The 111,731-nt window shown below is 73.1% G+C and carries 105 protein-coding genes, 8 pseudogenes and 1 riboswitch (2 of these 114 cut by a window edge); of the genes and pseudogenes, 59 read left to right on the top strand and 54 right to left on the bottom strand.

The genetic code is table 11. The features are described from left to right. A protein-coding gene (gene bdeA, locus IPT68_RS33470; protein WP_189699372.1) for a bis(hydroxyethyl) terephthalate hydrolase crosses the window boundary here: on the bottom strand, nt 1–845 show its 5' portion. Its footprint begins 106 nt before the window's first position; only the first 845 of its 951 coding nucleotides appear in the window; its start codon is at nt 843–845; its stop codon lies off the left edge, out of view. Nucleotides 846–1,662: 817 nt separating this feature from the next. Between bdeA and IPT68_RS33465 the strand changes: the two genes are divergently transcribed. Continuing rightward, nucleotides 1,663–2,553, top strand: a complete 891-nt coding sequence (locus tag IPT68_RS33465; protein WP_189699373.1) for a Gfo/Idh/MocA family protein — start codon at nt 1,663–1,665, stop codon at nt 2,551–2,553. A 128-nt stretch (nt 2,554–2,681) separates the two neighbouring features. On the opposite strand, the gene IPT68_RS33460 is transcribed toward IPT68_RS33465, so the two are convergent. Then, nucleotides 2,682–2,960 carry a GlsB/YeaQ/YmgE family stress response membrane protein gene (locus tag IPT68_RS33460; protein WP_189699374.1) on the bottom strand — a complete coding sequence of 93 codons (279 nt, stop codon included), beginning with the start codon at nt 2,958–2,960 and terminating at the stop codon, nt 2,682–2,684. Nucleotides 2,961–3,055: 95 nt separating this feature from the next. Further along, the gene (locus IPT68_RS33455) at nt 3,056–3,382 is read right to left on the bottom strand and encodes a hypothetical protein (protein WP_189699405.1); all 327 of its coding nucleotides are present in this window, start codon (nt 3,380–3,382) and stop codon (nt 3,056–3,058) included. 121 nt (nt 3,383–3,503) lie between these two features. Between IPT68_RS33455 and IPT68_RS33450 the strand changes: the two genes are divergently transcribed. From IPT68_RS33450 to sthA, 3 genes are all read left to right on the top strand, one after another. Next, entirely contained in the window at nt 3,504–4,682 is a 1,179-nt protein-coding gene (locus tag IPT68_RS33450; protein ID WP_189699375.1) for a PP2C family protein-serine/threonine phosphatase, read from the top strand. Nucleotides 4,683–4,779: 97 nt separating this feature from the next. Next, the gene (locus IPT68_RS33445) at nt 4,780–4,986 is read left to right on the top strand and encodes a hypothetical protein (protein ID WP_189699376.1); all 207 of its coding nucleotides are present in this window, start codon (nt 4,780–4,782) and stop codon (nt 4,984–4,986) included. 319 nt (nt 4,987–5,305) lie between these two features. Beyond that, nucleotides 5,306–6,709, top strand: a complete 1,404-nt coding sequence (sthA, locus tag IPT68_RS33440) for a Si-specific NAD(P)(+) transhydrogenase (RefSeq protein ID WP_189699377.1) — start codon at nt 5,306–5,308, stop codon at nt 6,707–6,709. A gap of 37 nt (nt 6,710–6,746) precedes the next feature. On the opposite strand, the gene IPT68_RS33435 is transcribed toward sthA, so the two are convergent. After that, the gene (locus tag IPT68_RS33435) at nt 6,747–7,241 is read right to left on the bottom strand and encodes a DUF5709 domain-containing protein (protein WP_189699378.1); all 495 of its coding nucleotides are present in this window, start codon (nt 7,239–7,241) and stop codon (nt 6,747–6,749) included. 409 nt (nt 7,242–7,650) lie between these two features. On the opposite strand from IPT68_RS33435, the gene IPT68_RS33430 reads away from it, so the two are divergent. From IPT68_RS33430 to IPT68_RS33420, 3 genes are read left to right on the top strand one after another with little or no spacing between them, the layout of a single operon-like run. Further along, nucleotides 7,651–9,123: an APC family permease gene (locus tag IPT68_RS33430; RefSeq protein WP_189699379.1), complete on the top strand. Its 1,473-nt coding sequence runs from the start codon at nt 7,651–7,653 to the stop codon at nt 9,121–9,123. Nucleotides 9,124–9,136: 13 nt separating this feature from the next. Then, the gene (locus IPT68_RS33425) at nt 9,137–10,090 is read left to right on the top strand and encodes a hypothetical protein (protein ID WP_189699380.1); all 954 of its coding nucleotides are present in this window, start codon (nt 9,137–9,139) and stop codon (nt 10,088–10,090) included. A gap of 49 nt (nt 10,091–10,139) precedes the next feature. Next, the gene (locus IPT68_RS33420; RefSeq protein ID WP_189699381.1) at nt 10,140–10,856 is read left to right on the top strand and encodes a Type 1 glutamine amidotransferase-like domain-containing protein; all 717 of its coding nucleotides are present in this window, start codon (nt 10,140–10,142) and stop codon (nt 10,854–10,856) included. Between the two features lie 38 nt (nt 10,857–10,894). On the opposite strand, the gene IPT68_RS33415 is transcribed toward IPT68_RS33420, so the two are convergent. Together IPT68_RS33415 and IPT68_RS33410 are read right to left on the bottom strand one after the other, a co-directional pair. Further along, entirely contained in the window at nt 10,895–13,237 is a 2,343-nt protein-coding gene (locus IPT68_RS33415; RefSeq protein ID WP_189699382.1) for a glycoside hydrolase family 65 protein, read from the bottom strand. Further along, on the bottom strand, nt 13,234–13,974 hold the full coding sequence (locus IPT68_RS33410) for an HAD family hydrolase (RefSeq protein WP_189699383.1): 741 nt from the start codon (nt 13,972–13,974) through the stop codon (nt 13,234–13,236). Before IPT68_RS33410 ends, IPT68_RS33415 begins: the two co-directional genes overlap by 4 nt. Nucleotides 13,975–14,113: 139 nt before the next feature. Between IPT68_RS33410 and IPT68_RS33405 the strand changes: the two genes are divergently transcribed. The 6 genes and pseudogenes from IPT68_RS33405 to IPT68_RS33385 all read left to right on the top strand — a co-directional run bounded on the left by IPT68_RS33405 (nt 14,114) and on the right by IPT68_RS33385 (nt 20,746). Then, complete coding sequence (locus IPT68_RS33405; RefSeq protein ID WP_189699384.1) at nt 14,114–14,746, top strand: nucleoside/nucleotide kinase family protein; 633 nt, start codon at nt 14,114–14,116, stop codon at nt 14,744–14,746. A 64-nt stretch (nt 14,747–14,810) separates the two neighbouring features. After that, nucleotides 14,811–15,607, top strand: a pseudogene (locus IPT68_RS35155) (IS701 family transposase); the annotation flags it as partial. Between the two features lie 113 nt (nt 15,608–15,720). Next, nucleotides 15,721–16,074, top strand: coding sequence for a transposase (locus IPT68_RS34515; RefSeq protein ID WP_228040086.1), 354 nt, complete (start codon nt 15,721–15,723; stop codon nt 16,072–16,074). 476 nt (nt 16,075–16,550) lie between these two features. Further along, a complete protein-coding gene (locus IPT68_RS33395; RefSeq protein WP_189699993.1) occupies nt 16,551–17,474 on the top strand; it encodes a MurR/RpiR family transcriptional regulator in 924 nt (307 codons plus the stop codon). 310 nt (nt 17,475–17,784) lie between these two features. Continuing rightward, nucleotides 17,785–18,165 carry a hypothetical protein gene (locus IPT68_RS33390; protein WP_189699994.1) on the top strand — a complete coding sequence of 127 codons (381 nt, stop codon included), beginning with the start codon at nt 17,785–17,787 and terminating at the stop codon, nt 18,163–18,165. 181 nt (nt 18,166–18,346) lie between these two features. After that, complete coding sequence (locus tag IPT68_RS33385; RefSeq protein ID WP_373300668.1) at nt 18,347–20,746, top strand: SpoIIE family protein phosphatase; 2,400 nt, start codon at nt 18,347–18,349, stop codon at nt 20,744–20,746. Nucleotides 20,747–20,837: 91 nt separating this feature from the next. Here the strand turns inward: IPT68_RS33385 and IPT68_RS33380 are convergent, their stop codons facing one another. Beyond that, nucleotides 20,838–21,161, bottom strand: coding sequence for a helix-turn-helix domain-containing protein (locus tag IPT68_RS33380; protein ID WP_189699995.1), 324 nt, complete (start codon nt 21,159–21,161; stop codon nt 20,838–20,840). A gap of 131 nt (nt 21,162–21,292) precedes the next feature. On the opposite strand from IPT68_RS33380, the gene IPT68_RS33375 reads away from it, so the two are divergent. From IPT68_RS33375 to IPT68_RS33365, 3 genes are all read left to right on the top strand, one after another. Continuing rightward, nucleotides 21,293–21,994 carry an STAS domain-containing protein gene (locus IPT68_RS33375; RefSeq protein ID WP_189699996.1) on the top strand — a complete coding sequence of 234 codons (702 nt, stop codon included), beginning with the start codon at nt 21,293–21,295 and terminating at the stop codon, nt 21,992–21,994. 78 nt (nt 21,995–22,072) lie between these two features. Beyond that, on the top strand, nt 22,073–22,741 hold the full coding sequence (locus tag IPT68_RS33370; RefSeq protein WP_189700169.1) for a TetR family transcriptional regulator: 669 nt from the start codon (nt 22,073–22,075) through the stop codon (nt 22,739–22,741). 196 nt (nt 22,742–22,937) lie between these two features. After that, nucleotides 22,938–23,351, top strand: a complete 414-nt coding sequence (locus IPT68_RS33365) for a Zn-ribbon domain-containing OB-fold protein (protein ID WP_189699997.1) — start codon at nt 22,938–22,940, stop codon at nt 23,349–23,351. Between the two features lie 37 nt (nt 23,352–23,388). Here the strand turns inward: IPT68_RS33365 and IPT68_RS33360 are convergent, their stop codons facing one another. Further along, a complete protein-coding gene (locus tag IPT68_RS33360; protein WP_189699998.1) occupies nt 23,389–23,775 on the bottom strand; it encodes a PPOX class F420-dependent oxidoreductase in 387 nt (128 codons plus the stop codon). A gap of 25 nt (nt 23,776–23,800) precedes the next feature. After that, the gene (locus tag IPT68_RS33355) at nt 23,801–24,979 is read right to left on the bottom strand and encodes a MalY/PatB family protein (RefSeq protein WP_189699999.1); all 1,179 of its coding nucleotides are present in this window, start codon (nt 24,977–24,979) and stop codon (nt 23,801–23,803) included. A gap of 170 nt (nt 24,980–25,149) precedes the next feature. On the opposite strand from IPT68_RS33355, the gene IPT68_RS33350 reads away from it, so the two are divergent. Further along, nucleotides 25,150–25,980, top strand: coding sequence for an SAM-dependent methyltransferase (locus IPT68_RS33350; protein ID WP_189700000.1), 831 nt, complete (start codon nt 25,150–25,152; stop codon nt 25,978–25,980). 120 nt (nt 25,981–26,100) lie between these two features. Next, nucleotides 26,101–27,456, top strand: coding sequence for a S1 family peptidase (locus IPT68_RS33345; RefSeq protein ID WP_189700001.1), 1,356 nt, complete (start codon nt 26,101–26,103; stop codon nt 27,454–27,456). Nucleotides 27,457–27,504: 48 nt separating this feature from the next. Here IPT68_RS33345 and IPT68_RS33340 read toward each other — a convergent pair whose 3' ends face one another. The 6 genes from IPT68_RS33340 to IPT68_RS33315 form a co-directional block, all read right to left on the bottom strand. After that, entirely contained in the window at nt 27,505–27,690 is a 186-nt protein-coding gene (locus IPT68_RS33340) for a hypothetical protein (protein ID WP_189700170.1), read from the bottom strand. 403 nt (nt 27,691–28,093) lie between these two features. Next, entirely contained in the window at nt 28,094–28,789 is a 696-nt protein-coding gene (locus tag IPT68_RS33335; protein WP_189700002.1) for a L,D-transpeptidase family protein, read from the bottom strand. A 265-nt stretch (nt 28,790–29,054) separates the two neighbouring features. Beyond that, a complete protein-coding gene (locus IPT68_RS33330) occupies nt 29,055–29,969 on the bottom strand; it encodes an SDR family oxidoreductase (protein WP_189700003.1) in 915 nt (304 codons plus the stop codon). 63 nt (nt 29,970–30,032) lie between these two features. Beyond that, the gene (locus IPT68_RS33325) at nt 30,033–30,407 is read right to left on the bottom strand and encodes a DUF4180 domain-containing protein (RefSeq protein ID WP_189700004.1); all 375 of its coding nucleotides are present in this window, start codon (nt 30,405–30,407) and stop codon (nt 30,033–30,035) included. Nucleotides 30,408–30,451: 44 nt separating this feature from the next. Then, nucleotides 30,452–31,081 carry an MBL fold metallo-hydrolase gene (locus IPT68_RS33320; RefSeq protein WP_189700005.1) on the bottom strand — a complete coding sequence of 210 codons (630 nt, stop codon included), beginning with the start codon at nt 31,079–31,081 and terminating at the stop codon, nt 30,452–30,454. After that, on the bottom strand, nt 31,081–32,169 hold the full coding sequence (locus IPT68_RS33315) for an S-(hydroxymethyl)mycothiol dehydrogenase (protein WP_189700006.1): 1,089 nt from the start codon (nt 32,167–32,169) through the stop codon (nt 31,081–31,083). The genes IPT68_RS33320 and IPT68_RS33315 overlap by 1 nt, the downstream gene beginning before the upstream one ends. Before the next feature lie 485 nt (nt 32,170–32,654). On the opposite strand from IPT68_RS33315, the gene IPT68_RS33310 reads away from it, so the two are divergent. Beyond that, the gene (locus IPT68_RS33310; RefSeq protein ID WP_189700007.1) at nt 32,655–34,409 is read left to right on the top strand and encodes an ABC transporter ATP-binding protein; all 1,755 of its coding nucleotides are present in this window, start codon (nt 32,655–32,657) and stop codon (nt 34,407–34,409) included. Nucleotides 34,410–34,427: 18 nt separating this feature from the next. Here IPT68_RS33310 and IPT68_RS33305 read toward each other — a convergent pair whose 3' ends face one another. Continuing rightward, on the bottom strand, nt 34,428–34,721 hold the full coding sequence (locus IPT68_RS33305; RefSeq protein WP_189700008.1) for a hypothetical protein: 294 nt from the start codon (nt 34,719–34,721) through the stop codon (nt 34,428–34,430). A gap of 169 nt (nt 34,722–34,890) precedes the next feature. Between IPT68_RS33305 and IPT68_RS33300 the strand changes: the two genes are divergently transcribed. The 3 genes and pseudogenes from IPT68_RS33300 to IPT68_RS34505 all read left to right on the top strand — a co-directional run. After that, nucleotides 34,891–35,256 carry a nuclear transport factor 2 family protein gene (locus tag IPT68_RS33300; protein WP_189700009.1) on the top strand — a complete coding sequence of 122 codons (366 nt, stop codon included), beginning with the start codon at nt 34,891–34,893 and terminating at the stop codon, nt 35,254–35,256. A gap of 36 nt (nt 35,257–35,292) precedes the next feature. After that, a riboswitch (ZMP/ZTP riboswitch) is annotated at nt 35,293–35,377 on the top strand. A gap of 22 nt (nt 35,378–35,399) precedes the next feature. Continuing rightward, complete coding sequence (locus tag IPT68_RS33295) at nt 35,400–36,251, top strand: bifunctional 5,10-methylenetetrahydrofolate dehydrogenase/5,10-methenyltetrahydrofolate cyclohydrolase (protein ID WP_189700010.1); 852 nt, start codon at nt 35,400–35,402, stop codon at nt 36,249–36,251. 67 nt (nt 36,252–36,318) lie between these two features. Beyond that, nucleotides 36,319–36,609: pseudogene (locus tag IPT68_RS34505) on the top strand (glycosyltransferase); the annotation flags it as partial. 298 nt (nt 36,610–36,907) lie between these two features. Here IPT68_RS34505 and IPT68_RS34500 read toward each other — a convergent pair. Then, nucleotides 36,908–37,570 carry a TetR/AcrR family transcriptional regulator gene (locus tag IPT68_RS34500; protein WP_228040672.1) on the bottom strand — a complete coding sequence of 221 codons (663 nt, stop codon included), beginning with the start codon at nt 37,568–37,570 and terminating at the stop codon, nt 36,908–36,910. A 133-nt stretch (nt 37,571–37,703) separates the two neighbouring features. Here IPT68_RS34500 and IPT68_RS33285 point away from each other — a divergent pair, with 133 nt between their 5' ends. Further along, nucleotides 37,704–38,954 carry a YncE family protein gene (locus IPT68_RS33285; RefSeq protein ID WP_189700011.1) on the top strand — a complete coding sequence of 417 codons (1,251 nt, stop codon included), beginning with the start codon at nt 37,704–37,706 and terminating at the stop codon, nt 38,952–38,954. A 76-nt stretch (nt 38,955–39,030) separates the two neighbouring features. On the opposite strand, the gene IPT68_RS33280 is transcribed toward IPT68_RS33285, so the two are convergent. Further along, complete coding sequence (locus IPT68_RS33280) at nt 39,031–41,004, bottom strand: elongation factor G (protein ID WP_189700012.1); 1,974 nt, start codon at nt 41,002–41,004, stop codon at nt 39,031–39,033. A 162-nt stretch (nt 41,005–41,166) separates the two neighbouring features. Between IPT68_RS33280 and IPT68_RS33275 the strand changes: the two genes are divergently transcribed. Next, nucleotides 41,167–42,267, top strand: a complete 1,101-nt coding sequence (locus IPT68_RS33275) for an XdhC family protein (RefSeq protein WP_189700013.1) — start codon at nt 41,167–41,169, stop codon at nt 42,265–42,267. Nucleotides 42,268–42,475: 208 nt separating this feature from the next. Here the strand turns inward: IPT68_RS33275 and IPT68_RS33270 are convergent, their stop codons facing one another. The 6 genes and pseudogenes from IPT68_RS33270 to IPT68_RS33245 all read right to left on the bottom strand — a co-directional run bounded on the left by IPT68_RS33270 (nt 42,476) and on the right by IPT68_RS33245 (nt 47,688). Continuing rightward, nucleotides 42,476–42,976, bottom strand: a complete 501-nt coding sequence (locus IPT68_RS33270) for a metallophosphoesterase family protein (protein ID WP_189700014.1) — start codon at nt 42,974–42,976, stop codon at nt 42,476–42,478. Between the two features lie 495 nt (nt 42,977–43,471). Beyond that, nucleotides 43,472–43,855 (bottom strand): annotated as a pseudogene (locus IPT68_RS35150) (SDR family NAD(P)-dependent oxidoreductase); the annotation flags it as partial. Nucleotides 43,856–44,001: 146 nt separating this feature from the next. Next, complete coding sequence (locus IPT68_RS33260) at nt 44,002–44,181, bottom strand: hypothetical protein (RefSeq protein WP_189700015.1); 180 nt, start codon at nt 44,179–44,181, stop codon at nt 44,002–44,004. Between the two features lie 96 nt (nt 44,182–44,277). Next, nucleotides 44,278–44,634, bottom strand: coding sequence for a DUF6479 family protein (locus IPT68_RS33255; RefSeq protein ID WP_189700016.1), 357 nt, complete (start codon nt 44,632–44,634; stop codon nt 44,278–44,280). A gap of 122 nt (nt 44,635–44,756) precedes the next feature. After that, complete coding sequence (locus IPT68_RS33250; RefSeq protein WP_189700172.1) at nt 44,757–45,176, bottom strand: CBS domain-containing protein; 420 nt, start codon at nt 45,174–45,176, stop codon at nt 44,757–44,759. 67 nt (nt 45,177–45,243) lie between these two features. Then, entirely contained in the window at nt 45,244–47,688 is a 2,445-nt protein-coding gene (locus IPT68_RS33245) for a SpoIIE family protein phosphatase (RefSeq protein WP_189700017.1), read from the bottom strand. Between the two features lie 151 nt (nt 47,689–47,839). Between IPT68_RS33245 and IPT68_RS33240 the strand changes: the two are divergent. Next, a pseudogene (locus tag IPT68_RS33240) lies at nt 47,840–48,269 on the top strand (class III lanthionine synthetase LanKC); the annotation flags it as partial. Between the two features lie 234 nt (nt 48,270–48,503). After that, on the top strand, nt 48,504–50,642 hold the full coding sequence (locus IPT68_RS33235; RefSeq protein WP_189700018.1) for a SpoIIE family protein phosphatase: 2,139 nt from the start codon (nt 48,504–48,506) through the stop codon (nt 50,640–50,642). A gap of 65 nt (nt 50,643–50,707) precedes the next feature. Here the strand turns inward: IPT68_RS33235 and IPT68_RS33230 are convergent, their stop codons facing one another. Next, nucleotides 50,708–51,475, bottom strand: a complete 768-nt coding sequence (locus IPT68_RS33230; protein WP_228040085.1) for a TetR/AcrR family transcriptional regulator C-terminal ligand-binding domain-containing protein — start codon at nt 51,473–51,475, stop codon at nt 50,708–50,710. A 231-nt stretch (nt 51,476–51,706) separates the two neighbouring features. Continuing rightward, entirely contained in the window at nt 51,707–53,038 is a 1,332-nt protein-coding gene (locus IPT68_RS33225) for a S1 family peptidase (protein WP_189700019.1), read from the bottom strand. Nucleotides 53,039–53,227: 189 nt separating this feature from the next. Between IPT68_RS33225 and IPT68_RS33220 the strand changes: the two genes are divergently transcribed. The 8 genes and pseudogenes from IPT68_RS33220 (at nt 53,228) to IPT68_RS33185 (ending at nt 62,098) form a co-directional block, all read left to right on the top strand. Further along, the gene (locus tag IPT68_RS33220) at nt 53,228–53,641 is read left to right on the top strand and encodes a PaaI family thioesterase (protein WP_189700020.1); all 414 of its coding nucleotides are present in this window, start codon (nt 53,228–53,230) and stop codon (nt 53,639–53,641) included. Nucleotides 53,642–54,097: 456 nt separating this feature from the next. Further along, the gene (locus tag IPT68_RS33215; protein WP_141306631.1) at nt 54,098–54,313 is read left to right on the top strand and encodes a type A2 lantipeptide; all 216 of its coding nucleotides are present in this window, start codon (nt 54,098–54,100) and stop codon (nt 54,311–54,313) included. A 92-nt stretch (nt 54,314–54,405) separates the two neighbouring features. Beyond that, nucleotides 54,406–55,212: an HlyD family efflux transporter periplasmic adaptor subunit gene (locus IPT68_RS33210; protein ID WP_189700021.1), complete on the top strand. Its 807-nt coding sequence runs from the start codon at nt 54,406–54,408 to the stop codon at nt 55,210–55,212. 56 nt (nt 55,213–55,268) lie between these two features. Then, a complete protein-coding gene (locus tag IPT68_RS33205; RefSeq protein ID WP_228040668.1) occupies nt 55,269–57,431 on the top strand; it encodes an NHLP family bacteriocin export ABC transporter peptidase/permease/ATPase subunit in 2,163 nt (720 codons plus the stop codon). 1 nt (nt 57,432) lies between these two features. Beyond that, on the top strand, nt 57,433–60,249 hold the full coding sequence (locus tag IPT68_RS33200; protein WP_189700023.1) for an NHLP bacteriocin export ABC transporter permease/ATPase subunit: 2,817 nt from the start codon (nt 57,433–57,435) through the stop codon (nt 60,247–60,249). 33 nt (nt 60,250–60,282) lie between these two features. Next, nucleotides 60,283–60,666, top strand: a pseudogene (locus IPT68_RS33195) (MFS transporter); the annotation flags it as partial. Between the two features lie 207 nt (nt 60,667–60,873). Then, complete coding sequence (locus IPT68_RS33190; protein WP_189700024.1) at nt 60,874–61,881, top strand: Ppx/GppA phosphatase family protein; 1,008 nt, start codon at nt 60,874–60,876, stop codon at nt 61,879–61,881. Between the two features lie 25 nt (nt 61,882–61,906). Continuing rightward, a complete protein-coding gene (locus IPT68_RS33185) occupies nt 61,907–62,098 on the top strand; it encodes a hypothetical protein (protein ID WP_189700184.1) in 192 nt (63 codons plus the stop codon). A gap of 235 nt (nt 62,099–62,333) precedes the next feature. Here IPT68_RS33185 and IPT68_RS33180 read toward each other — a convergent pair whose 3' ends face one another. Continuing rightward, on the bottom strand, nt 62,334–62,942 hold the full coding sequence (locus IPT68_RS33180) for a flavodoxin family protein (protein WP_189700025.1): 609 nt from the start codon (nt 62,940–62,942) through the stop codon (nt 62,334–62,336). Between the two features lie 75 nt (nt 62,943–63,017). On the opposite strand from IPT68_RS33180, the gene IPT68_RS33175 reads away from it, so the two are divergent. The 3 genes from IPT68_RS33175 to IPT68_RS33165 are packed head-to-tail and all read left to right on the top strand — an operon-like array spanning nt 63,018 to nt 64,909. Further along, the gene (locus tag IPT68_RS33175; RefSeq protein WP_189700026.1) at nt 63,018–64,040 is read left to right on the top strand and encodes an iron-containing redox enzyme family protein; all 1,023 of its coding nucleotides are present in this window, start codon (nt 63,018–63,020) and stop codon (nt 64,038–64,040) included. Nucleotides 64,041–64,062: 22 nt separating this feature from the next. Continuing rightward, the gene (locus IPT68_RS33170) at nt 64,063–64,716 is read left to right on the top strand and encodes a HemK2/MTQ2 family protein methyltransferase (RefSeq protein WP_373300669.1); all 654 of its coding nucleotides are present in this window, start codon (nt 64,063–64,065) and stop codon (nt 64,714–64,716) included. Further along, a complete protein-coding gene (locus tag IPT68_RS33165; protein ID WP_189700027.1) occupies nt 64,697–64,909 on the top strand; it encodes a CDGSH iron-sulfur domain-containing protein in 213 nt (70 codons plus the stop codon). Before IPT68_RS33170 ends, IPT68_RS33165 begins: the two co-directional genes overlap by 20 nt. A 136-nt stretch (nt 64,910–65,045) precedes the next feature. On the opposite strand, the gene IPT68_RS33160 is transcribed toward IPT68_RS33165, so the two are convergent. Continuing rightward, on the bottom strand, nt 65,046–65,480 hold the full coding sequence (locus IPT68_RS33160) for a subtilase-type protease inhibitor (RefSeq protein WP_189700028.1): 435 nt from the start codon (nt 65,478–65,480) through the stop codon (nt 65,046–65,048). Nucleotides 65,481–66,122: 642 nt separating this feature from the next. Here IPT68_RS33160 and IPT68_RS33155 point away from each other — a divergent pair. Continuing rightward, nucleotides 66,123–67,298 (top strand): lactate 2-monooxygenase, encoded by a 1,176-nt coding sequence (locus tag IPT68_RS33155; RefSeq protein WP_189700029.1) that lies wholly within the window; start codon nt 66,123–66,125, stop codon nt 67,296–67,298. 79 nt (nt 67,299–67,377) lie between these two features. Here the strand turns inward: IPT68_RS33155 and IPT68_RS33150 are convergent, their stop codons facing one another. Further along, nucleotides 67,378–69,561, bottom strand: a complete 2,184-nt coding sequence (locus tag IPT68_RS33150) for a SpoIIE family protein phosphatase (protein ID WP_189700030.1) — start codon at nt 69,559–69,561, stop codon at nt 67,378–67,380. Between the two features lie 351 nt (nt 69,562–69,912). Between IPT68_RS33150 and IPT68_RS33145 the strand changes: the two genes are divergently transcribed. Then, nucleotides 69,913–70,548 (top strand): NAD(P)-dependent oxidoreductase, encoded by a 636-nt coding sequence (locus IPT68_RS33145; RefSeq protein ID WP_189700031.1) that lies wholly within the window; start codon nt 69,913–69,915, stop codon nt 70,546–70,548. 108 nt (nt 70,549–70,656) lie between these two features. Then, nucleotides 70,657–71,358 carry a S1 family peptidase gene (locus IPT68_RS33140; RefSeq protein ID WP_228040082.1) on the top strand — a complete coding sequence of 234 codons (702 nt, stop codon included), beginning with the start codon at nt 70,657–70,659 and terminating at the stop codon, nt 71,356–71,358. Between the two features lie 86 nt (nt 71,359–71,444). Here IPT68_RS33140 and IPT68_RS33135 read toward each other — a convergent pair whose 3' ends face one another. From IPT68_RS33135 to IPT68_RS34490, 4 genes and pseudogenes are all read right to left on the bottom strand, one after another. Further along, complete coding sequence (locus IPT68_RS33135) at nt 71,445–73,070, bottom strand: RICIN domain-containing protein (protein WP_189700033.1); 1,626 nt, start codon at nt 73,068–73,070, stop codon at nt 71,445–71,447. Between the two features lie 339 nt (nt 73,071–73,409). After that, a complete protein-coding gene (locus IPT68_RS33130) occupies nt 73,410–73,787 on the bottom strand; it encodes a toxin Doc (RefSeq protein WP_189700034.1) in 378 nt (125 codons plus the stop codon). A gap of 3 nt (nt 73,788–73,790) precedes the next feature. Continuing rightward, the gene (locus IPT68_RS33125; protein WP_189700035.1) at nt 73,791–74,036 is read right to left on the bottom strand and encodes a hypothetical protein; all 246 of its coding nucleotides are present in this window, start codon (nt 74,034–74,036) and stop codon (nt 73,791–73,793) included. A 252-nt stretch (nt 74,037–74,288) separates the two neighbouring features. Beyond that, nucleotides 74,289–74,672 (bottom strand): annotated as a pseudogene (locus IPT68_RS34490) (glycoside hydrolase family 9 protein); the annotation flags it as partial. Between the two features lie 278 nt (nt 74,673–74,950). Between IPT68_RS34490 and IPT68_RS33115 the strand changes: the two are divergent. Together IPT68_RS33115 and IPT68_RS33110 are read left to right on the top strand one after the other, a co-directional pair. After that, nucleotides 74,951–77,326 carry a SpoIIE family protein phosphatase gene (locus IPT68_RS33115; protein WP_189700175.1) on the top strand — a complete coding sequence of 792 codons (2,376 nt, stop codon included), beginning with the start codon at nt 74,951–74,953 and terminating at the stop codon, nt 77,324–77,326. A 273-nt stretch (nt 77,327–77,599) separates the two neighbouring features. Beyond that, nucleotides 77,600–78,418: a phytanoyl-CoA dioxygenase family protein gene (locus IPT68_RS33110; RefSeq protein WP_189700037.1), complete on the top strand. Its 819-nt coding sequence runs from the start codon at nt 77,600–77,602 to the stop codon at nt 78,416–78,418. 3 nt (nt 78,419–78,421) lie between these two features. On the opposite strand, the gene IPT68_RS33105 is transcribed toward IPT68_RS33110, so the two are convergent. From IPT68_RS33105 to IPT68_RS33095, 3 genes are all read right to left on the bottom strand, one after another. After that, nucleotides 78,422–79,390: an aldo/keto reductase gene (locus IPT68_RS33105; RefSeq protein ID WP_189700038.1), complete on the bottom strand. Its 969-nt coding sequence runs from the start codon at nt 79,388–79,390 to the stop codon at nt 78,422–78,424. 93 nt (nt 79,391–79,483) lie between these two features. Further along, the gene (locus IPT68_RS33100; RefSeq protein ID WP_189700039.1) at nt 79,484–80,002 is read right to left on the bottom strand and encodes a flavoprotein; all 519 of its coding nucleotides are present in this window, start codon (nt 80,000–80,002) and stop codon (nt 79,484–79,486) included. A gap of 9 nt (nt 80,003–80,011) precedes the next feature. Then, entirely contained in the window at nt 80,012–80,470 is a 459-nt protein-coding gene (locus tag IPT68_RS33095) for a nuclear transport factor 2 family protein (protein ID WP_189700040.1), read from the bottom strand. 104 nt (nt 80,471–80,574) lie between these two features. Here IPT68_RS33095 and IPT68_RS33090 point away from each other — a divergent pair, with 104 nt between their 5' ends. Together IPT68_RS33090 and IPT68_RS33085 are read left to right on the top strand one after the other, a co-directional pair. Then, nucleotides 80,575–81,159, top strand: coding sequence for a TetR/AcrR family transcriptional regulator (locus IPT68_RS33090; RefSeq protein WP_189700041.1), 585 nt, complete (start codon nt 80,575–80,577; stop codon nt 81,157–81,159). Nucleotides 81,160–81,189: 30 nt separating this feature from the next. After that, the gene (locus IPT68_RS33085; protein ID WP_189700042.1) at nt 81,190–82,068 is read left to right on the top strand and encodes a sigma-70 family RNA polymerase sigma factor; all 879 of its coding nucleotides are present in this window, start codon (nt 81,190–81,192) and stop codon (nt 82,066–82,068) included. On the opposite strand, the pseudogene IPT68_RS33080 reads toward IPT68_RS33085, so the two are convergent. After that, a pseudogene (locus tag IPT68_RS33080) lies at nt 82,055–82,348 on the bottom strand (nuclear transport factor 2 family protein); the annotation flags it as partial. The gene IPT68_RS33085 and the pseudogene IPT68_RS33080 sit on opposite strands and share 14 nt — an antisense overlap. Nucleotides 82,349–82,487: 139 nt before the next feature. On the opposite strand from IPT68_RS33080, the gene IPT68_RS33075 reads away from it, so the two are divergent. After that, complete coding sequence (locus tag IPT68_RS33075; RefSeq protein ID WP_189700043.1) at nt 82,488–82,937, top strand: nitroreductase family deazaflavin-dependent oxidoreductase; 450 nt, start codon at nt 82,488–82,490, stop codon at nt 82,935–82,937. A gap of 107 nt (nt 82,938–83,044) precedes the next feature. Here the strand turns inward: IPT68_RS33075 and IPT68_RS33070 are convergent, their stop codons facing one another. After that, nucleotides 83,045–83,962 (bottom strand): cation diffusion facilitator family transporter, encoded by a 918-nt coding sequence (locus tag IPT68_RS33070; protein ID WP_189700177.1) that lies wholly within the window; start codon nt 83,960–83,962, stop codon nt 83,045–83,047. Nucleotides 83,963–84,284: 322 nt separating this feature from the next. Between IPT68_RS33070 and IPT68_RS33065 the strand changes: the two genes are divergently transcribed. Together IPT68_RS33065 and IPT68_RS33060 are read left to right on the top strand one after the other, a co-directional pair. Further along, nucleotides 84,285–85,316, top strand: coding sequence for a glutathione S-transferase family protein (locus IPT68_RS33065; protein WP_189700044.1), 1,032 nt, complete (start codon nt 84,285–84,287; stop codon nt 85,314–85,316). A 64-nt stretch (nt 85,317–85,380) separates the two neighbouring features. Then, on the top strand, nt 85,381–85,686 hold the full coding sequence (locus IPT68_RS33060) for a DUF4235 domain-containing protein (protein ID WP_189700045.1): 306 nt from the start codon (nt 85,381–85,383) through the stop codon (nt 85,684–85,686). A gap of 12 nt (nt 85,687–85,698) precedes the next feature. Here the strand turns inward: IPT68_RS33060 and IPT68_RS33055 are convergent, their stop codons facing one another. The 3 genes from IPT68_RS33055 to IPT68_RS33045 all read right to left on the bottom strand — a co-directional run bounded on the left by IPT68_RS33055 (nt 85,699) and on the right by IPT68_RS33045 (nt 88,188). Continuing rightward, nucleotides 85,699–86,091 (bottom strand): VOC family protein, encoded by a 393-nt coding sequence (locus tag IPT68_RS33055; RefSeq protein ID WP_189700046.1) that lies wholly within the window; start codon nt 86,089–86,091, stop codon nt 85,699–85,701. A gap of 225 nt (nt 86,092–86,316) precedes the next feature. Beyond that, entirely contained in the window at nt 86,317–87,171 is an 855-nt protein-coding gene (locus IPT68_RS33050; RefSeq protein WP_189700047.1) for a hypothetical protein, read from the bottom strand. A gap of 63 nt (nt 87,172–87,234) precedes the next feature. Then, nucleotides 87,235–88,188, bottom strand: coding sequence for a GlxA family transcriptional regulator (locus IPT68_RS33045; protein WP_189700048.1), 954 nt, complete (start codon nt 88,186–88,188; stop codon nt 87,235–87,237). A 71-nt stretch (nt 88,189–88,259) separates the two neighbouring features. On the opposite strand from IPT68_RS33045, the gene IPT68_RS33040 reads away from it, so the two are divergent. The 5 genes from IPT68_RS33040 (at nt 88,260) to IPT68_RS33020 (ending at nt 93,047) form a co-directional block, all read left to right on the top strand. Continuing rightward, nucleotides 88,260–89,210, top strand: coding sequence for an NADP-dependent oxidoreductase (locus IPT68_RS33040; RefSeq protein WP_189700049.1), 951 nt, complete (start codon nt 88,260–88,262; stop codon nt 89,208–89,210). Between the two features lie 107 nt (nt 89,211–89,317). Continuing rightward, nucleotides 89,318–89,770: an anti-sigma factor antagonist gene (locus IPT68_RS33035; RefSeq protein WP_189700050.1), complete on the top strand. Its 453-nt coding sequence runs from the start codon at nt 89,318–89,320 to the stop codon at nt 89,768–89,770. Between the two features lie 126 nt (nt 89,771–89,896). Next, a complete protein-coding gene (locus tag IPT68_RS33030) occupies nt 89,897–90,559 on the top strand; it encodes a DUF4230 domain-containing protein (RefSeq protein ID WP_189700051.1) in 663 nt (220 codons plus the stop codon). Nucleotides 90,560–91,214: 655 nt separating this feature from the next. Further along, complete coding sequence (locus IPT68_RS33025) at nt 91,215–91,661, top strand: VanZ family protein (protein WP_228040664.1); 447 nt, start codon at nt 91,215–91,217, stop codon at nt 91,659–91,661. A gap of 129 nt (nt 91,662–91,790) precedes the next feature. Further along, on the top strand, nt 91,791–93,047 hold the full coding sequence (locus tag IPT68_RS33020; protein ID WP_189700052.1) for a glycoside hydrolase family 16 protein: 1,257 nt from the start codon (nt 91,791–91,793) through the stop codon (nt 93,045–93,047). On the opposite strand, the gene IPT68_RS33015 is transcribed toward IPT68_RS33020, so the two are convergent. Together IPT68_RS33015 and IPT68_RS33010 are read right to left on the bottom strand one after the other, a co-directional pair. Further along, entirely contained in the window at nt 93,048–93,290 is a 243-nt protein-coding gene (locus tag IPT68_RS33015) for a hypothetical protein (RefSeq protein WP_189700053.1), read from the bottom strand. 78 nt (nt 93,291–93,368) lie between these two features. Further along, nucleotides 93,369–94,178, bottom strand: coding sequence for an SDR family oxidoreductase (locus tag IPT68_RS33010; RefSeq protein WP_189700054.1), 810 nt, complete (start codon nt 94,176–94,178; stop codon nt 93,369–93,371). Between the two features lie 222 nt (nt 94,179–94,400). Here IPT68_RS33010 and IPT68_RS33005 point away from each other — a divergent pair, with 222 nt between their 5' ends. From IPT68_RS33005 to IPT68_RS32995, 3 genes are all read left to right on the top strand, one after another. Then, nucleotides 94,401–95,435 (top strand): PHP domain-containing protein, encoded by a 1,035-nt coding sequence (locus tag IPT68_RS33005; RefSeq protein ID WP_189700055.1) that lies wholly within the window; start codon nt 94,401–94,403, stop codon nt 95,433–95,435. Between the two features lie 159 nt (nt 95,436–95,594). Next, nucleotides 95,595–96,257 carry an HAD family hydrolase gene (locus IPT68_RS33000; RefSeq protein ID WP_189700056.1) on the top strand — a complete coding sequence of 221 codons (663 nt, stop codon included), beginning with the start codon at nt 95,595–95,597 and terminating at the stop codon, nt 96,255–96,257. Nucleotides 96,258–96,602: 345 nt separating this feature from the next. After that, nucleotides 96,603–97,631 (top strand): SDR family oxidoreductase, encoded by a 1,029-nt coding sequence (locus IPT68_RS32995; RefSeq protein WP_189700057.1) that lies wholly within the window; start codon nt 96,603–96,605, stop codon nt 97,629–97,631. A gap of 19 nt (nt 97,632–97,650) precedes the next feature. Here IPT68_RS32995 and IPT68_RS32990 read toward each other — a convergent pair whose 3' ends face one another. Together IPT68_RS32990 and IPT68_RS32985 are read right to left on the bottom strand one after the other, a co-directional pair. Beyond that, nucleotides 97,651–97,923, bottom strand: coding sequence for a hypothetical protein (locus IPT68_RS32990; protein ID WP_189700058.1), 273 nt, complete (start codon nt 97,921–97,923; stop codon nt 97,651–97,653). Between the two features lie 82 nt (nt 97,924–98,005). Further along, nucleotides 98,006–99,295 (bottom strand): ROK family protein, encoded by a 1,290-nt coding sequence (locus IPT68_RS32985; protein WP_189700059.1) that lies wholly within the window; start codon nt 99,293–99,295, stop codon nt 98,006–98,008. 355 nt (nt 99,296–99,650) lie between these two features. Here IPT68_RS32985 and IPT68_RS32980 point away from each other — a divergent pair, with 355 nt between their 5' ends. The 4 genes from IPT68_RS32980 to IPT68_RS32965 all read left to right on the top strand — a co-directional run bounded on the left by IPT68_RS32980 (nt 99,651) and on the right by IPT68_RS32965 (nt 103,978). Continuing rightward, the gene (locus IPT68_RS32980) at nt 99,651–100,145 is read left to right on the top strand and encodes an FBP domain-containing protein (protein WP_189700060.1); all 495 of its coding nucleotides are present in this window, start codon (nt 99,651–99,653) and stop codon (nt 100,143–100,145) included. Nucleotides 100,146–100,286: 141 nt separating this feature from the next. After that, nucleotides 100,287–101,540 carry an FUSC family protein gene (locus IPT68_RS32975; protein WP_189700061.1) on the top strand — a complete coding sequence of 418 codons (1,254 nt, stop codon included), beginning with the start codon at nt 100,287–100,289 and terminating at the stop codon, nt 101,538–101,540. A gap of 46 nt (nt 101,541–101,586) precedes the next feature. Continuing rightward, nucleotides 101,587–102,624, top strand: coding sequence for a hypothetical protein (locus IPT68_RS32970; protein ID WP_189700062.1), 1,038 nt, complete (start codon nt 101,587–101,589; stop codon nt 102,622–102,624). Nucleotides 102,625–102,781: 157 nt separating this feature from the next. Continuing rightward, complete coding sequence (locus IPT68_RS32965) at nt 102,782–103,978, top strand: lactonase family protein (protein WP_189700063.1); 1,197 nt, start codon at nt 102,782–102,784, stop codon at nt 103,976–103,978. Here IPT68_RS32965 and IPT68_RS32960 read toward each other — a convergent pair. From IPT68_RS32960 to IPT68_RS32920, 9 genes and pseudogenes are all read right to left on the bottom strand, one after another. Further along, on the bottom strand, nt 103,946–104,671 hold the full coding sequence (locus IPT68_RS32960; RefSeq protein WP_189700064.1) for a DUF2470 domain-containing protein: 726 nt from the start codon (nt 104,669–104,671) through the stop codon (nt 103,946–103,948). The two genes, IPT68_RS32965 and IPT68_RS32960, sit on opposite strands and share 33 nt — an antisense overlap. A gap of 90 nt (nt 104,672–104,761) precedes the next feature. Continuing rightward, a pseudogene (locus IPT68_RS32955) lies at nt 104,762–105,591 on the bottom strand (pentapeptide repeat-containing protein). Between the two features lie 85 nt (nt 105,592–105,676). Further along, nucleotides 105,677–106,420, bottom strand: coding sequence for a PIG-L deacetylase family protein (locus IPT68_RS32950; RefSeq protein WP_189700065.1), 744 nt, complete (start codon nt 106,418–106,420; stop codon nt 105,677–105,679). 90 nt (nt 106,421–106,510) lie between these two features. After that, a complete protein-coding gene (locus IPT68_RS32945) occupies nt 106,511–107,812 on the bottom strand; it encodes an alpha/beta fold hydrolase (RefSeq protein ID WP_194074036.1) in 1,302 nt (433 codons plus the stop codon). A 163-nt stretch (nt 107,813–107,975) separates the two neighbouring features. After that, nucleotides 107,976–109,001, bottom strand: a complete 1,026-nt coding sequence (locus tag IPT68_RS32940) for a LacI family DNA-binding transcriptional regulator (protein WP_189700067.1) — start codon at nt 108,999–109,001, stop codon at nt 107,976–107,978. Between the two features lie 79 nt (nt 109,002–109,080). Further along, nucleotides 109,081–109,287, bottom strand: a complete 207-nt coding sequence (locus tag IPT68_RS32935; protein ID WP_189700185.1) for a hypothetical protein — start codon at nt 109,285–109,287, stop codon at nt 109,081–109,083. A 16-nt stretch (nt 109,288–109,303) separates the two neighbouring features. Beyond that, the gene (locus tag IPT68_RS32930) at nt 109,304–109,624 is read right to left on the bottom strand and encodes an L-rhamnose mutarotase (protein WP_189700068.1); all 321 of its coding nucleotides are present in this window, start codon (nt 109,622–109,624) and stop codon (nt 109,304–109,306) included. Between the two features lie 15 nt (nt 109,625–109,639). Next, nucleotides 109,640–110,725 carry a rhamnose ABC transporter substrate-binding protein gene (gene rhaS, locus IPT68_RS32925; protein WP_189700069.1) on the bottom strand — a complete coding sequence of 362 codons (1,086 nt, stop codon included), beginning with the start codon at nt 110,723–110,725 and terminating at the stop codon, nt 109,640–109,642. Between the two features lie 122 nt (nt 110,726–110,847). Then, nucleotides 110,848–111,731, bottom strand: partial view of an ABC transporter permease gene (locus IPT68_RS32920; RefSeq protein WP_189700070.1) — the 3' portion only. It continues 91 nt past the right edge of the window; only the last 884 of its 975 coding nucleotides appear in the window; its start codon lies beyond the right edge, outside the window; the stop codon is at nt 110,848–110,850.

The following is a 111,731-nucleotide window of genomic DNA, read 5'->3' as shown; positions in this document are numbered from 1 at the left end:
TTGAGCCAGGAGACGCTGTACTTCGCGATCGTCGTGTCGGACGTGTTCGGCGCGAAGTGGCTGGCGTTGTTGAGCTCCAGGTAGGCGCGGTCCAGGGACGCGGGCAGGCTGGTGTAGAAGGGCTCGGCGTGCGAGGAGACCGGGGCGATCGAGTCACCGTCGGCGCCCACGATCAGCGTGGGTGTGCTGATCTCGGGCCAGGTCTTGTCGAGGTTCCAGGGCGTCAGCGGGATCGCCGCCTGCAGCGAGGGCCGCGTCTTGGCGGCCTCCAGGCTGCCGCCGCCGCCCATGGAGTGGCCCATCACGCCGAGCCGGCTGCTGTCGATGCGGCCGCGGACCGAGCTGCGCTGAGTGAGGTAGTCCAGGGCGGCCAGCAGCTGGCGGCCCCGGGAGTCCGGCTGGTCCAGCGTGGTGAGGGTGTCGATGGTGAACACCACGAAGCCCTGGGAGGCCAGGCGCGGGCCGAGCCAGGCGATGGAGGACTGGGTGCCGGTGTACCCGGGTGAGATGGCGACGGCGCCGAACGTGCCGTCCGCGGTGGTGGTCGGGTAGTAGATCGTGCCGCCGCCGAAGCCGGTGACGAGGAGTGAGGAGACGCTGATGTCGGAGACGGCGTAGTAGCCCCGCGACGCCTCGATGCTGGCGGTGGTGGGGGCCGGGCCGCGCTCGTACGGGTTGTCGGCCGCGTGGGCGCCGGGACTCGTGAGGGTGCTGAGTCCGACGACGGCGGCGATCGCCGCGGCGGCCGAGGCGAACCGGCGCGCGCGGCGGCCGGCGCGGCGCGGCGGCGGGGTGGTGGAGACGGGGGCGGTGGAGACGGGGGCGGTGAGCGGGTGCTGCTGCACGACGAGTCGTCCTCTCGATCGTGGCAAGCGGCCCGCCCGGGCACAGGGAACGCCGTGAGCTTCCACGGATCGGCCCGGCGGGCGCCGCCGACTGACTGGCCGTGCCACTGTCGAGGGGGACCGGGCTCGGGGGCACCGGCAAAGTCACCAGTCTCGGCGGGGTGGGCGCGAGGCGGGTGAGGACGGGCGCGAGGCGGGTGAGGACGGGCGCGAGGCGGGTGAGGACGGGCGCGAGGCGGGTGAGGACGGGCGCGAGGCGGGTGAGGACGGGGTGCGGGGATGGGCCGGGAACCGGGATGGGCCGGGTGCGGAGGGCCACGCACGGGTGCAGGGTTGAGGTCGGGTCGGCCGAGGCTCGGGGGCGGCGGGGGTCGGTGCCGGGTGCGGGGCGTGGAAGGCGTGGCAGGCCGGGGTGCGGGGCGTGGAAGGCGTGGCAGGCCGGGGTGCGGGGGCTGAGGGCGGTTCGCCGAGGCACGACGGTGCGGTCGACGCCGGGGGTGCGGGGTTGAGGCCGGTTCGCCGAGGCACAGGGGGTGGGGTCTGTGCCCTGGGTGCGGGGTCGAGACCGGTATGCCGGGGCACGAGACCGCGGTCGGTGCCGGGGTCGTTCGTCGAGGCGCCACGGTGCGGTGGGTTCCGGCATGCGGGGCGTGGTCTGCGGGCTTCGGGTGGGACGCGTGTCGGGGTGCGGCCGTGGGTCAGAACGTCGTCGACCCGGACCCCCGTATCCCCGTCCCCCGTCCGTGTGACACGCTCAGCCCGACCGGCCCTCTCGGCGCCGGTCGTCGCAGGTTGTGGACCGTGGGAGAGGCAACACATGCGTATCGGACTGCTCGGCACCGGCCCCTGGGCGCAGATGGTGCACGCCCCCGTCCTGAGCGGACACGACGGGCTCGACTTCGTGGGTGTGTGGGGACGCCGTCCGGCCGCCGCCAAGGAGCTGGCGGACCGTCATGGCACCCGCGCGTACGACGACGTGGACGCCCTGCTCGGCGAGGTGGACGCGGTGGCGGTCGCGCTGCCCCCGGCGGTGCAGGCGGACCTCGCGGCGCGCGCCGCGCGGGCGGAGTGCCATCTGCTGCTCGACAAGCCCCTGGCCCCGACGGTCGCCGAGGGCCGGGCCGTGGCCGAGGCCGCGCGCCGGTCCGGTGTCGCCTCGGTGGTCTTCTTCACCACCCGGTTCCAGACCGAGCCCGAGGCCTGGATCGACGAACAGGCCGCGAGCGACGGCTGGTTCGTCGGGCGTGCCCAGTGGCTGGGCGCGGTGTTCACCAGCGCCGACAGCCCGTTCGCCGCGTCACCGTGGCGGCGGGAGAAGGGCGCCCTGTGGGACGTGGGCCCGCACGCCCTGTCCGTACTGCTGCCGGTCCTCGGCGACGTGACCGGCGTGCCGGCCGCGGCGTACGGTCCGAAGGACACCGTGCACGCCGTCCTCGACCATGCGAGCGGCGCGTCCAGCACCCTGGCCCTCAGCCTCACCGCGCCGCCCGCTGCGGCGGGCGCCACCGTCGAACTGCGGGGCGCGTCCGGCGTGACGTCCCTGCCGGAGAGCTCCGAGGGCGCGCAACCCGCGTTCGCTCGGGCGGCCGACGCGCTGCTCACCGCCGCCCGCACCGGACGCCCGCACGCGTGCGACGCGGCGTTCGGGCTGCGGGTCACCGAAATCCTCGCGTCGGTGCAGGACGTGCTCGACCGGTCCGCCGACTGAGGCCCCGGCCGCCCGGCCGCCGAGCCGCGTACGGACACGGCAGTGCGGGGGCACGGAACGATGTCCGTTCCGTGCCCCCGCACTGTGGGACTTCCGGGCCGCGGCCCGCTACCGCCCGTCGTCACGCATCAGGCGTGACGGTGCGAACGCCTGCCCCCGGTGAAGGCCCGGTACAGCAGGAGCAGGATGAGCGAGCCGACGATCGCGGCGACCCACGTCGACAGGTCGAAGAACCCGTCGATCGAGTCGACGCCGAAGATGACCTTCCCCAGCCAGCCGCCGAGCAGACCGCCGGCGACACCGATCAGCATGGTGATGATGATCCCGCCCGGGTCCTTGCCCGGCAGCAGCAGCTTGGCGATGGCGCCGGCCAGAAGCCCGATCAGGATCCAGGCGATGATGCCCACGTTTCCTCCACACCTTCCGTCGGAACTGTGTTCCCCTACCGGATGCGCCGAGATGCGATTGTCAAACCAGAATTCGGACGACTGCTGATTCGTTCTCAGCCGTCGATCCAGCGGAACCAGGCGCGGTCGCCCTCGATGTGCAGCAGGAAGTCGGCCACCGGCCCCTCCGGCGAGGACAGCGAGACCCGGCGCCGGATCTCGTCGTACACCGCCTCCCACTCGTCCCGGCGGCCCTCGTCCTCCCGCTGCGACAGGGCGAGTTCACGGGCGAACAGGTCCCGGACGGCGGCGAAGGCCGGCCCCGCGGTGAACCTGCCCGACAGCCAGGGGAAGTCGCCGTCGTCGACGACGATGTGCCCGACCGGCGCCCCGACCGGCTCCCCGATGCTGCTCACGTGCCAGGTCCCGCCCTCGAAGCCCACGTCGGCTCCGTCGTCCGTCCGCCCCACGCGACTCGCCTCGACAGCATGACACCCGGTCCCCGGCATGCCACCCGCCCGACGTGCGGGGCCCGGCCCGGCGTAGCAGCGTGGTGGTGTGGATATGGCGCACGTCCTGTCACCGCTCCGGCACGGGGACCGGCGGGGCTGGCTGCGGGGCGCCCCACCGCCCCGCTGGGTGCGGATCCTGCCGGTCGCGCTGATGGCGGGCGTGGCGGCGGCCACGACGATCAGCCACGAGCCGCTCGACATCGGCTTCCTGCTCGGCGCCATCCCCCCGCTGGCCGTCCTGTCGTACGGGCCGCTGGCGACGGCGCTGCTCGGCGGGGCGGCGATCGTGCTGCTGCACATCCCGGCGCTCCAGCTGAACCGGCCCGGCAACACGGATCTGTGGACGATCGCTTTCGTCGCCCTGCTGAGCGTGTTCGTGTCCTTCGTCCGCAGTCGCCGTGACGCCGAGCTCGACCTCGAACGCACCATCGCCGAGGCCGCGCAGCGGGCCCTGCTGCCGCCGCTGCCCGAGGCGGTCGGCCCGGTGCGCTGTACGGGCCTGTACCGGGCGGCGCAGCGCGGGGCCCTGGTCGGCGGGGACTTCTACGACGTGCGCGAAGGCCCGTACGGGGTGCGCGCGGCGCTGGGGGACGTCCAGGGGCACGGGCTGGCGGCCATCGGCACGGTGGCGTCGCTGCTGGGCGCCTTCCGGGAGGCGGTGCTCGACCAGCCCGACCTCGAGTCGGTGGCCGACCGGCTGGAACGCCGGCTGACGGTGGACACGGCCGACGCCCGGCACGTCGATCTCTTCGCGACCGCCGTGCTGCTGGAGTTCGCCCGCGACGTGCGTTCCGTGCGGGTGGTGGCCTGCGGGCATCCGCCGCCGGTGCTGCTGCGCGCGGGGACGGCCACGGAGATCGGGGTGGAGGCGTGCACGCCGCTCGGGCTCGGGCTCGCCGGCACCGCCGAGCACCGCGGTAGGACCGTGCGGCTGGAGCCGGGCGACCGGCTCTTCCTGGCCTCGGACGGCGTCCTCGAGGCGCGCGACCCGGCGGGCGCCTTCTACCCGCTGACCGAGCGGCTGGCACTCCTGACCAGGGTCGACGGCCGCGCTCCCCTGCCCGAGCGGGTGTGGGCGGACCTGCTCCGGCACACCCGCAGCATCCACGACGACATCACGATGCCGGCGCTCGCTCCCGGGCCACCCGAGCAGCCCGGAGCCCCTCGGGACCGGGTGCATGAGGTCCCCGGCACCCCGCTTCCCGGGCCCGCCCGGAGGGCCGGAACCTGAGCTTCCGGATGCAGGGTGTGCTCCGGCGTTGAATGGTGTAAGTGGACCTGGTGACCGCATCGGGTCCGCAGCAGACCCCGGACCGGAGGAGCAGATCATGTCGACGCCACAGCCCGACGCGTCCCGGCAGCCCGCGGACCGCGTCACCCCGGACGCCCTGCTCCACCCCCGCACCGGCACGGACGTGTCGCCGGAGGACGTGGTGCTTGCCTCGGGCAAGGACCTCACGCCGAAGAACCTGGAGTGGGCGCGGCGCAAGCTGGCACAGGAGGGCGACGCCGCGCTCGACAAGCTGCTGCCCTGACCAGGCGTGGGTGAGCGCCCGCGGGCCCCGACAGCCCCCAGGACCCGCGGGAGTTGACCCACGCGCCGTCGGCGCCGCCGCGCAGGCACCGCCGGCAGGCCCTTCTCCCCGCCGCGCAGGCACCACCAACAGGCCCTGCTCGCTGACCGCGCGGGCGCTGCCAACAGGCCGCCCTGCCCGCCTCCGTGCCGGCACTTCCCGTGGGCCCGCCCGCCGTCGTGTCCGCCTCGTCACCGCGACACCGCAGGCCGCCGTGTCCGTCTCCTCACCGCGCCCTCGCCCTTACGGAGAGGCCGGGTGGGCTGTCACACTTCCGAGGGTGCCCGACTTCGACATGCTCGTCCTCGGATCCGGCCCCGGTGGCCAGAAGGCCGCCATCGCCGCGGCCAAGCTGGGCCGCCGGGTCGCCGTCGTGGACCGCCCCGACATGGTCGGCGGGGTCTCCATCCACACCGGCACCATTCCCTCCAAGACATTGCGCGAGGCCGTGCTCTACCTCACCGGCCTCACCCAGCGCGACCTGTACGGGCAGAGCTACCGACTGAAGGAGGACATCACCGTCGCCGACCTGATCGCGCGCACCCAGCACGTGGTCGGCCGCGAGGTGGACGTCATCCGCAGCCAGTTGTCCCGCAACCACGTCGCCCTGTTCGCCGGCACCGGCCGCTTCACCGACCCGCACACCGTCGCCCTTCGGGACGTCGGCGGGCAGGAGCGGCTGATCGGCGCCGAGCACATCGTGATCGCCACCGGCACGCGGCCCGCCCGGCCGGACAGCGTGGAGTTCGACGGCCGCACGATCATGGACTCGGACAACGTACTGGCGCTCGAACGCGTCCCGCGGTCCATGGTCATCGTCGGTGCGGGCGTGATCGGCATGGAGTACGCGAGCATGTTCGCCGCCCTCGGCAGCAAGGTGACGGTGGTCGAGAAGCGGGCCGGGATGCTCGACATGTGCGACGTCGAGGTCGTCGAGTCGCTAAAGTACCACCTGCGGGACCTCGCGGTCACATTCCGGTTCGGGGAGACCGTCGCCGCGGTCGAGCGCCATCCCAGGGGCGCCCTCACCGTGCTGGAGAGCGGCAAGAAGATTCCGGCGGACGCGGTGATGTACTCGGCGGGCCGGCAGGGCCTCACGGACGGCCTGGCCCTCGACAAGGCCGGACTGACGGCCGACGCCCGCGGCCGGATCGCGGTCGACGAGCACTACCGCACGCAGGTGCCGCACATCTACGCCGTCGGCGACGTGATCGGCTATCCGGCGCTGGCCGCGACCTCGATGGAGCAGGGGCGGGCGGCGGCGTACCACGCCTTCGGGGAGCCGGTGGCGCGGATGCACAACCTCCAGCCGATCGGCATTTACACCATCCCGGAGATCAGCTTCGTGGGGCGGACCGAGGACCAGCTCACCGAGGACCGGGTGCCGTTCGAGGTCGGCGTCTCGCGCTACCGGGAGCTGGCCCGGGGACAGATCATCGGGGACTCGCACGGCGTGCTGAAGCTGCTGGTCTCCCCCGAGGACCGCACGCTGCTCGGCGTGCACTGCTTCGGCACGGGGGCGACGGAGCTGATCCACATCGGGCAGTCCGTGATGGGGTGCGGCGGCACGGTCGACTACCTGGTCGACGCGGTGTTCAACTATCCGACGCTGGCGGAGTCCTACAAGGTGGCTGCCCTGGACGCCACGAACAAGCTCCGCCAGATCGACCGGATCACCGACTGAACCGCGACGGGTACGGGCGTGCGGCGCCGCCGGGTGGTCAGAGGTCGTCCTCGTCCACCACGTGCATGGCGGCCTCCTCGGCGCCCGCCGCGCCGGCGTCGACGCCCTTGTCGTCGGCGACGGCCTCCTTCGTCGTGTCCGGGTGCGCCCCCTCGTCCGGGGCCACCAGGCGCCCGGCTCGCTCGCCGCCCGCCTCGGGGTCGACCGGCTCCCCCTCGCCGCCGGGAAGGTCGCCGATGTCGTCCCCGGCGGGTGCGTCGACGTCGGGCTGCTCCTGGGCGAGGCGCTGGTCGAGGGTCTCTCCGGTGCTCTGCTCGGCGGCCGTGGTGCCGTACTTGGTGACGCCGAGCGGCTTCTCCGGCGGGGAGTAGCCCTCGTCCAGAGTGTCGTCGTACGTGCGCTCGTCGACGGCGTCCTGCAGGTCGAGGGGCGCGGCGTCCTCCTGCTCCTCATTGGTCCCGGTGGGCTGGTAGGCGTCGTCCGCCATCGCGTCGTCCGTCACCGGTTCGGGGCGCGTCCCTTCGCTGCCCATGGCTGCCTCCTGTCGGCCTGCGTCGACTGGTCGATCTCGCGTTGGTCCCTGTCCGCGTTTCCCGTCGGGCGCGCTCCAATCACGCTTCCTCCACGGCGGCCCGCGCGGCGCCAGGCCGGTTCCGCTTCTCGCGCGGCAAGCTCCCTGACCGGCAGGGGAGTTGGCGCCGGGCCAGTCCGGGGGATTTCCGCGGGGACCCATCGTGCGAGGCCGACGCGCGGGGCTATCATCACTCGCACACACGGTGTGACCGTCCGACAACGGGCGGCCCACACCGCCCACCTCCCCGCGTTTCCGCCGCTCCGGCCCGAGGCCATCCCTCTTCGGCCGGATGCGGGTTCACCCCCCACACCACTTACGCCGTCGAGGCGTTCGCCCTCGCGTCGTGCAAGTCGAAAGCAGCACAGGCATGAGCAAGAGCACGGGCAGAGGGCTCCAGGCAGGTGCCCTCGGTACGTTCGACACCGTGGTGATGGCGGTCGCGGGCAGCGCCCCGGCGTACTCGCTGGCCGCGACCACGGCCGTTCTGTTCGGGGCGGTGGGGCTGGCCGGCCCGGCGGCTCTGCTGTACTGCGCGATCCCCATGCTGGGGATCGCGCTGGCGTTCAGTTATCTCAGCCGCATCGACGTGAACGCGGGCGCCAGTTACTCCTGGGTGGGCCGTACCCTCCACCCGTTCCTGGGGTTCATCAGCGGCTGGGCACTGGTGGTGTCGGCGACCATCTTCATGGTGGCCGGTTCGCTGCCCGCGGGGTCGATGACGCTGGCCCTGTTCGACGGGGACCTGGCGGACGACACGGCGCTCGCCTCGGTGGTCGGCGCGGGCTGGTTCCTGGTGATGCTGCTGGTGGTGCTCGGGGGCGCGCGGCTGACCGTGCGCGCGCAGCTGCTGATGTCGGGTGTCGAGCTGGTCGTCCTGGCCGTGTTCGCGCTGCTGGCGCTGCTGCACTCGGACAACGCGCGCGCGTTCGACTGGTCCTGGCTCGGCTTCGGCCACTTCGACGGCCTGTCGGGCTTCGCGTCGGGCGCGCTGGTCGCCGCCTTCTACTACTGGGGCTGGGACGTCACCTGCAACCTCAGCGAGGAGACCCGCAACAGCCGCCGTACGACGGGCCTCGCCGGACTCATCGGCGTCGGCATCGTGTTCCTGCTGTTCCTGGTGTTCACCATCGCGGTGAACATCGTGCTGTCCGCCCGGCAGATCGAGGAGAACGGCGCCGACGTGCTGGCCGTGCTCGGCGACGAGATCTGGCCGGGCTGGGGCGGGAGGCTGATCGTCGTGGCGGTGATGCTGTCGACGGTCGCCACGCTGGAGACGACCCTGATCCAGGTGACGCGGTCGCTGTTCGCGATGGGCCGGGACCGGACGATGCCGGCCGCGCTGGGCCGGGTGCACCGCCGGTGGAACACGCCGTGGGTGGCGATCACCGTGGTCGGCGCGGTGGCGCTGGCGATGTTCGCCGCCGCCAACGCGCTGGGCTCGGTGGGCGACATCCTGTCCGAGGCCATCTCCGCGATCGGACTGCAGATCGCCGTGTACTACGGCCTGGCCGGTCTCGCCGCGGTCGTCGCCTACCGCGGGATGCTGCTCCGCTCGCCGGTGCACTTCGTGCTCGGCGGGGTGTGGCCGCTGCTCGGCTCGCTGTTCATGTTCTGGGTCTTCGTGGAGTCGCTGGGCGAGTTGAGCGCGACCGCGGTGGCGATCGGCGTCGGCGGGCTCGCCGTGGGCCTGGTCCCGATGCTCTGGTACCGGCACCGGGGCAGCGACTACTACCGCCCGGACCGCCTGGACGCGACCCGCGCCATCGCTCCGGACTACCCGCCCGGCGGCCACGCGGTCGCGACCTCCCGCAGCCACGAGGGTCTCTCCACCGACTTCTGAGAGAGAGACCTCGATGGCGCGCGACCGCTTCGTCCCCGACTTCGACCCCGACTGCGGGGACGCGGACCTCACCGCGGCCCGCCACGACATCGTCATCGGCCGCTGGCAGGGGCTGCGTGAGCTGCTGCGGTCCACCGGCGCCGACTGGGCCCTGCGGGGCCACCGGGTGCGGCTGCTCGCGCAGGCCTGCGCGGGCAGTTCGGCGGTGGAGTCCTGGCTGGCCGCCGAACCCCGAAGCGCCGACGCGCTGGTGCTGCGGGCCGCGACCGAGACGGCCCGGGCGTTCGACCTGGCCATCGCGGCCGGGCGGGGCGTGCCGATCGACCGGGAGCGCATCGACGGCGCCGTCCTGGCGTGCGTGCGGGCCACGGAGGCGTACCCCGCGGACCCGACGCCGCTGGTGTCGCTGATCTCCGTGGCCCGCCTCTACCCGCAGGGGGTGCGGCGCGGGGAACTGGCCCGCTGGTGGGACGAGTTGCACCGGCGTGACCCGTACAGCATCGAGGGCCACCTCCAGGTCCTGCACTACTACTCCTCCCGCTGGCACGGCACCCACGGCCTGATGTACGACTTCGCCCGCGAGGCCGCCGGAGTGGCCCCGCCGGGCTGCGCGCTGCCCGTGCTGGTGCAGTACGCCCGCGTCGAGGAGTTCCGCTACGCACTGGACGCCGCCCGCGGCCGTCACTCCGCCGTCGGGCTCGGGCAGCACTGGGACCACGACGGCGCCGTCAGCGACGTACGCCGCACCTGGCAGCGCTGGATCCTGGAACGCCCGGACACCCCGGTCACCCCGGTCGAGCTGCGCGACCTCAACTACCTCGCCCACGGGGCCTGTCACGCCGGCGCCCAGGACGTCGCGGCCGAACTGCTGCGGCTGCTCGGACGCCGGTTCACGCGCACGCCGTGGTCGTACACCGGGGAACCGACGAAGGAGATCACCAAATGGCGGGGCCAGCTGCGGGTGTGACCCCTGGCAGACTGAACGCGCTCCAGTCCCCGCCTCCGGAAGGCACGCCGTGACCGCCGCTCCCCCACTCCGTCTGGCCCTGCTCGGCGGAGGCTTCTCCACGGACGAGGACGGACTGCTGGACGACTGGGTGCTCGGCCACGCACGTGCGGCCCGGCCGAGGGTGTGCTTCGTGCCCACCGCGAGCGGCGACGCGCCCGCCTACGTCGAGCGGTTCCTCGACGCGTTCGGACGACGGCGGTGCGAGGCGACGGTACTGCCGCTGTTCCGACGGGAGTTGGCCGACCCGGAGCTGCGGGCGTTCCTGCTCGCGCAGGACGTGGTGTACGTCGGCGGCGGCAACACCGCGAACCTGCTGGCCGTCTGGCGCACGCACGGCGTCGACCGGCTGCTCGCCGAGGCCTGCGGCGGCGGGACCCTGCTCTGCGGGATCAGCGCCGGCGCCAACTGCTGGGCCGAGGGCTCGCACACCGACTCCTTCGGCCCGCTGACCTTCCTGGCGGACGGCCTGGGCCTGCTCCCCGGGTCGGTCTGCCCGCACTACGACAGCGAACCGGGCCGCCGCCCCTCGTACCGGGAGGCGGTGGCGAGCGGCGCGCTGCCCGCCGGGTGGGCGCTGGACGACGGGGTGGGGGCGCTGTTCACGGACGGGGAGCTGACGGAGGCGGTGACGCGCGCGCCGGACGCCCATCTGTACCGGGTGGAGCCGGACGGCCGGGGCGGGACGGTGGAGCGGGCCCTGGCGCCGCGCCCGCTCCCCGGCTGAACCCCGACGCACGCGCCCGTGCCGGGCGGCACCGGGGTTCAGCGGGCGTTCGGTGTGCGGTGCGGGGGCTGTTCGGGGGTCGGGCGGACTGGCGCCGGGGGGACCGTGCGGACGGCGGGGCTGTCCGTGCCGACGCTCAGGGACTCGCCGTGGTGGCCGATCCTCAGGGGTGGGCCGGACAGCAGGGTGTACGTGGCCTTGTCGGGGGTGATCTCCACGCGCAGGCGGCGGTCGAGGAGCTGGATGGTGAAGGCGAGCCGGCTGAACCGTTCGGGCAGCCGGGGTGCGAAGCCGAGCGTGTCGCCGTCGCGCCGCATACCGCCGAAACCGGCGACCAGCGCCGTCCACGTACCGGCCAGCGACGCGATGTGCAGCCCGTCGCGGGTGTTCTGCTCCAGGTCGGCCAGGTCCATCAGGGCCGCCTCGACGGTGTAGTCGTAGGCGAGGCCGAGGTGGCCGGCCTGGGCGGCGATCACGGCCTGCACGCAGGCGGAGAGCGAGGAGTCCCGGACCGTGAGCGGCTCGTAGTAGGCGAAGTTGCGGGCGATCTGCTCGTCGTCGAAGTGGCTGCCGCAGGTGTACAGCGCCAGGACCAGGTCCGCCTGCTTGACGACCTGCTTGCGGTACAGGTCGAAGTACGGGAAGTGCAGCATCAGCGGGAAGCGGTCGGGGCCGGTCGCCGCGAAGTCCCAGCGCTGGTAACGGGTGAAGCCCGCGTGCTGCTCGTGCACGCCGAGGTCGTCGTTGTACGGGATGTTCATCGCGCCGGCGGCGTCGCGCCAGGCGGCGCTCTCCTCGTCGTCCACGTCCATCCGCGCGGCCTGTTCCGGGTGGCGTTCGACCACGTCGGCGGCGGCCAGCAGGTTCGCCCGGGCCATCAGGTTGGTGTACGTGTTGTCGTCGGCGATCGCGCTGTACTCGTCCGGGCCGGTGACCCCGTCGATGTGGAAGGCGCCGCGGTGGTCGTGGTGACCGAGGGAGCGCCACAACCGGGCGGTCTCCACCAGCAGTTCCACGCCCGTGTCCCGTTCGAAGTCGCGGTCGCCGGTCGCCGCGACGTAGCGGACCACGGCATCGGCTATGTCGGCGTTGACGTGGAAGGCGGCGGTCCCGGCGGGCCAGTACGCCGAGCCCTCGGAGCCGTCGATCGTGCGCCAGGGGAACGCGGCGCCGCGCAGCCCGAGTTGGGCGGCGCGTTCCCGGGCGGCGGGCAGCGTGTTCTGCCGCCAGCGCAGCGCCTCGGCGACCGCGTCGGGCGAGGTGTAGGTCAGCAGGGGCAGTACGAAGGTCTCGCTGTCCCAGAAGGCGTGGCCGTCGTAGCCGGAGCCGGTCAGGCCCTTCGCCGGGATCGCCCGCCCCTCCGCGCGGGCGCCGGCCTGCAGGACGTGGAAGAGGGCGAAGCGGACCGCCTGCTGGATCTCCTCGTCGCCGTCGACCTCGACGTCGGCCCGCCCCCAGAATTCGTCCAGACAGGCGCGCTGTTCGTCGAGCAGCCCCTGCCAGCCGCTGTGCGCGGCCGCCGCCAGCGCCGCCTCGACCTGGTCGCTCATCGCGGGCCGGGAGCGGGCGCCGGACCAGCCGTGCGCGACCAGCTTCTCCAACCGCAGCCGCTGTCCGGGGTCGAGCACGGAGGTGACGGTCAGGCGGGACACGTCCACGTTGCTCTCGCTGTGGGTGGTCGTGCGCTCGGGGCCGGAGACGACGTGGTCGGCGGCCACGGCGACGCGCAGGCCGCTGCGCCGGGTGCGGTGCACCAGACGCAGGCGCAGGCCGTCGGCGAAGTCCTCCTCCGGCTCCAGCGGCGACTTCAGCGCCCGGGCGGCTCGCGGGTCGCCGTTCGGCTCGGGCAGGCTCTCGTTGGCGACCAGCTCCGACTGGATCACCACCCGCGTGCGGCTGTCCACGGGCTCCACCTCGTACGCCACGGCGGCGATCGCCCGCTGCGTGAGCGACACCAGCCGCGTCGAGCGCACCCGCACCGTCCTCCCGGCCGGCGAGGTCCACTCGCAGACCCGCTCCAGGACGCCCCGGCGCAGGTCCAGCGTGCGCTCGTGCGCGACGAGCCGCCCGTAGCGCAGGTCGAACGGCTCGTCGTCGACCAGGAGCCGGACCACCTTGCCGTTGGTGACGTTGATGACCGTCTGACCGGACTCCGGATAGCCGTACCCGGCCTCGGCGTACGGCAGCGGATGCAGCTCGTGCACCCCGTTGAGGTACGAGCCGGGCAGGCCGTGCGGCTCGCCCTCGTCGAGGTTGCCGCGCCAGCCGACGTGGCCGTTGGACAGCGCGAACACGGACTCGCTCTGTGCCAGCACGTCGAGCCTGAGGTCCGTCTCCCGCACCGTCCACGGCTCGACGGCGTACGCCCCCTGTGTGATCACTCCTTGCCCCCCAGTTCGGCGAGATCCTGTACGACCCGGTCCGCGCCGTGCGCGTACAGGGCGTCGGCCTGTCCGGCGCGGTCGACGCCCACGACATGACCGAAGCTGCCCGCACGCCCCGCGTCCATGCCGGCCAGCGCGTCCTCGAACACGGCCGCGTGACGGGCCTCGACGCCGAGGTCGCGGGCGGCGGCCAGGAAGGTGTCCGGATGGGGCTTCCCCGGCAGCTCGCGCTCCGCCGCGACGACGCCGTCGATGCGCACGTCGAACAGGTCCTCGGCGCCGATCGACCGCAGCACGTCGCGGCAGTTGGCGCTGGAGGAGACGATCGCGGTGCGCAGGCCCCGGGCGCGGACCGCCTCGATGTAGCGCAGGGTGCTGTCGTAGGCCTGGACGCCGCCGGTGCGGATCTTCTCCAGGAGGAGGTCGTTCTTGCGGTTGCCGACGCCGTGCACGGTCGGGGCGTCGGGCGGGTCGTCGGGAGTGCCTTCGGGCAGGTGGATACCGCGGGAGGCGAGGAAGGTGCGCACGCCGTCCGCGCGGGGGCGGCCGTCGACGTACTCGTCGTAGTCGGCGCCGGCGTCGAACGGCCGGAAGTTCTCGCCCTCGCGCTCGCGCAGGAAGGCGTCGAAGGTCTCCTTCCAGGCGGCGGCGTGGACCACGGCCGTCTTGGTGACGACCCCGTCGAGGTCGAAGAGGCAGGCCAGGATTTCTTCGGGAAGACCGAGCTCCGTCATGAAGGACCGGTTCCCCGCACGACGCGGTCCAGTGGGTGGCCTGTGGGTGGCGCGGGCCACACGGATCGATTCGGGCCGTGGGGTGGTCTCTTCCGCAGCCGCACCTGCTCGCCCGCCACCCGGATGACACACTCGCTGTGTGCCGGTGACCTTCGACGACCTCCTCGCCCGCGCCCGCGCCCTGGCGGCGGACGGCCGCCGCGCCCTCCTCGGTGTCGCCGGCGGTCCCGGCTCGGGCAAGACCACCCTCGCCGAACGCCTGGTCCGGGAGCTGAACGGCACCGGCCGGCCGTGGGTCGCGCACGTCCCGATGGACGGTTTCCACCTCGCCGACGTCGAACTCGACCGGCTCGGCCGCCGTGACCGCAAGGGAGCGCCCGACACCTTCGACGCGGCCGGATACGCGGCTTTGCTGCGGCGGCTGCGCGAGGACGGCGAGGACGTGGTGTACGCGCCCGGCTTCGAGCGTGTCCTGGAGCAGCCGATCGCGGGCGCGATCCCCGTCCCGCCGACCGCCCGGCTCGTCGTGACCGAGGGCAACTACCTGCTCCTCGACACGGGTGCGTGGGCACGGGTCCGGCCCGCGCTGGACGAGGTGTGGTTCTGCGAGCTGCCCGAGCCGGAGCGGATCCGCCGTCTCGTCGCCCGGCACGAGGAGTTCGGCAAGGGCCACGAGGAGGCGGTGGCGTGGGTGCTGGGCACGGACCAGCGCAACGCCGAGACGGTCGGGGCCACCCGGGACCGGGCGGACCTGGTCGTGACCATCGACTAGTAGTGCTTGGTCAGATTTAGATGTGCTGAGCGTGTCTTTTGGTTCGGTAGGTCGTTGAGGGCGTGTGACTCCAGACGAGATAGCTGCGGTGCGTGGTGAGTTGGAGGCGTTCGCAGCGGAGGTGTTCGAGCCGTTCGCGCGCAACGACCAGCGCCGGTGGGGCCAGGTCTACCTGCGCGGACTGCTGACCGACGGCAAACGCAAGTCGGTCGAGCCGATGGCTGCCCGCCTCGGGGAGGACGGGAACCGGCAGGCCCTGGCCCACTTCATCACCACCAGCCCGTGGGATCCGGCCCATATCCGGGCCCGTCTGGCCTGGAGGATGGAGACGGAGATCCGGCCGACCGTGCTGGTCTTCGACGACACCGGCTTCCTGAAGGACGGCAGTGCCTCGGCGTGCGTGTCGCGGCAGTACACCGGCACCGCGGGCAAGGTCACCAACTGCCAGGTGGGGGTCTCGCTGCACCTGGCCTCCGACCATGCCTCGGCTGCGGTCAACTGGCGGCTGTTTTGCCGCAGACCTGGGATCCCGCAGCGCCGAAGGCGGATGCGGACAAGGTCGCCCGCCGCCGGTCCTGCGGCATCCCCGACGACGTCGGCCATGTGGAGAAGTGGCAGCTGGCTCTGGACATGGCTGACGAGACCCGTTCCTGGGGGATCGAGGTGCCGCTGGCCATCGCGGACGCCGGATACGGCGACGCCGCGGCCTTCCGGCTCGGCCTGAACGCCCGCGGCATGCATTACATGGTCGGGATCTCCACCACGCTGTCGGCTCATCCCGGCGACGCGGTGCCGGTGTGCGAGCCGTACTCCGGGACGGGACGGCCGCCGGTGCCGAAGTACCCGGACAAGCCGCGGTCGGTGAAAGAGCTGGTCATCGCGGCCGGCCGGAAGACCGCACGGCCCGTCCAGTGGCGTGAGGCTCCCGGCCCGGCACCGGCCGCTCCGGCTTCAAGCGCATGTACTCCCGGTTCGTGGCCTTGCGCATCCGGCCTGCCGGGCGCGAGATCCGGCAGGCCGCCGACGGCCCGGAACTGCCCGAGTGCTGGCTGCTGGCCGAATGGCCCGCCGGGGAGAGCGAGCCGGTCCAGTTCTGGCTGTCCGACCTGCCCGCCGACACCCCGCTGACCACCCTGGTCCGGCTTGCCAAGCTTCGCCGGCGCATCGAGCACGACTACCGCGAGATGAAGCAGGCCCTGGGCCTGGCCCACTTCGAGGGCCGCACCTGGAACGGCTGGCACCACCACGTCACCCTCGTCTCCGTCGCCCACGCCTTCTGCACCCTGCAACGACTGGCACGAGCCCCAAAAGACGCGGCGTCGGCCTGAGCCTCTACCAGGTCGTCCGCGAGCTGCAGACCCTCCTCGCTCTCTGGACCGGCGCCTGCCCCACCTGCCACCGCGACATACCAACCCCGATACGAACCTGACCAAGCACTACTAGTGCCGCGGCGGGCAACGCTTGCCCGGCAAGGAGCGGCGTCCGGTGCGGCAAGGGGGCGTGCCGGGCGTCGCGACGGGGTGAGCGTTGCCTGTCGCGGCACCAGCGCGGCTGAAGCGTCAGCTCCGGTTCGCCGTGGGCGTCGCCCGCCGCGTCGCCGATCACGGCCGCCAACCATTACCGCCGGAGCACCCACCCCCGACCGAGTCCCGTCCGGACAGCACCCGGCCCCACCCCGGCCGACCCCCGCGGGCAGGGCCCTCCCACGTCCCGGCCGCCCCGCCCCCGCGCCGGGCGTGCGCCCCTGATCGACACGGTGCGTGAGCTATGTTGAAGCTCCCTGGGAAGCAAAGGAGGCGCACCGGTGCCATCGCCGCAGCAGGCACGCGCACAGGCATCCGCGATCACCTCGGGAAAGACCGCACCGGAAGTGGAGGCCGCCCCGACTTCCCAGCTCAGGGCGCTGTTCGACCGGCCCCGACTGTCGCCGGGACAACGGCGCATCGCCCAGTACCTGATCGAGCACATCACCGAGGCGGCGTTCCTGTCGATCACCGAGCTCGCCGACCGCGTCGGGGTCAGCCAGCCGTCGGTGACGCGTTTCGCCGGGGCGGTCGGCTTCAGCGGTTACCCGGCGCTGCGCGAGAAGCTCCAGGCCATCGCCCTCGGCACCCTGGCCGGCGGTCCCGCGACCGCCGAGGAGGACCGCGGCAACGAACTCCAGGCGGCGGTCGACGCCGAGATCGACAACCTGGAGAACCTGCGCCGCGACTTCGCCGACCCCGACCAGGTCATCGACGTCGGCCGCCGGCTGTCGGAGTCGACCCCGCTGACCGTGCTGGGCCTGCGCATCTCCGCCTCGCTCGCGGAGTACTTCGCGTACGCCGCGCGCCGTATCCACCCGGACGTACGGCTGGTGACGCGGGGTGGCAGCGTCGCCTACGACGCGCTGTTGCAGTCCCGCGAGGCCGGCGGCACGTGGGTGCTGGCGTTCTCGCTGCCCCGGCACGCCCAGGAGACCCTCTCCGCGGTGCGCCTCGCGCGCGGCGCCGGCCTGCGCGTCGCCCTCGTCACCGACCTGGCGCTCGGACCGGTCGCCGACGAGGCCGACGTCACCTTCGCCACCGGCACGGGCTCCCGGCTGGTCTTCGACTCCTATGCCGCGCCCGGCGTGATGGCGGCCGCGTTGCTCCAGGCCATGACGGACGCCGACCCCGAACGCACCCAGGCCCGGCTGGAGGCGTACGAGCAGATCTCGGACCAGCACCAGTTCTTCCTGCGGGACTGATCCCACCCCTTACCTCAACCGCTGCACGAAGGGTCCTTTCCTTTCACAGCAGGCATGAATGTTTTCATACGCCTTGCAAAGCGATCGGCATATATAAATACTGCTCGCGGATCCTCACCCGCCCGAGGAGAACCGACCGTCCGCTCACACACAGGCCGGCTCTCCAGGGCGCCCGCACGAACACCCGAAGCCGATGTCCCCTACCCGCATCGGTGCCCGGGGTGTTCGGTGGGGGCGGCCCCGGCCATCCCCTAGGCCGGGGCCGCCCCACCCCCGCGGACCACCTCCGCACCGCAGCACACCGGAAGCGATGATCATGCCCCTGACGTCCACGCGCACCAGCCCGGACTGGCCGTGCCAGGTCAAGACCCCCGGCAGCTACGACTGGGAGCGCTCGGCGGCCAAGTGGCTGCGCGAGCTGGTACCGGCGCGGTACGCCGACTATCCCACGCTGATCCGCCACCCCGTGCTGCTCGCCCGGCACGCGCAGATCCAGGTGCAGCAGGAGATCCGGGTCGCCCGCACCGCCCTGCAGACCGCCCGCGCCGACCTGCCGCGGCTCGGCATGCCGGAGTCGGTCATCGAGCACACCATCAAGCTGTACGCCGCCGAGGTGCTGCAACTCCAGCACATCGCGCGCAGCGTCCGTGCGGTGACCGACGCGCTGGTGGAGCACAACCTCGGCCGCTGAGGCAGTGGTTCGCACGCGTCGCCGCCGCACGCCGGAACCCGGGCCGGCGACGGGCGCCGCACCGCCCGTGTTCCCCGGCCGGCAGCGCCGTCACCGGCCGTGGCAACGGCAGGCACTTTCGAGTGCATTCCCCGCGGAAGACCTTGCGCTGCGGTGGGGGCTCCTGTGCGATGCTCGACGCGTGACGAGCGACCCCGCGATCCCGGCGGAGAACGGAACCGGTTCCGACACGGTCACCTCTACCGGTGCCGTGACCGGGCGACGCGCCGAGCTGGCCCGGCTGCGCGACCTGGCGGCGACCTCGGCCGTCGTGGAGCGGGCAAAGGGCGCGGTCATGGCGCTCACCGGGTGCTCCGCGGAGGCGGCGCACGAGGAGCTTCTGCGCCGCGCGAAGGCCGCCGACCGCACGCTGATCGAGGAGTGCTGGATCACGCTCGGCGGCAGCGCCCCGGACCGCACCGCGTCCGCCCCGGACCTGCCCGCGTCCTCCTCCGCCGCCCCCGGCATCCCCCTCTCCGGTCCCTCCCGCGAGCCGGCCGACGACGGGTCCACCGCCCTGGGGCGGCTGGGCAGGGCGCTCGTCGGCGTGCGCACTCCGCAGGAACTCGCCGGCTGTCTGCTGGAGCATCTCGCGGACACCGTCGCCGCCGACGCCGTCCTGATCTTCGGCCGGCATCCCGCCGGCGGCCTGGAACTCCTCGGACACGGCGGCATCGACGCCCAACTGGCCGCCCAGTGGCGCCAGGTGCCCCCGGTGACCGCCATCGCCGCGTTCGACGCGCTGCGCACCGGCCGCGCACGCTGGCTGGAGGACCCCGCGGAGGACCGGAAGCGCTACCTCCTCATCGGTGACCCGCCCGAGCGCTGGCTCTCCCGTGCCTGGCTGCCAGTGGTGACCGACGACGACGCCGAGGTCGCCATCGGCGTCCTGCGCACCCGCCCGGGTCCGTTCACCGCGCCCACCCGTGAGCACCTGCGGGCGGTCGTCCGGCTGTGCGCGGGCCGGCTGCGGGCCTTCGACGCCCGGCCGGAACCCGTCACCGACGGTTCCGCCGACGCCGTACAGGCGGTGCTCGACGCCCTGCCCGGCGCGGCGATGTTCCTCACCCCGGTGCGCGCGCCCTCCGGCGAGATCGAGGACTACCGCATCGGCGCCGCCACCCCGGAGGCGATCGACGTCGTCGGGCGCACCGGCCGCGAGCTGGTCGGGCTGCGGATCCTGGAGTGCTGGCCGCCGATCGCGGACGAGACGCTGTGGCAGCGGTGCCTGGACGTCCTGGGCGCCGGAAAACCGTACGAGGCCGAGCCGTTCGCGCAAGCGGACGTGGTGGCCGGCAGCGCCGAACTGTCGACGTACACGGTGCGGGTGGCCCGGCTGAACGACGGGCTCGTCATCAGCTGGATCCGGCACGACCCGTCGGACCGGCAGGAGCAGCGGCTGGCGGACGTGCAGCGGCTGGGCAACCTCGGCTGGACCAACTGGAACCTGATCACGGACGAGGTCTCCTGCTCCGCCCAGATCTTCACCGTCCTCGACCGCGAGCCCGCGCACGGCCCGGTGCGCCTGACCGAACTGCCCGCCCTGGCCGTGCCGGAGGACGCGCCGGGCCTGACCCGCGCCATCGGATCGCTCGCGCACGAAGGGCGGCCGGTCGACGTACCGTTCCGGGTCAGGACGGCGCGCGGGGTACGCCATCTGCGGGTCGTCGCCGAGGCGGTGGCCGACCTGCACGGCACGCCCGTCGAGGTGCACGGCTTCGTCCAGGACCTCACGGCCCAGCGCAACGCCGAACTCGCGCTGGTGGCGAGCGAACGGGCGGTCCTCACCCAGCACGGGGCGCTCCAGGCCGAGCGGGCGCTGGCCGCCCGGCTCCAGCACGCGCTGCTGCCGCTGCCGGACAAGCCCCTGCGCCTGGCCGGGCTGCGGGTGGAGGTGGCGTACCTGCCCGCGCAGTCGGGGATCCACGTGGGCGGCGACTGGTACAGCGCCATCGAACTGCCGGACGGCAGCGCGCTGTTCGTGGTCGGCGACGTGGCCGGTCACGGTATCGACGCGGTCGCCACGATGGCCCAGCTCCGGTTCACCGCCAAGGGCATGGTCATCACGGGCTCCTCACTGACCGGCGCCCTCGCCCGGCTCAACACGCTGCTGCTGCACTCCCGCGACCCGCACGGCACGGCGACCATGGTGCTGGCCCACTACTGGCCGGACGAGCGACGACTGGTCTGGGCGCAGGCCGGTCACCCCCCGCCGCTGCTGCTGCGTGACGGTGGGGTACGGCAGCTCGGCAGGCCCCGCGGCATGCTGCTCGGCGCGAGCAACACGCCGGTCTTCGAGGAGCTGGAGTTCCGTCTGGAGCCCGGCGACCGGCTGTTGCTGTACACGGACGGGCTGGTGGAGCGCCCCTCGGAGGGCATCGACCACGGCATCGAGCGGGTCGCGCGGGGACTCCTCGCCCGTCACACCGACGAGCCGGGCTCACTCGGCCCGCTGCTCGCGGCCGTGCTCGAGGAGGAACGACGGGACGACGTCTGCGTGGTGGACGTCCGCGTCCCGGAAGATCTGACGGGCACGGTGTAGCAGCGCGCGGCGCGTGCGGTCGCGTGCCGCGTCGGCGTCTCGCGTCCCGAGGCCTCGCCGACCTCAGGCCTCGCCGACCGGTGCCCCGCTGTCACGCGGGCTCCCGGCCGCGGTCCGCCTCGTCCCTGACGAGCAGCGCGAGCAGCGCGGCCACGGTCAGCCCCGCCTCCGCCGGGTGCCGTAGCACCTTGGCGGGCTGGATGCGGTACGTGTTGCCCCGCCCCTCACGCCGGTGGGAGAGGTAACCGGCCTCCTCCAGGTCGACGATGATCTTCTGCACGGCCCGCTCCGTGAGTCGGCAGTGTGCCGCGATGTCTCGTACGCGGGCATGGTGGTCATCGGCGATGGCGGCCAGCACCCGGGCGTGGTTGGTGAGAAAGGTCCATCCGGTATGCGGCTCAGGCACTTCACCCATGGGCCCATCATAGGACCCAGGTTTCCTGCATTCAAAAACGCGAACTATATTTCGTGCATCTCTTGACGTATCCGAGCGCGAAGGTGACTCTGATGGAGACGGCAGGCAGGAGTTGCGAAGGAGTGTCGGCCATGCCGGAGTCTGCGTACTCCACGCAGCCCGATCCCCCCGTGGCAGTGCGCCCGCGCGCGCTGTCGGTCACCGCACGGCCCGACGGCACACGCTCCGCCGTCGCCGTGGGCGGCGACGTGGACCTGCAGGCGGCCGACGAGTTCCGTGCCGCGCTGCGCCACGCGCTGGACTCCGCGGGCGGGGGCATCGACCTCGACATGCGCGACGTCACCTTCTGCGACTGCTCTGCCCTGAACGTGCTGCTCGCCCTGCGCGAGCAGGCCCTGTCGGAGGACAAGACGGTGACGATCCAGGCCCTCGGTCCGGCAACCGAACGGCTCCTCGACCTCACCCGCACCCGGGCGCTGTTCACCGCCGCAGCGGAGACCGCCGACGGCACGGACCAGGAAGTCGACATGGAGGTCGTACAGCTGCGCCGGGCCATGCGGACGCGCCCGACCATCGACCTGGCCCGCGGGGTGCTGATGGCCACGTTCGCGCTGAGTCCCCAGGACGCGTGGCACGTGCTGGTGATGGTGTCGCAGCACACCAACACCAAGCTCCACCGTCTCGCCCAGGACCTGGTGACCGCCGTCCGGGGAGAGCCGCTGCCGGACCCGGTGCAGCGCGAAGTGGCGGCCGCGGTGGCCCGGCTGTCCGAGTCGGACGGGCAGGAAGCACCGGACGACGGGGACGCCTGGCGTGGTCATGAGGGGCACTGAGTTCCCTCCAGGCGCAGCACTGAGTGCCATCGGGGCTGTTCAGGTGTTACGTTCCGTCCCATGAGCGAGAGACCGCCCATGCGGGAGGCCCTGGTCGCGGCGGCGTTCCAGCTGTTCCTGGAGCGGGGCTACGAACAGACCACCGTGGACGACATCGTGACCCTCGCGGGAGTCGGGCGGCGGTCGTTCTTCCGCTACTTCCCGTCCAAGGAGGACGTCGTCTTCCCCGACCACGAGCGGTGCCTGGCCGACATGACGGCCTTCCTGTCGGCCGGCGAGCAGGACGAGGAGCCGGTCGGGCGGGTCTGTGACGCGGCCCGGCTGGTGCTGCGGATGTACGCGGAGAACCCGGCCTTCTCCGTCCAGCGCTACCGGCTCACCAAGCAGGTGCCCGGCCTTCGCGCGTACGAGCTCTCGGTGGTGTGGCGCTACGAGCGTGCCCTCGCCGCGTATCTGCGCGGGCGCTTCGCGGGCGGGCGCGACGGCATCCTGCGGGCGGACGTCATCGCGGCCGCCGTGGTCGCGGCGCACAACAACGCGCTGCGGTGGTGGCTGCGTTCGGACGGCAGGGGCGACGCGACCGCGGCGGTGGACCACGCCCTGGGTGTGGTGCAGGCCGCCTTCGGGGACGGGCCGGCTCCCCCTGCGGACGAGCGGCCCGAGGACGTGGTGGTCGTCGTCTCACGGCGCGGGGCCCCGCTGTGGCGGGTGGTGCAGGAGATCGAGACCACCCTCGGGCGGGACTGAACCCCGGCCGGGACCGAACCTCGAGGGCCGTGTCTCGGGTGGGCCGGATCTCCGGAATCCAGGGTACGGAGTGCCTTTACGAGTGGCACTGAGTGCCATACGCTGTGGTCGTGCACGGTGGCACGGTGAGCCGCGCACAGGCGTGCGCGCCCCGCGCGCGCGTGGATATCCGGCCGAGCGCAGGGAGTTGACCAGCGTGTACCACCACTCAGGAAGCGTCGCTCAGCAGGCATCCGGCTCCACCGCTGGCGTCCTGGACCACCGGGCCTCGGGTCAGGAGGCCATGCTCTTCCAGCGCTGCACCTGGTGCGGCACCGCCATGTACCACCGGCTGCTGTGCCCGGTCTGCCAGGGCAGCGACCTGCGCACGGAGCGCAGCGAGGGCACCGGCACGGTCCGCCACTCGACGGTGGTGCACCGCAACACCCCCGCGGCGCGCAACGTGTCGCTGATCGAGATGGCCGAGGGGTTCGTGGTGCGGGGCCGCGTGATGGGCCCGCCGGTCGGCATCCACAGCGGCGACCGGGTGCGGCTGTCCACCGCCAAGGACCCGGTGCGGGGCGAGCCGGTGTTCCAGCTCCTCGACGAGCCGTACCGGGCCTGGACCTGACGGGCCTCGCGCTCGACCGAGCAGCCCGGCGTCCCGGTCAGTCGCCGAGGGTCACCCGGATCCCCACCGTGCCCCGCGGGCCCCGCCGCAGCCGGCTGCCGAGCAGCGTCAGGCGGCCCACGATGCCGTACTTGCGGGCGATGAGCCGCCGGTAGCGGGCCGTCGTCGCCGCGTCGGTGATCTCGGCGGTGGCCGGAACCTGCTCACCGGTCGGGTTGCCGCGCAGGTCGCACGGGCCGACGAGGACGTCGGAGCGGTTGCGGATCCGTTTGACCTTCCAGGAGTTGGCGGCCGTCCAGGCGCCGAGCGCGTCGCCGTCGGCGACCACCCACACGGGCGTCGGGACGGGGGTGCCGTCCTTGCGGTAGCTGGTGATCAGCAGGTATTTGCCGGCTCCGAGCCGGTCCCGCGACGTGGCGTCCATGGCCGGAAGTGTAGGCAGCCCGCCCTCACTCCAGCGCGGTGGCCATTCGCCGCACCGCCTCCGTGATGATCTCCGGCGAGGTGGCCAGGTTCAGCCGCACGTGCCCGGCGCCGCCGCTGCCGAAGGGGATCCCGCAGGTGAGGGCCACCCGGCCGCGGTGCAGGAAGACGTCGGCCGGGCCGTCCCCGAGGCCGAGCGGGCGGCAGTCGAGCCAGGCGAGGTAGGTGGCGTCACCAGGGCGGTAGGCGACGGCGGGCAGATGCCGGGCCAGCAGTCCGGCGAGCAGGCGCCGGTTCTCGTCGAGTCCGGCCAGCAGGGCGTCCAGCCAGGCGGTGCCGTCCCGCAGGGCGGCGGTGTGGGCGATGGCGCCGAGGTGGCTCGGGCCGTGACCGACCTCCTCGGGCAGCAGGGCGAGGTCGGCGGCGGACTCGGGGCCGGCGACGGCGAGGGCCGCCTTGACGCCGGCGAGGTTCCAGGCCTTGGAGGCCGACATCAGCGACAGCCCCCGCCCGCCGCCCGGGACGCTGAGATACGGCACGAAGTCCGTGTCGCCGACGACCAGCGGGGCGTGGATCTCGTCGGCGACGACGCGCACGCCGTACTGGTCCGCGAGGCGCGCCACCGCGGTGAGTTCCTCCGCGGTGTGCACGGTCCCGGTCGGGTTGTGCGGGCTGCACAGCAGGAACGCCGCCCGGCGCCCGCCCGCCACGGCCGCGCGGAAGCACTCCTCGAGGACGCCGAGGTCGATCCGCGAGTCCGGGCCCAGCGGGGCCTGGACCACCCGCCGGTCCATGTGCGCGACGAAGTGGAAGAAGGGCGGATACACGGGCGGGTTGACGACCACGGCGTCCCCCGGGCCGGTCACCAGCCTGAGCATCTCCACCACGCCGAGCATCACGTCGGGCACGATCGCGGTGCGCCCCACGTCGAGCCCGGTCCAGCCCCAGCGCTTCTCGGCGAAGTCGGCCAGCGCCTCGGCGTAGGCGGTCCCCGCCGGATAGCCGGTGTCGCCGAGCGCCAGCGCGTCGGTGAGGGCGCGGACGACGGGTTCGGCGAGCGGCGTGTCCATCTCGGCCACCCACAGCGGCAGCACGTCGTCGGGGTAGGTGCGCCACTTCATGCTCGTACGGCGCCGGAGCCTGTCGAGGTCCAGCGCGCGCAGCGGGTTCGGTTCACCGGACGTTCCGTGCGGGATCCTGGTCATGGCCTCACGATAGGTCGGCCGTGGGCCGGGAGCACCGCGGGCGGCGGCGCGGACGCGCACGGAAAACGCACAAGGCGCGGCAAAGATCAATTCGTCGGTCTAGATTGCGTCTTGACACCGCACGAGGCGTCTTCACGCCCCTGCACCAGGCACCCCCAGGAGCTGATTCCGTGACCGAGAACCCGCCAGCCGCGGACGGCATGGCCCAGTCGTTGCGCGAACGCATCAACACGTCCCAGCCGCACACGGCGCGGATATGGAACTACTGGCTCGGTGGCAAGGACAACTACGAGGTCGACCGGGCGGCCGGCGACCAGATCCGCCAACTGCACCCCGGCATCGGCGAGTACGCGCGAGCGGACCGCCTGTTCCTGGGCCGCGCCGTGCGGCACCTGGTCTCCGACGTCGGCATCCGTCAGTTCCTGGACATCGGCACCGGCCTGCCCACCGCCGACAACACCCACGAGGTCGCCCAGCGGACCGCTCCCGAGGCCCGCATCGTGTACGTCGACAACGACCCGCTGGTCCTCGCGCACGCCCGCGCGCTGCTCACCAGCACGTCCGAGGGCCGCACCGACTACCTCGACGAGGACCTGCGCAACGTCGACGCGATCCTCGAACACGCCGCGAAGACCCTGGACTTCACGCAGCCCGTGGCACTGATACTCCTCGGCGTCGTCATCTTCCTGCGCGACGACGAGGACCCGTACGGCGTGGTGCGCCGCCTGATGGACGCGCTGCCGCCGGGCAGCCACCTGGTGCTGTCGCACACCATCACCTCGCCGTCGATGCCGGACGTGGACGAGGCGGTGACGTTCTGGAACGAGCACGGCACCCCGAAGCTGACCCAGCGCACCCCCGAGGCCGTGACCCGTTTCTTCGACGGTCTGGAGCTGCTGGAGCCGGGTGTCGTGTCGTGCTCGCGCTGGCGGCCGGAGAACACCGACGGCGTCGACCCGGAGGAGGTCGCGATGTTCGGCGGGGTGGCCCGCAAGAACTGAGCCGATCGCCCCGGGGCTGAACACCGCCGGGCCGCGGCACGTATGGAGTGGGGGCGCTCGACGACCCGGGCGCCCCACGGCGTGCTCGCGCCGTGGGTGTTCGGGGTTCGGGAGCCGCACATGAGGCACGCACGACGACGGATCGTCCGGCGAGTGACACGGCTGGCGTCAGTCGGCGGGATCGTCCTCGGGGCGGCCATGGTCACGCAGGCCGTGGCGAGCCAACCCCCCGCCGCCTCCCCGCGGGTGCTCGCCGAGGACACCGGCGGAGATCTCGTCGAGCGGCTCGGCGCCTCCCGTACGGCGGGCAGCTGGGTCGACGACGCGGGACGCCCGGTCGTCGCCGTCACCGACGACCGGGCCGCCGCCGAGGTCCGGGGGGCCGGCGCGACGGCGAAGCTCGTGCGGCACAGCATGCGCGAACTGAAGTCCGCCGCCGAGACGCTGCGTTCGGCACCACGAGTGCCGGGCACGGCGTGGGTGGTGGACTACCGGTCGAACGAGGTGGTGGTGCGCGGGGACAGCACCGTGTCCGCCGAGGACTGGTCGGAGCTGACCGACCTCGCCGAGGGCATCGGCGGCTTCGTCCGCATGGAGCGTACCGAGGGCACCTTCACGACCCGTATCAACGGGGCCCTGCCGATCCTGTCCACCGCCGGGCGCTGCTCGGCCGGCTTCAACGTCACCGACGGGCGCAGCGACTTCATCCTCACCGCCGGGCACTGCGGGCCCAACGGCTCGGTCTGGTTCGCCGACAACCGCGCCGAGCAGCGGGTGGGCACCACGGTGGCGGGCAGCTTCCCGGGCAACGACTACTCCCTCGTGCGCTACGCCGAAGGGCGGGCGGGCGACGGGGCGGGGGTCGTGGCCATCGGCGACGGGCGGGGGGTGCGGATCACGGGCATGGGTGAGGCGTCCGTCGGGCAGCGGGTGTTCCGCAGCGGCAGCAGCAGCGGACTGCGCGACGGCGAGGTGACCGCGCTCGACGCCACGGTGAACTACCCCGAGGGCACGGTCTCCGGCCTCATCGAGACGAACGTGTGCGCCGAACCCGGCGACAGCGGCGGGCCGTTGTTCTCCGAGGGCATCGCGCTCGGGGTGACCTCGGGCGGCAGCGGGGACTGCCGGGCGGGCGGGACGACCTTCTTCCAGCCGGTGACGCAGGCGCTGTCCGCGCTCGGCGTCCAGCTGATCACGTCGGCCCCGCAGACGGGGCAGGGCGGTTCCCCGGCGCCGTCGGCGTCGGGCACCCAGAGCGCGGTCGCGCCCCCGGACGCTGCCGCGCCGGGAGCGTCGGGCCCGGTCTCGGGTGAGGTGGGCCGGGAAGTGCTGGCCAGGCTGGCGGACCCGAGGAACGTCGGGCCCGGCCTGCTGGTCGTCGGGGGCAGTCTGATCGCGCTGGTGGCCACGCGGTGGATCCGTACGGAACAGGACCGCAAGGCCTACCAGCGCCATTACTCGGCCACGTGGGGCTGACGAAGAGGTCCGGGGGCCGCAGGAGGCACCGGGCCCGTCGCGAGCGGGTCAGGCGGCCCGCGCCGGATGCGGCGCCGCGGCGGCCCATTCCATGACGAGGCGCTGGTACTCCTCGCGCTGCTCGGTGCTCAGTGTCCCGCCCGACCGGCGCCACAGCGCCCGGATCTCCTCGTTGACCTCCGCGGCCGATCGCTCGGTAGCGGCTTCAACACTGGTGGACATGCTGTGAAGCATACGGCGCCCGAGGTGAAGGCGATGTGAGCCATCAGGAACCAAACGGACATATCCGGCCGTGTCGCTGATCACGTCCATCTCACCGAACCGGTCGCGCGGTTCAGGCGTCCGCCGCTCCCGGCACCAACGTCCGGACGGCCGGCACGGCAGCACCACGGGCCCAGTCGTGGACGTCGGACATCCGGATCTCCGGCAGCGGCCGGAGGATGCCGGCGGGCCCGGATCGTCTCCTCCACCGTGTTCCTCGCCACATCCACCAGGCCGCCCCCTCTCCGGCGGCCCGCCACACCCTGCCGGGCGTCGTCGCGCACGAGTCCGCGCGACAGGGTGGTGTACGGCTGGAGATCCCGTAATGCGACGACGCGCCGGGGGCCTGACGCGTCCGGGCCGGCCGGGTGTCCCGTCAGGTGCCCGGCTTGCGCCCGTACACGTAGACGTCGTCGCCGGTCTTCAGCAGCGACCAGTACTTCTGGGCGGCGGTCCTGGTCATGTTGACGCAGCCGTGCGAGCCGGGCGGGTTCCACATGCTCAGCTTCACGGAGTGGAAGGCCTGGCCGCCGTCGAAGAACTGGGAGTAGGGCATCGGCACGTTGTAGATCGTCGACACGTGGTCGATGTTGCGCCAGTAGATCTTCTTCAGGCCGGTGCGGGTCTCGTAGCCGTTCTTGCCGGTGCGGACGGGGACGGGGCCGTAGACGAGCTTCTTGCCGTCCTGGATCCAGCTGAGCTGGAGCGTGAGGTTCACGCAGGCGATCCGGCCCTTGTTGACGGGGCACTTCCCGGCCTTGTTGGGGTTGTTGCCGACGGCCTTCTGCTTGATCATGAGATCCATCACGCCCCAGGTGACGGGCCCCGCGTAGCCGATGTTCGGGCTGATGCCGTGCTTGGTCTGGAACGCCTGGATCGCCTTGCAGTCGGCGGCGGACTGCCTGCCGTCGACGGGGCGGCCCAGGAACTTCTCCACCTGCTTCTGGTACGGCCCGGTCTGCGTGGTGCAGCTCGCCGCCTGCGCCGGGCCGGCCCCCAGCGCGAGCGTGAGCGGCGCCACCAGTGCGGTGGTCCCCAGGACGACGGTGGCCCGTCTGCGTGTCTCCCCCATGGCTGGCCTTGTCTCTCGCAGGGAATGCGCGTCTGCCGCGCGGTCTCTGCCATCTAGACCGGCCCTGCGCGGGATCGGTTGTAGCGGCGGGCCGACCGCGACCGAACGGTGACATTCGGGGATACACGGGAGGAACGAAGCAACAGAAGAGGGAGAAGGGGACGGCGGGGCCGTTGCCGCGCGCGGCCGCCGCCCGGGGCAACGGCCCGGCGGGATCTCACGGCAGAGGCCCGTACGCCGTCCGGTCCGCGTCCCCGGCCGGTCGTCACCGGTACCCGGTGGTGTCGGCGGGCTTGCCCGGGTCCTGGACCTCGGTGAGGTAGCGCCAGGCGTCCGGCCGGCTGCCGTCGAGGTCGGTGAAGCCGTACTCCTGTGCGAGTCCGCCGCTGGACAGCGACTGCCCGTTGAAGCGGGACACCCCGGCGTCGGCGGCAAGGGCCGCGACGGCGCGGCCGACGTAGCGCGGGGTCTCCGAGATGGCGAAGTGCGGAACCTGTTCCAGCGCGTCCCGCCAGTTGTCCTCGCGGACGCCGAAGTGTTCGAGCATCATCTCCGAGCGCAGCCAGCCCGGGGTGAGGGCCACGGCGGTGGCGCCGCGTGGTCCCAGTTCGTGACCGAGGGAGAAGGCCATGCGCAGGACGGCCGCCTTGGCGAGGTCGTAGAAGAAGTTCACCCGGTAGGTGTCGTGGTTGTAGTCGGCCGTGCCGTCGGTCATCTCCACCACCAGTCCGCCGGGCCGGCGCAGGAGGAGCGGCAGGGCGTGGTGACTGGTGACGGCGTGGGTCTCGACTGCGAGGCGGAGCAGCCTCAGCCCGTTGTCCAGGTCGTGCTCCCACAGGGGCGTGTCCCACTCGAAGAGCTTCTCGCCGCCCCAGATGTCGTTGACCAGGACGTCGAGACGGCCCTGCTCGCCGTCGATGCGGTCGACCAGGGCGCGGACCTGAGCGGGTTCGAGGTGGTCGGTGGGTACGGCGATGCCGTGGCCGCCGGCCTCGGTGACCAGGTCGGCGGTGTCCTCGATGGTCTCGGGCCGGTCGTACTCGGAGCGGCGGGCGCGGGTGGTGCGGCCGGTGACGTAGACGGTGGCGCCGGCCGCCCCGAGTTCCACGGCGATCCCGCGGCCCGCACCGCGTGACGCGCCGGCGACCAGCGCGACCCTGTCCTGCAACGGCTGTGACATGTCCGACCTTTCGTGTAGCTGCTTTCGGGGAAGGAGCCTGCCGCGAAAGCCGGACATCTTCTGTCACCTTTCCGAGCGCAGCCTTGCCGCCAGTTCGTCCTCGTCCGGCAGGAACCAGATGTGACCGCCCTGGTTGGTCTCGCGCAGGAAGTCCCGCAGGGCGGTGCTGCGCGCCACGTGCCGCGACACGTCCCCGACGATCGCGAGCCGCAGCCGGTAGTTGACGAACTTCTGCATCACGGCCCCCGCGACCCCCGAGCGCAGCAGGAAGAACTCGTCCGCGACCCGCTCGACGGGCACGGCCACCACGGCGGCATCCTGCCCCAGGGCGTCACCGATCAGATCGAGCGCCGCCTGTTCGCCGTCCAGCGGCGGGCCGTCGGAGGCGCAGCGCAGCACGCGTACGTCGTGCAGGGTCTCGAGCGAGTTCGCAGTCATGGCGCGTGATCGTACTGGCGTTCCCGCCGGGTTTCGCCCGGTTTTCAGTGGCCGCGCGCGATCCACTCCTGCAGGTGCGGGGCCTCCGCGCCGATGGTCGTCGCGTCACCGTGGCCGGTGAGCACCTTGGTCTCCGGCGGGAGGGTGAGCAGCCGGTCGCGGATCGATTCGATGATCGTCGGGAAGTGGGAGTAGGACCGGCCGGTCGCGCCGGGACCGCCCTGGAAGAGGGTGTCACCGGTGAAGACCACGCCGAGGCCCGGGTCGTACAGGCAGACCGCGCCGGGGGCGTGGCCCGGCGTGTGCAGGACCCGCAGGTCGGCGCCCGCCGCCTCGATGACCTGGCCGTCGAGCAGCCGGGCGCCCGGGTCGTGGTCGGGGTGGGTCTGCTTCCACAGCGGCAGGTCGTCGTGGTGCAGCCAGACGACGGCTCCGGTGCGCCGGGCGAGCTCGGGCGCGGCGTTGATGTGGTCGTTGTGCGCGTGCGTGCACACGATGGCCGTCAGACGGCGGTCGCCGACGGCCTCCATGATGGCGTCGACGTCGTGGGCGGCGTCGATGACGACGACCTCGTGGTCGTCGCCGACGAGCCACACGTTGTTCTCGACGTCCCAGGTGCCGCCGTCGAGCGTGAACTGGCCGGAGGTGACGAGCCGTTCGATGCGCGGGGTCATCACAGCACCACCACCGAGCGCAGCACGTCGCCGTGGTGCATCCGCTCGAACGCCTTCTCGACCTCGTCGAGCTGGATCGTCTCGGTCACGAAGGCGTCCAGGTCCAGGCGCCCCTGCAGGTGCAGGTCGATCAGCATGGGGAAGTCGCGGGACGGCAGGCAGTCGCCGTACCAGGACGACTTCAGCGCGCCGCCGCGTCCGAAGACGTCGAGGAGCGGGAGTTCGAGCTTCATCTCGGGGGTGGGTACGCCGACGAGGACGACGGTGCCGGCCAGGTCCCGGGCGTAGAAGGCCTGCTTGTACGTCTCCGGGCGTCCGACCGCCTCGATGACGACGTCGGCGCCGAAGCCGCCGGTCAGTTCGCGGATGGCCTCGACCGGGTCGGTCTGCGTCGAGTTGACGGTGTGGGTGGCGCCCATGGTGCGGGCGGTCTCCAGTTTGCGGTCGTCGATGTCGACCGCGATGATCCGCGCGGCTCCGGCCAGGTGCGACCCGGCGACGGCCGCGTCGCCGACGCCGCCGCAGCCGATGACGGCGACGGTGTCGCCGCGGCCGACGGCGCCCGTGTTGATCGCGGCGCCGAGGCCGGCCATCACACCGCAGCCCAGCAGTCCGGCGACCGCCGGGGAGACCGCCGGGTCGACCTTGGTGCACTGGCCGGCCGCGACCAGTGTCTTCTCGGCGAACGCGCCGATGCCGAGGGCCGGGGAGAGTTCCTGGCCGGTGGCGGCCAGAGTCATCTTCTGCTCGGCGTTGTGGGTGTCGAAGCAGTACCAGGGCCGGCCGCGCAGACAGGCCCGGCAACGGCCGCAGACCGCTCGCCAGTTGAGGATCACGAAGTCGCCGGGCGCCACGTCGGTGACGCCGTCGCCGACCGTCTCGACGATGCCGGCGGCCTCGTGGCCGAGCAGGAAGGGGAACTCGTCGGTGATGCCGCCCTGCTTGTAGTGCAGGTCGGTGTGGCAGACCCCGCAGGCCTGCACCCGCACCACGGCCTCCCCGGGCCCCGGGTCCGGCACGACGATCGTCTCGACCCGCACCGGCTCGTCGCGCCCCGGTGCGATCACGCCGCGTACTTCCTGCGCCATGGTGGTGGCCCCTTCCGTCTCCGCGCGTCCGTCCCGCTGTCCGACCCTACGTGTGACCGATCGGTAAGGGGGCGGTTCGCGCGGCCGGCGGGAGGCGGGGCGGATCACATCCGGCCACCGCCCACACGAGCCGGGGCACCCGCACCACGGTGCTCACGGCTGCCCGGGGTGGCGCGCGCGGCCCGTCGCGGTCGATCCGTCCCATGACATCGATCGGGTGACCGCGGGCGCCGCGAGACCGCTGATCGCCGCCGCCGGCCCCGTCGTCGCCCTGCCGGGGCACACCCGCGCCGCCGCGGTCCGCGCCCGACCGGCGGGACCCGGGCCGGCGGCAGGAACAGCCTCACCGCCCCCGTGGCCCACGCTCCCGCGCCGGCCGGGCTCGGCCGCGGCGTGATCCGGACGTCGGGCCCCGCATGCGGAGGTCGGCTGTCAGTGCTCCCCCGTAGTCTCTGAACGTCCCGCCGGATTCGTGAAGGAGCAGCGTGAGCATCGCACAGACGGAGACCGCACCGCCCCCGTGGCGCATGCTCCTCGGCTATGTACGACCCCACAAGTGGGCCCTCGTCCTGGGCGCGGTGCTCTCGCTGGTCACCGGGGCCACCGGGCTGCTGCTGCCGCTGGTGGCACGGGAGTTGATCGACGACCTCTCCCACGACCGGGCCATCACCGGGGCGTTGGCCGCCATGTCGGCGCTGGTCGTGGCGAACGCCGCGGTGGGCGCGCTCGGCGCCTACGTGCTGCGGCGCACCGCGGAGTCGGTGGTGCTCGGCGCGCGGCGCACCCTCTCGTCGTACCTGCTGCGCCTGCGCATATCCGCGGTGGACCGCAGCGAGCCCGGCGACCTGATGGCCCGGATCACCTCGGACACCACGCTGCTGCGCGAGGTCACCACCGACTCCCTGGTGGGCCTCGGCACCGGCGGGCTCACGCTGGCCGCGACCGTGGTGATGATGGGCCTGGTCGATCCGGTGCTGCTCGGCGTCACGCTCGCCGTGGTGCTCGGCGCGGGCACGGTCCTCGGTGTGATCGTGCCGCGCATCAACAGGGCCAGCCGGCGGGCGCAGGACGCCGTCGGTGTCATGGGCGCCTCGCTGGAGCGGGTGCTGGGCGCGCTGCGCACGGTGAAGGCCTCCGGGGCCGAGCACCGTGAGGAGCGGACGCTGCACGCTGCGGCGGAGGAGTCGTGGCGACAGAGCGTACGCGCCGCCAAGTGGTCGGCGGCCGCGGGCAACACGGCCGGGCTGGCGATGCAGATCGCCTTCATCACGGTGCTCGCGGTGGGCGGCGCGCGGGTCGCGACCGGCGCCGTCGACGTCGGCACGCTGGTCGCCTTCCTGCTGTACGTCTTCTATCTGATGGCGCCGATCCAGCAGGTCGTCGGCGCCCTCACCCAGTACCAGACGGGTGCCGCGGCCCTGGCCCGCATTCAGGAGGCGCTGCGGCTGCCCGCCGAACCTCCGGCGTCGGCCGCCCCGTTGCCGTCGGAGGACGCGCACCCGGCGGCGCTCGCCTTCGAGGACGTCCGCTTCCGCTACGCCGAGGACCTGCCGTACGTCCACCACGGCGTGACCTTCGAGGTGCCGGCGCGCGGCATGACGGCCTTCGTCGGTCCGTCCGGTGCGGGCAAGACGACCGTGTTCTCGCTCATCGAGCGGTTCTACGACCCCGAGTCCGGCGTGATCACGCTGGACGGGCGGGACCTCACGGAGTGGGAGCTGCCGGCGCTGCGGTCGGCGATCGGCTACGTCGAGCAGGACGCGCCGGTGCTGTCGGGATCGCTGCGCGACAACCTGCTGCTCGGCAATCCGGAGGCCGACGACGACGTCCTCGCGCGGGTGCTGAAGACGACCCGGCTGGACGGGCTGGTCGGGCGGCTGCCGAACGGGCTCGACACGCTCGTCGGGCACCGCGGCACCAAGCTGTCCGGCGGGGAGCGCCAGCGGGTGGCGATCGCCCGCGCGCTGCTGCGCCGCCCGAGGCTGCTGCTCCTGGACGAGGCGACGTCGCAGCTGGACGCGGTCAACGAGGCGGCGCTGCGCGACACCGTCGCGGACGTGGCCCGCACGACCACCGTGCTCGTCGTCGCCCACCGGCTGTCCACGGTGACGATGGCCGACCGGATCGTGGTGATGGACGCGGGCAAAGTGCGTGCGGTGGGCACCCACCGCGAACTCGTGACCGCCGACCCGCTGTACGCGGAGCTGGCGGCCACGCAGTTCCTGGCCACGGCCGGCTGACGGGCCGCGGTGGCGGGCTCACCGGACGGCGGGGAGCAGTCCGGTGAGCGGCGCGGCCATGTCGGTGACCTGGCGGAGCTGGTTGAGGTCGTTCAGCCGCTTCAGCCCCGCCAGCTGCGCGGACGGCCGGGGGATCTCCTCCCTGTGCTCGGCGGGGATGTCGCTGACGGTCAGGGAGTCGAGCAGCGCGACCGGGCCGAGCCGGCCGGCGCTCCGGGCGTCGGCCTCGGACGCGTTCACCGACGGGGCGGCGAGACCGGTGACACTGGCCGCGAGACCAACGGCGGCGACGATACGACGTGTTGAGATCATGCTCTCAGCAACGCGGACCGCCCCCGGCCGGACACGGTCGGCCCAGCCCCCTCACCCGACAGGCGCAGCCGCCGCCCGCTTGCCGAGGCCGACGCGGCGGAGGAATCTCGTAGGAGAGGCCCTCCGCGGCCCGCGTCCCCGCAGGCCGCGGCCCTCGAAGGAGGTCACGATGGGTACTGCGGCCAGTCCCGCCTTCGACGCCGAGACGTTGCGCCGGGGCATAGAAGGCAATCCGAACACCCTCCTGTCGCTCTACGCCGACGACGCCGAACTGCGTGTGGTGGACCACGAGGCGCAGCCCAGCCACCCACGGGTGCTGCACGGCCGCGACGAGATCAGCGCGATGCTCGACGACGTCTACAGCCGCGACATGACGCACAAGCTGGAGGAGTGCATCGTGCAGGGCGACCGCGCGGCCTTCAGCGAGTCCTGCGAGTACTCGGACGGGGTCCGGGTCTTCGCCGAGTCGATGATCAGGCTGCGCGACGGGAAGATCACCGAGCAGACCCTGATCCAGGCGTGGGACGAGCAGTAGCGCGAAAGCGGACGCGGCACGGCCTCGGTTACCCTGTTCCGGGGCCGTGACTGGCGCTGAGGTGGAGTACCACCGGGGAGCGGTCCACATCGAGTAGATGCCGCGCGCCTGGGCGATCCGGTCGATCGACCCAGGAGTGGATCATGTCTCAGGCCCGGCTCATGGACGGCACCGCGCTCGCCCGGCGCATCGTCGAGGACGCCGCGAAGCGCGCCGCCGCTCTCACCGACCGCTCGGGCGCCGCCCCGTGTCTGGCGACGGTGCTGGTGGGCGAGGACCCCGCGTCCGTGACCTACGTCCGGATGAAGCAGAACCGTTGCCGCAGGGCCGGGATCACCTCCCGCCACGTGGCGCTGCCCGCCGCCACGACCACCGAGGAACTCGTCGGCACCCTCGAGGCCCTCTCCGCGGACCCCGGGGTGCACGGCATCCTGCTCCAGCACCCGGTCGGCGAGCACATCGACGAGCGTGCCGCCTTCGAGGCGATCGCGCCGGAGAAGGACGTCGACGGCGTCACGTTCGCGTCGTTCGCGACGATGAGCTTCGGGCTGCCGGGGTTCGTGTCCTGCACGCCCGGCGGGATCATGCGGCTGCTCGACGAGTACGACGTCGACCCGGCCGGGAAGCGGGCCGTGGTGGTCGGCCGCAGCGCGATCCTCGGCAAGCCGGCCGGCATGCTGCTGCTCGCGCGGGACGCCACGGTGACGTACTGCCATTCCCGCACCCGGGACCTGTCGTCGGTCGTCCGGGAGGCGGACATCGTGGTCGCCGCCGTCGGGCGCCCGCGCCTCGTCCGGGGCCAGGACATCAAGCCCGGCGCCGTCGTGATCGACGCCGGGTACAACGCGGGGAACGTCGGTGACGTCGACTTCGACTCGGCCGTGGAGCGGGCCTCGCTGATCACGCCGGTGCCGGGCGGGGTCGGTCCGATGACCATCGCCACGCTGCTGGAACAGACGGTCGACGCGGCCGAGCGACAGCTGCGGGTGGCCTGAACTCAAGCCGCCGCAAGGGGCGTTCGCCCGGAATGACGCCATGCTTTCCGGCGTGCGAGTGACGCTCATGACGGCGGGTTCCCGGGGCGACGAGGCCCCTTACACCGGGCTGGGGCTCGGTCTGCTGCGGGCGGGACACGAGGTCACGCTGGTCACGCACGGCTGCTTCGCGCCGCTGGTGGCGGACTCGGGGCCGGGCTTCCGTCCGCTGCCGGTGGATCCGCGCGCAGAGCTTCCATCCGCACGCGGGCGGGCCCTGCACCGCAGTACGACAGGCGTCGGGAAGTTGCTGCGGGTGCTGTCGATGGCCCGGGCGCCGGCCGGCCGGATGACCGACGGCCTCGTCACGGCCGCACGGGAGTGCGGGCGGAGTCATCAACGCGATCAGCACCGAACTCCACCGTCTCGGCGCCGCCGAAGCCCGTGCCCGGGTTCTCGCCGTCCAGGACACCGTCGGCGAACTGCTCGACACCGCGCGACGCCAGGGTCGGACCCCGGCGCAGACAGCCGCCGACATGGCCGGTCAGCGCCTCCGCGCGGCCTCGCCCCAGCCGGCCGAGCCGCGTCGGTGACCCGAGCAGGAGAGGCGACGGCGACAGGCGGCGACCGCGTCCCAGGCTCCTGTCTGCGGTCCTCGTCCAGGCGGGCCACCCCCGTCACCCCACCGCCGGCCGCCACCCCGCGGGCCGCAGGATGCCCAGCAGTTGCCGGACCAGTTCGTCCACCACCTCGTCCAGGGTCGCCGGTACCCGCCCCGCGCTCCAGTCGTGGATCAGCCCGTTGACGCTGCCGATGAAGGCCGTCGCAGCGATGCGGTAGTCGCGGCGGACCGCCTCTCCCCGCTCGGCGGCCGCCTGCGCCTCGGCGCAGATCAGGTCGACCCAGCGGGCGCGGCGGGCGAGCCGCTGCTCCTCCATGCGCGGGCTGACACCGACGATCTCGACGAAGGTGACGCGGATACGGCGGGGGTCGGCGGTGACGTTGCCGGCGTACGCGCGGAAGATCGCGTCGGCCCGGTCGGCGATCGGCGCGCCCTGGGTGACGGCCGCCGCCGTGAGCACGGCTTCCTCGGCCCAGGCGTTGACCTGGAGGTGGAGGGCGGCGAGGACGTCCTCCAGGGTGCTGAACTCCTCGTAGAACTGCCGGGTGGACAGCCCCGCCGCCTCGCTGAGCGCGGCGACGGTGGTGGCCCGGTAGCCGGGGCTGTCGCCGAACAACTGGAGCGCCGCGTCCAGGAACCGCCGGTGCCGCTCGGCCTGCCGTTCCTCGGCCGACTTGCCGCCGTAACGGCCCGTCGGCGCCCTGAGCCTGCCCGCCAACATCCCTCCCGCTGAGCACTGTTGGCCAATTTTGTCGTGCGCGCGGTCTTGTGGAGAAGGCCGCCCCCTCCCTACTTTCCAGTAAGTCCAACTCTGAACGGCCCCGTATTCAGATGCGACAGGGAGAGCCGTCATGCCTGCCCCCAGCCCCAGGCACCTCTGCGCCATCGCCGCCGCCCTCACGCTGACTCTCACCGCCCCCGCCGGCACCGCCGTCGCCGACGACGCGAACTCCGCCCTGCGCGACGTCCTGTTCGTCGGCAACAACTGGGACGGCACCGCCGACGTCATCGAGTCCACCGGCGACTTCTCGAGGATCGGCCGGATCGACGTCATCCCCGACAAGGAGCGGCGGATGGCCGAGATCAACGCCGACCCCATCAAGTGGATCTACTTCATGGCGATCCGCAACAGCGTCGGCGAAGGCCACGACCAGTTCGTCGACGACATGTACGCCACCCCGGACGGCACGGCCGTGGTGGTCTCCCGCCCGAGCTTCGCCGACGTCGTCTCGATCGACCTCGCCGACGGGGACATCAACTGGCGCTTCCCGGTGTCGGGGTACCGCGCCGACCACATGGCGGTCTCCCCCGACGGCACCCGGGTCGCCGTCTCCGCCTCGACCTCCAACACCGTGCACGTGCTGGACATCGGCACGGGCCGGCAGATCGGCTCCTTCGCCACCGGCGACAAGCCGCACGAGAACGTCTTCAGCAAGGACGGCAAGTACATCTGGAACATGGCCATCGGCGACGTCAACACCGCCCTCGACGCGCCCTGGCTGGACTGGACGAAGGGCGACCGCCGGATCACCGTCGTCGACGCGACGACGTTCCGGCAGGTCAAGGTGATCGACATGCGCGAGCGGCTGGACGCGATCGGGCTCGACGACCACTCCGACGCCGTCCGCCCCGCCGCGTTCAGCCCCGACGAGACCAAGCTGTACTTCCAGGTGTCATTCTTCAACGGCTTCTTCGAGTACGACGTCGCCACCGACAGGATCACCCGCGCCAAGACCCTGCCGGCGAATCCGGACACGAGTGAGGACCGCACCACCTGGGTCAACGACTCCCGCCACCACGGCATCACCATGAAGCCCGACGGCACCAAGCTGTGCGTCGCGGGCACCATGGACGACTACGCGGTGGTCGTCGACCGCGCCACCCTCCGGGAGGGTCCGCTCGTCCCGGCGTCCAAGCCCTACTGGTCGACCGTCAGCGGGGACGGCACGGCCTGCGTGGTCTCCGAGAGCGGCGCCGACCAGGTCACCGTGATCGACTTCGCCACCGGCAGGAAGCTCGTGTCGGTCCCGGTCGGCGACCACCCGCAGCGCGTGCGGGCGGCCCGGGTGCCCGCCGACTGGAGCGGCCCGTCGGCCGGTTGACGCTCCGCGCGGCCCGCGCGGTGGGCTCGGCGCGGCCGCGCTCGGCGGTGTGCGGAGGGGGCCGTCGTCCCGGTGGTCACGCGCCGACCCGGCGCGTCACGTTGAGCAGGTACTCCTTCCGGTTCAGCGGGTTGTGGTCGGTGCGCGGCCGTTCGGGCACCGCCACGCCGGGCGCGACGGGCGCGTAGTGATCGAAGGCGCTGTCCAGTTCGCCCTCGCCCCGGGTGAGCCCCGGCACCTGCTGCTCCAGGGCGTGCACCCGGGCCGCGGGCACCGAACCCTCCAGGACGCAGGCGGCGCCGCGGATCACGGTCGTCCGCGGTACGGCCCGCAGCGCGGCCAGCACCGGCAGCAGGGCGCCGAGCGTGTCGGCCGGGGCCTCGACCCGGAAGCGGTGCATCGGTTCGTGCACCCGGGTGCCCGCCCGTCGCAGGGCCTCGACCAGCACCAGCGGGGTCAGGCCGCGGAAGTCCTGGCCGGTGCTGGACATGCTCTTGTCGAAGCCCTGGTGCGCGTGGCTCTGGCGCGGCGAGTAGCCGCTGTGGGTCATGGTGACCGTGCAGTCGGGGATCCGCCAGCCGTGCAGGCCCTGTCCGAGGGTCTCCCGGACGGTGTCCTCGACGGCCTTGAAGAAGGCGTACGGCATGGAGCCCAGCTCCACCTCCAGCCGGAAGCCGACGCCCGCGCCGGGCGGCGCCGGGTCGACCCGGAGCCCCACCGTGGCGAGAAACGGGTTGGCGTCCTTCTTGTTGAACTCGACCGCCGCCCCGGTTCCGGTCAGCCGCTCGACGCACAGCGGGGTGGTCTCCCGGAAGGTGACGTCCAGTCCGTAGTCGGCGGCGAGCGTCGCCTGGACGACCTCCTTCTGCACCTCGCCGTACAGGGACACGGAGGTCTCCTGGCGCACCTCGTCGTGCCGCAGGGCGATCAGCGGGTCCTGCTCGGCCAGCTGGGTGAGCGCCAGATGCAGGGCCCGCCGGTCCGTCCCGGGACCCGGTACGACGACCGTCTCCAGGCTCGGCGGGGCGAAGAAGTGCCCGTACGGCGTGCGGGGTACGCCGAGGCAGTCGCCGATCCTGATGTCGGCCAGGCCCCACACCCGGGCGATGCGGCCCGCCGGGACCGCGTCCTGCCGGGCGTCGGTGCCGTGGTCGAAGACGCTGATCGCGGTGATCCGGCTCTCCAGGCCCGCGTCGCCGCAGGGGACCCGGTCACGGACGCGCAGCGTGCCCGAGAACACGCGGGCGTAGGCCACCTTCTCCCCCGCCGGGCCCCGCTCCACCTTGAAGACCGTCCCGGAGACGGGGCCCTCGGGGTCGCCGTCGGCGGTGGGCAGGAGGTCCCGGATGCCGCCGATCAGGGCGTCCACGCCGGCGCCCGTGATGGCCGAGCCCGCGTAGGCGGGGTGGACCAGTGCCTGCCGCGTCCGGTCGGCGAGGGCCGTACGCAGCAGGTCGTCCGGGACGGAGCCCTCGACGTAGGCGGCGAGCAGGTCGTCGTCGTGGTCGGCGAGGACGTCGAGCGCGGCCGGGACGGGGCCGGGGGTGAAGCCGGCGGCGCGGGTGCCGAGGCCGGTGGCCGTGCCCATGGGGACGACGGGCGCGCCCAGCCGCTCGGAGACCGAGCGCAGCACGTTCTCGTAGCGGGCCCCACGGCGGTCGATCTTGTTGACGAAGAGCAGCGTGGGGATGCGCAGCCGCCGCAGCGTCCGCATCAGGACGCGGGTCTGGGCCTGGACGCCCTCGACGGCCGATACGACCAGCACGGCGCCGTCCAGGACGCCGAGCACCCGCTCGACCTCGGCGATGAAGTCCGGGTGACCAGGTGTGTCGATGAGGTTGACGGTCACGCCGTCGACGGGGAACGAGACGACGGCCGACTTGATGGTGATGCCGCGCTGCCGCTCCAGCGCGAGGGTGTCGGTGCGGGTGCTGCCGGTGTCGACGCTGCCGATCTCGTCGATCACCCCGGCGGTGTGCAGCAAGCGTTCGGTCAGGCTGGTCTTACCCGCGTCGATGTGCGCGAGAATCCCCAGGTTGAGCAAGTGCACGAAGCGTCATGTCCTTTGTGGTGAGGGTCGGGGCGACGGTGGGGGACATGAACGCTGCTCGCATCGGTGACTCCTCGCTCGGTGACGCCTGGTCGGGTGCAGTGCAGCACAACCGGGGCGGCGCGACAATGGATTAACGCTCAACGATGCGAGGGTCCAGGCATGCGAGAAATTCTCCCGGCACTGAGCAGCTGGTACGCGGACTCGGCCCCGTTCGGGCTGGCCACGGTCGTGGGGGTGAGCCGCAGCGCGCCGCGTGACCCCGGGGCGGCGATGGCCGTGGGGCCGGGCGACGAGGTGGTCGGCAGTGTGTCGGGGGGCTGCGTCGAGGGGGCGGTGTTCGAGCTGGCGCAGGAGGTCGTGGCCGACGGCGAGGCCCGGCTGGAGACGTTCGGGTACAGCGACGAGGACGCCTTCGCGGTGGGGCTGACCTGCGGGGGTGAGATCACCGTGCTGGTCCGGCCGGTCACGCCCGAGCGGGACCCCGCGTTCGGGGAGGTCGCCCGGTCCGTGGCGGACGGCACCCCCGTGACCCTGGCGACGGTCACCGACGGGCCGGCGCCCCGCGGGGCCACGCTCGCCGTGTGGCCCGACCAGGTGACCGGCACGCTCGGCACGAGCGGCCTGGACGTGGCGGTCACCGCCGACGCGCGCGGCGAACTCGCTCTCGGTGCCACCGGCGTACGGCACTACGGTCCGCACGGGGAGCGGCGCGAGGACGACGTGTCGGTGTTCCTGCACTCCTTCGCTCCGCCGCCGCGGATGCTGGTGTTCGGCGCCATCGACTACGCGGCGGCGGTGGCCCGCGTCGGCGACTTCCTCGGCTACCGGGTCACCGTCTGCGACGCCCGCCCCGTCTTCGCCACGCCGAAGCGGTTCCCGCCCGGCGTGGAGGTGGTCGTCGACTGGCCGCACCGCTATCTGCGCGGCACCGACACCGACGAGCGCACGGTGGTCTGCGTGCTGACGCACGACCCGAAGTTCGACGTCCCGCTGCTGGAGGAGGCCCTGCGCCGGCCCGCCGCGTACATCGGGGCGATGGGCAGCCGCCGCACCCACGACGAACGCGCCGAACGGCTCACCGAGGCCGGGCTCACCGCCCGTGAACTGTCCCGGCTGCGCTCCCCGATCGGACTCGACCTGGGGGCCCGTACGCCGGAGGAGGTGGCCGTGTCGGTCGCCGCGGAGATCGTCGCCCTGCGCTGGAACGGCAGCGGGGCGCCGCTGACGGTGACGGGGGGCGCGATCCATCCGGCGCCGTAGGCCCTGTCATGGGCCACGGCGTAGGTCACGACGTCGGTCACGTGGAGGCCACGGCGTAGGGCACGTCGTCGGTCACGTGACAGGTCACGCCGTGGGCCCCGGACCCGCGCGGTCACGCGGGCGTCGGATGCCGGCCGACACCGCGCTCGTCAGCCGCCGACCGCGCACCAATACGTGCGCCAGGACGTCCGCCGGTACGTCCGCCGGGTCAACGCGGCGGCAGCCGGTGCAGCGTCACGTCCGTGAGGCGGCCGTCGGTGACGGTGGCGGTCATGTACGTGCAGTGCGGCTGGCGGCGGCGGTCGGTCGGGGACCCCGGGTTGAGCAGACGCAGACCGCCGGGGGCGGTGGTGTCCCACGGGATGTGGCTGTGGCCGAAGACCAGAACGTCCAGGTCGGGAAAGCGGGCGGCGCAACGGGCCTCGCGCCCCTGGGCGGGGCCCGTCTCGTGGACGGCGCCGAAACGCAGGCCGCCGAGTTCGGCGTGCGCCACCTCGGGGAGCCGCGCGCGCAGGTCGGGGCCGTCGTTGTTGCCGTACACCCCGATCAGCCGGCGGCAGCGGCTCTCCAGCAGATCCAGCGTGGCCGTGTCGACCCAGTCGCCGGCGTGGAACACGACGTCGGCCTCGGCCAGTTCGGCGAGCAGCGCGTCCGGCAGCGCCTTGGCACGCTTCGGCAGATGGGTGTCGGACATCAGGAGCAGGCGCACGGCCTCAGCGTAGGACGGCCGCCGCCCGCGGGGCGCGGCGACGGCCGGCTCTCCGGGAACACGGGGTCTCCGGCCCTCCCCGTCACGCCGGACGGCGAGCCGGCCCCGCACGGGTGCGCGGGGCCGGCTCGTGGCGTGAGTGCGGGTCATGGGTGCGGGGGCACGAGGTCGTCGAAGGTGCCGGGCACGAGGTCGTCGAACCGCCGGCCGTTTACTTCGCCTCGGCGAGCCGGATCGCGTCGGGACCGGTGCTGCCGCTCCCGGGAACCGCAGCCGGCCGGTCGTGTCGTGCACGGCTCGCCACACCGTCTCGGCGACGTCGCTCTCCTCGGTGAAGACGTCCTGACCCATGAAGTCGTCCACGGTCGCCTTCGCGAACGCCGCGTACGGCGCCGGGACCAGTTCGTCCGGCGCGGCGCCCTGCGTCGCCTTGGCCGCGAAGCCGGTCGTCAGGCAGGCGCCCGGCTGGACCGTCTTCGCCCGCACGCCGAACGGCGCGAGTTCGAGCGCGAGGGACGCGGTGAACCCCTCGACGGCCATCTTGCTCGCCTTGTAGACGGCCGAGAGCGGCATGTGTCCCAGCACCACGCTGGAGGTCACGTCGACCACCACGCCGGAGCCGCGCTCGCGGAACTGGGGCAGCACCGCCTGCGTCGTCGCCATCGCGCCGAAGGTGTTGGTCTCGAAGACCTCCCTGACCCGGGCCATGGGGGTGCCCTCACACACGCTGATCGAGGGGACGCCCGCGTTGTTGACCAGGGCGTCGACCGGGCCCGCCGCCGCGAACGCGGCGGTGAGGGAATCGGGCCGGGTGACGTCGAGTTCGAGGACGCGGAGCCGGTGCGACTCGGGCAGGACGCCCGGGCACGGTGTACGCATCGTGGCGACGACGTTCCATCCCTGCTCGTGGAAGGGGAGGGCGGTGGCGCGCTCACGGCCCGCCGGACGCGCGCCGACTGGCTCGCCCGGCTCCTGTCCGCCGGGGCGGCCGCCTGACGCCGCCGCGCGGGGAACGGCGCGGTGCCTCAGTCCTCACCCCGCACGATGTTGCCCTCAGGAGCCGTCTGCGAGGTCCGCGGTCCGTCCGGGCTCTCCACGGCCGGGAGCCAGGTGCGCAGTTCGCTCTTCGCGCGCAGGCGGCGGGCCTTCGACCAGCCGGTCTCCAGGCGGCGGACGACGGGTTTGTCACTGGTGGACGTGGTCACGACGCAACCTCTTCCTTCTGCGTCCCCTCGTACGGATGTACGGAACTGGTGACCGGGTCCCCGTCGTCGCCGCTGGTAAACGCCCTGCCTCACCGGTCAGGCACCGCCGGGGCCGCCGCTGCCGAACGAACCGCTGGAGCCACGGTTCCAGCGCGGCCGGCGCTGATCGCCGCTGCGGGCGCCGCCGGAGGGCCTGAGGTCGTGGGGGGTGAGCCGGTCGTCCCCGGTGATCGCGTTGGGTTCGCGCTGTTCCCGGGTCTCCCGGACCGCGCCGGAGGCCGGCAGCCTGGGCTGTTCGTCGGGCCTGGGCCGGCGCGGCTCGCGCTTGCGCACCTTGATGCCGAGCAGGACGGCCCAGATCAGCGTTGCGGTGACGACGAGGCCACCGACGAGGACCGCGACGAACCCGGCGACGGAACCGGCGGCGGCTGCTTCGTATGCGGTGAGGTTCATGGGCTCCGAGTACCCGGTCACGGCCCGTGGATGACTCCGGTCGGTTTCCCGACGGCCGGCCGTGGGACGCGTGCAGGGGCGTCACCTCACGTCACCCCGGGCGCACGCGTCCAGCCGGGCGCTCAGATGTTGGGCTTGGCCGCGCTGATGTCACCCAGCGCCGACTCCGGTTCGCGCTCGATCGCCAGGTCGCCCAGCGACACGATGCCGACCGGGTGGTCGTCCTGGACGACCGGGACGCGGCGCACGGCGTGCTCGCGCATGAGTTCCACCGCGTGGGTGAGTTCCTCGTCGGGCCCCACGGTCACCAGGTCGTCGCTGCACGCGGCGGCCACGGTGATCTCGTCGGGGTCGCCGCCGTCGGCGATCGACCTGACCACCAGGTCGCGGTCGGTGACCAGCCCGCGCAGGTGGTCGCCGTCCGTGACCAGGACGGCTCCGAGGTCCTGGTCACGCATGATCCGGGCCACCGCCGTGACGGAGGTCTGCGGTTCGACGGTCACCGGGTCGCCGGTCATGATGTCGCGGACGTACTGGGCCATGACCCACCTCCTCAACTGCTGTTCCTCGGCCCCGAGTACCCGCCCGGGCCGCGGCGGCACGTCGAGGTCAGTCATTCAGGCACAGTTCGCACCACACCTGCTTGCCGCCGCTGACCGGCACCGCCCCCCAGGCCACGGACATGGCCTCGACGAGCAGGAGACCGCGGCCGCCGGTGGCCTCCCAGCCGATGCTGGTGGGCTTGATGGGCGTGCGCGGCGAGGTGTCGGCGACGGCGACGCGCAGGCGGCTGTCGACGAGGGTGAAATCGAGACGGACCGGGCCGTCGGTGTGCACGAGGGCGTTGGTGACGAGTTCGGAGACGACCAGCAGGACGGCGTCGAAGGGCGCGGTCACGCCCCAGGCGCGCAGGGTGCGGCGGGTGAAGCGGCGGGCGTGCCGGACGGCCTCCGGAACCCGCCAGACGGTCCAGGTCTCACGGCGGGGCAGGACGTCCATGCCGTCGTAACGCATCAGGAGCAGGGCCACGTCGTCGCCGCGCTGCGCGTCGCCCAGCAGGCCGTCGGCGACCTGGCCGAGGTGCGCGGGGTCGGAGGTGGCGAGCCGGGCGGCGAAGCCCGCGATGCCCTCGTCGATGTCCGTCTCGGCGCTCTCGACCAGGCCGTCGGTGGTCAGCGCGAGCAGGGTGCCGGGCTGGAGCCGCAGCGGGCTCATCGGGAAGTCGGCCTGCGTCATGACGCCGAGCGGCGGGCCGCCCTCGGCCTCGGCGACGTGGGTGCTGCCGTCGGGGTGGCGCAGCACCGGCGGCAGGTGCCCGGCGCGGACGCACCAGGCGGAGCCCTCCTCCATGTCGACGTCGACATAGGCGCAGGTGGCGAAGAGGTCGGTCTCCATGTCGACGAGCAGCCGGTTGGCGTGCGAGACGACCACGTCCGGCGGATGGCCCTCGACGGCGTAGGCGCGCAGGGCGGTGCGCATCTGGCCCATCAGGGTGGCGGCGCCGGCGCTGTGGCCCTGGACGTCCCCGATGACGAGGGCGACGTGGTTGTCGGGCAGCGGGATCACGTCGTACCAGTCGCCGCCGACCTCCAGCCCTGCCGTGGCGGGCAGATAGCGGGCGACGGCTACGGCGCCGGGCAGTTGCGGCAGGCGGCGCGGCAGGAGCTGGCGCTGGAGCATGGCGACGAGTTCGTGCTCGGCGTCGAAGGCGTGGGCGCGCATCAGGGCCTGCCCGGCGAGGCCGGCGGAGGCGGTGAGCAGGGCGCGTTCGTCGGGGCCGAAGTGGTGCGGGCGGTCCCAGCCGATCAGGCAGGCACCGGCCATCCGGCCCGCGGCGGGCAGCGGCAGGACGGCGAGGCCGCCGGGGCCGACCTCGGCGAGCGCCGGTTCCAGGGCGGTGCCCGCGGGCCAGATCTGGGCGCGGCCCTCGCGCAGGGCGGCGGCAAGGGTGGGCATGGCGCGCACGGGCGCGTCGGGCCATTCCGTGCGCCACTCCAGGCGCCACAGCTCGGGCCAGGCCTCCGGTTCGGGCGGGTCGAGGACGGTGACGACGAGCCGGTCGTGCTCCAGTTCGGCGAGGGCGATCCGGTCGGCGTGCAGCGGCACGCGCAGGGCGGCCACGACGGCCTGGCTGACGTCGCGGACGGTGCCGGCGGTGGACAGGGCGGCGGCCAGGCGCTGGACACGGGCGACGTCCGTCACGTCGGACCGCAGGGTCGAGGCGTCGTCGACCGTGCCCGACAGCCGGGCCGGGACGCCCTCGCCGCCGGGCACCAGGCGGCCGCGCAGCCGCAGCCACTTGGGTGGCCCGGTCCGCTGGACCACCCGGAATTCCAGTTCGCGCTCGCCGATCGTCATGTGGTCGGCCTCCACCACCGACATCAGCGAGGGCAGGTCCTCCGGAACGGTGCAGCGGAGCAGCGTCTCGACCTTGCCGTCGAACTCGTCCCGGGTGAGGCCGAACAGCTCCAGGATGTCGTCGCCGACCTCCACCCGGCCGGTGTCCATGGCCAGGCTGAACGCGCCCGGCGGCAGCTCACGGCCCTCGGCGGGCGGGACCGGGGTGGGTGCGGCGACCGCGTCGGCGATCAGCTGCAGGCACGCGCGGTCCTCGGCTCCGAAGCCGTCCCGGTACTCGGTGACGGCGAGCAGGCAGCCCCCGTCGCCGTCGCGGCGGACGGGAAGCGCGGCCAGGGAGAAGCCCCGTGAGGCGGCGCGGCGGGCCTCCCCTCGGTCGGCGCGTTCGTCCGGGCCGAGCCACACGGGGCGCCCGGTGCGGTGGGCGTCGGCCACCGGGGAGCCGCCGGCGAGCTGGTAGCCGTCCCGCAGGCCGTACAGGGTCTGGGGCACCCCGGCCGACTCGGTGAGGCACAGCAGCTCGCCGCTGTCGCTGGGGGTGTACACGGCGGTGAAGGTCGCGCGCGCGAAGACGAGGGCCTGTTCGAGGACCCGGTGCCTGCGTTCGGGGGTGTCCGGGTCGGTCGAGAGCGCCGAGAGGGCGTCCTCGGCACGCAGCACTCTCGCGCTGCGTCCGGCAACGCCCTCACTGACCACGTCGGTATTACAGCGCTAATGACCGCCGCGCGCAGCCCCTGTGAACACGGTGTGGCCGCCTGATGGCCGACGGAGCGGGCTGGTGGAGCGGGCGGGCGGAGCGGGCGAGGGGCGCGAAACGCACCGAACCGGTTCTTACCCGTGCGTACCGCACGGCGGGCTCGCCGGGCGGGGCCTGGTCCTCGGCCACCTGGCGCGCACCACCGGCGAGGAACGGCGGGCCGGCGAGGCCGCCCGGATCCTGCTTGCTGGGACGGCCGGCCGAGCCGCCGCCCGACAGGCCGCGCCGACGGGCCGGGCTGCTGCGCGGCGCGAGCGGACCCGCGTTGTTCCTGCTGCGCCGCTCCGGGGAGACCGGCGAGCGCGCGCTGCTGGACGCGGCCGGGGCGGCACTGCGCCGGGACCTGGACTGCTGCGTCGTGCAGAAGGGCGGATCACTGGAGGTCGACGAGGGCCGGCGGACCATGCCGTACCTCGGCGACGGCAGCGTGGGCCTGGGCATGGTCCTCGACGACTACCTGGCCCACGCCGGCGACGAGGCGGGGACCGCGACGAGCGCCCGTGCCACGCTGCTGACCGCGTGCGCCGGGCCGCTCGGGGGGCACGGGAATCCGGCCAGCGGGGTGCGGGGGCGCGCGACGCGCCCGCGCCCCACCGCACGCTTCGACTCCAGGGGCATGGGCCGGGGCGGTCGGGGTACGCGGTGCCTTTGCCCAGCCGCCGCCCGGCCCCGCAGGTGGGACGGCTCGCCGTGCGAGGCGGACCGTCCCGCGACAGATTGATCCCTGGGACTCGTCCCGCGGCGCTGCGAGGAGGTGGTCGGCGTGTCCGACGAGCAGGCGCCCGCGGCGCGCCGGGTCTCCGCCGGTGCTCCCCTCCTGTCGCTGGCCCTGGCCACGATGATGGACGGCGTCAACGCCCACTCCGGCGGGATGTACCTGATGGACGCCGACGAATCGGTGCTGGAGATGGCGGTCATGGCGGGGATGCCCCGGGCGTTCTCGGCGCCGTGGGAACGGGTGGGGATCGGCGCACCCGTCCCGGTCGCCGACGCGGCGCGCGAGCGGCGGCTGGTCTGGGTGGACGGCGACGACGACATGTCCCGCCGTTACCCGCGCGTCGCCGTGGTCCTGCCCTACCCCTTCGCGCTGGCCGCGCTGCCGGTGGCGACGGAGACGAAGGTCTACGGGGCGGTGTTCCTGACCTGGCCCGGTTCCCAGCACCACGAGCTGAACGACCGGGAGCGCGAGCATCTCACCGCGGCCTGCGAACGGCTCGCCGTGCGACTGGAGCGGGCCGCCGCCGAGAGCCGCCCGGTGCTCCCGGAGCCCGATCTGCTCGTCGCGCCGCCCACCGGAGGCGTGGCCGGCACGCTGGGCACGGTGGAGGCGGCACGGATGGTGGCGCGGCTGCCGTACGGGCTGGTCTCGCTGGATCTGCACGGACGGATCACCTTCGCCAGCGCGGCGGCGTCCGAGCTGATCGGCGTTCCGACCGGCCGGCTGCTCGGCACCCAGCTGTGGGCGGCGGTGCCGTGGCTGAACGACCCGGTGTACGAGGACCGGTACCGGGCAGCGCTGATGAGCCAGCAGAGTACGTCGTTCGTGGCGGTGCGGCCGCCCGGCGACTGGCTGTCGTTCCGGCTCTATCCGAGTACGACGGGGCTGAGCGTGCGCATCAGCAGGGCGCGGGCCGTGTCCGAGATGGGCCGGAAGGCGCCCCCGTCCGGCGACGGGTCGTCCCGGCTGGTGACCATCTCCCACGTACTGAGCCTCGCCGGGGCGCTGACCGAGGCGGTGACCGTGCAGGACGTGGTGCAGCTGGTCGCCGAGGAGGTGGCGCCGGCCGTGGGCAGCCGGGCACTGATGGTGCTCGGCTCCCGGGCGGGCCGACTGCACGTGCTGGGGCACCGCGGCTATCCGGACCCGCACATCGTGGAGCGATTCGACGGGATTCCGCTGAGCGCGCCGACGCCGGGTGCGCACGCGCTGAACAGCGGGGTGCCGGCGTTCTTCGAGTCCCAGACGGAGCTGGAGCGGCTGTATCCCATCCGGCACGCGGCCCCGGACGGCTACGCGGCCTGGGCGTATCTGCCGCTGATCGCCTCCGGGCGCCCGGTGGGCACCTGTGTGCTGGCGTACGCCGAGCCGCAGGCCTTCCCCGCCGACGAGCGGGCCGTACTGACCAGCCTGAGCGGGCTGATCGCCCTGGCGCTGGAGCGGGCCCTGCTGTACGACGCCAAGCACCAGCTGGCGCACGGGTTGCAGGCCGCGCTGCTGCCGCCGTCGCTGCCGCCGCTGTCCGGGATCGAGACCGCGGCGCGCTATCTGCCGGGCACGCGCGGCATGGACATCGGCGGCGACTTCTACGACGTGGTGCCGGGCGACGGGCCGGCGGCCGCGGTGATCGGGGACGTGCAGGGGCACAACGTGACGGCGGCCGGCCTGATGGGCCAGATCCGCACGGCCGTACGCGCCTACACGACGGTGGGGCAGGCGCCGGCCGAGGTCATGCGCAGCACGAACCGGCTGCTCATCGACCTCGGGGCCGATCTGTTCGCCAGCTGCCTGTACCTGCGGCTCGACCCGGGTCGCGGGCGGGCCGTCATGGCCCGGGCCGGGCATCCGCCGCCCCTGCTGAGGCGGCCGGACGGCAGGGTCCGGGTGCTGGACCTCGCGGGCGGCCCGCTGCTCGGGATCGACGGCTCGGCGACGTATCCGACGACCGAGGTCGACCTGGCGCCGGGATCGGTGCTCGTCCTCTACACCGACGGGCTGGTCGAGTCCCCCGGCGTCGACATCGAGGAGGCGCTGGCCCAGCTGGGACAGCGGCTGGCCGAGGCCGGGGAGCGGCCCCTCGACGAGCTGGCCGACGTGCTGGTGGGGGCCGGCGGGCGCGCGCCGGAACGGGTCGACGACGTGGCGCTGCTGCTGCTCCGGGCGAGGGAGGTCTGACGGCCGAACGGGTCCAGGAGGTTGAACCGTTCGAACGCATCGAACGGGTGAACGGGTCGAACGGGTCACTGATCGTCTCGTGGGCGGACCGGCGCGTCCGGGGGCGGTGGCACGGTGGGACGCGGCGGCGCGGGCGGGGTGATGCCGTCGATCAGGTGGGAGACCAGCGCGACGACGAAGTCGTCGGTCACGGGCTCGTCCGGGATCAGCAGGCGGTGGTAGACGGCGCCCCAGAGCTGGTCGACGAGGACCTGGACGTCGACGTCCTCCCGGATCTGGCCCTGCTCTCTGGCCCGCAGCAGCCGCTCGCCGGCCAGCCGCCGCCGTTCGGAGGAGTACAGGGAGCGGAAGGCGGCGGCGAGGTCATGATCGGTCTGGGACTGTCCGATGAGCTCGGTGACCACCCGCCCGGCCGGGGTCCGGGTCAGGATGCGCGCGAAGGCACGCAGCTGGCTCGTCAGGTCGGCCCGCAGGTCGCCGGTGTCCTCGAAGGCCAGGGGCTCCTCGACGGCGTGGAAGTAGCCGTCCAGAGCGAGGGCTCCCGCGGAGGGCCACCACCTGTACAACGTCGTCTTGCTGACGCCGGACAGGCGGGCGGACCGGGCGAACTCGTCGGCGGTGCGGAGCAGGTCGGCGACGAGGTGGTCCGCCACGGTGTCCCCGCCCCGTGGTGCGACGGCGGCCCGCAGGTCGGCGGTGCAGCCGCGCCCGATGGCCTCGTGCTCCTCCGCGACGTTGAGCGCGCGCGACGCAGGATCGGTGAACCAGCGCCACGTCACGTTTCCGGCCCGCTCGTCGCCCAGTTCCCACGAGCCGAACAGCGCCCGGCTCAACCGGTTCTGGCGAGCATCGCGGGCAGCTCGTCCATGACGTGCCCGGGAACGGCGGTCAGGGCGTCGAGCAGGTACGGCATCGCGGGGTCGGCGTAGCGGCCGGCTCCCCCTCGCGGCGGTGGTTCGTGGCCGGCCAGCCGGCCCGGAGGACTCCCGGTCGGTCCGGGCCGGCGGCCCTGTGACCGGAGCGGTCCGGCCCTCCCGCGGGAGGGCCGGACCGTCGCCTTCAGGTCACTGAGTCGAGACCAGCCCCTGGTCTTCCTCGACGTCCGCGTGACCACCGCCGACACCGGCTTCCTCGCCACCGCCGACCTCCTGACCGGCGCCGGCACCCGCTTCCTCGCCGACACCGGCACCTTCGCCCGCACCGGCCTCTTCGCCGACACCGACGTCACCCGCGTCACCGGCATCGTCGGCGCCGCCCGCGCCGCCCGCGTCACCCGCGGCCCCCGCCCCCAGCGTCGCGCCGACCGCCTCCAGCGCTGTCGTGACCGGCTGGAAGAAGGTCTCGCCGCCCACCGTGCAGTCGCCGCTGCCGCCCGAGGTCAGGCCGAGCGCGAGCCCGTCCCGGGTGAACATCGAGCCGCCGCTGTCGCCGGGCTCGGCGCAGACGTTGGTCTGGATGAGGCCGGTGACCGTGCCCTCCGGGTAGTTGACGGTGGCGTCGAGCCCGGTGACCGTGCCGTCGGCGAGTCCCGTGGTGCTGCCCATCCGGAACACCTCCTGGCCGACGGTGGCCTCCGCGGCCTGGGACATCGGCACGGTCTGCCCCCCGCCGACATTGACCTCGCTCGGCGCCTGGATCGCCGGGTCGTCGTACTTCACCAGCGCGAAGTCGCCCTCACCGGGGAACACGGCCTGGTCGACGGTGGCGATCGGCGCGCCGCCCTGCGCGTCCGACCACTCGGCCACCGCGACCCCGCAGTGACCGGCCGTCAGGAAGGCCGGGGAGCCGTCGCCCGCAGTGACGTTGAAGCCCAGCGAGCAGCGGGAGCCCCCGCCGAATATCGCGTCGCCGCCGGAGGCGAACGTCTTGAAGGTGCCCGCGGACTTCTGGATCGTCGCCATGCCGGAGCCGAGGCCCTCCACGGTCGACTCCAGCGTGTCCCACTGCTCGCCGGTGACCGTGCTGTCGGCGGTGACCCGGATCTTGTTCGTCCGGGGATCGACGGCCCACGCGGTGCCCGGGATGGTGGCCTCGGTCTTCAGCGTCTGCGCGGCGGACTCCAGTTCGGCCGTGCTGTTCTCGACCTTGCGGACCGCGGCGCCGGCCTTCTTCGCCTGGACGACCAGCTGGTTGTTGTCGCCGACGACGTTGACGACGAGTTGCTGGCTGCCCTCGTCGTAGTAGGAGCCGGCGAAGGCGTCGCCGAGCAGCCCGGCGAGCTGGGAGGCGAGGTCCGAGGCGTCGCCCGCCTTCAGGGTCTTGGGTGCGGCGGCCGTGTCCTCGGCGCCGTCCTGGGACGCGTTGGCGTTCGGCAGCAGGAGTGCCGCCGCTCCGAGCGCCGCCACGCCGCCCGCCGCGATCGCGGCCTTGCGCTTCGGAATTCGCTTGTGGCTCAAGGGTTCTCGACCTCCTGGAGGACGGGGTCCGTGCCGCCGTCTCTTAGCGGATCTCGGGGGCGCCTGGATGGCCACTGGTACGCACGGGGCGTGCGGGACGTTCAATTCCGGTGCGCCGCGCGCCCGTCCCCCACGCCGATTCGGCCATGCTCCGCGCGCGCCCGCCGTGCGGCGGGAACAATCCCTCGTATGACGATGACCACCGCCGAAGCCGACAAGATCCTCTCCGCCAACTTCGCCCCCTGGGTCCTGGAACTAGGCTTGTCCGTCGAGGACTTGGGCGAGGACCGGGCCGTCCTGCGTCTGCCCTGGTCGGCGGAGCTGGCCCGGGAGGGCGGCGCGCTGTCCGGGCAGGCCCTGATGGCCGCCGCCGACACCGCGACCGTGATCGCCGTCTCGGCGGCGCGCGGCGCCTTCGTGCCGATGACGACGGTGCAGCAGTCGACGACCTTCCAGCGCGCGGTGACGGACTCGGACGTCCTGATCCTGGCGCGGCTGACGAAGCTGGGCCGGCGGACGGCGTTCGCCGACATCGCCATGACGGCCGAACGGACGGGCGAGCTCGCGGCTCACGCGAGCACCGTCTACGCACTGCTGGGCTGATACGGCAAGTAATCGATCAGCAACGGTCCGTTCAGGAAGCCGTGCGGAATCCTCGCTTCAGGGAATCTGCACATTGAATGCTCAACGAGGTCACCGGCCCCCGGGGTTCTGCACATTCGTGCGCCCCGGGACACGTCTTTGGGGCGGGAGTGCCGGATTCGCCGACCGGGCGGCAAGGGGGCGGCGTGCGGTGATGCCGGGGGCGGTGTGAAGAAGTCGCCGACAAGCCGTGCGCGCACCTGCACGGTTGGTGGCCGCTGTGACTCAAGTGCCCTGATGAGGCCGCTGGTTGATTGGAAGCCCACCGTGACCGCGTGCTTTGATCCATCGCACCGCGGGGTCCGCGAAGGGCTCTCCGGCCAGTGGCGCCCGGCGCCCGCGGTCGCGGCCGTCCATCTGTCCCCAGAGGGGGCCGCTCCCCCCTTGTGAAATTGCCATACGAAGGGAAGTTCCATCATGAACTCCACCCCCCAGGTCGAGACCGTCGAGATCTCCGACGCCGAGCTCGACAACGTCTCCGGCGGCCTCTCCGTGAACGCCGTGAACACCGTCGTCGGCGCTGTGGACGGCATCGCCCCGGTTTCCGGCCTGGTCGACACGGCCGTCGGCACCGTCGAGGGTGTCACCGGCCTGAACACGGCCCCGGTCACCAACCTGGTCGCCGGTCTCTGATCGCTCACCAGTTCCGCTGAGTCCCGGAGCCGCCACCCGGTTCCGGGGCTCTTCGGATGCCGTCACCCAGTCCACCCGGTGAGGGAAATTCCGTGCAGTTCCGCCAACAGGCCCTCGCCAAGCTCCAGTCGCCGGAGGAACTCGACCTCCCGGTCCGCCTCGCCCGCCCCCAGGGGTGGCTCGTGCTGTCCGTGACCGTGGTCGCGATGGCCGCCGCGTCCGTGTGGGCCGTGACCGGCTCGGTGACCTCCACGGTGAGCGCGCCCGCCGTCCTCACGCACGGCGAGGGCAGTTACGTCCTGCAGAGCCCCGTCGCGGGCCAGGTCACCGCGATCCTCGCCGAGGAGGGCGAGCGGCTGCCCGCGAACTCCCCCGTGCTGAAGGTCCGTACGGAGGAGGGCGAGACCGTGGTGCGCACGCTCGCCGCCGGCCGCCTCACCGCGCTCGCCGCCACGATCGGCCAGATCATCGCCACCGGCGCGAACGTCGCCGTCGTCGAGAAGGTCGCCGACGCGGACGACCCGCTGTACGCGACGGTGTACGTGCCCGCCGAGAACGCCGGGTCCATCCCCGCGAACGCGGCCGTGGACCTGACCGTGCAGACGGTCCCGACCCAGGAGTACGGCGTGCTGCGCGGCCATGTGGAGTTCGTGGACCGCGCCCCGCAGTCCCCGCAGGAGATCGCCGCGTTCCTCGGTGACAGCCAGCTCGGCGAGCAGTTCACCAAGGACGGCCGCCCGGTTGCCGTACTGGTCCGCCTCGACCGGTCGTCGCGGACCGAGAGCGGCTACACGTGGTCGTCTGCGGACGGACCGCCGTTCCCCCTCACCTCCATGACGACGGCCACGGGCTCGATCCGGCTGGCCGACCAGCGTCCCGTCGATTGGCTGCTGCCGTGACCACCGCCGCACCCCAGACCCGGGGCCGGCGCCGGGCCGCCCCGCCCAGGCGCACCGTGCCCAAGAGCCGCCGCAAGATCGTCCGCACGCCCACCGTGCTCCAGATGGAGGCCGTCGAGTGCGGCGCCGCCACCCTCGCGATGGTGCTCGGCCACTACGGCAAGCACGTCCCGCTGGAGGAGCTGCGCATCGCCTGCGGCGTCTCCCGCGACGGCTCGCGCGCCGGCAACCTGCTGAAGGCGGCGCGCGGTTACGGCCTGACCGCCAAGGGCATGCAGATGGACCTGGCCGCCCTCGCCGACGTGAAGGCGCCGGCCGTCCTGTTCTGGGAGTTCAACCACTACGTCGTCTACGACGGCATGGGCCGCCGCTTCGGCCGCCGGGGCGTGTTCGTCAACGACCCCGCCAAGGGCCGGCGCTTCGTGCCGATGGAGGACTTCGACGGCAGCTTCACCGGCGTCGTCCTCACCATGGAGCCGGGCGACGACTTCACGCGCGGCGGACGCAAGCCCGGAGTGTGGGGCGCGATGCCCGCCCGGCTGCGCGGCACCGCCGGCACGATGCCCGCCGCCGTGCTGGCCAGCCTGCTGCTGGTCGTGGTCGGCGCGGCCGTGCCCGCGCTCAGCCGGACGTACATCGACATGTTCCTGATCGGCGGGCAGACCTCCCTGCTGGACGTGCTGTTCGCGTCCATGGGCGCGTGCGTGCTGCTCACGCTGGTGCTGACCTGGCTGCAACAGGCCAACCTGCACCACGGCCGCATCATCTCCTCGACCCTGTCCAGCGCCCGCTTCCTGCGCCATCTGCTGCGCCTGCCGGTCACCTTCTTCTCCCAGCGCAGCCCGGCCGACCTGGTGCAGCGCCTGCAGTCCAACGACGCGGTGGCCGAGACGCTGGCCCGCGACCTCGCGGCGGCGGGCGTCGACGCGGTGGTCGTGGTGCTGTACGCCGTGCTCCTCTACACCTACGACCCGCAGCTCACGTTCGTCGGCATCGGCGTGGCGCTGCTGAACATCGTCGCCATGCGGGTGGTCATCCGGCTGCGCGCGACCCGTACCGCGAAGCTGCGCGCGGACAACGCCCGGCTCACGAACACGGCGTACACGGGTCTTCAGCTGATCGAGACGATGAAGGCGACCGGCGGCGAGGAAGGCTACTTCCGCAAGTGGGCCGGACAGCACGCCACCACGCTGGAGGAGCAGCAGCGGCTCGGCGTGCCGAGCGCCTGGCTGGGCGTGGTGGCGCCGACGCTCGCCACTCTGAACAGCGCGCTGATCCTGTGGATCGGCGGCATGCGCGCAATCGAGGGTCACCTCTCCGTCGGCCTGCTGGTCGCCTTCCAGGCGCTGGTCACCCGCTTCACCGCCCCGCTGACCCGGCTCAACGGCGTCGCGGGCCGCATCCAGGACTTCGCGGCGGACGTGGCCCGCCTGAAGGACGTGGAGAACTTCCGCACCGACCCGCTGTACGACCGCGCGGGCGGCGACTCCACCCGCCGGCTGCACGGCCACGTCGAGCTGGAGAACATCACCTTCGGCTACAGCCCTCTCGACAAACCCCTGCTCAGCGGCTTCGACCTGACCGTGGGACCGGGTCGGCAGGTCGCGCTCGTCGGCGGCTCGGGCAGCGGCAAGTCGACCGTCTCCCGGCTGATCTCGGGCCTGTACACGCCGTGGGAGGGCGTGATCCGCATCGACGGGCTGCGCTTGGAGGACATCCCGCGTGGCGCGCTCGCGGCCTCCGTCTCCTTCGTCGACCAGGACGTGTTCCTGTTCGAGGGCTCGATCCGGGACAACGTGGCGCTGTGGGACCCGTCCGTCCCGGACGAGGCGGTGGTGGAGGCGCTGCGGGACGCGGCCCTGTACGACGTCGTGATGCGCCGCCCCGGCGGCATCCACAGCAGGGTCGAACAGGACGGCCGCAACTTCTCGGGCGGGCAGCGCCAACGCCTGGAGATCGCCCGGGCCTTGGTGCGCCGGCCGAGCATCTTGGTCCTGGACGAGGTGACCAGCGCACTCGACGCCGAGACCGAGCTGGTCGTGATGGACAACCTGCGCCGGCGCGGCTGCGCCTGCGTGGTGATCGCGCACCGGCTCAGCACCGTGCGCGACAGCGACGAGATCGTCGTGCTGCAGCACGGCACGATCGTGGAGCGCGGCCGGCACGACGAGCTGGTGGCGCGCGGCGGCGCGTACGCGGCGCTGGTCAGGGAGCGGTGAGATGAGAGCCGTGCACGGCGACGACTACGTCCTCGCGGCACTCGGCCAGGTGGGCACGCCCGTCGACTGCGCCGGGTTCAGCCGCCTGGACCTGGAGGGGCCGCAGGTGCTGTGGCTCGTCGCGGCAGGTGCCCTGGACCTGTTCGCGGTGGACGCCGCCCAGCAGGGCCACTGGCACCACCTCGGCCGGCTGGAGGCGGGCTCGCTGCTGCTCGGCCCGGTCGCGGGCCCGCAGCACACGCTGATCGCCCGCCCGGTCAGGGACTGCGTCGTCCACCGCATCGGGCTGCGCGAGCTGTACCAGCCGGCGCAGACGCAGACGTGGTCGTACGACGAGTACGGCAACCCCCAGTACGTGCCGCCCACGACGAGCCCGCTGGAGTACGCCCTCGCGCTCGGTGTCGGGCGCGGCCTGTCGATCCTCTTCCAGGCGCCGACGGCCGGTGAGCGGGCCGCCGAGATGACCGACGACGACGTGTTCTGGATGCACGTACCGCCCGGCAGCGTCCAGTACGGCTCGCTGTACGGCGCGGAGGCCGCCGCCGACCTGCTGATGGACCCGGCCCTGTGGCAGACCATGGTCGACCAGCAGTACCGCCTGCTGACCACGTTGGACCGCTGGATCGAACAGCTGGAGCGCACCCACGAGACGCGTACGGCCGCCGGAATCAAGGCCGGTGAGCAGGTCCGCGCGCAGGCCGACCGGACGCTGCTCGCGGCGATCGGCAGGACCTCCGACCGGCGCACCACCGCCGCCGACGCGGACGCCACGTACGCCGCGTGCAAGCTGGTCGCCGCCGCGGCCGGGATCCGGCTCGCCGACCCCGGGCACGACGGGGCCGAGAGCGACCGTCTCGACCCGGTGGAGCGCATCGCGCTGGCCTCGCGCGTCCGTACCCGCGCGGTACGGCTGGTCGGCGGCTGGTGGCGCGACAACGTGGGCCCGTTGGTGGGCCGGCGGGCGCTGTCGGGAGCGCCGGTCGCGCTGCTGTGGCGGCGCGGCGGCTATGTGGCGGTGCACCCGGCGACCGGACGCGAGACGCCGATCGAGAAGGCCAACGCGCCGGAGTTCGAGCCGCGCGCGGTGATGTTCTACCGGCCGCTGCCCGAACGCCCGCTGGGTCCGCTGGGACTGCTGCGGTTCTGCATGCGCGGCACGCGCGGCGATGTGACCGGGCTGGTGCTCAGCGGGCTGGTGACGGTGGCGATCGGCGCCCTGGTGCCCCTCGCGACCGGCAAGGTGCTGGGTGAGTTCGTGCCTAAGGCGCAGGCGGGGCTGATCGCGCAGGTCTGCCTGGCCGTGATGGTCAGCAGTGTCGTCGCGGCGGCCTTCATGCTGCTGCAGAACATGACGATCCTGCGCCTGGAGGGCCGTATCGAGGCGACGCTCCAGCCGGCCGTGTGGGACCGGCTGCTCAGGCTGCCGACGAAATTCTTCACCGGTCGCTCCACGGGTGAGCTGGCCGGCGCGGCCATGGGCATCAGCGCGATCCGCAGGCTGCTCGCGGGAGTCGGCCCCACCGTCGCCCAGTCGGTGACCGTCGGGGCCATGAACCTGGGGCTGCTGCTGTGGTTCAGCGTCCCGATGGCGCTGGCCGCCATGGGCATGCTCGTCGTCGTCGCCGGTGTCTTCCTCGGCCTCGGGCTGTGGCAGGTGCGCTGGCAGCGACGCCTGACGGTGCTCACCAACAAGCTCAACAACCAGGCGTTCCAGACGCTGCGCGGCCTGCCCAAGCTGCGGGTCGCGGCGGCCGAGAACTACGCGTACGCCGCCTGGGCGGGCCAGTTCGCGCGCAGCCGCGAGCTCCAGCAGCGCCTCGGCCGGATCAAGAACCTCACCACGGTACTCGGCGCGATCTATCTGCCGCTGTGCTCGCTGCTGATGTTCATGCTGCTCGCGGGCCCGGCCAAGGGCTCGATGTCCGCCGCCGACTTCCTCGCCTTCAACACGTCGGTGACGATGCTGCTCACCTCGGTCACCCAGATCACCGGCGCGTTGGTGTCGCTGGTGGCCGCGCTGCCGCTGTACGAGGAGATCAAGCCGGTGCTCCGGGCGACGCCGGAGGTGCGCACGGCGAGCACCCGGCCGGGGCCGCTGACCGGGGCCGTGGAGGCGCGGCGGCTGTCGTTCCGGTACTCCGACGACGGACCGCTGGTCCTGGACGACGTGTCGTTCGAGGTGCGGCCGGGAGAGTTCGTCGCGGTCGTCGGGCCGTCCGGCTGCGGCAAGTCGACGCTGCTGCGGCTGCTGATCGGCTTCGACAAGCCGGTCTCCGGCAGCGTGCTGTACGACGGTCAGGACCTGGCCGCGCTCGACCAGTCCGCCGTACGGCGGCAGTGCGGCGTGGTGCTCCAGCACGCGCAGCCGTTCACCGGCTCGATGCTGGACGTCATCTGCGGCACGGAGCCGTACACGCCGGAGGAGGCGATGGCGGCGGCCGAGATGGCGGGCCTCGCCGAGGACATCCGGCGGATGCCGATGGGGCTGCACACGATCGTCGCGGGCAACGGGGCGATCTCCGGCGGCCAGCGGCAGCGGCTGATGATCGCCCAGGCGCTGATCCGCCGGCCGCGCATCCTCTTCTTCGACGAGGCCACCAGCGCCCTCGACAACGAGACGCAGCGCAAGGTCATCGAGAGCACCAAGGCCCTCAACGCGACCCGCATCGTCATCGCCCACCGCCTGTCGACGGTGCTCGACGCCGACCGCGTCATCGTCATGGAGGACGGCAAGGTCGCCCAGCAGGGGCCGCCGGCGCAGCTGCTGGCGGACACCGGCGGCCGGCTGCACGAGCTGGTGCGGCGGCAGTTGGCGTGACCGGTCAGCCCTGTCCGGGGATCGGCGCCCCGGATGGGACGCCCGCGTCGACGCAGCCCTGGTGGAAGGCCTTCCAGGGCACGTCGGACCCCGCGTGCGGTCCCTCGAAGCGCTCCCCGCGCGCCGGTACCCGCCAAGCGCTGGTGGACCCTCGCGGTCGTCGCCCTCGCGCAGCTGATGGTGGTGCTGGACGCCACCATCGTGAACATCGCCCTGCCCTCCGCACAGGCCGACCCCTTCGGCGCGCTGTCGGCGCCCGCCGCGCTGTCGCTGCTGAACACGACGTTCACCGAGGCACGCGAACGGGCCCGGGCCTTCGGCGTCCACGGCGCGATCGCCGGCGCGGGCGGCGCGGTGGGCCTGCTGCTCGGCGGCGTCCTCACCGACGTGCTCGACTGGCGCTGGACGCTGTTCGTGACGCGGACGCCGCGCGAGTGATCCACATGTGCCACGCGCGGCCCACCGCGGACCGGCCGCCCACGTGCCGGTCGCGGGGCCGGCCGGTCGGACCATGCGGCGCCGTCCGCAGGGAGACGGTGGCACCTCCGGCGCGTTGACGCACATCGGGCGGCGCACGGGTGTTGAGGCCGTTGAAGGGGGTCCGAACCGGGTACCCGCCAGGCCATGCGAATCAGCGTGGTGGATGTGGGGTCGAACACGGTCCGGCTGGTGGTGGCGGATGCCGAGGGCGGGGTGCCGCTGCCGGTTCACACCGCCAAGTGGCGGCTGCGGCTGTCCCAGGACGTCAAGCCCGGGGGCGAGGTCCCCGAGGAGGCCGTCGAACGGCTGGTGGACGCGGTCGCCGCGGCGAGCCGTACGTCCGCGCAGTGGGGCGCGGACGTTCCGCTGGCCTTCGCCACGGCGGTGGTGCGCAACGCCCCGAACCGGCTGGAGGTGCTGCGCACGGTCCGCGCCCGGACCGGAGTGAACCTGTGCACCCTGCCCGGTGAGGTGGAGGCCGAGCTGACGTTCCTCGGTGCGCGACGCTGGATGGGGTGGCGGTCCGGGCCCATGGCGCTGCTGGACATCGGCGGCGGGTCGCTCGAAGTGGCCTTCGGACGGGGACGGTTGCCGGACTTCGTCGCCTCGCTGCCGCTGGGCGCGGGTCGGCTGACCCACGAGTTCTTCGCGGAGCAGGATCCGCCGTCGCCGGAGCAAGTACGCGCGCTGCGCCGCAAGGTGCGGCACCAACTGCGGGACGTCGGCGCGCGGATCCGCTGGGAGGGGCCGCGTTCGGCAGTGGTCACCTCGCGGACCTTCCAGCAGCTGGGCCGGCTGTGCGGTGCCCTGCCGGGGCGGTACGGGCCCTTCGCCGAACGCCGGCTGAGACGCGCCGACCTGAGGACGGCGATCAGCCGGCTGGCCGTGCTGCCCGCCGGCGAGCGGGCGTTGCTGCCGGGCATCTCCGCGCCACGCGCCGCGCAGAGCCTCGCCGGAGCGGTGATCGGGCACACGGCGATGAAGGTGACCGGTCTGAAGACGGTGACCGTGTGCCCGTGGGCAATCCGCGAGGGAGTGCTGCTGCGGCACATCGAAGAGGGCGCGACCTGGTGGGCGGAGGTCTCCCGGCTCAGCGAGGACGTCGCGCCGCCGGACCCGGTGCCGCTGCGGATCGCGTCCGCCACGTCCTGACCGCCGACTGCAGAAAGGAACCACCGTGACCCGGCACAGCCAGGACGGCAAGCACCCCGAGGAGCACGCCGAGATGGCCGGCGAGGAGGTCCTGCGCGAGATCCGGGACGCCGAGCGGCGCACCGAGGAGTCACCCGAGGAACGCCGGCACCGCGGAGAGGCCGGCGAGGCGATCACGCCCAACACGGGAGCGCAGGAGCAGTCCCAGGGGGACTGACGAGCAGCCCGGGGCGGCCACCACCGGCCGCCGCCCCGGGCGCCGGACAGCGGCAGGGCCCGTCCCGAGCGCACCGCGGGACGGGCCCCGCTGCTGGTGACGTGCCGGCTGGTGCCACGAGCGCGCCGGGGGCCGAGCGTGCGACCTGCCGGAATACGAGGTCACGGCGTACGGGCGCCCGGCTCACCGGGAGCGGACGGCGGACCGGCCGCCCGGGTGCGCCCTCTCGCGTGCCTCACCCGGGCGGCGCCCCCAGGGGACGGGCGGCCAGGGCGCGGGCCACGCCCGTCAGGTTGGCCGCCATCGCGCGGCCCGTGCGGTGCGACCAGTCGCGGCCGCGTTCCTCGTCGAGGTAGTCCGGGCCGGGTCCCGGGCCGAGGTGCCAGTAGGTCCAGGCCTGGCCGGGGATCGTGTAGCCGATGTCGGCGAGAGCGCCCGAGATCTCGCTGATGACGTGGTGGGCGCCGTCCTCGTTGCCGGTGACGACCACCCCGGCGACCCGGTTGTAGGCGACGGGCCTTTCGTCGTCGTCGGTCTCGGACAGCATCGCGTCCATCCGCTCCAGCACCCGCTGGGCGACGGACGACGGCCGGCCCAGCCAGGTCGGCGAGGCGAGCACGAGGATCTCCGACCGCAGCAGCTTGTCGTGGACGCCCGGCCAGGCGTCGCCCTCGCGCATCGACTCGCTGTTCACGCCCGGCGCGATGTCCAGGTCGACGGCGCGCAGTACCTCGACGTCCACACCGTCCTTCTCCAACTGCCCGACCACGACCCGGGCCAGGGCGTCGGTGTTGGACCGCTCGGGGGACGGTTTGAGTGTGCAGTTGATCACCAATGCCTTCATGAGGTGCAGGGGTACCCGTTGAGCCGGGTGACAGTCGGGTGTCAGGCCCGGTGCCAGCCGGGTACTCGGTCGCGCATGACGCACGACCACCAGGAACCACGACTGCCGTCCGACCGCGGCCCCCTCTCCGCCGCGATCATGGACTACCTGAGGGGTACGGGCCCCCTGCCCGGAAAGGAGCGGATCGCTCACGCGGCGGCGTACGGCGGCGACCTCCAGCTGGCCCTCTACCTGTGCTACGAACTGCACTACCGCGGCTTCGCGGGAGTGCCCGACGACCGCGAGTGGGACCCCGCCCTGCTGGGCGCCCGCGCCGCACTGGAGGACCGGTTCCTGTCCGCCCTGCGCGCCGACACCCCGGTCCACGACAGCGTCGAGGACGCCCTGGCGGAGATCCTCGTCGAACCGGTCGACGGCACCGGCGTCAGCCACTATCTGCGCGACAAGGGCGAGCTGTGGCAGCTGCGCGAGTACGCGGCCCAGCGCTCCCTGTACCACCTGAAGGAGGCGGACCCGCACGCCTGGGTGCTGCCCCGGCTGTGGGGCCGGGCGAAGGCCGCGATGGTGGCGGTGGAGTTCGACGAGTTCGGCGGCGGCCGCGCCGACCGGATCCACGCCCGCCTGTTCGCCGACCTGATGACCGATCTGGGCCTGGACACCACGTACGGGCACTATGTGGACGCCGCCTGCGCCGAGACCCTCGCCACGGTGAACCTCATGTCCCTGTTCGGGCTGCACCGCTCCCTGAGGGGCGCGCTGGTCGGGCACTTCGCCGCTGTGGAGGTCACCTCGTCCCCGGGTTCCCGGCGGCTCGCCGAGGCCATGCGCCGCACCGGCGCCGGGCCCGCCGCCGAGCACTTCTACGACGAGCACGTCGAGGCCGACGCGGTGCACGAGCAGGTCGTGCGGCACGACGTCATCGGCGGACTGCTGGCGGACGAACCCCGGCTCGCCGGCGACATCGCCTTCGGCATCGACGCCACCGGGTACGTCGAGGACCGTCTCGCCGAGCGGCTGCTCACCGTATGGCGGGCTGGCGAGTCGTCGCTGCGCACGCCCCTGACGTCCACGGAATCCGAAACCTCCCATATTTCCTGATTGCGGGGGTACCTGGATCGGCGTGAATCCACTGGTGCCCCCCGGCGTCTACACGCCCCAGGAAGACACAACCCTGCTGGCCGAGGCCCTGGCCGAGGAGCCGCTCCCGCCCGGCTCCGACGTGCTCGACGTGGGCACCGGCACGGGAGCGCTGGCCCTGTACGCCGCGCGACGCGGGATGCGGGTGACCGCCGTCGACGTGTCGTGGCGAGCCGTGGGCGCGGCCCGGGTCAACGCCTGGATGTCCGGACTGCGCCTGCGCATCCTGCACGGGAACCTGTTCGACCGCGTGCGCGACCGCACCTTCGACCTGATTCTGGCCAACCCGCCCTACGTCCCCGCCCCGGAGGGCGATCCCGAGCCGCGCGGCACCGCACGGGCGTGGGACGCCGGGCACGACGGGCGGCTGGTCCTGGACCGGATCTGCCGGGAGGCTCCCGCCCTGCTGCGGCCGGGCGGAGTCCTGCTGACGGTCCACTCGGCCCTCAGCGGACCCGAGCGCACCCTGGAGCTGCTGCGCGCGGCGGGACTGAAGTCGAGCGTGACCCGTCGTCGCCGGATCGCCTTCGGTCCCGTCCTGCGGGAGCGAGAGGGCTGGCTGCGGGAGCGGGGACTGCTCTCCGCCACCGAGGACAAGGAAGAGCTGGTGGTCGTCCGTGCCGAACTCCCCGTCTGACGCCCCGCGCCGGATCACGGTCCGGCGCCGCGGCCCCCTGCTGGTGGAGGGGCCGGTGGAAGTGGAGCTGGAGGACGGTACGACCGTCTCCTCCGACCGTTTCCGGGTCGCGCTGTGCACCTGCCGGCGCAGTCGCCGCTACCCCTGGTGCGACACCAGTCACCGGGACCGGGCGCGGCCCTCCGACGAGTGATCCCAGGGGTCGGCGGGCGGCCCCACTCCGCCCGGCCGACCCCTGGGTCGAGACCCCAGGGCCCCGTGACGACGGCCCGCACTCCCCAGCTGCGGGTCGCTCGCGGCATTCACGGGGACCATGCGATCCCGGTCTCTCAGAACGCGAAGACGCTCGTCCCGTACGAGTTCTTCACGCACTCGTTGGCGAAGGTGCGCTCATAGGAGACGTACTGGCCCTGCCAGACCCCGTCGACCCGGACGACCACGGGGTCGTACTCGCGCGTGCACCACACGCCGGGCCGGCTCTCCAGGGCGCCGAGGTCGCCGTTCGCGGCGCGCAGGTCGGCGCAGGCCGTGGTGGCGTTCGGGTGCGTCCCGGAGGCCGTCGGGGCGCAGCTCAGTGTCACTGCGCGCTCCGGAGTGACGGTGGCCGAGCTCTCGCCGTGGCCCGTGGTGAGCACCAGGGCCGACGGGGCGTAGAGCGAGGCCGGGGTTGCGGCGGGGGCGGCGTGCGCGGCTCCGGTCAGGGGTCCGCAGACGGTGGCGGCGGTGAGGCCGATGGTCGCTGCCCAGCGCGCGGGGTTCCGCATTGTGTGCATCCTTCCGCTCGATTGCGTGAGTCGCCGGAGCGGGTTCGTGGTCGGTGCCCGGCCGGCGAGCGCGAGTCTGCCGAGTCCGCCGCCGAAACTCACCTCCACCCCACGGGTTTCAGTAACCTTGCGTGTTCAAACAGTGGCGCGAAGTCACGGAATTCGAACGTTACAACCCCCTCGACGCGCGACTCTTGATCACTCCGGATGGCCGGATGGCTGGATTCCGGCACTTCGTTAATCGGCCTGAAACATTCCGGACCCACTCCCGGCACAGCCCCTTTTGACCCCCTCCAGCTCCGCGGGCGTCCCGGTCGGCCGGGCCGCCGAGCGGATCGGCGACCAGTTGGCCCGGGTGGTGTTCGTGGACACCGAGGTGCCCGCCGACGGGAGGCCCTTTCCTGCAGGCGCGGCCGAGCGACCCCGCGCGGGCTGCGCGAACTGCTCGGCAGGAGAGAACGCCGGGAGCTGGTGCGGATGGACACCGGGCACTGGCCGATGTCCTCCCCGCCGCGCGAACCGGCGGCGGTCCTGCACCGGTCGGCCGCCCGTCGGTGACGACGCACCGCTGGACGGACCTGGCCTTACTCGCCAGTATCGTCGGGACGACGCGGCTCGACGGTGAGAGGCGGGGACCTGGCGATGGCGAAGCACTGGGCCGACTTCCAGTACGAGATCTATCTGAACGGGATGACGGGAGCGGTACCGAGGCTCCCGACCGATCTGACCCGGCTGGAGGAACTCACCGAGCGGCGGCTCGGTCCCGGCCCCGTGGGCTACGTCACGGGCAGCGCCGGCGACGGCAGCACGGCGCGCGCCAACCGGGCGGCGCTGCGGCGCCGCCGGATCGTGCCGCGGATGCTGCGGGACGTGCACGAGCGTGACCTGTCGGTCGAGGTGCTGGGCCGGGGGCTGCCCGCGCCGCTGGCGCTGGCGCCGGTCGGGGTGCTGTCGATCATGCATCCGGACGCGGAGCGCGCCGCGGCCCGGGCGGCGGCGGCGCAGGGCGTGCCGTACGTGCTGTCGTCGGCGTCCAGCACGCCCATCGAGCAGGTCGCGGAGGCGATGGGCGACGCCGAGCGGTGGTTCCAGCTGTACTGGGCCAAGGACCGCGAGGTGACCCGGAGTTTCCTGACCCGGGCGAAAGCGGCCGGGTTCAGCGTCCTGGTCGTCACGCTGGACACGCCGCTGCTCGCGTGGCGGCCTCGCGACCTGGACCAGGCGTACCTGCCGTTCCTGCACGGCGTCGGCACCGCCAACTACTTCTCCGACCCGGCGTTTCGCTCGGGCCTCGCCAAGCCGGTGCACGAGGACCCGAACGCGGCGGTGATGCATTTCGTCGGCATGTTCGCCGACCCCGCGAAGACCTGGCCGGACCTGACGTTCGTGCGGGAGAACTGGGACGGCCCGATCGTCCTGAAGGGCGTGCTGCACCCGGACGACGCCCGGCAGGCCGTCGACGCGGGGATGGACGGTGTGGTGGTGTCCAACCACGGCGGGCGCCAGGTGGCCGGTTCGGTCGCGGCGGCCGACGCGCTGCCCGGTGTGGTCGCGGCGGTCGGCGACCGGCTGACGGTGCTGTTCGACAGCGGGGTGCGCACCGGGGACGACGTCTTCAAGGCACTCGCGCTCGGCGCGCGGGCGGTCCTGGTGGGACGGCCGTACGTGTACGGTCTCGCGCTCGACGGGCAGGCGGGCGTGGAGCACGTGATTCGCTGCCTGCTCGCCGAACTGGACCTGACGCTCGCGCTGTCGGGCCACGCCACCCCCGCGACCGTCGGCCCGGCCGACCTCATGGAGGACATGGCCGCCGAGTAGGTGCTCGGCCAGGGTGGTGTGGCCGGGATCTCGCTGTGGCGGCGGTGCGCCGCCATGGCTCGGCGCCGGCCCCGTGGTTTCACGGGCTACCCGCGGTGGCGAGCATGATGAGCAGCAGGGCGATGTCGTCCGTTCGGGGGGCGGTTCGCCGTGCATGGTCGATCAGGGCTGTGGCGAGCTTGTCCATGGGCTGGGGCCGGGCCCGGGCGAGTTGGGCGGCGAGCCCGGCCATGGCGTCGTCCAGGTCGACCCCTGCGGCCTCGACGAGTCCGTCGGTGTACAGGGCGAGGACGGTGCCGGGCGTCAGGGGGATTTCGGTGCAGGGATAGTCCGCCTCGGGGTCGATGCCGAGCAGCAGCCCCGGCTGCAGGGGAAGGACCTCGGTGCGCCCGTCCGGACGGCGCAACACCGGCGGGGGATGCCCGGCGGTGGCCAGGACGGCCCGGCGGCGCACGAGGTCGATGTGGGCGTACAGGCAGCTGGCGAAGCGGCCCGGATCCAGCTCGACCAGCCGGCGGTTGGCCTGCTCGAGGGCTTGTGCCGGCGTGGCCCCGCCGGCGGCGTGGGCGCGTACGGAGTAGCGGATGCGGCCCATGAGTGCGGCGGCGGCGACGTTGTGGCCCTCGACGTCGCCGATGAACGCGGCCACGGCGGTGTCGTCCACCCGGACCAGGTCGAAGAAGTCGCCGCCGATGTCCATGCCGCGGACGCTGGGCAGATAGCGGGCGGCCACGTCCAGTCCGGGCAGCTCCGGCAGCGAGTCGGGGAGCAGAGCCGCCTGCAGGGTCTGCGCGAGCTTCGTGCGGGTGTCGTACAGGCGGGCCCGCTCCAGCGCCTGCGCGATCAGTCCGGCGAATGCGGTGAGGACGGCCCGCTGGTTGTCGGAGAAGGCGTGAGGCCTGTCGAAGGCGAGCACACAGGAGCCCACCGGGTGCCCGGAGGCGATCAGTGGCAGAAAGGCCCAGGCGTGCATGTCCTCCTGGCGAGGAGCCGGCGGGTAGTCCCGGGCCAGCTCGTCGAAGGTGGCGAAGAAGGCCGGCATGCCCGTGGCGAGGACCCGGGCCGCGGGCGCCGGGGAGGTCAGCGGCGCTCCGTCGCTGACCTCCAGGAGCCGAAGCCTGCGTCCGCGGCAGCCGAGGACTCGCATTCTGCCGTCCTCGGTCGCGAGCAGGGCCACGCTCTGGGCCCTGTAGGCCACCATCAACTCGTCGGAGACCAGATCGACCACATCGTCCACGCCCACGGCTTCGGAGAGGGCGGCGGCCAGGTGCAGCACCTGGTAGACCTCGCCCAGGGAGATCGGCTCACCCCGGAGCGCCCCCGTCACGGCGGGCGCCGCCCGTGAGGCCGTGCCCGGACCGGTCGGCGAGATGCGGACGCTCACCCCGGAGGCGTCGGGGTAGAGCTCGAAGGCGAGCCATCGGTCCGGCGGGCGCATGGCGGTGAAGCTGCCGGGCTGCCGGCTGACGACGGCGGCACGATAGCGGTCCTCGAACGCCGGGTCCGTGCACCAGGACAAGGATTGCCAGGGGCGCGAGCCGATCAGATCGGGGACGGTGCCGCCGAGCAGCTCGGCAGCGGTGGCGCTGACGTACGTGAACCTGCCCTGGAAGTCGAGGGAGCAGGTGCCCTCCGGAAGCCGTTCGACGAGACCTGCCGCGGCCAGCGCCGCCTCGGCCGTCGTCCGCTCATGGGCGGGCGGCTGCGCCAGCGTGCGCGGCAGCGGTCCGGGACCGAGGGGATGCCCGGTGTCGGCAACGCCCTGCAGGAACCGCCCCAGGCGCCGGGAGGCGGCCATGACCCGCTCGGGGCTCGGACCGGCGGCCCCGGCGATGTCGGAGCCGGGCCAGAACAGCAGCAGCGTGCCCCAGGCCGTGGTGCCGGTGAGGATCGGCGCCGCGGCCACCGCATAGTGATACGGCAGCGCGATCGCCGTGCGCGGATATCGACGTGCGAGCTCCTGCGGCCGGCCGAGCCAGACCAGCCGTCGCTCGCGCACCGCCTCGGCCGCCGGAACGGGACTCGACAGCCCCACCCCGAACCAAGGCGCGAGATACTCCACCGGCATGCCGGCCGTCACCTCCAGCCGCAGCGCCTGCCCGTCGGACGCCAGCAGGAAGACGGCTCCCGCATGCACGCCCGTGTCACGCACGGCGGACTCCAGCAGCCGGTCCAACTCGGCTCGGCCCACCGACGTGGCGGTAGGCGAACGACGGCGGGTCCCGTGGAGCTGTGCAGCGCCGTCGTCCGGTATCGCGCACATACCAGCACCGTACGTCCACGCCCGCAGCCTCGCGCGGGAGACCTCGGTCCGAGGGCCGCTTCGACGCGAGGGAACGCGAGCGTGCGGCCGCCGCCATTCGCGCGCCGCGGTTTGAGCGGCCGGCGGACACGGTAGGGACAGCTCCACCGCTCACACGCAAGGACACCCCGTGGACCTGAAGCTCGACGTCCTCGTGCTGCCCGTGCCCGTCTCCGACACGGACCGGGCCAAGCCTTCCACGACGACGCAAGCGGCGCTCCCTTCGCCGAGCCGGACGGCAGCGGACGAGTGCTGCGGGGGATTGAGCGGTTCCCCGGCCGCTGAGGTCACGTCACCAGCAAGGAGCCGTACATGAGAGTGATGTTGCTGGGCGCCACCGGCATGGTCGGCAGCCGTATCGCCGCCGAGGCCGTCGCCCGGGGGCACCAGGTGACCTGCGTCAGCCGATCCGGCGAGGCTCCCGTGCCGGACGTGACCGCGACCGCCGCGGACGCGGCGGACCCGCGCCGTGTCACGGAGCTCGCCGCCGGGCACGACGCCGTCGCGTCCGCGCTGGTGCCGCCGCGCGACGGAAGCGACCCCAGGGAGCCCTTCCTCGCCATGAACAGCGCAGTGGTCGACGCGCTACGGACGGCGGGCGTCTCCCGGCTCGTGGTGGTCGGCGGTGCGGGCAGTCTGGAGGTGGCGCCCGGGGAGGCGCTGGTCGACCAGCCTGGCTTTCCCGCCGAGGTCCTCGGCGAAGCGATGGCGCACCTCGACGTCCTCGCTTTCTACCGCACGGTCGACGATCTCGACTGGACCTACGTGTCCCCGGCGGCGGAGATCGCCCCCGGCGAGCGGACGGGCAGCTTCCGGATCGGCGGCGACCAACTGCTGACCGACGCCGAGGGCCGCAGCCGTATCAGCGCCGAGGACTACGCGGTCGCTTTCATGGACGAACTCGAGAGCAACGCACATCCGCGCAGCCGGATCACGGTCGCCTACTGAGCCGACGGTGGCCCGCGCGCCGTGTGGATGGCGGGTTTCGGCCTGACCATCCGTGCCGGAGGGACTCACAATGGCCGGTGCATGCCACAGGAGGTCACCGTGAGTCCCATGCAGGGCGAAAGACTCCTCCGAACCGTCGTCCAGGCGGTCGTCGCACTGGTACTCCTCCTCGGCTGGTCCGCCGCCGGGCCGGGCGCGCATGCCGGGGAGCGGGCGGGGCCACAGGCGGCCGTCGCGGTGCGCGGGGGCGACACCCTCTACAGCGCCGGCGCCCGCTGCACCGTGGGCTTCAACGCCCGTTCCGGCTCCGCGCTGTACGCGCTCGTGCCGGGCCGGTGCGCGCAGGGCGCCCAGGCCTGGTACGCCGACGCCGCCCTGACGGTCGCCGTCGGCGTCACCGCGGGAGTGAGCTTCCCGGGCGACGACTACGCGAGCGTCCGGTACACCAACACGGCGGTCGCCTACCCCGGCGAGGTCTCGCTGGGCGCCGGCGCCGGTTCCCGCGACATCACCGGCGCGGCGAGTCCCGTCGTCGGGCAGTCGCTCTGCCATGTGGGCCGGACCACCGGATACCGCTGCGGGACCATCCAGGCCGTGAACGTCACCGTCAACTACGGCGGGGGCACCGTGTACGGACTGTTCCGGTCCACCGTCTGCTCCGAGCCCGGAGACACCGGTGGTCCGGCCTTCTCGGGCGGCACGGCTCTGGGCATCATCGTCGGCAGCAGCGGGAACTGCGGCTCGGGAGGCGTCACCTACTACCAACCGGTGGTCGAGTGGCTGTCGGCGTACGGCCTGAGCGTCTACTGAGCCCGCACAGGCCGCCGTGGTCCTTCACCGCAGCGGCGTGGTGCGGTGCCGCTCGTGCCCCGCCGCCGCGGTGTGACGGCAGTCCCCTAGGGCCCCTCCCCCAGCCCCGCCTGCCGCGCCGACGGGTCGACCGTCTCCGCGACCGACAGCGAACCCGCCTCGGCCGGCTGCGGGTCGACCAGCCACCGCTGGGCGTCCGAGCCGTCGCGGACCTTCACCACCATGTCGGCGCCCGGTTCCCCGCCGGTGGAGGCGAGCGCGAGCTGCTCGTCCCAGCGGGGCAGCAGTTCGCCCCGGACGGTGAGGTCGTAGCGCACGTCGTCGGCGCGCTCGTCCTGGGCGTCGGCGCACGCGCCGAGGATGACGACACCGGCGTCCGCGTGCGAGTCCAGGCACAGGCCGGGGTCGGCCACGCTGCGCAGCAGCCCGTCGCTCTCGTACGACCACTGCTGGGTGGCTTCGGAGGAACACACCGCCAGTACGGCCCCGGCCCTCGCCTCGGCCCCGTCGCGGACGTCGAGGCACAGCTCGCTCGCGGCGTTGCGCAGCCGGGTCTCCCGCGGCGCGGTGGGGAGTTGGGCGGTGCCGGGGGGCGTGGCGGAGGCCGTGGGCCGGGCCTGGGTTCCGGTGCCGGGCGCCGCCCTGGTGCCCTCGGTGGCGCCCGCGGAGGCCGTGGGGTCGGTGTCGCCGTCGTAGGACGACAGGCTGGTGGCGAGGACGGTGCCCAGCAGGGCGGCGCCGGCGATGCCCGCACCCGTGCGCAGTGCCCGGGAGGAGCGCCCGCCCATGCGGGGGATGCGGCCGAGGACGCCGTGGCGTGCGGCGCCGCGCGCGCGGGCGGAGTGCCGGGCGGCGGCGCGGGTGCGCGCGCGGTGCTGGGTGCGGCCGGGCCGGGAGTCGAGGTAGCGGCGGCTGCCCCAGCCGAGCACGGCCTCGGCCAGCAACACGTCGAGCCCGCCCTCGAAGTGGCTGAGCTGTTCGGCGGCGTCACGGCAGTGGCGGCACTGGACGAGATGCTGCTGGACATCCGGCAGCAGGGCGCCGCCACGGCGGATCGGGACGTCGAGGAGGCGGTTGTAGAAGCGGCAGTCCTTGGACGGCGCGAGTTCCTGATGGGCCCGCAGGCAGCCCTCCCGGAATTTGTCCCGGGCCTGTTCCAGGACGGCCGTCGCCATCCCGGCGTCCATGCCGAGCAGACCGGCGGGGAACGTGATCGGCTCCGCCTCGACCTCGGTGTGCCACAGCAGACACCGTGCCGCTGCGGGAAGGCCCGCGAATGCGCGCTCGGCCAGCTTGCGGTTTTCCGGGGTCATCGACTTGGCGGCGCGCATACCGCGCCCGCCGGCCGGTTTCAGCAACGCCGGAAGCGCCGCGGCTATGCGCTCCTCGGCCGACCACAGCCGGACGACGTCCCGCACGGTCACCAGCAGGCGCGGCCGCAGCGCGTCGCCCTGTTCGCCCAGGGTGAGCCGGTCGAAGACCTGGTGGAAGGCCGCCGCGGTGACCATGGAGGCGACGCTTCCCGAGGAGGCGAGGCAGATGACCGCGTAGTCGTGTACCGGCTGCCAGTGCCGGGCGGTCAGCAGGGCGGTCGCGTGGGCGACTTCGACGTCTGGGGCTCCTGTCAGCCGGGCGGCGAGGGCGGCGTCGGACTCACCCGGATCACCGCCGGGCGGCGGGTAAGGAGGTCGAGGGGGGTGGGGGGTGGGCACTGAGCGGATTCCTTCCCACGCAAGGTGACACGAGATTTCTGTCCGCCGAAAAAGGAGGCCCGGATGGTGCGTACCTTTTTGACGGGGGCGCGAGGGGCGTTAATTGTGCGCGTGAGCCCGGCCATTGCGCCCCCCGCCGGGGGTTCACCTTTGCACAGCTCACTCTGGGCCAACAAGGCGCTTGAGGAAGCTCAGCACCACTGACAGAAAGTTGATTTGGGCCACGACAACGGCCAGTCGCTCGTCATTCGCCTTTTCGAGCGCCCCGCGGGAAACTCCCGCACGTGAAGGCCGGGCACGCCGCTGCGGCCACGGCGCCTCCTCGAGAACGGGCGCCGGTCAGATCTGCCAGGACCGCAGCCGGTCCGCCGCCCCGTACACGTCCGTCTTGCCGTCGATCAGGTCCCGGGCGAGGTCCACGAGGGCGCCGTAGGGCGGGTCGATGCCGACGCCGCTGACGAACATGTAGGCCACGGCGGTCGCGCAGGCGAAACGGGCGTTGGCCGAGGGCAGGGGCCTCAGCAGGGCGAGCGTGTGCAGCAGGGCGGCGGCCCGCCAGGCGGGGTCGGAGTCGACGCCGAGGCGGGGCGGGTCGACACGGTGCCGGGCGACGGCGGCCACCAGCGCGGAGAAGTCGTTGATCGTCGGCTGGTCCGGCAGGACCTCCTCGTGCCGCTGCAGCAGCCAGGGCACGTCGATGTGCAGGGCGGATGCCATCGCTCAGGCGGCCCGTCCTTCGCCGCCGGCGGGCTGCTCGTCGTCGGGGAAGGCGGCCGCGAACTCGTCCGCGTGGGCGGTGAAGAACCGACGGAAGGCCTCGGCGCCCTCCTGCAGCGCCCGGTGCCGGGCGATGTCGGCCGCGGCCGCCTCCCGCACGAGGGCCTTCATCGACGTACCGCGCTCCTTGGCGATCTGCCGCAGGTCCTCGAGCTCACGATCACTGAACTCCACGTTGAGGGCTGGCATGCGTTCACGGTACCGCCAGGGTACTTACTCGTAAATACCCCCAGCTCAGAGGGGTCAGGAGACGGTACCGGGCGAACAGGGGGCGCTCAGAATGGGCGAGAGGTGCGTCACATTGAGCGCCCCCGTTGTCACTTCCGGACCGGTCGGCGGACCTCAGTCCCGGTGCCCTCGTTCCCGGGCCTCATTCCCGGCCCTCGTTCCCCGGTCGTCGACCAGGACTGCCCCGCGGCGGGTTCGGCAGGTCGGGGTCGAGCCGGCGGGCGTAGCAGCGGCTGTGCTGGTTCTGCGCGCCGACCTGGCGGCCGTGTCCCGGCCCGGGAGTCGGTCGGGCACGGTCGCGTGGTCGAGGCGGCCCGCGGCGGCCGTGCGGGCCCAGTCGAAGCCGAGCGGGCCGAAGATGTCGGCGGTGTGCAGGGGTGAGGTGGGCACATGCCGCTCGAACTGCCGCTCACCGGTGGCCGGGTACAGCTCGGCCGCCGCCCAGGAGAACTCGTCGGTCGCGTCGCTGTCGGGGTAGGCCCCACCGCCGATGCCGTCGTCCGGGTCGGCGTACCTCGCGGGGTGCGCGAGCGCCGCCGCCCAGGCCTTGCGGGCCGCCGCGAGCGCCCGCGCCGCGAACCGCCGGCCGTGGGGGCGCGGGGCGTGCGGCGCGGGGTTCGGCGAAGAGAGGGTCGGGACGGTCACGCGTGCGCACAACTGGTCGCGATTCGAGGATTTCTGACGCTGTGCCATACGCGCTCGTCCACGGTGTGGAGAGGTCCCTGCGGTCCGCGTGCCACATCGGCCGATTCCACCGCTTGACGGATGTGCCGAGCGGCGCCCGGCGGCCGGGTTCGCACCGGACCGCGAAGCACTAGGCTGGAACCGAAGCGACTCGGCTGTTCACTGTGCGTATGCGCGATGGAGTGACGACGATGACCCCGGAGTACCCGTTCGACGAGGCCGCTACGGCCCGGGCCGCCATCGACGCCGAGGGCCGGGTGACCGAGTGGGGCGAGGGGGCCCGGCGGCTGCTGGGCTGGACGGCCGACGAGGTCGTGGGCCGGCCCGCCGTGCGGCTGGTCGAGGGCGCGGCGCCCACCGCCGGAGGAGCCCGCTGGGACGGAACGCTCACTTTGCGCCACCGCGACGGCCGTACGGTGTCCGTCTGGCTGCTCGCCCACCGGCGGCCGGCGCCGGACGGCGACGAGGGCTGGCTCGTCGTCACTCCGCTGGAGGCCGACCGCGAGCGGCCGGCCGACGACCCGCTGGACCGGGCCCACCTCATCCAGTCCCCCTGCGCCACCGCGATCTACGACGACCGGCTCCGGCTGTACCGGATGAACGACGCGCTGGCCTCGGTGATCGGGCTGCCCGGGGAGCGGCTGAGAGGGCTGCGCGTGACCGAGATCAGCGGCCGGCTCCAGACCGAGGACATCGAGCGGCAGCTGCACCAGGTGCTGACCAGCGGCCGGGGACACAACTCCCGCACCTACGTGCCGATCGGCGAGACCGGCAGGACGAACGCCTGGTTGGGCCGGATGGCCCCGATCACCGACCCGGCGGGGCGGGTGTGCGGGGTGTGCCTCACGGTGCACGACTTCACCGAGCAGCACCTGGCCCAGGAGCGGCTCCAGCTGGTCAACGAGGCGAGCGTCCGGATCGGCGAGAGCCTCGACGTCAACCGCACGGCGCAGGAGCTGGCGGACGTCTGTGTGCCCGGACTCGCCGACTTCGCCGGCGTCGATCTGCTCGACCCGTGGGACCCCGGGGGCGAGCCCGAACTCCTGGCCGGTCCGCCGACCGAGCCCGTCATGCTGCGCCGTGCGGCCCACCAGTCGGTCGACCCGGGCGTCGACGCGACGATGTGGACGGGCCGGCGGGACGTCTACCCCGCCGACTCGCCCCAGGGCGCGTCCCTGCTGACCGGCCGGACGACCCTCGCGGACCTCCGGTCGGGCTCCCTCGCCCACTCCCTGGGCTGGGACGACACCCGCAGGGAGTGGGCCCGCACGTACGGCGTCCACTCCGCGATGTCGGTGCCGATCGTGGCCCGGGGCAGGACGCTGGGCGTCGCCGTCCTCACCCGTTTCCGGCGGCCCGACCCGTTCACGCCGGACGACCGGCTGCTCGCCGAGGAGATCACGGCACGGGCCGCCGTCTGCATCGACAACGCCCGCCGCTACACCCGCGAGCGCGAGACCGCCCTCGCCCTGCAGCGCAGCCTGCTCCCGCGGTCGCTGCCGAGCACGGCCGCCGTCCAGGCGTGCTCCCGCTATCTCCCGGCGGCGCGGTCCGGGGTGGGTGGCGACTGGTTCGACGTGATCCCGCTGTCCGGGATGCGGGTCGCGATGGTCGTCGGTGACGTGGTCGGCCACGGGATCCAGGCCTCGGCCACCATGGGGCGGCTGCGCACCGCCGTGCGCACCCTCGCCGACATCGACCTCGCCCCCGACGAGCTGCTCACCCACCTCGACGACCTGGTCGTACGGCTCTCCGAGGAGGCCGGCGCGGACGGCAGCCCCGGGGAAGTGGGCGCGACCTGTCTGTACGCCGTGTACGACCCGGTGTCCCAGCGCTGCACGCTCGCCCGGGCCGGGCATCCGTCGCCGCTGATGGTGCGGCCGGGCGGTACGGCCGAGGAGGTCCAGCTGCCCGCCGGACCTCCGCTCGGGCTGGGCGGGCTGCCGTTCGAGGCGGCCGACCTGTATCTGCCCGAGGGAACCGTCCTGACGTTCTACACCGACGGGCTGATCCAGGGGCATGCCCCCGACGTGGGCGTCGGACTGCGGCTGCTGCGGGACGCCGTGTCGTGCCCCGCCGCCTCCCTGGACGAGAGCTGCGACGGGATCCTGCATCAGCTGCTGCCGGCCGGTGGCGCCCGCGACGACGTGGCCCTGCTCCTGGCCCGTACCCGGGGACTGCCCGCCTCCCAGGTGGCCACCTGGGACATCCCGGCCGATCCGGCGCTGGTCGCCCCCGTGCGCAAGCAGGTCGTCGACCAGCTCGGCACCTGGGGGCTGGGGGAGGCATCCTTCACCACCGAGCTGGTGGTCAGCGAGCTGGTCACCAACGCCATCCGGTACGGCGCCCCGCCCATCCGGCTCCGGCTGATCCACGACGCGGCCACCATGATCTGCGAGGTGTCCGACGCCAGCCACACCGCCCCGCACCTGCGGCGCGCCAAGACCTGGGACGAGGGCGGACGCGGCCTGCTGCTGGTCGCCCAGCTCACCCAGCGCTGGGGCAGCCGGCACACGCCCGAGGGCAAGACGATCTGGGCGGAAATGGCGCTGTTCGAGGAGGAGTGAGGGCGGCGGGACCGGTCGTGGGTCGCCCCGTGCCTTTCACTGCCGCATCGGTCGCCGGGTACCGGGTGCCTGTCGACCGGACCCGGCCCCGTGTCACCCGAGTGGCCCAGCCCCGGTGAGCGGGCGGTGGGCGACCCGGACACCGGTCGCCGTGGCCGACCGTCGCCGGGACGGGCAGCGGTGACGGGTCGCCGGGGGCGCGCGGGGCCTCCTCCGGCGAGGCGTTCCGGCCTAGCGTGGTGCGACGAGGACACCTCACCGAGGAGTGGACGCATGACAGCCACGGACATCGGCGCCGCCGGTCGCCCCATCCTCACCCGGGAAGGGCTCGCACGGTTCCAGGAGGACGGTTTCACGGTCCTCGAAGGGCTGTTCGGGCAGGACGAGATCGACCGTCTGTGCGCGCGGTTCACGGCGCTGCACGCGGCGGGGCCCGTGCCGGGGCACTTCGAGCCGCGGGACGGCGACGATCCGCTCGCCGCCCACCCGAGGGTCATGCACCCCCACGAGATCGACGACCTGGCACTGCGGTTCCTGCTGGACGCGCGACTGCGGACCGTGCTGGAGGTGCTGCTCGGCGAGGAGGTGCTGGCCGCGCAGAGCATGTTCTACTTCAAGCCGCCGGGCGCCCGGGGGCAGGCGCTGCACCAGGACAACTTCTATCTGCGGGTCGAGCCGGGCACGTGCCTGGCGGCCTGGGTGGCCTGCGACGTGATCGACCGGGAGAACGGCGGGCTGGAGGTCGTGCCGGGCACGCACCGGATGGACGTCTTCTGCCCGGAGGAGGCGGACGAGCGGGTGTCCTTCGCCCGGGAGTACGTGCCGCCGCCGCCCGGGCTGACGCCGGTGCCGGTCGACATGCGGCCGGGTGACGTCCTGTTCTTCAACGGCAGCCTGGTGCACGGCTCGGGGCCGAACCGCTCCCCGGACCGCTTCCGCCGCTCGTTCATCGGCCACTACGTCGGCTGCTCCGCCGAACGCATCGGCGGCTACTACCGCACGCTGACGATGAACGGCGACCGGGTGCCACTGCCGGAGAGCGAGGGCGCGGGCCCGTGCGGCACGGAGTTCCCGCCGCCGGGCCCGCACTGAGCCTCAGTGCCCCGAGACGGCGTGCGCGGTGTAGGGCCGCTCCAGCTCCTCGATCTCCTTGTCGGTGAGCTCCAGTTCGACGGCGGCCACCGCGTCGTCGACGTGGTGCGGCTTCGCGGCGCCAATGATCGGGGCCGTCACCGTGTCCTGGTGCAGCAGCCAGGCGAGGGCGACCTGCGCCCGCGGCACGCCCCGGTCGTGCGCGATCCGGGTGACGGCCTCGACGATGGTGCGGTCGCCCTCCGGGTAGAGACGGCTGCCGAAGTCGTCCTGCGCGCTGCGCTCGGTGGTGGTGTCCCAGTCCCGGGTGAGACGACCGCGGGCGAGCGGGCTCCACGGCAGTACGCCGACGCCCTGGTCCGCGCAGAGCGGCAGCATCTCGCGCTCCTCCTCGCGGTAGAGGAGGTTGTAGTGGTTCTGCATGGACACGAACCGGGTCCAGCCGTTCAGCCGGGCCGTGTACTGCGCCTTGGAGAACTGCCACGCGTACATAGAACTCGCCCCGAGGTAGCGCACCTTGCCCGCCTTGACCAGGTCGTGCAGCGCCTCCATCGTCTCCTCGATCGGCGTGTCGGGGTCCCAGCGGTGGATCTGGTAGAGGTCGACGTAGTCGGTGCCGAGCCGGCTGAGGCTGTGGTCGATCTCGGTCATGATCGCCTTGCGGGAGAGCCCGCCGCCGTTGGGGCCGGGCCGCATCCGGCCGTGCACCTTCGTCGCGAGCACGATCTCGTCACGGCGGGCGAAGTCCCTGAGCGCCTTGCCGACGATCTCCTCGCTGGTGCCGTCCGAGTAGACATTGGCCGTGTCGAAGAAGGTGATCCCGGCCTCCAGCGCCTGCCGGATCAACGGGCGTGACGCCTCCTCGTCGAGGGTCCACTCGTGCCTGCCCCGGTCGGGAAGGCCGTAGGTCATGCAGCCCAGACAGATCCGCGAGACGTCCAGGCCCGTGGAACCGAGCTTCACGTACTGCATCGTTGCTGCTCCTGCCGTCGGAGTGGGATGGCGAGGCGAGCGTACGTCTTCGCGCGTACTCCAACCGGGGTGCGGCGCGCGCCCGAGGCGCGCTCAGCGGTCGAGCAGGTCCAGGGCGCGCTCCCAGCGGAACGCGGCGCGATCCTCCTCGCCGGAGTACGGCTCGCCGAAGCGCACGCCCATCCCCCGCAGCCGTGTCAGGCTGTCGTGGTAGGCGGGATGGGCGGCCAGCGCGTCGGCGACGCACGGCAGGACCGCGACGGGCACACCGAGGCCGTACGCCTCGCAGAGGGTGGCGACGGCGAGGGTGTCGGCCAGGCCGGCCGCCCACTTGTTGACGGTGTTGAAGGTGGCCGGCGCCACCACCACGGCGTCCGGCGGCGGGAACGGGCGTGCCTCGCCCGGCGTGCGCCACGCGGAGCGGACGGGGCGGCCGGTCAGGGCCTCAACGGCGGCGGCGTCGAAGAAGCCGCCCATGGCGACGGGCGTCGCGATGACGCCCACCTCCCAGTCGCGCTCGCGCGCGGCGCCGATCAGCACGCCGACGTCCGCGGCGACCCCGGCGGCGCAGACGACGACGTAGAGGAAGGGCTTGCCGTCCTGTTCGGTCATCCGGGAACCCTACTGAACCGGGAAGGACCAGCCCCTCTCGGCCTCCGGCCGGGGACCGTGGATGCGGCGCTCGCTCTCCTCGATGGGCACGTCGTTGATGCTCGCCTCGCGCCGGGTCATCAGGCCGTCGTCGTCGAACTCCCACAGCTCGTTGCCGTAGGACCGCCACCACTGGCCGTCGGCGTCCCGGCACTCGTACTGGAAGCGGACCGCGATGCGGTTGCCGTCGAACGCCCACAGGTCCTTGCGCAGGGCGTACTCCTGCTCGCGGCGCCACTTCGCGGTGAGGAACTCCACGATCCGGTCGCGGCCGGTGAGGAAGGCGTCGCGGTTGCGCCAGACCGAGTCCTCGGAGTAGGCGAGCGCCACCCGGTGGGGGTCACGGGTGTTCCAGGCGTCCTCGGCGGCCTGCACCTTCTGGGCGGCGGTCTCGCGGGTGAAGGGCGGCAGGGGCGGGCGGGTGGTCATGAGGGCTCCTCGGCGATCGGGGCCGGCAGTGGAGAACGCGCGTTCTCCCCGTAACTGCTACCGTAGGAGAACGCTCGTTCTCACGTCAAGGGAGTGGTCGCCCCATGGACAGCGAAGTCGCCCGGGAGCGGGTGCTGGACGCCGCGGAGCGGCTGTTCTACGGGCAGGGCGTGCGCAGCGTCGGCATGGACGACGTGCGCGGCGCCTCCGGGGTCTCGCTGAAGCGGCTGTACCAGCTGTTCCCGGCGAAGGAGCAGCTGGTCGAGGCGTACCTGGAGCGGCGCGACCTGCGCTGGCGGGGGCGGCTCGCCGCGTACGTGGCGACCCGCGAGGAGCCCCGGGAGCGGATTCTGGCCGTCTACGACTGGCTGGCGGAGTGGTTCGGCGAGGACGACTTCCGCGGCTGCGCCTGGATCAACGCGTTCGGCGAACTGGGCGCCGTCTCCGACCTGGTGGCCGGGCAGGTGCGGGCGCACAAGAAGCACTTCCACGACTACGTCGCCGGTCTGGTGGCCGACGCCGGGCTGCCCGCCGCGCTCACCGGGCCGCTGTTCCTGCTGGCGGAGGGCGCCATGGTCACCGCCGGGATCACGGGGAGCACGGAGCCCGCCGCGCAGGCGCGTGAAGGGGCGCGGCTGCTGCTGGCCTCGGATGTCACCTCGGCCGGGGCCGGTTCGTCGGGAAGGTGACGGAGCGGAGCGGCCGAAGAGAGGTGACCCATGGGCGGCCGGGAGGAGCTGGCGGCGCGCTTCGAGGCGGAGCGGGGGCGCTTGCGGGCGGTCGCGTACCGGATGCTGGGCTCGCCCGACGAGGCGGACGACGCCGTCCAGGAGGCCTGGCTGCGGCTGAGCCGCGCCGACGGCGACGGCATCGGCAACCTCGCGGCCTGGCTGACCACGGTCGTGTCCCGGATCTGCCTCGACATGCTGCGGGCGCGCACGGCCCGGCGCGAGGAGCCGTACGGCCGGGAGGCCGACGGCGACGGCGACGTGCCCGAGGACGAGGCGGTGCTCGTCGACTCGGTGGGACGGGCGCTGCTGGTCGTGCTGGACACGCTGGGGCCGGCCGAGCGGGTCGCGTTCGTCCTGCACGACCTGTTCGCCGTGCCCTTCGAGGACGTCGCCCGCGTCGTCGGCCGTTCGCGGCCGGCAGCGAAGAAGCTGGCCAGCCGCGCCCGGCAGAAGGTGCGGGGCACGCCGGCGCTGCCCGCCGCCGAGGTGGACCGGCACCGGCGGGTCGTCGAGGCGTTCCTGGCCGCCGCGCGGGGTGGCGACATCGCCGCGCTGCTGGACGTGCTGGCCCCGGACGTGGTGCGCCGGGCCGACCCCGCCGTCCTGCCGCCCGGGGTCGCTCCCGAGCTGCGGGGCGCCCGGGCGGTGGCCGAGGGGACGGTGCGGCTGCGCGAGCGGTCCCGGTACGCGGCCACCGCCCTCCTCGACGGCCGTGTCGGCATCGTCGTCGCCCCGCGCGGACGGCTGCTGCTCGCCCTCACGGTCACCGTCGAGGGCGACCGGATCGGCGCGTACGAGGTCGTCGCCGCCCCGGAGCGGCTGCGGCGGCTGGAGCCGGCGGTGCTCGACGGACTCAGCTCTCCGTGAGGGCCCGGGCCACCGCCAGGCTGTCCTCGTGCACGTGGTGGCGGACGATCCGGCCGTCCTCGACGGTGCGGTGCGGCGCGCCCCGGGCGCGGTAGGAGCGTCCGGTGGGGCGGGCCCTCTGGCGGATCCCGCCGAGCACGACGCCGTCGGGGCCGTCGACGAGAACGCGCTCGATGGTGTCCGCGGTGCCGGGGACGTGGTGGGCGGCCGGCTCGCGGTAGTGGGCGGCGGCGTCGCCGCGCCTTCGGGCGGCGGCCGGCGGGGTGGGTGTCCGACTGTGCCGCCGGCGCGCGGCCGGAGCGATGACGCCCGAGGTAATCGGGGTGACCGGAGTGTCGGCCGGGGTGGATGAATCCCGCGTTTGTCAGTGTTGGGGCTCCGTGAAGGAGCGACTTCGGTACGCAGAGGGGACGGTTGCCATGCCACTTGAGGGCGAGTACGAGCCCAGTCCGACGCAATGGGTGCGTGAGCAGGTGGAGTTGTACGAGAGCTCCGGCGGTACTCGGGGAACGACGCTGCTGGACACCGGATTGCCCGTCGTCGTGCTGACGACCCGGGGCGCGCGCAGCGGCAAGATCCGCAAGACGCCGCTGATGCGGGTCGAGCACGAGGGGCGTTACGCCGTCGTGGCGTCGCTGGGCGGGGCGCCCAAGCACCCGGTCTGGTACCACAACGTCAAGGCCGATCCGCACGTGGAGCTCCAGGACGGCCCGGCCAAGCGGGACATGACGGCCCGGGAGGTCACCGGCGAGGAGAAGGCGCGGTGGTGGGAACGCGCCGTGGCCGCGTATCCGCCGTACGCCGACTACCAGAAGAAGACCGAGCGTGAGATCCCGGTGTTCGTGCTGGAGCCGCTCGACGCGGGCTGAGCCGGCCCTCGTGGGCGCCGGCACCGTCGCCGACCGGGGGCTTCCGGCTCGCTCGGTGATTTACGGGACCGGGGTGCATGGAGGCGCGGGTGCCGGGCACCCGTACGTCAGGCCCCGCCGCGTTCCCCCGTCGCGGCGGGGCTTTCCCGTGCCTCCTGGGCGGGCCGGTCGGTCACGTCGAGGAAGATCTGGCGCGCCTCGGGCACGGTCCGGGCGATCGACCGCTTGATGCGTACGGCGACCTCCTCGACCCGCTCGCTGTCCAGGCCGGGCACCAGGTCGACGCGGGCCGCCACCAGCGCGGAGTCGACGCCGGTCTTCATCGTGAACAGCGCCTCCACGCTGTCTATCTCGGGCTGCGCCCGGAGCAGCGAACGGATCCTGCCGCTCGCCTCCGGGTCCGCCGCCTCACCGATCAGCTGGGCGCGGGCGTCCTTGCCGAGGTGGTAGGCGACGTACACCAGCAGCGCGCCGATGGCGAGCGAGGCGGACGCCTCCCACACCACCTCGCCGGTGGCCATGTGCAGCGCCATGCCGGTGAGGGCCAGGGTCACGCCGAGCACCGCGGTGCCGTCCTCGGCCACGACGGTGCGCAGGGCGGGGTCGCGCAGGCCGTCGGCGACGCCCTGCTCGCGCAGTTGGTGCAGGGCGCGCAGCAGGGACGCTCCCTCGGCGAGGAAGGCGACCCCGAGGACCACCATGCCGGCCACATAGCCGCCGAAGCTCTCCTCGGTGCCCTTGGTGAGGGCCTCGACGCCCTGGAGGACGGAAAAGCAGCCGCCCATGACGAAGATCCCGACGGCCGCCAGCAGCGACCAGAAGAACCGCTCCTTGCCGTAGCCGAAGGGGTGCCGCCGGTCGGCGGGGCGGCGGCTGCGGCGCAGGGCGGCCAGCAGGAAGACCTCGTTCAGGCTGTCGGCCACGGAGTGCGCCGCCTCCGACAGCAGCGCGGGCGACCCGGCGACCACGCCGCCGATCGCCTTGGCGACCGCGATCACCAGGTTCGCCGCGAGCGCGACCAGCACGGTGACGCGGGTCTTACGGTCGGCCTGGTGGTCGGTCGCGGTGTCGGTTCTGCCGTCGGTCCCGTCGTCGGTCAGGGGGACGGTCTCGCGGTCGGCCGGGGCGTCGGCCCGCCGGTCGGTCGGGGGATCGTTCCTGGGATCCGAACTCCTCCTGCGGGCCTCGGCCCGGTGGTCGTCTCCGTCCTTCGATGATTCCGTCGATGTCCCGCTCACCACCGCCGCTTGCCCCCGTCGCAGCGGATCACACCGTGCCGGTGGCGGAAACGGGGGAACTCGGGGAACTCGATCCGCAGCATTGCCCACGGCAGGGAGGAGAGAGGCCATGAGCGGCCAGGGAGACGGGAAGGGCGCCGGCAACAGCGCGTACGGCCAAAAGCCGTTCCGGCGGTCCCGCAGCCACTTCGCGGACCGGATCACGGCGGACGGCCGGGACGGCTGGCCGGTGGCGGCCGCGCGTTACCGTCTGGTCGTCAGCCGTGCCTGTCCGTGGGCGAGCCGGGCGGTGATCTCACGCCGGCTGCTGGGGCTGGAGGCGGCCGTGTCGATGGCCGTCGCCGACCCGGTCCAGGACGACCGCAGCTGGCGCTTCACCCTCGACCCGGACGGCCGTGACCCCGTGCTCGGCATCCGCTTCCTCGGCGAGGCCTACGACCAGCGCGAGACCGGCTACCCGGGCGGTGTCAGCGTGCCGGCCGTCGTCGACGTACCCACCGGACAGCTGGTCACCAACGACTACCAGCAGATCACCCTGGACTTCGCCACCGAGTGGACCACCCTGCACCGGGACGACGCGCCGGACCTGTACCCGGACAAGCTGCGGGACGAGATCGACGAGGTGATGGCGAGGATCTACGAGGACGTCAACAACGGCGTGTACCGGGCCGGTTTCGCCACCGGGCAGGCGGAGTACGAGGCCGCCTGCGCGGACGTCTTCCGGCGGCTGGAGCTGCTGACGCCGCGGCTGGCCCGGCAGCGCTATCTGGTCGGCGACACGATCACCGAGGCGGACATCCGGCTGTTCACCACACTGGTGCGTTTCGACGCGGTCTATCACGGCCACTTCAAGTGCAACCGATGGAAGCTCACGGAGAACGAGGTGCTCTGGGCCTACGCTCGCGACCTGTTCCAGACGCCCGGCTTCGGGGACACGGTCGACTTCGACCACATCAAGCGGCACTACTACCAGGTGCACACGGGCATCAACCCGACCGGCATCGTGCCGCTCGGCCCGGACCTCACGGGCTGGCTGACGCCGCATCACCGCGAGCAGCTCGGCGGGCGCCCGTTCGGGGACGGCACCCCGCCGGGGCCGGTGCGCCCCGGTGAGGAGGTCCCGGCGACCGGCCGGCCCTGACCCCGCTTCCCGTCTTTCACGTCCCCATCTCGTACGTCCACATCGCGAATGTGAGGAGACCCAGGTGGCCAAGAAAAAGAAGAAGCAGAAGCTGCCCCTCGCCTACCAGCCCGTCGGATGGGTGCTCGGGTGGGCCGGCGGGTGGCTGGCCGGTATGGCCTTCCGCAAGACGTGGATGGCCATCCGGCACGAGGAGGACGCACCGGACGCGCTGGACCCGGACCGCGGCTGGGGCGAGGTCCTGCTGGCCGCGGCGGTCCAGGGCGCCATCTTCGCCGCCGTGCGCAGCGCCGTGGACCGCGGTGGCGCCAAGGCCATCGAGCGTTCTACCGGTGTGTGGCCGGCGACGCAAAAGGGCGGCCGGGACTGATCCCGGCCCTGTTCAGCCCTGCTTCGGCGCCGTGGGCAGGGCACGACGCAGGGTGAAGGAGTGACCCGCCGGGTCGGCGTAGCCGCGTTCCTCGAACGGCCCGGCGGAGTCCTTCGTGTCCACGGGGCGCCCGCCCAGCGAGACGATCCTGCGTTCGGCCGCGTCCATGTCCGTCACCACGAACTCCAGGTGCACCTGCAGGGAGTTCTCGGGGCGCGGCCAGCTCGGCGGGGTGGCGTTGACGTCGCGCCGGAAGGCCAGGCGAGTGCCGTCGGGACTCCTGATCTCCACGCGGTTGGCGGTCGCGTCGGTCTCCTCCGCCCCCATCAGCTCCTTGTAGAACACGGCGAGCTTCTCGGGCTCGGCGCAGTCGAGCACCATGACGCCCGCGGTCACCTCTGACATGTCTCCTCCGAAGGGTCAAGGGGCAGGGGACGGTGCTGTCCCGCCGCCCTGTCCTTGCGGATATCCCGGCCCGCCGGATTCAGGCGCCTGCGGGCACCCTCCGCGCTCCGGGGCGCATCCTCACCTGCCGTGCGTCTGACGGGCGGTGGGAGCGCAGGCAGCTCAAGTTTCCAGTGCGGTGACCCCGCGCGCCGCCGACGAGCCGTGCACCGACGCGTCGGCGGTTCACTTGCAGCCCAGCCCCGGTGTCACTCGCGGCCAGGACTCCACGCCACCCGGTGTGCGCACGTACACGGCCGACGTGTCGCCGGTCAGCCACAGGTGGCGTTCTCCGTCGTGGCGGCCGGTGTCGCGTGCCTCGGCGGGCAGGCGGGTGTCCGCGACGTAGGGGGCGATAAGCGCGGTGGCGGGCAGTGCGCCCTCGGGATCGCGGGCGTAGGTGCCCCGGGGGGTCTGCAGGAAGGTGACCGACTGCCAGTCGCAGTGGGCGTCGCCCTCGATGGTGTGCAGCTCCGCGAAGGGCACGCGGTGACCGCGGGCGTCGGTCCAGATGTCGTAGGGCTGGGTGTCGGTGAAGGACGCGGGGAGTTCGGCCGGGTCACAGACGGCGCTTGTCTCCGGGCCCCAACCCGGCGAGTCGGGGCGGTCCTTGGCGACCACGACCGCGACCTTGGTCCTGCCGCCCACGTCGAAGGAGTACAGGACGCGGTCGCCCTCACGGCGTTCCACGCGGTAGCCGTGGTCCGGTACCTCGGGCTGTTCCAGCGCGAAGTGGGCCGCCAGGCCCTCTTCCGGCGTGGCGCCCCCGTCGTCCCGGCTCCAGCCGCCGCTCGGCCCGCCCGTGTGGATCGGCCCGTCGCACTCCAGCGCCCGGGCCGCCGCGCCCGCCTCCAGGTGCACGGCCTGTTCGGTGTGTTCGCCGGTGGCCCGCGCCGGGATGTGCAGGGGGCCGTCGTAGGGCCGCGCGGGGGGTGTGCCCGTGATCACCAGGTCCTCCCGGCCGGCGGGGTCCGCGGCGCACCCCGCCGCCGTCGCCGCCACCAGCACCGTCACCGCCGCCGTCCGCCGCCCTCTGCGCATGTGCCCCCCTCTGCTCCGTGCGTCCGTCGCTCCTCCGACGCCGCGGCCGTCCGGAACGTTCGCTCAGCGCGCGCTCTGGAACGTACGGCGGTACGCCTGCGGTGAGACGCCGATGGCGGCGTGCAGGTGCTGGCGCAGGGACGCGCCCGTGGCGAAGCCGACCTGGCCGGCGATGCGGTCGACGGTGAGGTCGCTGGACTCCAGCAGGTGCCGGGCGCGGGCGACGCGCTGCTGGATGAGCCAGCGGCCGGGGCTGACGCCCACCTCGTCGTGGAAGCGGCGGGCGAAGGTGCGCAGGCTCATCCGGGCGTGTCCGGCGAGGTCGGACAGGGTCAGCGGCTCGCCGAGGCGCTCCAGGGCCCAGGCGCGGGTGGCGGCCGTGCTAGCGGCGCCGGCCTCGGGCACGGGCTGCTCGATGTACTGGGCCTGGCCGCCGTCCCGGAAGGGCGGCACCACACAGCGCCGCGCGACCGCGTTGGCGAGCCGGTGGCCGTGGTCCTTGCGCACGAGATGCAGGCAGACGTCGACGCCGGAGGCGGCCCCGGCGGAGGTGAGGACCGGGTCGTCGTCGACGAAGAGCACGTCGGGGTCGAGGTCGATGTGCGGGTACAACTCCCGGAACCAGTCGGCCAGCTGCCAGTGCGTGGTCGCCCTGCGGCCGTCCAGCAGGCCCGCGGCGGCCAGCACGAACGCGCCGGTGCAGATCGAGACGATGCGGGTGCCGGGCCGGATCCGGGCGAGCGCGGCCCGCACCTCGTCCGGGACGCCGCCGATGAGGAACTCCGGCGCCACGGCCGCGACGACCACCGTGCCGGCCGTGGCCAGGGCCTCGGGACCGTGCTCCACGGTGACCGAGAAGTCGGCGTTGGTACGCACCGGTCCGCCGTCGGCGCTGCACGTCACCACCTCGTACCGGCCGTCGGCCGCGCCGAGGATCCGGCTCGGGATGCCCAGTTCGAAGGGATAGACGCCGTCGAGGGCCAGGACGACGACCCGTTCCGGTTCCGCACGCTGCATGGCACGATCCTATCGAAGCTTGGCAATCGTGCCATTTTCCGAGCGCGCGGACCCGGGCAGGCTGGGCCACCATGAGCGATGTGAACACCATGCGAGCCATCCGTCAGGACGTCCTCGGCGGCCCCGAGGTACTCAAGGAAGTCCAGGTCCCGCGGCCGAGGCCCCGGCCGAACGAGGTGCTGGTCCGGGTGCGGGCCGCCGGCGTCAACCCCACCGACTGGAAGCACCGCGCCACCGGCGGCTTCCTCGGCGAGCCGCCCTTCACCCTCGGCTGGGACGTCTCCGGCGTCGTCGAGGAGACCGGCATCGGCGTGGCCCTCTTCCAGCCCGGTGACGAGGTCTTCGGCATGCTGCCCTACCCCTTCGGCCACGGCTCGCACGCGGAGTACGTCATCGCCCCGGCCCGCGCCCTCGTCGCCAAGCCCGCCGGGATCGACCACACGCAGGCGGGCGCGCTGCCGCTGGTCTCCCTGACCGCGTGGCAGGCGCTGGTCGAACGGGCGGACCTGCGACCGGGCCGGCGGGTGCTGATCCACGCCGCTGCGGGCGGCGTCGGGCACGTGGCGGTGCAGATCGCCAAGGCCCGCGGCGCGTACGTGATCGGCACGGCGAGCGCGGGCAAGCACGACTTCCTGCGCGAGATCGGCGTGGACGAGCCGGTCGACTACCGCGCGACCGACTTCGAGCAGGCCGTGCAGGACGTCGACGTCGTGCTGGACACCATCGGCGGCGACCACTCCGTGCGCTCGCTGCGCGTACTGCGTCCGGGCGGCATCGTGGTGTCGATCCTGCCGGTCGGGTCGGACGACTTCTTCACGGAGGCCGCGCGGCTCGGCGTACGGGCCGTCCGGATGCTCGTCGACGCCGACCACCACGGCATGCAGGAGATCGCCGGGCTGGTCGAGGACGGCCGGCTGCGCCCGACGATCGCGGGGACCTTCCCCCTGGCCGAGGCGGCCAAGGCGCACGAGATCGGCGGCACCGGCCGGACCACGGGGAAGCTGGTGCTGCTCGCCGACTGACCCCCGCCCGAGGGATGGCCCCGGCCCGCCCTCGTCGTCGCACTTCGCTCACGTCGCGAAGAAACTCGGTCGCATTTCGAAGACATATGTCAATCGAACATGCTGGAATGCTTCCCATCGGGGGTAACTTGCAGAGTGGGTCCCGTAGTTGGGGCCCACGGGTGCCGGTGGGAGGGGTGGTCGAGGTGGAACGGAACGCCGCGCCGCCCACCCGGCATCTGCGGGTCCACCGGGAGCAGGGCCACACCGTCCTGGAGTTCCGCGGGGAGATCGACATCGCCGCGGCGGCGGAGATCCTCCCCCATCTGGACGACGTGACGGCGCGGCCCGGGGCCCGCATCGTGATCGACCTCAGCCCGGTCGAGTTCTTCGACTGCTCCGGACTGCGGCTGCTGTACCGGGCGCGCAGCCGGGTGGCCGACCACGACGGGCGGCTGCACCTGGTGTGCGCCCACCCGATGACCCTGCGCGTCCTGCGGGTCACCGGGCTGCACAGGGTGCTGCCGCCGCTGCCCACGCTGGACGAGGCCCTGCGGCAGCCCCGGACGCCCTCGGTCTGAGCCCCGGCACGCCGGCGCGCTCCCCCGTCTCCCCTCCGGCACCCGCAACGGTCGTACATCGGTCAACCGACGGGACTGCCGCGGAGTTTGGCGGGCATGGAGGAGAGCAGGAAGGAGGACCGTCGAATGACGACTTCCACGAAGCGCCTCCCCCGGCGCATGCCCGGCTGGGCGAAGGCGCTGAGCGCCGTCGTCCTGGTGCTCGTCGTGCTGTTCGCCGGGATCCGGCTGAGCGTACTGCCGGGCCTGAAGGACCTGTTCGGCACGGAGACGCACGACCGTTCGGGGCCGGCCCTGCTCAAGTCCATCCAGGACATCAGCCGTTACGACGCCGCCTCCGGCAACTTCCAGGTCGTCGTGGACCTGGAGAAGGACGCCAAGTACCTGCCCGACGCCGTCCGCGGCACCCGCACCCTGTACGTCGGGGCGGGCACCGTCGACGCCTACGTCGACCTCGGCAAGGTCGGCGAGGACGACGTGACGGTCGACGAGGACCGCACGTCCGCAACGCTGCGACTGCCGCACGCGGCACTCGGCGAGCCGGCCCTCGACCCCGACCGCTCCTACGCCGTCTCCAAGCAGCGCGGGCTGCTCGACCGGCTCGGCGACCTGTTCTCGGACAACCCCAACGGCGAACAGGCCGTGCAGCAGCTCGCGGTGCGCCACATCCGGGACGCGGCGAAGGAGAGCGAGCTCACCGCGCGCGCGGAGAGCAACACCACCGACATGCTCGAAGGACTCCTGGGGTCCCTCGGCTTCAAGGAGGTCAAGGTCACGTACGGAACCTGACGACGCGGCGAGGACGCCGGGCGGCACGGGGCGACGGCGCAGCCGCCCACGTCGGCGGCGGCCCACCGTCGCCGCCGGTCCCCGCCCGCGTCATGGCCGCCACGACGGCCGGCCGTTCGCCGTCCGGTACTCACGCGGCGCGCGCCGCCGGAGCGGCCACGGTCGCGGCGGTGCCACGGCGAGCTGCAGCGCGTCGATCGCGGTGACCAGGGCCGGCCACAGCGCACCGGGCGCGGCCCACGAGGCCGGCCCCACGGCCACCGCGAGGGCGTCTACGCCGGGTCGTCGGGCAGCCGTGTCCGCGGGCTTCCCGGGTCGCCACGCGTCGACGAATCCGCACCGCATCTCTGCCGTATCCGGGGGTAACCGCCTTTAGGCGCAGGCAAGTTGAACTCTGGAGGAGGACCGAGTGGCCCGTGCAGCCCTGCTGTCCCGTGTTCTGTCGCGTCCGCGGCCCGCCGACGGATCCGCGAGGTCTTCCGCGTGGTGGAAGCCCGGCGCCAGGTGGAGGCCCGGAGCCAAGGGCAAGCCCGGAGCCAAGGAGAAGCCCTCCACCCGGTGGAGGTTCGGCGCCGGGCCGAAGTCCGCGGGCGAGTCGAGGCGCGCCGCCAGGTCGAAGCCCGCCGCGCGGCGGGAGCCGAGGGAGCGGCGGCCGCTGTCCTCCCTGATCGGCCGGGCGCTGGCCATGGCGTGCGCCTTCGCCTTCATGGTGGCGTTCGCCGTGGTGCTGGCCCGGCTGACCCTGCAGCCCTCCCCCGCGTCCGAGGCGCTGACGCACAGCAACCTGCGTCCGGGCGACTCCCTGCGGGCCTATCTGGACCAGCCGCAACTGCGCGACGCGGTGAAGCAGATCGGCGGCAACCTGCTGCTCGGGGTGCCCTTCGGTGTGCTGGTACCGGTACTCGCGCCCCGCTCACGGGGAATCCTCCGGGTAGCACTGCTCACCGCGGTCGTGATGCTGACGGTGGAGCTGGCACAGGGGGCGATGATCACGGGCCGCGCCTTCGACATCGACGACGTCATCCTCAACACGACGGGTGCGCTGGCCGGGTATCTGCTGGTGGGGCGCCGGCTCGGGCGGACGGTGCACGCGCGGCACTGACGGCCGGAGTCCTGGTCCAGTCCAAGGTATTGACGGACTCTTACCTCATCTCTTGAATCAAGGGGAGTCCTTCACCCCCCACCTCAGTCGGCGCTCCCGTGCGCGGAGCGCCGTACGGAAGGGAAGGCCGTGGCTTCCCCACGACTGCTCCGCAGATGCCTGCTCGGCGCGCTGTCCGCCGCACTGCTCGCCTCCGCCGCCGTCGCCGCGCCCGCCCAGGCGGAGCCGGCCGACACGCGGGCGGAGCCGGCCGCCGTCCAGGCCGTCACGTTCTCCGACACCTTCGACGGCCCCGCCGGCGCGGCGGTCGACTCCTCGAAGTGGCAGATCGAGACCGGCGACAACGTCAACAACCACGAGCGGCAGTACTACACGTCCGGCACCAACAACGCCGCGCTCGACGGCCAGGGCCGTCTGGTCATCACCGCCCGGCGGGAGAACCCGGCGAACTACCAGTGCTGGTACGGCCGTTGCGAGTACACCTCGGCGCGGCTCAACACCGCCGGGAAGTTCACCGCGCAGTACGGGCACGTCGAGGCCCGGATGAAGATCCCGCGCGGGCAGGGCATGTGGCCGGCGTTCTGGATGCTCGGCAACGACCTCGGGCAGGTCGGCTGGCCGAACTCGGGCGAGATCGACGTCATGGAGAACGTCGGTTTCGAGCCGTCCACGGTGCACGGCACGATCCACGGTCCGGGCTACTCCGGCTCCGGCGGCATCGGCGCGGCGTACACGCTGCCGAACGGGCAGGCCTTCGCGGACGGCTTCCACACCTTCGCCGTCGACTGGGCGCCCGACTCCATCACCTGGTCCGTGGACGGCACCGTGTACCAGCGCCGGACACCCGCCGACCTCGGCGGGCGGGCCTGGGTGTTCAACAAGCCCTTCTTCCTGATCCTGAACCTGGCGGTCGGCGGCTACTGGCCGGGCGACCCGGACGGGTCCACCGTCTTCCCCCAGCAGCTCCTGGTGGACCACGTGTCGGTGACCACGAGCGACTCGGCGACCGGCGTCGCGATCAGGGGACTGGCCGGCAAGTGCGTGGACGTCGCCGGGGCCGACTCCGCCAACGGCACCCCCGTCCAGCTCTACGACTGCAACGGCACCGCCGCGCAGCGCTGGACCGTCGGCCCGGACGGGACGATCCGGGCGCTCGGCAAGTGCCTGGACGTCGCGGGCGGCGGCACGGCGGACGGGACGGCCGTCCAGCTGTGGGACTGCAACGGCACCGCCGCCCAGAGGTGGGTCGTCACGGCGGCGCGGGACATCGTCAACCCCCAGGCCGACAAGTGCCTGGACGTCACCGGCAACAACGCGGCCAATGGCACGCGGCTGCAGATCTGGACCTGCACGGGCGGCGCGAACCAGAAGTGGACCGTCGGGTGATCAACGCCTGCGCGGGGTCCAGGTGAACTTGTCGCCGCCGACCCAGCGCACCACGTCCGGGTCGTCCAGGTCGTGGACCGTGATGCCGAAGGCTGCGGCGGTCTCCAGGACGTCGGTGAGGGCCCGCGCCGCACCGACCACCTCACCGTCGATCTCCACGATGCGGAAGGGCGGACTGCCGGGCTGGACGCCGAGCACCATGATCCGCGGGTGGGAGATGTAGGGGCTCGCGATTTCGGTCATGACATAGAGCGTAGAGCGGATCCGGCCATCACCGCCCCCCGCGGCGGCCGGGGCGGCGCCCGGGGGCCCGCAAGGGCTTCAGGGGCGCCGCCAGTCGTCCGTGGTCAGGTGGGAGCCCGCCTGCGGGCCCATGCGGAGCATGCCGCCGTCGACGCTCCAGGAGGCGCCGGTGACGTACGAGGCGTCCGGGCCGACGAGGAAGGCGATCACGGCGGCGACCTCGCGCGCGTCGCCCGGCCGGCCGAGCGGCACGCCGGGGCGCCGTTCGGTGCGCACGTCCGTGTCCTCATGCCCGGTCATCGGTGTGGCGATCTCGCCGGGGGCGACGGCGTTGACGGTGATGCCGTGCTCGGCGAGCTCCAGGGCCATGACCTGGGTGAGCAGGCCGAGGCCGCCCTTGGCGGCGCAGTACGGCGCGGCGCCCACCCGCGGCTGGTGCTCGTGCACCGACGTCACGTTCACGATCCGGCCCCCGTCGCCCTGCCGGATCATGTGCCGCGCCGCCCGCTGACCGCACAGGAACGGGCCGACGAGATCGACGTCGAGGACCTCGCGCACCGTGCTGAGCTCGAGGTCGAGGAAGGGGGTGGCCGTGCCCGTTCCGGCGTTGTTGACCAGGACGTCCAGCCGGCCGAGCGTCTCGCACAGCTCGTCGACGGTGTCCGCGGCCTCGGGCAGCCGCGTGAGATCCATCCGGGCGACGGCCGCCCGCCGGCCCGTGGCCCGCACCTCCTCGGCGGTCTCCTCGGCGCCCTTCTCGTCGCTGTGCCAGGTGATGCCGACGTCCAGCCCCGCCTCGGCCAGCCGGACGGCGGTGGCGCGTCCGATGCCGGAGTCGGCGCCGGTGATCAGGGCGACCTCGGGGTGGGGTGCGGTGGGGGCGGTCATGAAGGCCTCCGGCTGGACGACGTACAGGACGAGGCATCGCAGTACCCCGACGCGTACCGGACAAACCGTCCCGCCGCCGAGGCACGGCCCCGCCACCGGCCTTCCCGCACGGCACCGCCCGGCCCGGAACCCGGCACTCGGACCCCGCCGCGGCATCGAAGCTCGCCGTGCGGCCCCCCTGTGGCTGGGGAACCCTGGAGGGTGACTTTCGAGGAGGTGGCGATGGATCCCGTCGAGGCACTGGGCCGGATCGCCTTCCTGCTGGAGCGGTCGCTGGCGCCGACGTACCGCGTCCGCGCCTTCCGCACCGCCGCACGTGTGGTCGCCGACCTGCCCGAGGACGAACTGCGGGCGCGCGTGGCGGCGGGTTCGCTGGAGTCCCTCAAAGGCATCGGGCCGAAGACGGCGCAGGTGGTGCGGGAGGCGCTGGCCGGGCAGGTGCCGGGCTACCTGACGCAGCTGGAGGACGAGGCCGGGCGGGAGCGGCCGGTGCGGGGCGGGGAGCGGTTGCTGGCCCGGCTGCGCGGGGACTGCCATGTGCACTCCGACTGGTCGGACGGCGGCAGCCCCATCGACGAGATGGGGCGCGCGGCCGCGGGGCTCGGCCACGAGTGGACCGCGCTCACCGACCACTCCCCCAGGCTGACGGTGGCGCGCGGGCTGTCGGCGGAGCGGCTGCGCGAGCAACTGGACGTGGTGGCCGCCCTCAACGAGACGTGGGCGCCGTTCCGGCTGCTCACCGGCATCGAGTGCGACATCCTGGAGGACGGCTCGCTGGACCAGGACCCCCGGCTGCTCGCCCGGCTGGACGTCGTGGTGGTCTCCGTGCACTCCAAGTTGCGCATGGACGCCCGCTCGATGACCCGCCGCATGGTGCGGGCCGTGCGCGATCCGCACGCCGACATCCTCGGCCACTGCACCGGACGGCTGGTGACCGGGCGAGGGCGGCCGGAGTCGGCGTTCGACGCGGACGAGGTGTTCGCCGCGTGCGCCGAGTCCGGCACGGCCGTGGAAATCAACAGCCGCCCCGAGCGGCTCGACCCGCCCCGCCGGCTGCTGCGGCAGGCGCTGGCGGCGGGCGTGCTCTTCTCGATCGACACCGACGCGCACGCGCCGGGGCAGCTGGACTGGCAGATCAACGGCTGTGCCCGCGCGGAGGAGTGCGGCGTGCCCGCGGAACGAGTCGTGACCGCCTGGTCGGCCGACGAACTGCTGGCCTGGACACGCGAGGGTCGCGTACCGGCCGGGGTGGGATGAGACCCGATGTCTGCTTGGCCGCCCGTGCTCGTGGTACTCGAGTGACTGACGAGAGCCGATACGGCTGACCGAACGCAGACGCCGGTCACTGGGGCTGACGTGGGCCGATGAGGCCCTGAGGGCCCTGGGCCCGACGAGGAAGGGAGCGGAAGGACCGCCATGGATCGCGCCGCCGTGTTCGACGTCGACGGAACGCTCGTCGACACCAACCATCTGCATGTCGCGACCTGGTGGGAGGCCTTCCGGCAGGCGGGCCACCACGTCCCGATGCACGCCATCCACCGGGCGGTGGGCCTGGGTTCGTCGGACCTGATCGCGCACCTGCTCGGTGACGACCGGGACAAGGACCGGGACGACGAGCTGAGCACCGCCCACAAGGTCCTCTACGGGCAGTACTTCGACCGGCTGCCCGCGCTGCCCGACGCCGCACGGCTGCTGCGCCGGCTGCACCACGACGGCTGGAGCGTGGTCCTCGCGACCTCGGCGGGCGGCGCGGAGCTGACCGCGCTGCGCCGCGCGCTCGACGCGGACGAGGCGATCACCGCGACGGCAAGCGCGGACGACGTCGAGGAGGGCAAGCCCGCGCCCGAGCCTGTCGAACACGCCCTGGAACTCGCCGGGGTTCCGGCCGAGCGGGCCGTGTTCGTCGGCGACACCGTGTGGGACATGCGGGCCGGCAGCCGGGCCGGGGTGCGGTGCGTGGGGGTGCTGTGCGGCGGGATTCCGCGGGCCGACCTGGAGGAGGCGGGCGCCGACGCCGTCTTCGACGACCCCGCTCATCTGCTGGCGTCCCTGCCCGAGCTGAACCCGACCGGTGAGTGACGTACATCACCGCGCTGTGCGGCGAGCGACGGAACACCCGAGGACGGTTGCCTGTTGAACAACTCGTGGGTGCGGATGGGACAGTGTCCCCGGGCCTCACCTTTCGCCCACAGGGACGATCGTTCGGCTGAAGCCCTGTGGAGCCCTTCGCCGAGAGGCGACCGCCATCCGCGCCCACCCCAGTGCCGCCCCGACCGGAATCCCCCGTCCGGCCGGGGCTTTCTCCTGCCCGCGGCAGGGGTCTTCCGGTACGCGGGCTCGAGGTCCGCTCCGTACGCGTGCGAGCCGCCGCTGCCGGGTACTCGGTGCCCTCCACCTCAGGAGCACGCCCGAGAGGAGCCGAACGTGAGCAGCGAAGCGGGCAGCAGGATCGTGATCACGGGCGCCACCGGCAACGTGGGTACCAGCGTGGTGCGTCTCCTGTCCGAGGATCCGCGGGTCGGGTCGGTACGCGGCCTGGCGCGGCGGCTGCCCGAGTGGTCGCCGCCGAAGACCGACTGGGCGGCGGTGGACGTGGCGTCCGAACAGGCCGACCTCGTCAAGGAGTTCCTCGGGGCCGACGCGGTGATCCATCTGGCCTGGGCCTTCCAGCCGACGCACGATCCGGCGATCACCTGGCGCACCAACGTGCTGGGCAGCATCCAGGTGTTCGACGCGGTCGCCGCCGCGGGCGTGCCGACGCTCGTCCACGCCTCCTCGGTGGGCGCGTACTCACCGGGGCCCAAGGATCGGGCGGTGGACGAGTCCTGGCCGACGCACGGCTGGCCGGACGCCGCGTACTGCCGGGAGAAGGCCTATCTGGAACGCACCCTCGACATCTTCGAACGCGACCATCCCGGCGTCCGCGTGGTGCGGATGCGGCCGGCGTTCCTGTTCAAGCGGGAGTCGGCGAGCGAGCAGCGGCGGATCTTCGGCGGCAGGTTCCTGCCGGGACCGCTGGCGCGTCCCGAGCTGCTGCCGTTCCTGCCGGACGTCCCGGGACTGCGGGTGCAGGCGCTGCACACCGACGACGCGGCCAGGGCGTACCGGCTCGCGGTGGACTCGGACGTGCGGGGCGCCTTCAACCTCGCGGCCGATCCGCCGGTCGACGCCGAACTGCTGGGCGAGCTGCTCGGCAGCCGACCGGTCCGGCTGCCGAGGACCGCGGCCCGCTCGGCGATCGCCGCCGCGTGGGGGTTGCACCTGCTGCCGGCCTCACCGCACCTCTTCGACGCCGTGCTGCGGCTGCCGCTGATGGACTGCACGCGCGCGCACACCGAACTGGGCTGGAGCCCGACGCGCACGGCGACCGAGGTGATCACCGAGTTCCTTCAGGGCCTCCAGCAGGGAGCGGGGGCGGAGACGGAGCCGCTGCGCGCGCGGAAGGTGGGCTGAGTCCCCGAAGGCCGGCCGGTCAGTCGGGGGACTCGTCCGGCCCCGGGTGCTCGGGGTGGACCGTGGCCGACCGGGGGGCACCCTGCCGGCCCGAGCCCGCCTCGTCCACGTCCGGGACGTCGGCGGGGGCCTCGTCCCGTTCGACGCCCTGTGCACCCTCGGTGTCCTCGGCCTCCTCGGCCGGGGACACCTCCCAAGGATCTTCTTCGTCCGGGACCGCCTGCTGGTCGGGCAGGTCACGCGGTACGGGCTCGGGACTGCGGCCCGGCTCCTCATGACGGTGGTCGGTCACGACGTACTCCCTTCGTGGCGTCCGAGGCATGCGAGTACCTCCGGCTACGGTCGCGAAACCGCACGTCGTGGACGTCGCCCGCTCAGCGCGGCGCCCGCTCCTCCAGGACCGCGCGCCAGGCCGGCGGCGGCCCCTGCGGTACGGGGTCCGGGCGGCGGCCGCCGCGAGCGAAGAAGTCGGCCAGCGGCAGGATCGCCGCACCGACGGTCACCGCGTCGGGGCCGAGCCGTCCCAGCTCAATGGTGACCTTCTCGGCCGGATGCCGCAGGGCGTACGCCGCCGCGTGCCGCCGTACGGCGGGCAGGAACCCGGCGCCCAGCTGCAGGCCCGCCCAGCCGCCGATGAGGATCCGCTCCGGCTGGAAGAGGTTGATCAGGTCGGACAGGCCCGCGCCCAGGTACTCGGCGGTCTCCTCCAGCACGGCCAGCGCCGCCGGGTCCGCCGCACCGCCCCCGGTCGGGTAGGCGGCGGCCAGCATCGCGGTGAGCGCGGTCTCCTCGTCGGTGCCCCCGGGCGGTCGCCCGCCCTCCTCGCGCCAGCGCTCCAGCAGCGACTCGGCGCCCGCGTAGGCCTCCAGGCAGCCGAGCGCACCGCACCGGCAGCGGCGTCCCCGGACGCGTACCGTCAGATGGCCCCACTCGACGGCCCGCCCGTGGTCCACCTCGGGGGTGACCAGGCAGGCGCCCACGCCGGAGCCGAACAGGACGACGACCGCGCTGCGGGCGCCGCGCCCGCCGCCGAACCACATCTCGGCCTGGCCGAGCGTCTTGGCGCCGTTGTCGATGAAGTACGCGGCGGTCTCGGGGAGTCGGGAGGTGGAGCGCAGCAGCGCCTCCAGCGGGACCGCGTCCCAGCCGATCGTCTGGCCGTGCACCACGGCGCCCCGGTCCGGGGTGCGTTCGACGATGCCGGGGACACCGATCCCGACGCCGAGGAGCTGCTCGGGAGCCACGTCCGCGGCGGCCAGCACTTCCGCGACGCCGTCGCGGATGTGGCCGACGATCACCTCGACGTCGTACCGCTGGTGCTCCAGGGGCCGTTCCGTGCGGGCGAGTTCGGTGAGGGTGAGGTCGAACAACTCGATGCGCACCCGCGTCTCGCCGACGTCGACGCCGATCATGTGGCCGCTGCCGGGCGCCACCCGCAGCAGCGTGCGCGGCCGGCCGCCGTCGGAGTCGACGCTGCCGGCCTCCTCCACCAGCTGGTCGGCGACCAGGTCGGCGACGACGTTGCTGACGGAGCCCGAGCTCAGTCCGGTCGCCGGGCCCAGCTCGAAGCGGCTGAGCGGGCCGTCGAAGTAGAGTCGTTGCAGCACGGCCGTCCGGTTGGCCCGCCTGAGGTCACGCACCGTGCGCCCGTTCCGCCCCGCCATGTGGCTCCTTCCGAACCCTGCCCCACCCGGCCGCACCGGCCCGGGCCACCGAGTGGATATTACTCCAACCCTTAATTCAGGGTCTGAGCTAAGCGGGGCGACACTCGGCGACCGCTACGGCGGGCTTCACGTCGACACCTGGGCGCGCTTCCGGTACAGGGTACGGAATGCCTGGCACCCGGAGCCGCCCCTACACCGTCGCCGTCGGCGCTTTCCCCACCTCGCTCCGCCTGTGGGGAAATTCGGTGGCTCCATCACCTGTCGACTTCCTACTGTAGGCAAAAACCTATGAACCCTAGGTTTGGGCGGGCGCACCGACGACCGCCGCGCCCGGCAACGCCCCAGGAGGCTCCCCATGCAGCCGCTCACCGAGCGGGAGATCCGCGACTCCTTCGTCAACTGCTCGAAGGGAGAGGCCAAACGCCTGGCCGTGCCGCGTGATCTCGCCGACCTGCCCTGGGACGACCTGGACTTCCTGGGCTGGCGGGATCCCGGGGCGCCCGACCGCAGTTGTCTCGTGGCCGAGCGGGAGGGGCGGCTCACCGGGGTCACCCTGCGCTTCCCTCCGCCGCGGCGCGGCTATCTGCACCGGAGTCTGTGCTCCCTCTGCCTGACCGCGCACCCCAGGGGCGGCGTCTCCCTGATGACCGCGCGCAAGGCGGGAGCGGCGGGCCGCGAGGGCAACTCCGTCGGCGTGTACATGTGCACCGACCTCGCCTGCTCCCTCTACGTCCGCGGGAAGAAGATCTCCGAATCGGGCGCGCGCTTCGAGGAGAGCCTCACTCTGGAGGAACAGATCGCCCGGACGACGGGCAATCTGTACGCCTTCCTCGACAAGCTGTCCGCCTGAGGCCTCCCGGCCGACCGGCCCGAGCACGGGCGCGGACCGGGGTGTTCAGCCACGGCCGGACGACACCGGCTGGTACTGCACTGCACTGGCCGATACCGGCGATACGTTCGATGCCCCAGGTGACGGGGAACAGGCCAAGGGATGCGAGTCGAACGAAACTGGTCGGCGTACCGTGCGCGCCTGACGAAGTGGGTACGTGACCCCGTGGTCGTCCAGACGCTGCGCTCGACGTTCGCGGCCACCATCGCGTACGTCATCGCCCTGCGCCTGAGTCCCGAGGCCGCCCCGCTGACAGCGCCGCTGACCGCGTTGCTGGTCGTCCAGGTGACCCTGTACGCCACCCTCACCAACGGCGTCCGCCGCGTGAACTCCGTGGTGGCGGGCGTGCTCGTCGCCATCGCGTTCAGTCTGCTGGTGGGCCTGACCTGGTGGAGCCTCGCCCTGGTGATCCTGGCCGCGCTGGCCGTCGGGCACCTGGTCCGGGTCGACGAGTACGTACCCGAGGTGGCGATCAGCGCGATGCTGGTGCTCGGCGTCACCAGCGTCGGGGACACCGCCTGGGCGCGGATCGTCGAGACGCTGATCGGCGCGGTCGTCGGCCTCTCCTGCAACCTGCTGCTGGCGCCGCCTGTGTGGGTGGGCGAGGCGGGCGAGTCCATCGAAGGGCTGGCCCGTCGGATGCGGCAGTTGATGCTGCGGGTCGGCGAGGAGGCCGGAGGCCGCACGCCCGTCGAGTACGCGGCCGAGCGCCTGCACGAGGCGCGCCGGCTCGACCACGACATCGTGCGGGTGGACGCCGCGCTGCGCCAGGCCGAGGACAGCCTGCGGTTGAATCCGCGGGTACGGGAGGGGCTGCTGAACCGGGTGGTCCTGCGCACGGGCCTGGACACCCTGGAGATCTGCACGGTGGTGCTGCGGGTCCTGGCGCGCACGCTCACGGACCTGGCGAAGGCGCGCGATCCCGAGCCCCTGTTCGAGGACGAGACCGGCTCCGTCGTGGAGCAGTTGCTGTCCGAGATCGGCGACGCCGTGGTGAGCTTCGCGGTGCTGGTCACCACCAGCGTCAGCGCGAGCGCCGAGTCGGCGGAGGACCGGCTCGCCGCGGAGCTGCACGCGGCCGCGGCCACCCGCGACAAGCTGGCCCAGCTGCTGCTGGGGGAGGTCAGGCGGGACGCGCGCGAGTGGCAGCTGTACGGCGCCGTGCTCACCGAGGTCAACCGCATCCTCGACGAACTGGACACCGAGCACCGCTCGCGCCGGCTGCTGGAGGAACTCGACCGCCACACCCGTGAGCAGCGCGAGCGCATGCCGCGGCTGACCCGGGTGCGCGAGCGGCTGGGCGTTCAGGAGCAGCTGTGGCGGAACCGCACCGGGGCCGGCAGGCGTTCTCGGTGAGAGAGCGCCGGGGCGAAGCCGGCGCCGGTCGCGAGGGGGCGTGCGGATGAGCAACACCGCGGTATGGATCGACGGAAACACCCTGCGGCTGCCGGGCGGTGTGGCGGTGCGCTTCATCCGCACGCTGCGGCTGCCGGAGACGGGCACCCACCCCCTGCCGCCCGGCCTCGGCGAGTTCCCCGTCCGGCGGGTCGCCGACTACGCGGACACGGTGCCCGAGCAGTGGCGGGCGCGCGGTGGCGTGATGCTGCCGGTGTATCTGCGCGAGGCGATGTGGCTCAGCTTCGCGGGTACGGCCGAGCCGGCGGCCCTCCAGGTCGGTGCGGGCAAGGTGTGCGCGGTCTCGGGCCGGCCGTGGAGCGACCGGCTCGCCCGGGACCCGCAGAACTACGTCGTGCTGCCGCGTCAGCCGTGGCTGGACGGCATCAACTCCGGCAAGGGCACCGTGCGCCAGTTCGTGGCGGTGCCGCTGGGCCTCGGCGCGACCGTGGAGGGGCAGGTCACGGGCGAGGAGGTCTGGGGCGGCGTGCAGCTGCAGTCGTTCCCGCTGAACGACGCGGCGCTGGCCGCCTGGCGCGAGGAGCAGCGGAGCAGGGCGCTGCGGCCCCCGGCGATGCCCCCAGTCCCCGGCGGCCTCGACTTCGGGGCCCCGCCCGCGCCGATGGCGACTCCGGGGGCGGCCCGCCCCGGAGGTCCGCCCCGGGCCGCCGCCGCGATGGGACTCGGCGTCGGTGGCTCGATGCGCCAGGAGGTCTACCGGGACGACCGGCCGCTCACGGACTGGGCCCAGGGGCCGGCCGGGCGGGTCTTCGTCCACCTGGTGACGCCGCCGGAGTGGCGCCGGATCACCGGCGAGGCTCCCCCGCCGTCGCCCGTGGACCGGGCGGCGTACACGCGCGCGGGTCTGCCCTGGTTCGACTACTACGACCAGGACGCTCAGGATCTCGCCGCCCCGGACACGCTGTCGGCCGTCAAGCCCGTCGGTGACTGGCTCGGTGACGACCACGAGCCCTGGCAGGAGCCCACGCCGCCGCAGGTGAAGCCCCTCGCGCCGGGCTGGCCGGTCACGGACGGCGACTGGTAGCCCGCGGCTGCCGCGCGTCCGGTGGTCCGCGGCCGCTGCCGTGCGTCCGGCAACGTCTGTTGCCGCGTTGCACAGGACGGGTGATCCGCGCCAAGGTGGCTGTCACGTCCGGGACCGTCGACGGGTCCCGGGGCGGGCGACGAGCTGAGGTGCGGAGATGAGCAGGGGTGCGCGGGCCGGCGGCGGCTGGAGCAGGCGGCGCTTCGTCGGCGCCGTCACGGGGACGGCGCTGTCGGCGTCGGCCGCCTGCGGTACCCGGCCGGCCGCCAAGGCCCCCGAGGCGTCGGCCGATCCCGGCGCACCGACTCCCGCGGGCGAGCCGTCCGGTCCCCGCCCGCTCTACCTCGGCACCTACACCTCCGTCGAGGGGGGCGGTACCGGCATCGCCCTGGCGACCTACGATCCGGCGACGGGCCGTGTGACCGGGGCCGGCACTCTCACCGGCGTGGCCGACCCGTCGTATCTGGCGGTGCACCCCGACGGCCGCACGTTGTACGCCGTGAGCGAGCGCGAGGACGGCGCCGTGACCGCCGTGCGGCTGGCCGACCGCAAGATCCTCGGCAGCCGGGGCACGGGAGGCGCGGCCCCCTGCCATCTGTCCGTGCACCCGAGCGGTCGCTGGCTGCTCAGCGCCAACTACACCTCCGGCAGCGTCGCCGTGCACCCGATCGGCGCGTCGGGCGCGCTCGGCGAGCGCACCGACCTGGTCGCGCACTTCACCCCGGCGCCGGGACCCGGGCAGGAGGGCCCGCACGCCCACCAGTTCGCGGCGAGCCCGGACGGCCGCCACGTCCTCGCCGTCGACCTCGGCACGGACACCGTCTACACCTACCGCCTCGACCAGCGGAAGGGCACGCTGCGCGAGGTCGCGCGGGCGCACACCCGGCCGGGCGCGGGTCCGCGCCATCTCACCTTCCACCCCGGCGGCCGGCACGCCTATCTGGCCAACGAGGTCGACAACACCGTCGCCGTGTGCGCGTACGACCCGGCGACCGGGCGTCTGACGATCGGCGAGCCGCAGCCCACCGGGACGGGCCCGGGCACCCATTACCCGGCGCAGCTCCTGGTGACCACCGACGGCTCGTACGCGTATCTCGCCAACCGGGGCCACAACAGCCTGGCCCGCTACGCGGTGGAGGCCGACGGCGCCCGGCTGCGGCTGCTCGGCACGGTGCCCGTCGCGGGCGACTTCCCCCGGCAGATCGCCCTCTCGCCGGACGGACGGCTGCTGTTCGCGGCGAACCAGCGGTCCGGCAGCGTCAGCGTCTTCCACGTGGACGCCGAGAGCGGCGAACTGCGCCTGGCCGGCGAGCCGTTCGCCTCACCCGTCGCCGTCTGCGCGCTGCCGCTGTAGCGCGCAGGGGCAGGAGGCGGCACTCGCCTGCGCGAGCAGCACGTGCATGCGTTCGGTGAGCTGGGCGACGCCGTCGGCGGGCGTGTGGAAGGCCAGCCGTACGTCGCCGTGGGCGCGGCGCCGTTCGATACGCAGCGTCAGTCCGTGCCGGTCGACCGCGAGCGGCTGGACGCGCACCACGCCGTGCAGGCTGCCGGGTTCGACGAGCCGGGTGAGCCGCTCGACCGCGTCGGGGTGGGCCTCGGCCAGGTGGGTGAGCAGCCGTGCCTCGGCGGTGGCCAGCGGGTCGGGCGCGGCGGCGGCGAACTCGTCGAGGTCGATCACCAGCGCGCCGGACGGCCGGCGCAGCACCACCCGGGTGGCCCGGAAGGCGAGGTGGCCCTTCTCGAGGGTGAACCATCCGGCCAGCCAGAGCCGGGCCCGGATGCGGTTGCGCATCGGAACGGGTGCGACGTCGGCGAACTCCAGGACGGCGGACGGCTCGCCGCGGGGCGCGCAGATGGTGGCCGCGAGCAGGGCGCTGTCGTCCGGCACGTGCAGGAGGATCCGGCCGTCCCCCTCCACGGTGTGCGTGCCGACGAGTTCCTCGCGCACGCCCTCCGCGGTCACCGCGCACGACCACGAGGTGGCGAGCACCGATCGGGCCTGTTCCGCCGCGGCGGGCGCGGCCGTCCAGGCTTGGCTGTCACCCATCCCAGTTCCTCCTAATTAGGTAAGGCTCACCTAACCTATCGGAGATCCGGGCGCACGCCAACCAGGAGTGCCCGCGGGCTTTCCTGTGCGTCAGTGAAGGGCGGTCCAGCGCCGGGGCCGGGACACCGACTCCGGCAGCCGGGTTCCGTCCGTTCCCCGGGCCGCGTCGAGCTGAGGCTGGGTCAGGAAGAACGCACCGGTCAGATCGGCGTCCGTGAGGTCGGCGTCGCGCAGGTCCGTGCCGATCAGCTCCGCGCCGCGCAGATCCGCGCCGGTCAGGTCGGCCGCGATGAGACAGGCACCGCGCAGGTTCGCGCCGCGCAAATCGGCGCCCTTGAGCCGGGCCCCCACCAGGTCCGCACCCCGGCGGCCTTCTTCCGGCCCCGCGTGCCCGCCCGGGCCAGCTCGCCGGCCTTCAGGAGCAGGACGTCGACCTGCTGACGGTGGGCGGCGACGTCCAGTGCGGCGAGTTCCTCCGGACCGCGCCGCGCCAGCCGTTCGGTGTCCTCGAGGGAACGGCGCAGCTCGGCCTGGACGGGGCGGGCGGCGGGCAGGGCGAGGGCCTCGGTGAGGTACCGGAGCAGCTCGTGCAACTGCCGTACGACGGGGAACACGTCGAACATCCGCCGGGCGTGCTCCCGGGAGCCGGTGCGCCAGTCCTGTCCGCCGAAGGTGACCTGCGAGACCCGCTGTCCGGCGCCGAAGCAGTCGTAGACCGTGCAGCCGGTGAAGCCCTCGCGCCGCAACGCGCCGTGGATGCCGCAGCGGTGGTCGCCCCGCAGGTGGGGGCAGGGCGTGCCGGCGCCCTTGTCGAGCGCGAAGTCCGCCGAGGCGGCGAAGGGCAGGGCCACACAGCACAGGCCGAAGCAGTTGGCGCAGTCTCCGCGCAGGTCGGCGAGGCCGCCGGGATGATCGTGCATCCCCTCAGCCTAATGACCGGCCCGGCGTCACCCGCCGACCACCCTGCCGGGCGGACCGGCCGCGGCGGCCGGAGTCCATGGGGCCTCAGCGGGTGAACAGCTCGAACGCCACGGCGGGCCGGCCCCCGAACCGCTCCCCCGTGCTCCCGGCGTATCCGGTCAGGAAGTTCCGCACGTACGTCTCCGGGTCCTCGTCCGTCAACGCCTCGATGTACGCGCGGTGTTCGAGCAGCGAGCGCACCGCGCGCTCCATGCCGGGCGTGGCGTCCACGGCGTGCGTCGGGGCGCTGCAGCCGGCGACCGCGACCCAGCGGACGCCGTTCCAGGGTTTCAGGCCGCGCTCGGCCAGCTCCGGGAAAATCCACCGGTTGCCCGCGTCGCCCGCCGCGTCGAGCGTGGCCCGGCCGACGGCCACGTGGTCGGGGGTGTTCCAGGCGACGCCGCCCCAGGTGTCCCGGTGGTTGAGGGTGATCACCAGCTCGGGCCGGTGGCGGCGGATGGCCGCGGCGATGTCCCGGCGCAGGGCGGTGCCGTACTCGACGACACCGTCCCGGTGGTCGAGGAACTCCACCTCCGACACACCGACGACCGCCGCGCTCGCCCGCTGCTCGCGCTCGCGCAGCGGGCCGCACCGCACGGGGTCCAGCGTGTCGATGCCCGCCTCGCCGCGGGTGGCCAGGACGTACGCCACCTCGCGGCCGGCGTCGGTCCAGGCGGCTATCGCCGCCGAGCAGCCGTACTCGAGGTCGTCCGGGTGCGCCACGACGGCGAGGGCACGCCGCCAGTCGTCGGGCATGGGCTGGAGCTGAGGGGTCGTCGGCTCGGTCATACCCGGCAGCCTAGGGCCCCGGCAGGCAACGTTTGCCCGACGAGCCGGACGTTGCCTGCCGGGGCACCGGGGCCTGTCCGACCGTCGGCGTCAGGCCTCGTCGCGGGCCAGCGCCAGCAGCCGGTCCAGGACCCGGGGCCCGCCCGCCCGTACGCCGTCGTGTTCGAACTCGTCGGTGACCCAGGTGCGCAGGCCCCGGACGGCGCGGGCGGTCCGCAACGAGTGGGCCGTGTCCACGTACATGTCGTCGTGGTAGACCGCCGCCGCGACCGGCACCTCGTTGGCGGCGAGGCGCGCGGGGTCGTACAGGGGCCGCCAGCCGGTGTGGGCAGCGAGGAGTTCGGCGGTCTCGCGCAGCGGGCGCAGCGCCGGGTCGCAGTCGAACATCCAGGGATGGATCGTTTCTCCGGTGAACAGCACCGGTCCGTCGCCCGCGAGCGACTTGGCCGCGTCGAACTGCGGGAACTCCGCGCGGATCCGTTCGGCCGACCAGGCCGTGGGCCGGTGGTCCTGGCCGTAGCAGGCCTCGTGGACGAGCGCGTACAGCGGGTGCCCGGCGTACGACAGCAGGGCCTGCGCCTCCTCCTGGAACGCGTCGGACAGGACCGTCCCGCCCGGGGTGCGCACGAAGGCGTGCTCCAGCAGGTAGTGCAGCCGGTGGCTGCCCTCGCTGCCGCCGAGCAGGATGCCGAGGGACTGGAAGGCCTCCACGGTGAGCCGGTAGCCGTTCGGCAGGACCACGTCGTGGGTGAGCAGGTGGTCGGCGATCCGGCGGGCCCGCTCGACGTCCTGCGGGTAGCGGGCGTAATGGGCGGTGACCTTGCGCTCGATGCGCGGGTAGGCGGCGCGGTAGACGTCGTCGGCGTGCGCGTCGAGGGAGGGCAGGCCGCCGGTGATGACGGCGGTGGCGAGGCCTTCGGGGGCGGTCGACAGGTAGTGCACCGCGCAGAAGCCGCCGAAGCTCTGGCCGAGCACGGTCCAGGGCGCGCCGCCGGTGACCTCGGGCCGGATCGCCTCGCAGTCGCGGACGATCGCGTCGGCACGGAAGTGCGTGAGGTAGGCGGCCTGTTCCTCGGGGCTGCCGCGCAGCGGGAGCGTCTGGCGGTTGGCGGGGGTGGAGTGACCGGTGCCGCGCTGGTCCAGGAGGAGGACGCGGTACTCCTTCAGGGCCCGCCCGAGCCAGGCCTGCTTTCCGACGAAACGATTCGCCCCGAAGCCGGGGCCGCCCTGGAGGTAGAGCAGCCAGGGCAGGTCCTGGCCCGCCTTGTCGCTCGCGACGACCTCACGGGCGTAGAGCTCGACGGTCCCGCCCGCCGGGTGGTCGTGGTCGAGGGGCACGGTGAAGTGGCGGTCGGTGAGGACGACGCCGGGCTGGCGGTAGCTGACGCTCAACAGGGCTCCCGGGGCGGACGACGGTGCTGGCCGCGTCCCAGTTCAGCACATCGCCGGCCGCCCGCCACCGCCGGGGATCATGAACGACTGCTGAACGCCGGTTCAGTGGCTGGATCCTGTGGTGCTGAAGGACGGGTCAGTGCGCCGTCCGGGCGGCGCCGGTTCAGCGGCCGGACAGGCTGGAGCGGCGCACCACCAGCTCCGGCTGGAGCACCACCCGGCGGTGCTCGTGCCGGGGCCCGCCGTTGTCCGTCTCGGTCTCCTCCAGCAGGAGTTCGGCGGCCATCGCGCCCATCGTGACGGCCGGCTGGCGTACGGAGGTGAGCGGCACGGCGGCCGCGGCGGCGAACTCGATGTCGTCGTAACCGACGATGGCGAGGTCGTCGGGGACGCCGACACCGGCCGCGTACATGGCCTGCAGGACACCGAGCGCGAGCAGGTCGTTGGCGCAGAAGACGGCGGTCGGCCGGTCGGCGAGGCCGAGCAGCCGGGCGCCGGCGTCCCGACCGGCGGCGACGTCGAGCCGCTCGGTGGGCAGCTCACGCAGCGCGCCGGGACCGAGACCCGCCTCGGCAAGGGCGTTCAGCGCGCCCGTGCGGCGGTCGCGGACCTGATTGAGGCCGGGCGGGCCGCTGACGTACGCGATGGACCGGTGCCCGGCGTCGACCAGATGGCGTACGGCGAGGGCGCCGCCCGCCACGTCGTCGACGGAGACGGAGCACTCGGTGGCGCCCTCCGCGACCCGGTCGACGAGGACGAAGGGGATGTTGTGGCGGCGGAAGCCCTCGATGTTGCGGCCGGTCGCGTCGGCCGGGGTGAGCAGCACGCCGCGTACCCGCTGCTCGGCGAAGAGCGAGAGGTACTCGGCCTCCTCCGACGGGTCCTGGGCGCTGTTGCACACCATCACGCCCAGGCCGGCCCCGCGGGCGGCGCGCTCGGCGCCGCGCGCCACGTCGACGAAGAAGGGGTTGCCCATGTCCAGGACCAGCAGACCCATGATGCGGCTGCGGCCCGCGCGCAGCTGGCGCGCGGACTCGCTGCGGACGTAGCCGAGCCGGTCGATGGCGGACTGCACGCGCGCCCGGGTCTCGGTGGCCACCGTGTCCGGCCGGTTGATGACGTTCGAGACCGTGCCCACGGAGACGCCGGCGGCGCGGGCGACGTCCTTGATACCCACCGACTGGGCCATCAGGCAGCGACCTCCAGGAGAACAGGGGGCGACGGGAGGGGCTTCACACTACCCGCACGCCGCCCAGGGACAGCAGTGGTCATGCGGGCAGCCGGACGTCGACGACATGCAGCGCCGAGGGCGTCGTGCCCTCGGACTTCTGCTGGTACACGAAGGACAGCACGCCGTCCTGCGCGAGGCGCGTCTCGTCGATCGCGCCCTCGCCGCCCGGGCGCTGCCGGAGGCGAGGGCGGGGCCGGCGACGGCGCTCAAGCAGGGCCGACGCGTGCAGGGAACGTCTTCTCATGACGGGCGGGCTCCGGTCAGGCGAGGTGGAAGACTTCGGTGAGGGGTGTCATCGACTCGTCGGGTCGGGCGCCGTCCAGCGACTCGAAGAACGGCGCCATCTCCGCCTGCCAACGGGCGTTGACATCGGTGGCCTCCATGCCTGCCCGGGCGGCGGCGAAGTCCTCGGTCTCCAGGTAGCCGACCAGCAGGCCGTCCTCGCGCAGGAAGAGCGAGTAGTTGTGCCACCCGGTGGCCGAGAGCGCCTCGAGCATCTCGGGCCACACGGCGGCGTGCCGCTCGCGGTACTCGTCGAGACGTTCCGCCCGGACCTTCAGCAGAAAGCACACACGCTGCATCGACGCCCCCGGTGATCAGAAGTTGAACTGGTCGATGTTGTCGGCGTCGAACACGGTCGGCTTGCCGAGGCTGATGACGCCGTCCTTGCCGATCGTGTACTCGCCCATGTCACCGGCCGTGAACGTCTCGCCCTCCTTGCCGGTGATCTGGCCCGACGCGAGCGCGACGGCGGTGCGGGCGGCGAGCTCGCCGAGCTTCGCCGGGTCCCACAGCTCGAATGCCTCGACGGTGCCGTTCTTGACGTACTTGCGCATGTCGTTGGGGGTGCCGAGGCCGGTCAGCTCGACCTTGCCCTTGTACTTCGAGCCGGACAGGTACTGGGCGGCGGCCTTGATGCCCACGGTGGTCGGGGAGATGATCCCCTTCAGGTTCGGGTACTCCTGGAGCAGTCCCTGGGTCTGCTGGAAGGACGCCTGCGCGTCGTCGTTGCCGTAGGCGATCTTGACGAGCTTCATGTCCTTGTACTTGGGGTCCTTGAGCTCGTCCTTCATGAACTCGATCCAGGTGTTCTGGTTCGTCGCGGTCTGCGCGGCGGACAGGATCGCGATCTCGCCCTTGTAGCCGATCTGCTCGGCGAGCAGCTGCACCTCGGTGCGGCCGAGGTCCTCGGCGGACGCCTGCGACACGAAGGCGTTGCGGCACTCGGGCTTGGTGTCGGAGTCGTAGGTCACGACCTTGATGTCGTTGCTCATGGCCTGCTTGAGGGCCGTGCACAGGGCGCCCGGGTCCTGCGCGGACACGGCCATGGCGTCGACCTGCTGCTGGGTGAGCGTGTTGACGTAGGAGACCTGGCCGGAGGTGTCGGTCGCGCTGGACGGGCCGACCTCCTTGTAGGTGGAGCCGAGCTCCTTCAGGGCCGCCTCGCCGCCCTTGTCCGCGGTGGTGAAGTAGGGGTTGTTGACCTGCTTGGGCAGGAAGCCGACGGTGAGGCCCTTCTTCAGTTCGGCGTTCGGGTTCGCCTCGCCGGCCGCGGCGGCGGAACCGCCCTCGTCGGCGACGTCCTCCTTGGTCGTGCCGCCGCAGGCGGTGAGGGCGAGGGCGAGCGAGGTGACGGCGGCGAGGGCCACGCTGGTACGGCGGAGGAACGGCGGCTTGCGCATGACGGGTCCTTTGCGACGAGGATGAGTGGGGCGCCCCGTGAGGGGCGCGTGGGCTGTGCTTGCGGTGCGGCTCCGCCGCGTGGGCGCGACCGGCCCGGGGCGGCCCGCGGTTTCGGTACCGCCTAGCCGGCGGAGCGAGCGGCCCTCGCGAGGGAGATCTGCCGCGCGACACGCGGCCCGAGCACGGACAGGACGAGCAGCACACCGGTCACGACGATCTGCGACTGGGCGGAGACGTCCTGGAGGCTCATGACGTTCTGCAGCGCGCCCAGCAGGAACACACCCGCGATCGCGCCGCCGAGCGTGCCCTTGCCGCCGTCGAAGTCGATACCGCCGAGCAGCACGGCGGCCACCACGGACAGCTCCAGCCCCGTGGCGTTGTCGTACCGCGCACTGGCGTAGTGCAGCGCCCAGAACACGCCCGTGAGCGATGCCATCAGGCCGGTCACCGTGAAAAGGATCAGCTTCTGCCGCTTGACCCGGATCCCGGCGAACCGCGCGGCCTCCTCGCTCGCGCCGATCGCGAACAGCGACCGCCCGAACGGCGTGGCGTGCAGCGCGACCACCGCGATCGCCAGCAGCACGAGGAAGGGCAGCAGGGCGTGGGGGACGAACGTGTCGCCGATCCGGCCGGCCGCGAAGTCCAGGTACGCGGAGGGGAAGTCGGTCACCGCGTCGGAGCCGAGCACGATCTGCGCGATGCCCCGGTACGCGGCGAGGGTGCCGATGGTGACGGCGAGCGACGGCAGCCCCAGGCGGGTGACGAGCAGGCCGTTGATCAGCCCGCACACCACGCCGAGCAGCAGGCACAGCGGGATGATCGTCTCGATGGTCATGCCCTGGTTCCACAGGGCGCCCATCACCGCGCCGGACAGCCCGGCGGTGGAGGCGACGGACAGGTCGATCTCGCCGGAGACGACGAGCAGGGTCATCGGCAGCGCGATCAGCGCGATGGGCAGCGTGTTGCCGATGAGGAACGACAGGTTCAGCGCGTTGCCGAAGCCGT

The organism is Streptomyces chromofuscus, assembly GCF_015160875.1.
Taxonomy (GTDB): Bacteria; Actinomycetota; Actinomycetes; order Streptomycetales; family Streptomycetaceae; genus Streptomyces; species Streptomyces chromofuscus.
This window is presented reverse-complemented; position numbering and strand designations above follow the sequence as displayed.

What these genes read in the sequence shown, in the direction of transcription:
- IPT68_RS33465 (WP_189699373.1), top strand. Translation starts at nt 1,663, where the DNA reads ATGCGTATCGGACTGCTCGGCACCGGCCCCTGGGCGCAGATGGTGCAC.
- IPT68_RS33450 (WP_189699375.1), top strand. Translation starts at nt 3,504, where the DNA reads ATGGCGCACGTCCTGTCACCGCTCCGGCACGGGGACCGGCGGGGCTGG.
- IPT68_RS33445 (WP_189699376.1), top strand. Translation starts at nt 4,780, where the DNA reads ATGTCGACGCCACAGCCCGACGCGTCCCGGCAGCCCGCGGACCGCGTC.
- IPT68_RS33435 (WP_189699378.1), bottom strand. Translation starts at nt 7,241, where the DNA reads ATGGGCAGCGAAGGGACGCGCCCCGAACCGGTGACGGACGACGCGATG.
- IPT68_RS33430 (WP_189699379.1), top strand. Translation starts at nt 7,651, where the DNA reads ATGAGCAAGAGCACGGGCAGAGGGCTCCAGGCAGGTGCCCTCGGTACG.
- IPT68_RS33425 (WP_189699380.1), top strand. Translation starts at nt 9,137, where the DNA reads ATGGCGCGCGACCGCTTCGTCCCCGACTTCGACCCCGACTGCGGGGAC.
- IPT68_RS33410 (WP_189699383.1), bottom strand. Translation starts at nt 13,974, where the DNA reads ATGACGGAGCTCGGTCTTCCCGAAGAAATCCTGGCCTGCCTCTTCGAC.
- IPT68_RS33390 (WP_189699994.1), top strand. Translation starts at nt 17,785, where the DNA reads ATGATCATGCCCCTGACGTCCACGCGCACCAGCCCGGACTGGCCGTGC.
- IPT68_RS33380 (WP_189699995.1), bottom strand. Translation starts at nt 21,161, where the DNA reads ATGGGTGAAGTGCCTGAGCCGCATACCGGATGGACCTTTCTCACCAAC.
- IPT68_RS33375 (WP_189699996.1), top strand. Translation starts at nt 21,293, where the DNA reads ATGCCGGAGTCTGCGTACTCCACGCAGCCCGATCCCCCCGTGGCAGTG.
- IPT68_RS33370 (WP_189700169.1), top strand. Translation starts at nt 22,073, where the DNA reads ATGCGGGAGGCCCTGGTCGCGGCGGCGTTCCAGCTGTTCCTGGAGCGG.
- IPT68_RS33360 (WP_189699998.1), bottom strand. Translation starts at nt 23,775, where the DNA reads ATGGACGCCACGTCGCGGGACCGGCTCGGAGCCGGCAAATACCTGCTG.
- IPT68_RS33355 (WP_189699999.1), bottom strand. Translation starts at nt 24,979, where the DNA reads ATGACCAGGATCCCGCACGGAACGTCCGGTGAACCGAACCCGCTGCGC.
- IPT68_RS33345 (WP_189700001.1), top strand. Translation starts at nt 26,101, where the DNA reads ATGAGGCACGCACGACGACGGATCGTCCGGCGAGTGACACGGCTGGCG.
- IPT68_RS33340 (WP_189700170.1), bottom strand. Translation starts at nt 27,690, where the DNA reads ATGCTTCACAGCATGTCCACCAGTGTTGAAGCCGCTACCGAGCGATCG.
- IPT68_RS33335 (WP_189700002.1), bottom strand. Translation starts at nt 28,789, where the DNA reads ATGGGGGAGACACGCAGACGGGCCACCGTCGTCCTGGGGACCACCGCA.
- IPT68_RS33330 (WP_189700003.1), bottom strand. Translation starts at nt 29,969, where the DNA reads ATGTCACAGCCGTTGCAGGACAGGGTCGCGCTGGTCGCCGGCGCGTCA.
- IPT68_RS33325 (WP_189700004.1), bottom strand. Translation starts at nt 30,407, where the DNA reads ATGACTGCGAACTCGCTCGAGACCCTGCACGACGTACGCGTGCTGCGC.
- IPT68_RS33320 (WP_189700005.1), bottom strand. Translation starts at nt 31,081, where the DNA reads ATGACCCCGCGCATCGAACGGCTCGTCACCTCCGGCCAGTTCACGCTC.
- IPT68_RS33315 (WP_189700006.1), bottom strand. Translation starts at nt 32,169, where the DNA reads ATGGCGCAGGAAGTACGCGGCGTGATCGCACCGGGGCGCGACGAGCCG.
- IPT68_RS33305 (WP_189700008.1), bottom strand. Translation starts at nt 34,721, where the DNA reads ATGATCTCAACACGTCGTATCGTCGCCGCCGTTGGTCTCGCGGCCAGT.
- IPT68_RS33300 (WP_189700009.1), top strand. Translation starts at nt 34,891, where the DNA reads ATGGGTACTGCGGCCAGTCCCGCCTTCGACGCCGAGACGTTGCGCCGG.
- IPT68_RS33295 (WP_189700010.1), top strand. Translation starts at nt 35,400, where the DNA reads ATGTCTCAGGCCCGGCTCATGGACGGCACCGCGCTCGCCCGGCGCATC.
- IPT68_RS33285 (WP_189700011.1), top strand. Translation starts at nt 37,704, where the DNA reads ATGCCTGCCCCCAGCCCCAGGCACCTCTGCGCCATCGCCGCCGCCCTC.
- IPT68_RS33275 (WP_189700013.1), top strand. Translation starts at nt 41,167, where the DNA reads ATGCGAGAAATTCTCCCGGCACTGAGCAGCTGGTACGCGGACTCGGCC.
- IPT68_RS33255 (WP_189700016.1), bottom strand. Translation starts at nt 44,634, where the DNA reads ATGAACCTCACCGCATACGAAGCAGCCGCCGCCGGTTCCGTCGCCGGG.
- IPT68_RS33250 (WP_189700172.1), bottom strand. Translation starts at nt 45,176, where the DNA reads ATGGCCCAGTACGTCCGCGACATCATGACCGGCGACCCGGTGACCGTC.
- IPT68_RS33220 (WP_189700020.1), top strand. Translation starts at nt 53,228, where the DNA reads ATGACGATGACCACCGCCGAAGCCGACAAGATCCTCTCCGCCAACTTC.
- IPT68_RS33215 (WP_141306631.1), top strand. Translation starts at nt 54,098, where the DNA reads ATGAACTCCACCCCCCAGGTCGAGACCGTCGAGATCTCCGACGCCGAG.
- IPT68_RS33200 (WP_189700023.1), top strand. Translation starts at nt 57,433, where the DNA reads ATGAGAGCCGTGCACGGCGACGACTACGTCCTCGCGGCACTCGGCCAG.
- IPT68_RS33190 (WP_189700024.1), top strand. Translation starts at nt 60,874, where the DNA reads ATGCGAATCAGCGTGGTGGATGTGGGGTCGAACACGGTCCGGCTGGTG.
- IPT68_RS33180 (WP_189700025.1), bottom strand. Translation starts at nt 62,942, where the DNA reads ATGAAGGCATTGGTGATCAACTGCACACTCAAACCGTCCCCCGAGCGG.
- IPT68_RS33175 (WP_189700026.1), top strand. Translation starts at nt 63,018, where the DNA reads ATGACGCACGACCACCAGGAACCACGACTGCCGTCCGACCGCGGCCCC.
- IPT68_RS33160 (WP_189700028.1), bottom strand. Translation starts at nt 65,480, where the DNA reads ATGCGGAACCCCGCGCGCTGGGCAGCGACCATCGGCCTCACCGCCGCC.
- IPT68_RS33155 (WP_189700029.1), top strand. Translation starts at nt 66,123, where the DNA reads ATGGCGAAGCACTGGGCCGACTTCCAGTACGAGATCTATCTGAACGGG.
- IPT68_RS33150 (WP_189700030.1), bottom strand. Translation starts at nt 69,561, where the DNA reads ATGTGCGCGATACCGGACGACGGCGCTGCACAGCTCCACGGGACCCGC.
- IPT68_RS33145 (WP_189700031.1), top strand. Translation starts at nt 69,913, where the DNA reads ATGAGAGTGATGTTGCTGGGCGCCACCGGCATGGTCGGCAGCCGTATC.
- IPT68_RS33140 (WP_228040082.1), top strand. Translation starts at nt 70,657, where the DNA reads ATGCAGGGCGAAAGACTCCTCCGAACCGTCGTCCAGGCGGTCGTCGCA.
- IPT68_RS33130 (WP_189700034.1), bottom strand. Translation starts at nt 73,787, where the DNA reads ATGGCATCCGCCCTGCACATCGACGTGCCCTGGCTGCTGCAGCGGCAC.
- IPT68_RS33125 (WP_189700035.1), bottom strand. Translation starts at nt 74,036, where the DNA reads ATGCCAGCCCTCAACGTGGAGTTCAGTGATCGTGAGCTCGAGGACCTG.
- IPT68_RS33115 (WP_189700175.1), top strand. Translation starts at nt 74,951, where the DNA reads ATGACCCCGGAGTACCCGTTCGACGAGGCCGCTACGGCCCGGGCCGCC.
- IPT68_RS33110 (WP_189700037.1), top strand. Translation starts at nt 77,600, where the DNA reads ATGACAGCCACGGACATCGGCGCCGCCGGTCGCCCCATCCTCACCCGG.
- IPT68_RS33105 (WP_189700038.1), bottom strand. Translation starts at nt 79,390, where the DNA reads ATGCAGTACGTGAAGCTCGGTTCCACGGGCCTGGACGTCTCGCGGATC.
- IPT68_RS33100 (WP_189700039.1), bottom strand. Translation starts at nt 80,002, where the DNA reads ATGACCGAACAGGACGGCAAGCCCTTCCTCTACGTCGTCGTCTGCGCC.
- IPT68_RS33095 (WP_189700040.1), bottom strand. Translation starts at nt 80,470, where the DNA reads ATGACCACCCGCCCGCCCCTGCCGCCCTTCACCCGCGAGACCGCCGCC.
- IPT68_RS33090 (WP_189700041.1), top strand. Translation starts at nt 80,575, where the DNA reads ATGGACAGCGAAGTCGCCCGGGAGCGGGTGCTGGACGCCGCGGAGCGG.
- IPT68_RS33085 (WP_189700042.1), top strand. Translation starts at nt 81,190, where the DNA reads ATGGGCGGCCGGGAGGAGCTGGCGGCGCGCTTCGAGGCGGAGCGGGGG.
- IPT68_RS33075 (WP_189700043.1), top strand. Translation starts at nt 82,488, where the DNA reads ATGCCACTTGAGGGCGAGTACGAGCCCAGTCCGACGCAATGGGTGCGT.
- IPT68_RS33065 (WP_189700044.1), top strand. Translation starts at nt 84,285, where the DNA reads ATGAGCGGCCAGGGAGACGGGAAGGGCGCCGGCAACAGCGCGTACGGC.
- IPT68_RS33055 (WP_189700046.1), bottom strand. Translation starts at nt 86,091, where the DNA reads ATGTCAGAGGTGACCGCGGGCGTCATGGTGCTCGACTGCGCCGAGCCC.
- IPT68_RS33050 (WP_189700047.1), bottom strand. Translation starts at nt 87,171, where the DNA reads ATGCGCAGAGGGCGGCGGACGGCGGCGGTGACGGTGCTGGTGGCGGCG.
- IPT68_RS33045 (WP_189700048.1), bottom strand. Translation starts at nt 88,188, where the DNA reads ATGCAGCGTGCGGAACCGGAACGGGTCGTCGTCCTGGCCCTCGACGGC.
- IPT68_RS33040 (WP_189700049.1), top strand. Translation starts at nt 88,260, where the DNA reads ATGAGCGATGTGAACACCATGCGAGCCATCCGTCAGGACGTCCTCGGC.
- IPT68_RS33035 (WP_189700050.1), top strand. Translation starts at nt 89,318, where the DNA reads ATGCTTCCCATCGGGGGTAACTTGCAGAGTGGGTCCCGTAGTTGGGGC.
- IPT68_RS33030 (WP_189700051.1), top strand. Translation starts at nt 89,897, where the DNA reads ATGACGACTTCCACGAAGCGCCTCCCCCGGCGCATGCCCGGCTGGGCG.
- IPT68_RS33015 (WP_189700053.1), bottom strand. Translation starts at nt 93,290, where the DNA reads ATGACCGAAATCGCGAGCCCCTACATCTCCCACCCGCGGATCATGGTG.
- IPT68_RS33010 (WP_189700054.1), bottom strand. Translation starts at nt 94,178, where the DNA reads ATGACCGCCCCCACCGCACCCCACCCCGAGGTCGCCCTGATCACCGGC.
- IPT68_RS33005 (WP_189700055.1), top strand. Translation starts at nt 94,401, where the DNA reads ATGGATCCCGTCGAGGCACTGGGCCGGATCGCCTTCCTGCTGGAGCGG.
- IPT68_RS33000 (WP_189700056.1), top strand. Translation starts at nt 95,595, where the DNA reads ATGGATCGCGCCGCCGTGTTCGACGTCGACGGAACGCTCGTCGACACC.
- IPT68_RS32985 (WP_189700059.1), bottom strand. Translation starts at nt 99,295, where the DNA reads ATGGCGGGGCGGAACGGGCGCACGGTGCGTGACCTCAGGCGGGCCAAC.
- IPT68_RS32980 (WP_189700060.1), top strand. Translation starts at nt 99,651, where the DNA reads ATGCAGCCGCTCACCGAGCGGGAGATCCGCGACTCCTTCGTCAACTGC.
- IPT68_RS32975 (WP_189700061.1), top strand. Translation starts at nt 100,287, where the DNA reads ATGCGAGTCGAACGAAACTGGTCGGCGTACCGTGCGCGCCTGACGAAG.
- IPT68_RS32970 (WP_189700062.1), top strand. Translation starts at nt 101,587, where the DNA reads ATGAGCAACACCGCGGTATGGATCGACGGAAACACCCTGCGGCTGCCG.
- IPT68_RS32965 (WP_189700063.1), top strand. Translation starts at nt 102,782, where the DNA reads ATGAGCAGGGGTGCGCGGGCCGGCGGCGGCTGGAGCAGGCGGCGCTTC.
- IPT68_RS32960 (WP_189700064.1), bottom strand. Translation starts at nt 104,671, where the DNA reads ATGGGTGACAGCCAAGCCTGGACGGCCGCGCCCGCCGCGGCGGAACAG.
- IPT68_RS32950 (WP_189700065.1), bottom strand. Translation starts at nt 106,420, where the DNA reads ATGACCGAGCCGACGACCCCTCAGCTCCAGCCCATGCCCGACGACTGG.
- IPT68_RS32940 (WP_189700067.1), bottom strand. Translation starts at nt 109,001, where the DNA reads ATGGCCCAGTCGGTGGGTATCAAGGACGTCGCCCGCGCCGCCGGCGTC.
- IPT68_RS32935 (WP_189700185.1), bottom strand. Translation starts at nt 109,287, where the DNA reads ATGAGAAGACGTTCCCTGCACGCGTCGGCCCTGCTTGAGCGCCGTCGC.
- IPT68_RS32930 (WP_189700068.1), bottom strand. Translation starts at nt 109,624, where the DNA reads ATGCAGCGTGTGTGCTTTCTGCTGAAGGTCCGGGCGGAACGTCTCGAC.
- rhaS (WP_189700069.1), bottom strand. Translation starts at nt 110,725, where the DNA reads ATGCGCAAGCCGCCGTTCCTCCGCCGTACCAGCGTGGCCCTCGCCGCC.